Raw genomic sequence first — 107386 nt, 5'->3', positions numbered from 1 at the left:
CCGGGCCCGGCGGGAGCAGGCCAACACCGATCGGGTGGGCAGCGATACCGCAGGGGTATCGATACCGGTCGGGGCCGGTACCCTGGCGGCGTGGACGCAGCCGCAACGGCTGCGCGCCGCGGACCTCCAGCTGCACCTGGGTGCCCGGCCCGGCGGGCGGCGCCGCCAGCAGCAGCCCCCAGCGCCAACCGCCGTGTGCGGAAGGCCGGTTGACGCCACCGGGGATGCGCTGCCCGGCGACCGTGGCCCGCACCACGGTGGCGTCGCCCGCGTCCGCGTACAGGTCGATCTCGGCCGCCCGCGAGCCGGTGGCGGCCACGGAGAGCGTGATGCGGCGGACGTCGCCCGTGCGTGCGGCGGCAACGACCTTCACCACGGGGACGGGGACGGTCGCGGCGGGCGCGGACCCGGTGTGCCAGCGGGCCGGCTGGTCCAGCGACGGGAAGACGTCCTCCAGGGAGCCCGTGGCGGCGCCGACGTAGTGGTCCAGCCAGCCGGAGCTGCCCGCACCGCTGGAGGCCCAACGGGCCCGGCCGGTGTCGGCGTCCAGGGCGTAGACGAGGCTCACCTGCGCGGGCCGGGACGCGGTGGGCGCACCGGTCAGCACCGCCACGCCGAGCGCGGACAGGGCGCCGGCCGTACCGAGCGCGGTGGCACCGACGGCCCACCGGCGCCGGGTGCGGCCGGGCACGGCGGGCAGGGCGGGGGCGAACGCGAGGGCGAGCAGGAGCGCCGGGGCCGCGGCGAGGGCGACGGGCACGGTGTCGAAGAGCAGCACGCCCACCGGCACCAGCAGCGCCGCGCACGGCACCAGGGGCGCCGTCGCGAGCGCGCCGCGCCACACCGAGCCGGAGCCGGCGCGGGCCGCGGCCGCGAGGCCCGCCGCCCCGGTGAGCGCGGGCCACAGGAACAGGTACGAGGCGCCCGGCAGCCACACGGCGGTCAGCACCGCGCACAGGGTCAGCCACGCGGTCGCCGCGGCGCTCACCTCCAGGGCGGTCGCCCGGCGGCGCAGCACCACCGCGCACACCCACAGGACGGTTGCCGTCAGCAGGACGGCGGCCAGATGCAGCGGTCCGGGCCGGTAGGGGCTGCCCAGCGCGAACCCGGTCCACTGCGGCCGCAGCCAGGTCGCGACGGGCCACACCAGGCTCACCGCGCCGGCCGTGCCCAGCAGCGCGAGGGGCAGCGCGGCCGCACTCGTCGCGGTCCTTGCGGGCCGCAGGGCGCCGCGTCGGACCGCGTACCAAAGGGCGGCGCCCAGGACGGCGACGGCCAGGCCCGCGCCGGGCAGCACCAGGCCCATCGGGTAGCGGACGAGGACCGGCCCCACGGTGAAGTACGTCGCCCGGCCCGCGTGCCGGGCGCTGCTCAGGTCGGCGCCGCCGAGCCGGCGGGCGGCGGCCAGGACGGTGTCGCCCATGTCCTGCAGGCTTCGCCGGCTGAAGTCGGCGAGGTTGTCCTGCGGGGTGTGGTAGTTCGCGGAGGTGCCGATCACGGCGAAGTTCATGCCGGTCATGCCGGCCTTGCGCAGCACGGTGAAGTCGGTGTCGTTGGGCAGCATCCGGTACACCTCGTCGGACAGCGAGGTGACCACCGGAGGCCGGTCGCCGAGTGCCGGGACCAGAGCGGCGTTCCCGCTGCCCGACTCGAACATCACCGTCCGGCCCGAGGTGCCGCGGGCCTCCAGGTTGAGGACGACGGTGGAGGCCGCCGGTGCCGTGTCGCGGGCGACGAAGGCGCGGGACCCGAGCAGGCCGGGCTCCTCGCCGTCGGTGATGAGGAAGGTGATGTCGTTGCGGGGTGCCGGGCCCGCCTTCAGGGCGCGGGCCACCTCCAGGAGGGTGGCGAAGCCGATGCCGTCGTCGGACGCGCCGTGGCTGTTCTCCTCGGAGTCGTAGTGGGCGACGATCAGCAGCCGGCCGCTGGGGTGGGTGCCGTGCAGGGTGGCGCTGATGTTCTGCGTCCAGGCGGCCACGGCCGCGCCGTGCCCGGTGGCGCTGCTGGTGCCCGGCTCGATCCGCGCGTCGAGCCCCACCTGTCGCAGCCGGCGCAGCAGTTCGTCGCGTACCCGGTCGTGATCCGCGGTGCCGGTGGCGTGCGGGCCGCCCGCCACGGCGGCGACGTGCGGGTAGGCGCGCGCCGCGGAGAAGGAGCCCGCCGGCGCGGACTTCGGCGCCGGGGCAGGTGTCAGGCTCGTCCACAGCACACCGGCGAGGGCGGCGGCCAGGGCGAGCACCGGCACCAGGAGACGGGCGAGAACCCGCACCGTCCGTGACGGGCGGGGCGGGCCCGGCGCGGGCGGTCGCGGCTCCCGGAGGGCGGTGAGGCCCCGGGGGGTGGTACGGGTATCGGCCATCGGTCAGCTGCTTCCTTGTCGTGGGGACGCTCAGGTCCGTTCCGGTGCTTGGGTCCGCTGCACTGCTTCGGCCCGCTCGTGCGCCGCCGCCTCGTCGGTGCGCGTGGCGTGCGGGGCGCGCGCGGTGGCGTGCGCGCCTCGCCCGTCGTCCCCAGCCGCGTCGAGAGCATCCGGGGACAGCCGCAGCAGCGCCGTCACGGTGGCTGCGGCGAGCAGGGCGGCGGCGAGCAGGAACGGCGCGCGCAGCCCCGCCACCCCGGCGATCGCACCGCCGGCCAGGCCGCCCAACGGCGACACCCCGTTGACGACGAACCGGTAGCCGCCGTTGACCCGGCCGAACAGGGCGCCGGGCACCAGCGCCTGCCGCAGCGAGGTCGTCACCACCGTCGCCAGCGAGATGGCGGCCCCGACGAAGGCCAGGGCACCCGCGGCGAGCAGCGGGCGCGAGGTGGTCCCGGCGATCAGGAACGACAACGGGCAGAGGGCGAAGGCCAGTTGGAGGGTGCGGGCGCGGCCGAGGACGCGGGTGACCACAGGGGCGAGCAGCACCCCGGCGAGGCCGCCCACCGCGAGGACGACCAGGAGCATGCCGTACGCGCGCTGGCTGATGTGGAGCACGTTCAGCGCGTACAGGACGGCGATGCCGAGGACGGCGACGACGGCGAAGTTGAGCGCGCCGACGAGCACGCACACGGTGCGCAGCACCCGGTGGCGCCACAGCCAGCGGATGCCCTCGGCGGTCTCGGACACCACGGCGCGCGCGGTCAGCCCGCCGGCCCCGGGCGGCGCGGGTCGGGCACCCGGGAGGCGGACGCTGCACACCAAGGCCGCCGAGACGGCGAAGGACAGGGTGTCCAGGGCGAACGGCACCGGGTGGCCGAGCGCGAACAGCGCGGTGCCCAGCGGGGCCCCCAGGAACTCGCTGCTCACCAGCTGGCCCCCCATCAGGCGGCTGTTGGCCGACTCCAGGGTGCCGTCGCCCACCACGTCGGACACGACGGCCTGCGACAGGTTCTCGGCGAGCGTCGTGATCGAGGTGAGCACGAACGAGACTGCGGCGAGCACGGTGATGCCCGCCCGGCCGGTGAGGATCAGCAGCACCAGCGAAGTGGTGACGAGGGCTCGGGCCACGTCGCAGATCCACAGGGTCCGCCACCGGTCGAGCCGGTCGACCAGGGCGCCGGCGAACGGGCCCACACAGGTCCACGGCAGCTTCCCCGCCACCGTCACCAGCGCGACCGCGAACGGGTCGTGGGTGAGGGTGGCCGCGTACAGGGCGAGCGCCACGGTGCGCGTGCCGTCGCCGACCCCGGAGGCGGTGGTGGCCGCCCACAGCCGCCCGTACCCGTACGCGAAGCGCGACCTGGGCAGCGCCACGGGTCAGCCCTCCAGCTTCTGCCGGACCTCGCTGTGCGACATGGACTGCACCTGCCGCACCAGGGCGGCCACCCGGTCCACGTCGATGCCCGCCTCGGCGCCCTCGGCGCGCATCAGCGTCGCGAGGGTGGCGAGGGTGGGTGCCTCGACGAAGAAGTGCAGGGGCAGTTCGAGCCGGAACAGCTCACGGATCCGGGAGACGACGATGGTGGCGAGCACCGAGTGGCCGCCGCATTCGAAGAAGTCGTCGTCGACCGAGACGTCGGTGATCTCCAGCGTCTGCTCCCAGATGCCGGCCAGGACGTGCTGGAGGTCGTCGGCGGGTGCCCGGCGCTTTGGGGCGGCGACGGGGCCGGGTTCTGGCAGCGCGGCGCGGTCGACCTTGCCGTAGGGGGTGAGGGGGAGGGCGTCGAGCACGACGAAGAGGTCCGGGACCATCGGCGAGGGCAGCAGGGCGCGCAGGTGGGCGCGGAGCGCCGCGGTGTCCGGCGCGTCCGGTCCGGGCGGCACGGTGACATAGCCGACGAGGCGGGTGCCGCCGTCGGGCGCCGCGGCGGCGAGGACCACCGCGTCGCCGACCCGGGGATGGGCGCGCAACGCGCTCTCCACCTCGGCGGGTTCGACCCGGTAGCCGCGGATCTTGGCCTGGTGGTCGGTGCGGCCGAGGAACTCCAGCGTTCCGTCGCGGCGCCAGCGGGCCCGGTCGCCGGTGCGGTAGAGGCGGGCGCCGGGGACGAAGGGGTGGGGGACGTAGACGTCCGCGGTCTGGCCGGGGCGGTTCAGATAGCCGCGCGCCACCTGTACGCCGCCCGCGTGGAGTTCACCGGGAACGCCGACGGGCTGCAGCCGGCCGGCGCCGTCCAGGACGTAGAGCTCACTGCCCGGCACGGGCCGTCCGATGGGCACGGGAGCCTCGGCGGGCGCGGTGACGGTGTGCTCGGCGATGTTGATGGTGGTCTCGGTCGGCCCGTAGGAGTTGACCAGGCGGATGTGCGGTGCCTGGGCGAGGAGTTCGTCGGCGAGGTCGGCGGGGAGTTCCTCGCCCGCGCTGATCACCAGCTTCAGGGCGGTCGCCGCGCGGGACAGACCGCCGAGGGCGAGGACGGGGCGCAGCGCCGAGGGCACGAAGAAGCAGGTGGTGACGGAGTGCCGGGTGAGCACGGAGTACAGGTAGTCGGCGTCGGTGCCCCGGCCCGGTTCGGCCAGCACCACGCGGCCCCCCGAGCAGAGCGCGACCAGGAGCTCCCACATCGAGGTGTCGGCGCTCAGCGGAGTCTTGTGCAGGACGCGCTCGTCCTCGTCGAGGCCGAGGTCCGCGCACATGCCGGCGAGCCGGTTGGCAAGTCCTGCGCGGCTGACGAGCACTCCCTTGGGGGCGCCCGTGGAGCCCGAGGTGTAGAGCACGTAGGCGCCGGCGGCGGGCAGTTCGCGCACGTCGGGCCGGTGCGTGGGCAGGTCCGCGGTGAGGGCCGGGAGGTCCTCGACGGCGAGCACCTCGGTGCCCTCGGGCAGCCGGGCCGCGAGGGAGGTGTCCGTGAGGGCGAGGCGGGGCACGGCGTCGGTGACGATCCCGGCCAGGCGCCCGGCGGGATGCTCGCTCTCCAACGGCAAAAGGACGGCGCCGGCCTTGAGGACGGCGAGAACGGAAACGATCAGGTCGAGGCCGCGCGGCAGCAGGACGGCCACCCGGTCCTCGGGGCCGACGGAGCGGGCACGCAGCAGGTGCGCCACCCGGTTGGCCCGCTCGTCCAGTTCGCGGTACGTGAGGTGCTGCGCGGTGGCGGGGTGCGGGGCGTCGGCGACGACGGCCGTGGCCTCGGGTGTGGCCGCCGCGTGGGCGTGGAAGGCGTCGAGGAGACCGCCGTCGCCGACAGCGGGCACACCGCGGCCCGACCAGTGCAGGGCGAGCCGGGTGTGCTCCTCCTCGGTCATGACCGGAAGGTCGCGCACGGCGACGTCGCCGTCGGCGGCGAGCGCGGCGGCCAGGACCTGACGGACGGCGCGGGCGATGCGTTCGGCGGTCTCCGTGTCGAACAGGTCGAAGGAGTACGACAGCCAGCCGGTCAGGCCGCCGCCCTGCTCGTCCGGCGAGAACTCCAGGGACAGGTCGATGTCGGACCCGGTCTTGGGCAGGTTGAGCGTCTCGGTGTGGACGCCGGGCAGCTTCAGCCGGCTCAAAGGGACGTTGCGCAGTGCGAACAGGGCGCGCACCAGGGCCGAGCGGCCGCTGCTGCGTTCGCCTCCCGCCGCGCGCACGATCTGCGGGAAGGGCACTTCCTGGTGGGCGAAGGCGTCCAGGCTGCTGTCGCGGGCGGTGCGCAGCAGTTCCCGGAAGGAGGCGGCGCCGTCGACGGGCACACGCAACGGGAGGGTGTTGACGAAGAAGCCGATGAGCGGCTCCCACTCGGGCCGGTCGCGGCCGGCCACGGCGGTGCCGATGACCAGGTCCCGCGCGGCCGACCAGCGGTGCAGCACCACGGCGTACGCGGCGAGCAGCACCATGAACGGGGTGGCCTTCTCGGTGCGGCCGAACCGGGCCGCCCGCTCGACCAGGTGGGCGTCCAGGTCGATGCGGACGGCGGCGCCCTGGAAGGTCGGCCTGGCCGGGCGGGGCCGGTCGCCCGCGAGCTCCAGGGGAGCCACCCCGTCGAGCCGCTCGCGCCAGTGGGCGAGCTTCCGGGCGGCCTTGTCGTCGGCCGGCCAGGCGTGCTGGGCGGCGGCGAACTCGGGGAAATTGACCGCCAGTTCGGGCAGGTCGGCGGGGCGGGAGGCGACCTGCGCCGCGTAGCACTCGGTGAGTTCGTCGACGAGGACTCCGAGCGACCAGCCGTCCACGACGATGTGGTGGACGCACAGGGTCAGCAGCCAGGAGCGCCCGTCGGGGGCCTCGGGATCGTCGGTCAGCCGCCACAGCGTGGCGCGCAGCAGCGGCGCGGCGGACAGGTCGAAGGAAGGACGGGCGATCCGGCCGAGGAGCGCGGGCACCTCGTCGGCGCGGGCCCGTCCGGTGCCGAGGGTGACGTCCACCTCGTCAGGGGCGCGGACGACCTGTACCACGCCGCGTTCCGGGTCGAGTTCGAAGCCGGTGCGCAGCGCCTCGTGCCGGGCGACGACCGCGGCGAGCGCCCGCTGAAGCGCCTGCGCGTCCAGGTCGCCGCGCAGCCGGACCGCGATCGGCAGCAGGTAGTTCACCGCGGTCGGGTCGAGTTCGTACTGGTAGTAGAGCTGCTGCTGGCCCGGGGCGGCCACGAAACGCTGGGTTCCCCCGGTGCGCGGCAGAGCGGTGACGGGGACGTGTGCGGCGGTCCGGCCCTGGGCGAGGCGGCGGGCGAGCAGGGCGCGCCGCTCGGGGCTGAGGCCGGCCACGGCGCGCTGCAGGCCGGAGGGCTCCGGGGAGAGGGTCTCGGTCATCGCTGTTCCTCCACGTCGGCCGGAGCGGGGGCGAAGTCGACGATCAGTACGTCGCGGTGGCTGGGGCGGTCCGGGTCGAGGGGGGTCAGCGGAGTCACGTCGTGCAGCAGCCGCCGGTCGTCCACCAGCAGCTGGTCGCCGGGTTCGGCGAGGGTCGCGGCGAACAGCCGGGTGCCGTCGTCGTCGTACAGGGAGCTCTCGCCGCCCGTGAGGTTGGTGCGGGCGACCAGGAGCGAGGTGACGTATGTCGAACCGTCGCGGTGGCGGCCCTGCGGGGCGGGCCTGCCGACCTGGTCGGAGCTGGTCACGATGCGGAACGGGTGCAGCTTGACGTCCCAGTGCCGCACCCCTTCGACGCGGGAGAACACCTCGCCGAGGCGGCGCACGACGGCGAACGTCAGCGGGTCCGCCAGGAACGCATCGGTGAGCGGGTCGAAGTGGCGCCGCACCCCGCCGTTGAGCGGGTTGACGGCGCTGTCCTGGTAGTAGGGGGCGTGCGGCTGCGCGGTCAGCCGGCCGTTCCCGGTGTCGAGGTGGAAGTGCCCGTAGCGCCGGTACCGGTAGGTGCCCCCGTCCTTCATGAACGTGTCGAGGGTGAGGTCGTCCCAGTGGCGGGCGAAGCGCGCCCAGTCCTCGGAACCGGTGCCGGTCATCCGGCGCACCTCGGGCGCGGTCAGCAGATGGCCTCCCCACCCGGACAGGCCGTCGACGGCGGCGGTCACTGCCTGAGAGGCGGCCATGGTGATCTCGGACACGGCGTCCGGTCCCCTTTCGGTGGACGGCCCGGTGCCGCTGCGGCACGGTCGGATCGCATCGGCATGCGTCTTCTGGGTAAGGCCCCGCGAGCCGTCCTTGGATGCAACAGGCCCCCGCGCCCGTGCGGCAGTCAGGACATTGCCTGACTGCCCCCGACGGCCGGAGGGGCCCACCATCCGAGAAGGGCTGCCCTGGCAGTCGGACAGGGAGGGTGGACGTTGACGGCCGACGATTCGCTGACAGTGGTGACCTCATTCGCCCAGCAGAGCCTGTGGCTGCAGCACCAGGTGGACCCCGAGCGCGCCGCGTACAACATCACCGCGGCAATCCGGCTGCGCGGTCCGCTGGACGTGGCTGCCCTGGAGCGGGCGCTGAACGCGGTGGTGGCGCGGCACGAGGTGCTGCGCACGGTCTTCGCTCTGGACGGTGCGGACCCGGTGCAGGTGATCGGGCCGGTTCGCCCGCTGACGGTTCCCGTGCACGAGACCGGGCCGGACCGTTTCGACGCGTACGCCGACGATGTGCTGTTCGCGCCGTTCGATCTGCGTCGGGGGCCGTTGCTGCGGCTGGAGCTGCTCCGGCTCGAACCGGAGCACCACATCGCGCTTTTGGCGCTGCACCACATCGTGACCGACGGGACGTCCTCGGCGATCCTGCTGCAGGAGCTGTCCCACGCCTACGCCGCCGAACTGGCCCAGGTGGATCCGCTGTGGGAGGAACTGCCCATCCAGTACGCGGACTTCGCGGCGTGGCAGCGCGACGCGCTCGCCGGCTCCGCCCTTCAGCGGCTGACCGGGCACTGGTCGCGGGCCCTGGCGGACGCCGCACCGCTCGCCCTGCCCGCCGACCGGCTGCCCTGCGCGGATGACGCGGGGCACGGCGCCGTGCACCACTTCACGCTGCCCGCCGATCTCACCGCGCGCCTGGAGGAGCTGGCCCGCGCCGAGCGGGCCACCTTGTTCATGGTGCTGCTCGCCGGTCTCGACGCGCTGCTCGCGCGCTACTGCGGGCAGGACGACATCACGGTCGTCTCCCCCGTGTCCGGTCGCACCCGCCCCGAACTGGAGGGGCTGATCGGCTACTTCGTCAATCCCCTGCTGCTGCGCACCCGGGTGTCCGGCGCCTTGGGCTTCACCTCCCTGGTCGGCGAGGCCCGCGCCGCCACCCTGGACGCGTTCGACCATCAGGAGCTGCCCATCGAGCAGGCCGTCGAGCTGCTGCGCCGGCACGGCGGGCCCGGCGCCGAGGGCCTGCGCTCGCAGGTGATGCTGGTGCTGCAGAGCGCCCGGCCGAGTCACTGGCGCAGCGCCGGCCTCGACTTCGAGCTGATCCCCGCCGACACGTCGACCGCCAAGTCGGATCTGGTGCTCGAGGTGCGTCCCGAGGCGGACGGCGGCTGCGCGGCGGCCCTGGAGTACCGCACCGCGCTGTACGACGCCGCGACCGCCGAACGCCTGGCACGCCACTTCGTCGCGGTCCTGGAGGCGGTCTGCGCGCGGCCCGGGGAACCCCTGGACCACCTGCTCGCGACCGCCGTCCCGGACGGGGAGATCCCCACGGTGCGGGCCGGCGCCGCGGACACCGGCGCGACGTACGGGCCCGCGCCCGCGTACGTCGCGCCGCGCACCCCGCTGGAGGAGGAGGTCGCCGCCGTCTGGTCCGCGCTGCTCGGCAAGGAACGCGTCGGCGTGCACGACGACTTCTTCGACCTCGGCGGCCAGTCCCTGACCGCGGTGCGGCTCGCGGCCCGGCTGCGCGACGAGTTCGGCGTGGAACTGACGACGCGTGACCTGTACGGCGAATTCACCGTCGAGGCGGTCGCCTGGACCGTTCTGCAGCGGATGACCGCCGACGGGGAGCAGGCGGGCGCCTGAGCCGACGGCATCCGATCCCCACCACCCAGCGGACCCAAGGACTTTGGAGAGACATGTTGAATGCGGCGGTTGTGTGCTTCCCGCCCGGCGGCGCGGGCGCGGGCTTCTTCCACTCGTGGCTCGGGCAGCGCGAAGGGCTGACGGTGATCCCGGTGGAACTGCCCGGACGGGAGAAGCGGTACTCCGAGCCGGAGTGCACCGAGCTGGGCGCCCTGATGGACACGATCCTGCCCGAGCTGCGGTCCGCCACCGCAGGGTTCGACGAGGTCGCCTTCTTCGGCCACAGTTTCGGCGCGCTGCTCGCGTACGAGACGGTCCGGGTCCTCGCCGCCGAGCGGGACGGGCTGACCCTGGTGGCCTCCGGTGCGACATGGCCGGGCACGCAGCGGCCCGGACGCATCACCGGCCTGGGCGACGAGGAGTTCATCGCCGGCGTCCAGGCGATCGCCGGGTACCGCCACCCGGCCCTCGACGAGCCGGAGCTGCGCGATCTGGTGCTGCCCCCGCTGCGCACCGACGTGGCGATGCACGAGGGCTATGTGTACCGCGCGCACGAGCCCCTGGACGTGCCGGTCCTCGCGGTGCGCGGCGACTCCGACGACCTGGTGTCGGCCGCCGACCTCACCGAGTGGCAGCGGGTCACCACCGCCCCGCTGACCGTCGCGGAGCTGACGGGCGCGCACATGTACCTGGTGGAGGAGTGGCCCGCGCTGCTCGACCTGATCGCAGGGCGGCTGTCGACCGCCGGGGCGTCGTGAGCGGACGGCTCGGGGGCAGGACGGCGGTCGTCACCGGCGCCGGGCGGGGCATCGGGCGGGCCTGCGCCGCCGCGTTCGCCGCACAGGGCGCCGACCTGGTCCTCGTCGACATCGCCGGTGACCTTCCCGGTGTCCCCTACCCCGCGGCCACCCCCAGCCAGCTCGACCACACGGCCGAGCTGTGCCGCGAGCGGGGAGCCGCGGTGCTCACCGTCAAGGCCGATGTGCGCGATCCGGCCGCCTGCGCACGCGTGGCGGCCGATGCCGTCGAGCGCTTCGGCTCGCTGGACGTGCTGGTCAACAACGCGGGGATCGCGGGCCCTTCGGGGCGGATCGTGCACGAGGTCACCGAGGACGAGTGGGCGGTGATGATCGACGTCAACCTGAACGGCGCCTGGCGGATGCTCAAGGCCGTGGGTGCCGTGATGGTGGCGCAGCGCTCCGGCTCCGTCGTCAACGTCGCCTCCACCGCGGGCCTCGTCGGATACCGCAACTTCGCGGGCTATGTGGCCTCCAAGCACGGACTGGTCGGTCTGACGAAGGCCGCCGCGCTCGACTACGCGCCGTACCGGGTGCGGGTGAACGCGGTGTGCCCCGGCTCCGTCCGCGACAGCGAGGAGTGGGAGGGCCGGATGCTGGTCGAGATCGGCCGCAGCATGGAGATCGCGCCCGCCGACCACGAGGCCGAGTTCATCACCCAGATGCCCATGAACGCCCTGGTGGAGGCGGACGACGTGGCGGGGGCCGCCCTGTGGCTGGCCTCCGACGAGTCCCGCCACGCCACCGGCGGCGTGATCACCGTCGACGCCGGCTACAGCGCCCGTTGACCCGGACCGGTCAGGAGACGCACGTGTCGCCCAACCCCAGCTCGGTCACCGCCCGGCACGCCGCCGTGTACCCGGTCGCGCCCCGGTACACGGCCGAGGACTGCCGCGCCGCGCTGGCGGCCGACCCGTGGTCCGGCCCCGGCCGGCCGCGCCTGTGGACCGAGTCGGTGCCGGCGGCCTCCGGCAGCCCGGCCGCCCTGCGCCGTCGCGAGCGCGAACTGTACGGCCGCCACAGCGGCCCGGCCGTACGGCTCACCCTGCTCGAATACACCGACGGGGTACGGGAGTTGGTGGCCGTCACAGGGCCGGGCGACGACGGCCCCGACACGCTGGACCGCGCCGCGCTGGCCGCACTCGGCAGCACGGCGGCCCGGTCGGACACCGGTTTCCCCGCGGCTCGGGCGCCCGAGGCCGAGGACCGCGCCGCGTCGTGGCCCCGGTGCCGGGCCGTGGCGGTTCCCGGGCTCGACGGGGGCGGAGAGACGGCGGCGGACCTGGCCGGCGCACTGCTCCTCGTGGCCGCCCGCACGCACGAGGACGAGCCGGTCCTGGACGTCGCCGTGCACACCGCCGACGGGGTGCACCGGGTGTCACTGGGCACGGACGCGCTGGACGAGGACCAGCCGGTGGCCGCCTACCGGACGTGGGTGCAAGGGCAACTGGCACGGCCCCTCGCCACGGCCGGCGGCACCGGGCCGCGGCTCGCCCTCGACGTGGACCTGCGGCCGCGGGCGGTGCCCGCGCTGCTGCGCGTGCCCGCGCTGGACGCCCGCCACCCGGTCACCGTGCGGGTGACCGCGCAGGAGGCGGACGGCACCGTGCAGGTGCACTGCTGGACCCCGCCCGGAACGCCGCCGGACGGGCGGGCCGCGGACCTGCGGCACCGGCTGACCACGGTGGCACGACAGCTGCTGACCGGGGACCAGGACCTTCCGCTGGCCGCGATCACGTTGCACGACCCGGCCGAGCGGGCGCGCCTGCTGGCCCTCGGCCGTACCCCGCGCGGCACGGACAGCGGGCCGCGCCGCATCGACCAGCTGGTCCGGGCGCGCGCCGAGCAGGCCCCGGACGACATCGCCCTCACCGACCCGCAGGAGTCCGCCACCTGGACGTACCGCGAACTCGTCGACACCGCCGACCGGTTCGCGGCCGCGCTCCACGAACTCGGCGTGCGCCCGGGCGACCGGGTCGGGGTGTGCCTGGACCGTTCGGCGCGGCTCGTGGCGGTGCTGCTCGCGGTGATGACGGCGGGCGCCGCCTACGTGCCGCTGGACCCCACCTATCCGGCCGACCGCCTCGACTACACCGCGCAGGACGCAGGTATGTCCCTGGTGGTGGTCGAGGACCACGGCGAGCAGGGCGACGCCTTCGCCGGCCGCTGCACCGTGACGCTGTCCCGGCTGCGCGAACTCGCCTCCGTACAGCGGGAGTCGGCGCACGCACCGGCGGTGGGGCCGGACGATCCGGCGTACGTCATCTACACCTCGGGCTCCACCGGCCGTCCCAAGGGCGTCGTGGTGCCGCACCGGAACGTGGGCCGCCTCCTCGACGCCACCGCCGAGGACTTCCGCCTCGGCCCGAAGGACGTGTGGACGTGGTTCCACTCGGCGGCGTTCGACTTCTCCGTCTGGGAGATCTGGGGCTGCCTGGGCACCGGCGGGCGCCTGGTCGTCGTGCCGTACTGGACCTGCCGCTCCCCCGAGGACTTCCGCGCCCTGCTGCTGCAGGAACGGGTGACGGTGCTCAACCAGACCCCGTCGGCCTTCTCCCGGCTGCTGCGCCTGGAGGTCGCGGACCCCGCGCCTCTCACCCTGCGGATCGTCGTCTTCGGCGGGGAGACACTCGACACCCGCGCCCTGCTGCCGTGGTTCGACACGCACCCCGAGTCCTCCTGCCGGATGGTCAACATGTTCGGCATCACCGAGACCACGGTGCATGTGACGGCCTGCACCGTCACCCGCGCCGACGCACTCGCCGCCTCGCAGTCGGTGGGCCGCCCGCTGCCCGGCTGGAGCGTGCGCGTCCTCGACGCGCACGGCAGGCTGCTGCCGCCCGGCTGCGCGGGCGAGATAGCCGTCGGCGGGGACGGCCCCGCCCTGGAGTACCTGGGACGCCCGGAACTGACCGCCGAGCGGTTCGTCGACGACCCGGACGGCGACGGCCGCCTCTACCTCAGCGGCGACAAGGGGCGGCTGCTGCCCGACGGCCGGCTGGAACACCTGGGGCGCCTCGACAGCCAGATCAAGGTGCGCGGCCACCGCATCGAACTCGACGAGATCCGCTCGGTGCTGCTGGCCCACCCGGCGGTGCGCGCCGCCGCGGTCGTGCTGACGCGGCCCGCGGACGAGGACGCCACCCTCGACGCGTACGTCGTGCTGGACGGGGCGCAGCCGCTCGACGTGCGCCGGCACGCGGCCCGGCTGCTGCCCGAGTACATGGTGCCCGCCACCGTCACCTCGCTCGCCCAGCTGCCGCTCACCGTCAACGGCAAGGTGGACGTGGCGTCGCTGCCCGAGCCGCGTGCCCTGGCCGGTGGGGGTGAACCCGCGGCCGTGGAGGACGAGTTCGGGCAGGGCCCGCTGGGCGCCGTGCTCGCGGCCTGGCGCGTCACGTTCGGGGAACCGGTGGCACCCGACACCGACTTCTTCGACCTGGGCGGCAACTCGCTGCGCGCGCTGCGCATCGTGCACCTGCTGCGCGACGCGGGCATCCGCATCGACGTGCGCGACGTGTACCGGCTGCGCACCCCGTCGGCGCTGGCCGAATCCGCCACCGTGGCCCCCGCGGACCAGGCGAGAAGCGCCTGACCGAGCCGTGTAAGGGCTTTGCCCGACTGTCCCGGACGCCGCCGGCGGCGGGATGTTCGAGACCTGACACCGACCCGAGGAGTTGTTCATGAGCAAGGTCGCGGTCCTCACCAATGACCTCCAGTACGACCTGGTCAACAAGAACCAGGAGCGCATCGACGCCGTGACGGAGGCCACGCCCAGCTTCTCGGCCTTCCTCAAGGACATGCGCGAGCGCGGTCACCACGTGGTCCACCTGCAGCTGATCAACAGGCCCGACGACCCGGTCGCCGAGCGCTACGAGGGCGGCCGGCTGCCCGCGCAGAAGGGCACCCAGGGCGCCGAGATCCTGCCCGTCTTCCTGGACGAGACCGACATCCTCGTCGAGAAGAACAAGGACAGCGGGTTCTACGAGACCGACCTGCACGACCGGCTGCAGGCGCTCGGCGTCGAGACCGTCATCGTGACCGGCATGCAGGGGCAGATCTGTGTGCAGACCACGGCCGCCGACGCCTTCTTCCGTGGCTACAACGTCTGGGTTCCCAGCGACTGCGTGGTCTCGGCCCGCGAGCACGACAAGGTGCGCGCCCTGGACTGGCTGGACGGCTACTGCGCGACCGTCGCACCGTCCGAGGAGATCGTGCGCATCCTCGACACGGACGGCGACCTGCCGCGCAAGGTGTTCCGCACCCCCTGAGGGCCTGTGCCCGCACGCGTCCCGCCCCTCGCCCGGCGTCGCCCCGCACCGCATCCCAACCCCTCATCCGGGTACGCCCGATCCCTGTGACGTGCGTACGTCCTCGACCCCACCGGGAGTCACGTTGCCGACGGCCACGACGTCCTTTCTGGACCAGCAGATCGTCCTTGACCACGGGACCGGGGCCCGGCTCAGCCGGGAGCTCGTCGAGTTCGTCGTGGAGGTGCTCGCGGACGTCTACCTCGGTGAGATGGAGGACAGCGCCGTCCTCCCGCCGCTGGACGGCGCGCTCGCCATCACCACCGACTCGTTCGTGGTCGACCCGCCGTTCTTCGGCAACGGCGACATCGGCAAGATCGCGGTGTGCGGCACCGTCAACGACCTCGCGGTGGCCGGTGCCCAGCCCCGCTACCTCACCCTCGCGATGATCCTGGAGAGCGGGCTTCCCATCGCGCAGCTGCACCGGGCCCTGGAGTCGGTCCGGGACACCGCGCGCGAGGCGGGCGTCAAGATCGTCGCCGGTGACACCAAGGTGGTCGGGGCGGGCGAAGCCGACGGCATCTTCCTCAACACCGCGGGCGTCGGCGTCTTCACCTCCCCGCCCAAGCGCATGAAGGACGTCGCCGTCGGCGACAAGATCCTGCTCAGCGGGCCGATCGGCGACCACACCATCCACCTCCTGTCGGTGCGCGAGGGCCTCGGCTTCGAGTCCAACGTGCTCAGCGACTGCGCCCCGCTCAACGGCATGATCGACGCGGTGCGCGGCGCGGTGCCCGAATCCGCGGTGCGTTCCATGCGCGACGTGACCCGCGGCGGCCTCAACGCCGTACTGCACGAGTACGCCTCCGCCGTCGGCCGTGCGCTGCGCGTCGAGGAGGAGGCGCTGCCGATCAGCTTCGAGACGGCGATGGCCGCGGACATGCTCGGCATCAACCCGATCAACTGCGCCAACGAGGGCTGTCTGGCGCTGTTCGTGGCCCCCGAGCACGCGGACGACGTCCTGCGCACGCTGCGCGCCCACCCCTACGGCAAGGGCGCCGTCGTCATCGGCGAGGTGACCGAACGACCCGATCCCGTCGTGGAGCTGACCGGAAAGGACGGCCGGATCAGCGAGGTCGAGGAACTGCAGGGCGCCGAGCTCCCCCGCCTTTGCTGAGCCGACGAGTGGGACGAGGAGTCATGGCAGACATCGAGCAGTGGCTGATCCGCGTGTCCGGCGTGGTCCAGGGCGTGGGCTACCGGCCCTTCGTCCACACCCTGGCCACCTCCCTCGACCTGAGCGGCTGGGTCCTCAACGACACGTTGGGCGTCCAGACCGAGGTGTGCGGCGCACCCGGCACGCTCGCCCGGTTCACGACGGCCCTCAAGGACCGCGCCCCGCTGCTCGCCCGTGTGGACGAGGTACACGTGGAGCGGCGGACCACCCTGCCCGGCACGCAGCCGCCGACGGGCTTCGAGATCCGCGAGAGCCGGCGCACCGGACGGGCCAACACCATCGTGGCTCCGGACTCGCACGTGTGCGACGACTGCCTGCGCGAGGTGTTCGACCCCGCCGACCGCCGCCACCGCTATCCGTTCTCCAACTGCACGCACTGCGGCCCCCGTTACTCGCTGATCAAGGCTCTGCCCTACGACCGGGAGCAGACCACGATGGCCGTCTTCGCCATGTGCGAGGAGTGCCGCGCCGAGTACGTGAACCCTGCCGACCGCCGCTACCACGCACAGCCCACCGCCTGCCCGCGGTGCGGTCCGCAGGTGACCCTTTCCGGCCCCGAGGGGGTGCTGGCCGGGGCCGAGGAGGCGCTGACGCGCACCACGCGGGCGCTCGCCGAGGGAAAGATCGTCGCCGTCAAGAGCGTCGGCGGCTTCCACCTCGCGGTGAACGCCCGCGACGCGGCGGCCGTGGCCCGGCTGCGCACGCGCAAGAAGCGGGACTCCAAGCCGTTCGCGGTGATGACCGCGGGCCTCGCTCAGGCGGCCCGGATCGCCCGGATCACGGACGCCGAGCAGGAGTTGCTGCGCTCCCCGGCCCGCCCCATCGTGCTGCTGCGGAAGCTGCCGGGCGCCCTGCCCGAGGAGGTCGCCCCGCGCAACCCGAACCTCGGCGTGATGCTGCCGTCCGCACCGCTGCACCATCTGCTGCTCGACCGGCCCGGGCTGGACGTCCTCGTGATGACCAGCGGGAACATCTCCGGCCACCCGATCGCCCACCGCAACGAGGACGCGCTGGCCCAGCTCTTCGAGGTCGCCGACCTGATCCTGCACCACGACCGGGACATCCACGTCCGCGTGGACGACTCGGTGGTGCGCAGCTCCGTGCACCCCGCCCTGGACGAGCCGATCGTCACCTTCCTGCGGCGCTCGCGCGGCTACGCCCCCTACCCGGTGAAGGTCGACGGCCTCTGCGGGCCGGTCATCGCCTACGGCGCGGAGCTCAAGACCACGGTCGCCCTCGGCGACGGCGGCGAGGTGTACGTCAGCCAGCACATCGGCGACCTGAAGAACGACGAGACCTATGCCTCGCACCGCGAGGCCGCGGCCCACCTGTGCGACCTGTACGAGCTGAAACCCCGGCATGCCGCCTGCGACCTGCACCCCGCCTTCCGGGCCCGGGTGCTGGCCGGTACCGACCGGCCCGACGACGTCGTCGAGGTCCAGCACCACCATGCCCACATGGCGTCCTGCATGGCCGAGAACCGGCTCTCGGGCCCCACCATCGGCGTCGTCTTCGACGGCGCGGGCTACGGCGAGGACGGCACCATCTGGGGTGGCGAGTTCCTGGTCGGCGACTTCGCCGCGGTGCGCCGGGCGGCCCATCTGCGGCCCATCCCGCTGCTCGGCGGCGACAAGGCCGTCGCGGAACCGGTGCGCACCGGCTACGCGCTGGCGCTGCAGGCCCTCGACACACCGGAGCGGGCCGTCGCCGCCTTCCCCGCCCTGGAGGTCCTCGACGAACGAAAGCGCACCGTGTTCGCCACGATGGCCGCCCGCGGCATCCAGGCCCCGCCGGTGTCCAGCATGGGCCGGCTCTTCGACGGGGTGGCCGCCCTGCTCGGCGTCTGTGCCTACGCCGAGTACGAGGCGCACGGCCCCATCGAACTGGAGGGACTGCTCGACCGCGACCTCACGCTGACCGCTCCGTACGCCTTCGGCGTCGACACGGACGGCGACGCCGACGTCCTCGACCCGAGGCCGCTGGTGCGGGCCATCGCCGCGGACCTGGCGCGCAGGACCGCCGTGGCGGACATCAGCCGCCGCTTCCACTCCGCGGTGGTCGACATGGTCGTCAAGCGGTGCACCGCGCTGCGCGAGCGCACCGGCATCCGCCAAGTGGTGCTCTCCGGCGGCGTGTTCCTCAACGAGTTCCTCCAGGTCAACTGCCTCGTGGAGCTGCGCAGGACGGGCTTCGACGCCCACGCTCACCGGCTGGTGCCCACCAACGACGGCGGGATCGCGCTCGGCCAGGTGATGGTGGCCGACGCCCGGCTGCGCGACACCCCGACGCCCGTATGACCGACCCCTGCTCGACCGACGACGGAGGCATTGCCCGATGTGGACCACCGATCTGACCCTGGACACGGTCGTGCGCCTGCTGAGTGAGAACGAGGCGAGCGCACGACAGACCCTGAGCATGGTGCCGTCGGAAACCTCCATGTCGGGCCTGGCCAAACTGCCCATGCTCCTCGACCCGTACCACCGCTACTTCTTCAACGAGGACGACGACCCCGACCGCTGGCACTTCCGCGGCGCCCAGCGCCTGCGCGACCTGGAGATGGAGCTGACCGTCCCGCTTCTGCGGGAGCTGGGCCGGGCGTCGTACGCCTCGGTGCGACCGCTGAGCGGTCTGAACGGGATGACGCTGGTGCTCGCGGCGCTCGGCGGCGATCCGGGTTCCACGGTGGTCACCATCGCCCCGGAGCTGGGCGGCCACTACGCGACGCCCAAGGTGGCCGGCCGGCTCGGGCTCCGGGTGGAGTACCTGCGCGGCCCCGACCCGCACACCCTGGACCTCGCGCACGCCGCCGAACTGCTCGCCCGGACCAGGCCTTCGCTGGTGTACGTGGACCAGTCGCACTGCCTGTTCCCCGTCGACGTGAAGGCTCTGGTGGACACGGTGCGGGCGGCCTCGCCGGGGACGCTGGTGCACGTGGACGCCAGCCACTGGCTCGGCCTGGTGCTCGGCGGGGCGTTCCCGAACCCCCTGGACCAGGGCGCGGACAGCTGGGGCGGTTCGACCCACAAGACGTTCCCCGGCCCGCAGAAGGCCGTGGTGCTGACCCGGGACCCGGCCGTGGAGCAGCTCATCCGCGACACCCAGGACTACCTCATCAGCAACCACCACTTCGCCGCCACCATCGGCCTGGGCATCGCCCTGCTCGAGTTCCGTGACTTCGGCCCCGCCTACACCCGGGCGGTCCTCGACCACACCCGCCGCTTCGGCCGGCTCCTGACCGAGCGCGGCCTGACCCTGGCCGCCGCCGACCGCGGCCATTCCGCGGGGCACCAGCTGTGGCTGGACACGGAGGCCGACGGCATCCCGGCGAAGACCGCGGCCGCCCGGCTCTCCGCCGCCAGCCTCAAGGTCAACTTCATGTCCGGGCTGCCGGGCTTCACCGGGCAGGGTGTGCGCATCGGCCTCAACGAGGCGACGTACGAAGGTCTCTTCGGCGACGACATCGACGAGCTCGCCGACGTCTTCGTCGCGGCCGTGCGCGACACCGAGCCGCCCGCCCTGCTCGCCGAGCGCACCGCGGCGCTGCGCAGGCGTACCCCGTACGGCGCCCGCGCGACCGAGGGCAGCCCGCTGCTGGCCGCGGCACTCGAACTGTGCGAGGGCGCCCTGCGGCGCACCGGCACGGCCGCGGAGCTCATCCTGACGGAGGCGGCCCGGTGAGCCGTCCCGTCATCGGCATCGCCTCCTACCGCGACCGCGCGCGCTGGAACATCTGGGACACGGACGCGACCGTGCTGCAGCAGGGTTACGTCGACGGGGTGCACCGGGCGGGCGGACGCGCCGTCGTGCTGCCGCCTGACGACACCGACGCCGACGTGCTGGCCCGCCTCGACGGGCTCCTGCTGCCCGGCGGCGCCGACATCGATCCGGCGCGCTACGGCGCTGCCCGCCATGCGCAGACCGACACCCCCAGTGCCGACCGGGACGCCGGGGAGCTGCTGCTGCTCGACGCCGCGCTCGCGGCCGGCCTGCCCGTCCTCGGGGTGTGCCGCGGGCTCCAGCTGCTCGCCCTTGCCTACGGCGGCACCCTGCACCAGCACCTGCCCGACCTGGTCGGGCACAACGGCCACTGCCCGGCCGAGGGCGTCTTCGGCGAGCACCCCGTACACCTGGTTCCCGGCAGCCGGGCAGCCGCGGTGTACGGGGAGCGGACCGTCGTCAACTCGCACCATCACCAGGCCGTGCTCGACCCGGGCGCGCTGCACGTGACCGGGCGGGCCGACGACGGCGTGGTGGAGGCGGCCGAGGACCCGTCCCTGCCGTTCGTCCTCGGTGTGCAGTGGCACCCCGAGGTCTTGGGCGACCCGGAGCTGTTCGCGGCGTTCGTCGCGGCCTGCGCCGCCCGGTCGTTGCAGGGTGCGGCCTCATCGCGGTGACGACACGCCCCGTCACCGGCACCCGGCAGCGCCCTCGTACACCCCCGCCCGCGCCCGCGGCGCGGGACCGGAACTCACCGTAGGACTTTGCCAGGAGGGCAACCGTGCACACTCACGTCCGTCCCGTCGGCGGCACACTGGTCGGCATCCTGCGCGACCGGGCGGACGCCACTCCGCACCGCACCGCCCTGGAGTTCGTGCTCGACGACGGCAGCGAACACGCTGTCGGCTACGCGGCGTTGGACCGCCGGGTGCGCGCGGTCGCCGCCGCGCTCACCGAACGCGGCCTGCGCGGGGAGCGCGTCCTGCTGCTCTTCCCGCCGGGCGAGGACTATGTGACCGCCTTCCTCGGCTGCCTGTACGCAGGCGCCGTCGCCGTGCCCGTGTACGTGCCGACCGGCCGACGCGGCCTGTCCGCGGTGCTGGCCACCGGCGCGGACGCGGGCACCGTGCTCGCGCTGAGCAGCCGGGAGGTGACGGAGGCGATAGCGGCCTCCTACCCGGAGCTGACCACGTCCGGTCTGATCGAGTGGCTGGTCACCGAGGACATCCCGGACGCGGCGGCCGACGACTGGGCGGGCCCGGGCCCGGCCCCGGACGACCTGGCGTTCCTGCAGTACACGTCCGGCTCCACGGGAACTCCCAAGGGCGTGATGGTGCGCCACGACAACCTGGTCCACAACTCGGCGTCCATCAGCACCGCTCTGGGCGTCGGGCCGGACAGCCGGGGCGTGAGCTGGCTGCCGCCGTACCATGACATGGGACTGATCGGCGGCATCCTGCAGCCCCTCTACGCGGGTTTCCCCTGCACCCTGATCTCCCCCATGGGGTTCATGCGCAGCCCGTACCGCTGGCTGGACGCGATCAGCAGGCACCGGGCGACGGTGTCGGCGGCGCCCGACTTCGCGTACGGCGAGTGCGTGCGCCGCATCCCCGAGGACAAGCGTGCCGAACTCGACCTGAGCAGTTGGCAGCACGCCATGGTGGGCGCCGAGCCGGTGCGGCCGGCGACACTGGACGCCTTCGCCCGCGCCTTCGCCGACAGCGGGTTCGACCGGTCGGCCTTCCACCCCTGCTACGGGCTCGCCGAGGCGACGCTGTTCGTCACCGGTGGCGCGCCCGAGCGGGGGGAGCCCCGCGTGCTGCGCGCCGACCGCCGCGAACTGGAGCTGGGGCAGGCCGCGCTGGCCTCCTCGGGCGAGGCGGCCGCGGCGGTGCTGACCGGCTGCGGCCGCTCGCGCAGCGAGGACGTCGTCGTGGTGGCGAACCCGGCCGAGGGGCGCGTGTGCCTGCCCGGCGAGACCGGCGAGGTGTGGGTGAGCGGCCCGACCGTCACCGGCGGCTACTGGAACAAGCCGGAGCTGACACAGGAGGTCTTCCACGCCACGCTGGACTCCCACCCGGGCCGGCACTTCCTGCGCACCGGCGACCTCGGTTTCGCCCTGGACGGGGAGCTGTTCGTCACCGGCCGCGCCAAGGACCTCCTGGTGGTGCGTGGCCGCAACCACTACCCGCAGGACATCGAGCAGAGCGCCGAGCACGCCCACCCGATGCTGCAGCCCACCCGGGCCGCGGTGTTCTCGTACGACGACGGCACCGAGGAACGGGCCGTCCTGGTCCACGAGGTGGTGCGCGGCTTCGACGCCGAGCAGGCGCCCGCCGTGATCGGCGCGGTGCGCAAGGCGGTGGCGGTCGAACACGGGCTGTCCCTGCACGAGGTGGTGCTGGTGCGGCCGGGGGCCATCCCGCGCACCACGAGCGGCAAGATCCGCCGCAGTACCTGCCGCGAGCGGTGGCTGGCCGGCGCCCTGGAGACCGTCGCGACCGGCGGCGCGGACGCGGAGGCGGCCGGGGACGGCGCCGAGGCGGCCCCGGTGTCACCGGCGGTCGCGGAGGCGGTCGCCCTCGCACTCGACCTGTCCGCCGAGCAGGTGTCGCCGCGCGTCCCGCTGGTGGTCATGGGCCTGGATTCGCTGCGGGCGGTGCGGCTCGCCGACGCGGTGCGCGAACGCTTCGGGGTGCTCGTGTCCCCCACCGAGCTGCTCGACGGGCTGACCGTGGCCGCTCTCAGCGCGCTGGTCGGCGCCCGAGGGGGACCGGCCGGCGCCGAGGGCGAAGACTCCGTGGTCGCCGATCGTGCCGCCTGCGCCGGTCAGGACGCCGCCGGCAGCGCGCCGGACGTCCCCGGCGCCGGCAGCACCGGCGTCACGCCCGCGAGCCGCGCGCAGGAGTGGATGTGGCTCCTGAACGCCATGGGCGGCGGCCCGGCCTACCACGTGGCGGGCGGCATCGACCTGCACGGCCCCGTCGACCCGGAGCTGCTGCGCGCGAGCCTGGAGGACCTGGTGGCGCGCCACCCCGCGCTGCACTGCGGCTTCACCTCCGACGCCGACGGCACGCTGCTGCGCACCCCGCTCGCGCCGCGCCGCTTCGAGCTGCCGGTGGTGGAGCGGACCTCGGACCGGGACGCCCGTGACGTGGCGGCCGACCTCGCCGGCGCGGCGTTCGACCTGACGGCGGGGCCGCTGCTGAGGGCGGTCCTCGTGCGGGCCTCGGCGACCGAGTGGACGCTGGCGCTGGCCGCCCACCACATCGCCGTGGACGGCTGGTCGCTCGGCCTGCTGCTGCGCGAGCTGGGGGTCTGCTACCGCGAACGCCTCGCGGGACGCACCCCGTCCCGTGACGTCGTCGAGGCTGCCGCACCGCACGCCGGCGACGACGCGGCGGCCACCGAGTTCTGGCAGCAGACCCTGGCCGGGGCGCAGGCGGTGGCGCTGCCGCTGGACGCCACCGCGCACCCGGACGCCTTCCGCGGCGCCGCCCTGCCGTTCGCGCTGCCGGCACCCCTGGTGGCCCGGCTCAAGCGCTACGGGGCGATGCGCCGCTCCACCCTGTTCATGGTGGTCCTCACCGGGCTGTCCGCCGTGCTGAGCAGATGGACCGGGCAGCAGGACCTGGTGGTCGGCGCCATCGCGGCCGGCCGCCACCGCCCCGGCACCAGCGACCGGATAGGGCTGCTCGTCAACACACTGCCGCTGCGCGTCGACGCCTCCGGCGCCCCCGCCTTCGGCGAGCTCCTGTCCCGGGTCCGCTCCTCGTGCCTGGCCGCCTACGCACACCAGGACATCCCCCTGGAGGAGATCGTCCGGCTGGCCGGCGCGGACCGTGCCGACGGGCGGGCCCCGCTGGTGCGGGTGGCGCTCGCGCTGCAGAACCTGCCGCTGGCGCCCTGGCAGTCCGGCGAGGTACGCGCCGAACCCTTCGAACTGCCCGCGCCCGGCGCCCAGTTCGAACTGTCGCTGCATCTGGCGGAGGACAGCGACGGCAGTCTGACGGGTCACGCCGTGTACGCCGCGGACCTGCTGTCCGCACCGAGCGCGCGCCGCCTCCTTCAGGCGCTGGCGCTGACCCTCGAAGCCGTGCCGGGCCCGGTGGGCGCGGCGGCGACGGACCTGCCGACGCTGCAGTCGGCCGAACTCACCCGAGTGGTACGGGAGTTCAGCGGCCCGGGCGTCCCGCTCGACGACGGTCTCGTGCACACCGCCGTCGAGCGGCAGGCCCGGCTCACCCCCGACGCACCGGCCGTCGTGTGGGACGGCGGCGAGCTGTCGTACGCCGCATTGGACGCCCGCGCGAACCGGTTGGCCCGACGGCTGCGCGCCCTCGGCACGGCCCCCGACCAGGTGGTGGCGGTACACCTGCCGCGCTCGCCCGAACTGGTCATCGCACTCCTCGCGGTCGTCAAGGCGGGCGGCGCCTATCTGCCGCTCGACCCGGACCATCCGCGCCCCCGGCTCGCCCTGCAGCTCGCGGACGTGCGCCCGTTGCTCCTCGTCACCTCGCGCGAGGCCGCGCACGGCGACGCGGGCGAACTCGCCGCGGGTCAGCCCGGGCTGACGGTCGTCGAGGTCGACGACACCGCCCTGAACGGTCTCGCGGACGGCCCTCTCGACGAGGTGGCGCGGCCGGAGAACCTGCTGTACGTCCTGCACACCTCCGGGACGACGGGCACCCCGAAGGGCGCGATGAACCAGCACGCCGGGGTGGCCAACCGGATGGCCTGGATGCAGGCGATGTACCCGCTGTCTGCCGGGGAACGTGTGCTGCACAAGACGCCCATCGGGTTCGACGTGTCCGGCTGGGAGATCTGGTGGCCGCTGCGCTCCGGCGCGACGATCGTGCTCGCCCGGCCCGGGGGCCACCAGGACCCCGGCCATCTGGTGCGGTCCGTCGTCGACCACGGTGTGACGACCTGCCACTTCGTGCCGTCCATGCTGCGCGCCTTCCTCGACGAACCCGCGGCCGCCACGGCCGCGAGCGTCCTTCGGCGAGTGGTCTGCAGCGGTGAGGCGCTGCCGCCGGATGTGGCGGACCGCTTCCACCGGCTGCTGCCGCAAGTGGAGCTGCACAACCTGTACGGTCCGACCGAGGCCGCCATCGACGTCACCGCGCAGCCGGTCCTGCCCGGCGCGACCGACCGGCCGCGGCTTTCGATCGGACGCCCGGTGCCCGGGGTCCGCCTGTACGTGCTCGACGAGCGCGGCAACCCCCAGCCTGTGGGCGTCCCCGGCGAGTTGCACATCGGCGGCCTCCAGGTGGCGCGCGGCTACTTCGGCCGGCCCGCGCTGACGGCGGCCTCCTTCGTCCCCGACCCGTTCGGCTCCGGCGGGCGGCTGTACCGCACCGGTGACCGGGCGGCCTGGACCGAGGAGGGCACTCTCGACTACCTCGGCCGCATCGACCACCAGGTCAAGATCCGCGGGCAGCGGGTGGAGCCCGGCGAGTCGGAGGCGCTGCTGGCCCGGCACCCGGCCGTCGCCGGCGCCGCCGTCGTGCCCCGCCGGCGAGACGGCGAGACGTACCTGGCCGCCTACCTGGTGGCCGTGGGCGGCGCCGAACGGCCGACGTCGGCGCAGCTGCGGGAGCATCTCGCGGACAGCCTGCCGCCGGCGATGATCCCGACGGCGTACGTGTGGCTGGACGCACTGCCGACGAGCGCCAACGGAAAGCTGGACCGTGACGCGCTGCCGGAGCCGGTCGAGGACCTCTCGACGGGCGAGTACGTGGCGCCTCGCAACGCGGCCGAGCAGCGGGTCGCCGAGACGTGGTGCGAGGTCCTGGGCCTTCGGGAGATCTCGGTGACCGCGGACTTCTTCGTGCTCGGCGGACACTCGCTGCAGGCGACCCGGATCGCGCTGCGACTGCGCGAGGCGTTCGGGGTGGCGTTCTCCGTCACCGACCTGCTGAGCGGGGTGCCGACGGTTGAGCAGACCGCCCAACTGTTGACGGAACGCCAGGTCGAGCAGAGCGATCCGGACCACGTGGCCCGCCTTCTCGACGAGCTGTCCGGTCTGTCGGACGCCGAAGTGGCGGCCCTGCTCCGGGAGGAGGGCTGAGCGAGCCGCGTCACGAGCTTTCGGCGTCCGGCGTGCCCGGGCGTCCCGCGGACGACGTCTTCGCCCACGCACCGATGTCCACGCACGAAGGGAATCACCGGCCCATGGCCGCGACGCTCAAGGACGACTTCGCCGAGCGGGCCCGCCTGGAGGCGCGGCTGCTCGGCCAGCGCAGGGGCGGCACACCGCTGCCCCTGCTGGACCGCCCGGCCCAGACCCCGTGGCGGTTCGCCGCCTCGCTCGGCCAGGAGGGCATGTGGGCCTCACTGGCATCGGCGCCCCGCCAGCCACTCATCGTCGGCGGACTCAGGGTGTCGGGGCCGCTGGACACCGGGGCGCTGCGTGAGGCGTGGCGGGCTGTCGCGGAGCGGCACGAGACGCTGCGCAGCGCCTACCGCATGGTGGACGGCGCGCTCACCCAGGTGGTGTCACCGGGCGCGGACCCGCTCATGGAGACGGCCGACGCGGACGAGACGCGGGTCGCCTGCGTCGCGGACGACGAACTGGCCCGGCCCTTCGACTTCGACCGGGGCCCGGCGGCCCGGCTGCGGGTGCTGCGGCGCGCGCCCGGCGAACACCTCGTGGTCGTCTGCCTGCACCACATGATCGGCGACGCCCGCGCCCTCGAGGTGGTCACCGCCGAGCTCACGGCGCACTACGCCGCCGCCGTCGCCGGCGCCGGGCCGGAGCTCCCCGGGCTCCCGGTCCAGTACGCGGATTTCGCGAAGTGGCACCGGGACCGGGTCGAGGGCGAGCACGGCGCGCGTACCGTCGCGTACTGGGTGGAGCGCCTCTCCGGGGCGCAGCCCGCGGTACTGCCGTGCGACCGGGGGGGCGCGCCCGCGGGCTCCCCGGACATCGCGGGCCGTACCCGGTCCTTCCCGCTGTCGTCCGGCACCTTCGTCCACCTGCGCGAGGTGGCGGCCCGCCACCGCACGACCTTGTACGTGGTCGGGCTCGCCGCCTTCCAGATCCTGCTGGCGCGGCGGTCGGGCCAGCGCGACATCTGTGTACGAGCCCCTGTCTCCTACCGCGACCGCAGCGACGTGCACGACCTGGTCGCCGACTTCTCCAACGACGTGGTGGTGCGCGCCGATCTGTCGGGCCGTATGACGCTCGGCGAGAGCGTGGAACAGGTGCGGGTGAGCACGGCGCGCGACTTCGCCCACCACGACGTGCCCCCGCACCTGGTGGCCGCGCACATGGCCGACCGGGGCCTGCTGGAGCGGCTGTTCCACGTGCAGTTCACCGCGGAACGCGAGCACGACGTCAGCGCGGCCCAGCGGCTCGGCCCGATGCGCGCCGAGCCGTTCTCCCCCACGGCCAGCACCGTCGCGCGCCCGCTCAGCGTCCGCCTGCGTCACGACGACGCGAACGCCCGCGTGATCGTCGCGTACCGCTCGGGCCTCTTCTCCGACGAGCGGATAACGGAGCTGCTCGGTGAGTACGTCGCCCTGTTCGAGGAGCTGGCGCTGCACCCGGAGCACCCGGCGCTCCCGTGACCTGGGAGGCCGGGCGCTGCCGCGCCGGGTGTCCAGGGGGCCGTTTCCGTCCAGGTGACCGGCAGTTCGTGCACGCCGTAGATGTTCATGTTGGTCCTGAGCCTGACTTCACCGGCGGGAACGGCGAGTTCGAGGGTCGGGAAGCGCCGCAGCAGGCCGGTGAAGCCGGCGCGCATCTCGATGCGGGCCAGTCGGCTGCCGAAACACTGATGGACGCCGTGGCCGAAGGCCGGCTGACCGCGGGCCTTGCGGTGGATGTCCAGGGTGTCGGGGTTGTCGAAGCGCCGGGGGTCGTGGTCGGCGGCCGGCAGGGAGACGACGACGGTCGATCCCTTGCCGATGGTTTCGCCGCCCAGCTCGATGTCCTGTGTGGCGTAGCGGTAGAAGATGTCGGCGACGTGGCCCGCGAGCAGCATCAGGTAGGCGATGTCGGTCAGTTCTTCGAAATGCGCAAGTCTTCATGGCGCCTCAGGGTGGCGGCTCCGACGAGTCGCCGCCCTACCTGCGAAAACACCGAGAGAGCAGTCTGCGTCAGGGCGGTGTGCGCACTCACGCAGCCACGGAAGCGCGGATCGGTGCCGGATGGCACCAAGTGGTACCGCTTGGCACCATCCGGCGCGGCCCGGTGCGGGGCCCGCGTGTCACTGGGGCTGGTTCCCGTGCTTGCGGGAGGGCCGTGCCACGTACTTGGTGCGCAGCACGGCAAGCGCGTCGATCAACCGGAGGCGGGTCTCCGCGGGGTCGATGACATCGTCCACGAGGCCGCGTTCGGCGGCGTAGTACGGGTGCATGAGCTGGTCCCGGTACTCCTTGATGTGCTGCCTGCGGGCGGACTCGGGATCGGCCGCGGCCGCGATCTCGCGCCGGAAGACGACGTTCGCGGCGCCCTCCGCCCCCATCACCGCGATCTCGTTGCCGGGCCAGGCCAGCGACACGTCCGAGCCGATGGAGCGCGAGTCCATGACGATGTACGCGCCGCCGTAGGCCTTGCGCAGGATCACCTGGACCCGGGGAACCGTCGCGTTGCAGTACGCGTAGAGGAGTTTCGCGCCGTGCCGGATGATGCCGCCGTGCTCCTGGTCGACGCCGGGCAGGAATCCCGGCACGTCCACCAGCGTCACGAGCGGGATGTTGAAGGAGTCGCACATCTGCACGAAGCGGGCCGCCTTCTCGCTGCCCTTGATGTCGAGGACCCCGGCGAGCGAGGCGGGCTGGTTGGCGACGATGCCGACGACATGGCCGTCCAGCCGGGCCAGGGCGCACACCACGTTGGGCGCCCAGGCCTCGTGCACCTCGAAGAAGTCGCCGGCGTCGACCAGTTCCTCGATGACCTCGCGCACGTCGTACGCGCGCTTGTCGTCGGACGGCACCACGTCGCGCAGGGCCGGGGTGAGCCGGTCGGGCCGGTCGGCACAGGGTTCCGACGGCGGCAGCTCACGGTTGTTGGCGGGCAGGAAGGACAGCAGGTAGCGGACGTCGGTGAGGCAGCTCTCCTCGTCGTCGTAGGCGAACCCGGCGACTCCGGAGAGACGGGAGTGGGCGTCGGCGCCGCCCAGGTCGTCGTGGCTGATCTGCTCTCCGGTGACGGCCTTCACCACGTCCGGCCCCGTGATGAACATCTGCGAGGTGCCGCGCACCATGAACACGAAGTCGGTCAGCGCCGGGGAGTAGGCCGCTCCGCCCGCGCACGGACCCATCATGACGCTGATCTGCGGGATGACCCCGGAGTTGCGGACGTTGCGCTGGAAGATCCCGCCGTATCCGGCGAGCGCGGTCACCCCTTCCTGGATGCGCGCCCCGGCGCCGTCGCACAGGCCCACGATCGGGGCGCCGGCCGTGGCGGCCATGTCCATGATCTTGTGGATCTTCTCGGCGTGCGCCTCACCTAGGGAGCCGCCGAAGATCCTGAAGTCATGGGCGTAGGCGAAGACGGTACGGCCGAACACCCGGCCCCAGCCGGTGACCACGCCGTCGGTGTAGGGGCGCCTGTCCTCCAGGCCGAAGCCGCTCGCCCGGTGTCGGCGCAGGCCCTCGACCTCCGTGAACCGGCCGTCGTCGAAAAGGAGTTGGAGCCGCTCCCGGGCCGTGAGCTTGCCCTTGGCGTGCTGCGCCTCGGTGGCCTTGTCGCTGGGCCCTCGGCGCATGGCGTCCCGTATGGCCCCGAGTTCGGCGACCGTGCCGCGCTGCGTCCCGACCGGCGTGTCGTCCAGTGCGGTCATGGGTTTTCCCTTCCGGCCGTCGTGATGAACCAGCGCCCAGCTTCTGCCACGGCGCTAGAAGCGGGTTGGAGTGCTGCATGACGACGGCTGCGGCGGCGCCGGCTCCCCAGCGCCCCGCGAGCGTCCGTCAAGCACGGGAGGCGATGCTCTCGTGTCGTGAGCTCCGATGCGACGGCCATGAGCCTGCACGGAGCCCCCGCACCGCCCGCCGGCGCCCACACCATCCCCCGAGGGCACCGGCGGGCCTTTGGCGTGCCCGCTGCCGGTTCGGCCGGTGCGCCCGGGTGCCGTCCCGCTCGGCGCCCTGCGGCCCCGTAGGCCTGTCCCGCCGGCGGGACAAGGCAAGCCGGACGGTGGTGTGCCCCGTACCGGCACCGAGTTGTCTTGAAGCGCTGATCCACGTGCGTGAACGTGGAAGTGATCGAACGACGTCACAGGGCCGGCAGACCGAGGGGGAACGACGTGGGACACACCCGCAGGGACACGGACGTGGTGATCGCGGGCGCCGGGCCCACAGGCCTGATGCTCGCCTGCGAGCTACGGCTGGCGGGCGTCGACGTGATGGTGGTCGACAAGCTCGCCGAGCGGTCCGGCGAGTCCCGGGCCGGCGGGATCCACTCCCGCACCCTGGAAGTCCTCGACCAGCGCGGCATCCTGGACCGCTTCCTGGCCGAGGGCCAGCTCCAACCGGTCGGCCACTTCTCCGGCCTCTACCTCGACTTCGACGAGACCGAGTCCAGGCACCCCTACCCGCTGATGATCCTGCAGTCCGCCATCGAACGACTCCTCGAGGAACGGGCCGCGGAACTCGGCGTACGGGTACGCCGCTCGTGCGAGGTCACCGGCGCCGGGCAGGACCAGGACGGCGTGAGCGTCCAGCTGCGCACGGCGGAATTGGCACCCGCGACACTGCACGCCCGCTACCTCGTGGGCTGCGACGGCGGACGCAGCACCATACGCAAACTCGCCGGCATCGACTTCCCCGGCACCGAAGCGACCATGACCGCCCTCATCGGCGACGTCGAACTCCCCGACCTGCCCGAGGACTACGTCTGGGTGCGCCGCACCCCCCTCGGCGACTACTCCGCCATCGCCTTCGAACCCGGCTGGCACCGGGTCATCACCTCGGAGTACGACCGCGTCCCCGACCACGAACCGCCGACCTTCGAACAACTCAGGCAGTCCCTGACCAGGGTCGCCGGCACCGACTTCGGCATGCACAGCCCCCGCTGGGTCTCCCGCTTCAGCGACGCCGCACGCCAGGCCGACCAGTACCGGCAAGGCCGCATACTGCTCGCCGGCGACGCAGCCCACATCCACTTCCCCGCCGGCGGCCAGGGACTCAACATGGGCATCCAGGACGCCGTCAACCTCGGCTGGAAACTCGCCGCCGCAGTACACGGCCACGCACCCCGGGCCCTGCTCGACACCTACCACGCCGAACGCCACCCCGTCGCCGCACGCGTCCTGCACAACACCCGCGCACAGTCGGCCCTCGTCCGCCCCGGCCCCCAGACCGACGCACTGCGCGACGTCTTCGGCTCCCTCATGGTCTTCGACGAGGTCAACCAGTACCTGCGCCACCTCCTCAACGCCCTGGACATCCGCTACCCCACCGACAGCGACCACCCACTGGCGGGCCGCCGCGTCCCCGACGCCGACCTCACCACGTCCGACGACGCCTCCCGCGTCTACGAACTCCTCCACACCGGCCGGCCCCTCCTCCTCGACCTTCACGGCAACACCGACCTGGCGGCAGTGGCCAAGAAATGGGCCGACCGCGTCGACCTCGCCGAAGCACGCGCCGAGGACCACCACTGGACCGTCCCCGCCATCGGCGACGTCCCCGCCCCCGCCGCACTCCTCGTCCGCCCCGACGGCCACGTCGTCTGGGCCACCGACGGCACACCCGACACCACCACCCTCCGCACCGCCCTCACCACCTGGTTCGGCCCACCACTACAGGGGTGACACACCATCCGGCACGATCGGACGAAGGGACACACCGACAGTGAACAGCACGTGGTTGCGACGCTTCACCAAGGCCACGGGGGACGGGCCGCGGCTTGTGTGCTTCCCCCACGCGGGCGGCTCCGCGACGGCGTTCAAGGAGCTGGCGCACGCACTGCCCGCGAACTTCGACGTGGTGTCCGTGCAGTACCCGGGGCGCCAGGACCGCTACGGTGAAAAGCCGTTCACGGCCCTGGCCCCGCTCGTCGAGGCGGTGGCCGAGGAGCTGACCCGCGAGCTGGCCGCGGATCCCGGACGGCCGTACGCCCTGTTCGGCCACAGCATGGGCGCGCTCGTCGCGTTCGAGACGGCCCTGCTGCTCGCCCAGGGCGGACTGCCGGGCCCCCGGCGGCTGTTCCTCTCCGGCCGGGGCGGGCCGGAGACCGGCGGCCTCCCCTACCACCTCTTCGGCGACGCCGAAGTGCTGGACGATGTGCGCAGGCTGGGCGGCACCGACGGGAGCATGCTCGCCGACCCCGACCTCCTGGAGCTGGTGCTGCCGGCGCTGCGCGCCGACTACCAGGCCCTCGGCACGTACAGCTGGCGCGGAGCTGAGCCGCTCGCCGCTGCGGTGACCGCCCTGTGCGGGGACAGCGACCCGATGATGACGGTCGAGGATGCCCGGACCTGGCGGGCGTACACCACCGGCGACTTCGATGTGAGGGTCTTCTCCGGCGGCCACTTCTACCTCTTCGACCACCTGGACAAGGTCGCCGCGACCGTCACCGAGGGGCTGCTCACACAAGCCGCCGCTTCCTGACCCGCAGCCGGCAGCGAGAGGGGCCCGGCCGACCGTTCGCGGTCGGCCGGGCCCCTCGCACATCCCTCACGTGTACGTGTAGAAACCGCGGCCGGACTTCTTGCCCAGCAGGCCGCCCTCGACCATGCGCAGCAGCAGCGCAGGCGGCGCGTACAGCGGCTCCTTGAACTCCTCGTACATGGCCTGCGCAATGGACACGGTCGTGTCCAGGCCGATGAGGTCGGCGAGCCGCAGCGGCCCCATCGGGTGCGCACAGCCCTGCTCCATACCCTGGTCGACGACCTCGGCCGGCGCCTGGCCCGACTCGACCATCCGGACCGCGGACAGCAGATACGGGAACAGCAGCGCGTTGACGAGGAAGCCCGCCCGGTCCGGCGAGGCGATCGGCTTCTTGCCCAGGACGTCGCGGACGAAGACCAGCGCCCGCGCGCTCACCGCCTCGTCCGTCAGCACCGAGGAGACCAGCTCGACCAGCGGCAGCGCCGGCACCGGGTTGAAGAAGTGCATGCCGAGCACCTGGCCCGGGCGCCGGGTCGCGGCGCCGAGCCGTACGACCGGGATCGAGGACGTGTTGGTCGCCAGGATCGCGTCCGGGTCCTCGACGATCTTGTCGAGGGTGGCGAACAGGTCCAGCTTGAGCTGCTCGTCCTCCTTGACCGCCTCGATCACCAGCTGACGGTCCGCCAGTTCGTCGAGGTCACGGGTGTACGACACCCGGGCCAGCGCCGCGTCGCGCTCCTGCGCGGTCAGTTTTCCCCTGGCCACGCCCCGTTCGAGGGACGCGGCCAGCTTCTGCGGCGCCGACGCCAGCGACGACTCGGAGAACACCGCGACCGTCACGTCCAGCCCGGCCTTCGCGCACAGTTCTGCGATGCCGGTGCCCATGATGCCGCTGCCGGCGACACCCACCCGGTCGATACCCGCACCGGCGTTCCGTGTGGACGTGGTCATGCGTGGGCCCCCCAGGTCAGAAGTGATGCTCCGATCGACATGCCGCCGCCGAACCCGGCGAGCAGCACCAGGTCGCCGGGCGACAGCGCGCCCGTGCGGTTGGCCTCGTCGAGTGCGACCGGCACCGAGGCGCTGCCGACGTTGCCGTACCTGATCAGGGTGCGGTGCGTCCGAGCGGCGCCCAGCCCCGTGCGCTCGACGACCTCGCCGAGCATCACGCCGTTGGCCTGGTGCGGTACGAAGTGGTCGACCGCGCCGATGTCCACACCGGCCTTGCGCGCCAGCGCGAGCAGCGCCGGCGGCACGTGCTCGGCTACGAAGTCCCGTACCCCGCGGCCGTCCATCCTGAAGAAGTGGCCGCCGTCCGCGACGGTCGCCGCCGACGGCGGCCTGCGGCTGCCGCCGGCCTCGACGCGGATCAGATGGTGTGCGTCGCCGCGGCTGGACAGGTCGCTCGCGATGATCCCGTACGGCTCCGGCACCGCCCCGACGACCGCGGCCCCGGCGCCGTCGGCGAACAGGACCGCCGTCCTGCGGTCCGTGAAGTCCAGGATCCGCGAGTACACGTCCGCCCCGATCACCAGCACCCGGGCGTTTGGCCGTACGGCCACCAGGGCGTGGGCCAGCGACAGTGCGTAGACGAAGCCGCTGCACACGACATTGACGTCGAAGCAGGCCGCGCCGTAGGCGCCCAGGCCGTGCTGCACCAGATACGACGTGGGCGGCTGCGGGAAGTCCCCGGTGGAGGTCGAGACGATGATGTAGTCGATCTGTTCCGCGGTCAGCTCCGCCTGTGCCAGGGCGCGTTCGGCGGCCTTCACCGCCAGATCGGACGTCGCCTCGTGCGGGGCCGCGTAGCGCCGCGACCGGATCTGCGTCTTGCGCTCGATCCACTCCGCGGTGACGCCGACGCGCTCGGCGACCTCCTCGTTGCCCACCTCGTGCTTGGGCAGATAGGAGCCGGTGGACAGTATTCCGATCCCCATGTCAGGACACCTCTGCGACTTCGGGCGCACCGAAGCCGCGCAGCGGATTGAGCCGCGCCGCCCCGATCTTCTCCCGCAGCGCGGCATCCGTGACGCCGAGCCCCTCCTCGGGCGCGAGGCAGAGCACGCCGACCTTTCCGATGTGCCTGTTCATCTGGACCAGACGTGCGGCCTCGCCCACTTCCTGCAGCGGGAACACCTCGGAGAGAACGGGGGAAAGATGCCCCAGCCCAAACAGCCGGTTGCACTCCGCCTGCTCCTGGAGGTTCGCCGCGTGGCTGCCCACGATCCGCTTGAGATTCATCCAGAGGTAGCGGTTGTCGAAGTGGTGGTCGTACCCCGTGCTCGACCCGCAGGTGACGACCACTCCGCCCTTGCGCACGACGAACACCGAGATCCCGAACGTGGCCCGCCCGACGTAGTCGAACACGACATGCGGATCCTCGCCGACCTGCCGCCGGATCTCCCGTCCGAGCCGTTTGCCCAGCTCGATCGTCCGCTCCGGGGTGGGCGCGCCGTCGCCGCCCATGCCGATCTCGCTCCGGTTGATGACCACATCGCAGCCGAGCCGGCGCAGCACCTCGGCCTTGTGCTCGGAGCTGACCACGCCGACGGGGATACCGCCCGCGTTCTTCACCATCTGCACCGCGAAGGCGCCGAGGCCGCCCGTCGCACCCCAGATGAGCACGATGTCGCCCTGCTTGATCCGCGCGCCGTTGGCCCCGACCAGCATCCGGTACGAAGTCGCCGCGGTCAGCAGCACACCCGCCGACTCCTCCCAGGTCAGGTGCGCCGGCTTGGGCAGCAGCTGGCTCGCGCGCACCACCGAGTAGTGGGCGAGCCCGCCGAAGTTCGTCTCGTAGCCCCAGATCCGCTGCCCTGAGCCGAGCATCGCGTCGGCATGCGTCGCCGGTTCCTGCTCGTCGACCTGGACACAGCTGGCGACCACGTGGTCGCCCACCTTCCAGTGCCGTACCCCGGCCCCGACCCGTACGACGACGCCGGCCGCGTCCGACCCCACCACCTGGTGCGGCAGATCGTGCCGGGCGGCGTACCCGCCCTCGCGGGCGTGGCGCTTGAGGAACTCGAACGTGGGCACCGGCTCGAACGTCGCCGACCAGACGGTGTTGTAGTTGATGGAACTCGCCATGACGGCGACGACCACCTCGTCCGGCGCGATGTCCGGCATCGGAACCTGCCCGACGTGCAGCGACTTGCGGACGTCCTTGTCCTCCACGCCGTCGAACATGCCGAGATCCGAGGCCAGCAGATGCGCGGCCGTGTAGTGCGATGGAAGTTCGTGTCGCCCGATCTCGTCCGGGCCGGCCCCGGACAGCAGGGCTTCCGTCAAGGAATCCATGACTTGCTTTCTCCTTTGCAGTGCCACAGGAAAACCGCTGCTGAACGGACCAGAACGCGAAACCCTGCTGATCGAAAAGCGGCTGAGCGGCGGACCACGGTCAGAGGACCGCGCCCTCCTTCGTCCGCCTGCGCAGGCTCGGCCTGCTGGACTGGCCGAGGTCCTTCCACATGTCCGACAGGCCGATGACGGTGCGCGCCGCGAACAGCCTGCGGATGGACACCTCCTGCTTCAGCTCCGACCGGATCAGGCCGACCAGCCGGATCGCCCGCAGCGAGTTGCCGCCGAGGTCGAAGAAGTCCTCGTCGATGCCCACCCGGTCCAGCTCGAGCACCTCCGCGAAGGCCGCGGCCAGGATCCGCTCGGTGTCGTTGCGCGGTGCCCGGTACGTGCGCTCGTCGGACTCGGGCTCGGGCAGCGCCGCCCGGTCCACCCGCCCGGCCGCCGTCACCGGCAGCCGGTCCAGCACCGTGAACACCGACGGCACCATGGACTCCGGCAGCCATCCCGCGGCGAACCGGCGCAGCTCGTCGGCCGAGACGGTGCGGCCGCGCGCCGGGACGACATAGGCCACCAGGTGCTGCTGCCCGGAACTGTCCGCCCTGACGACCACGACCGACTGGGCAAGGCCGGTGTGCTCCGACAGCACCTCTTCGACCTCGGCCAGCTCGACCCGGACACCGCGTACATCGACCTGGGCGTCGGCCCGGGCCACGTACTCGAGCCGGCCGTCGGTGCCCCACCGCACCCGGTCCCCGGTCCGGTGCATGAGCGCTCCGGGCGGACCGAACGGGCAGGGCACGAAGCGCTCCGCGGTCGCCGCGGGCCGGCCGGGGTAGCCACGCACCACACCGGGACCGGCCACATACAGCTCTCCGGTCACGCCGACGGGGACCGGCGCCAGACCCGGGCCCAGGACGTAGAGGGCCGTGTTGTCCATCGGGCGGCCGACCGTGCCCGCGTGACGCACCGGTTCGCCGGCGGCCAGGCGGTGGCAGGCGGCGAACACGGTCGATTCCGGCACACCGTGGCCGTTGACGATCGTCAGCTCGGGGCAGGCCTCCCGGACCCGGCGCAGCGCGGCCGCGGACACGCGGTCGCCGCCGGTCCACACCTCGCGCAGCCCCGCGAGGGCCTCGGGGCGCTCGGCCGCGATCGCCGAGAAAAGGCCCGAGGGCAGCCACACCGTGGAGATCCCGTGCGCAGCGCGCGCCGTGGTCAGCGCGTCGATGTCGAGGTCCCCCGGGGGTGCCACGACCACCCGGCCGCCGCTCAGCAGGGGCACCCACACGTCGAGGGCGAGTGCGTCGGAGGTGTTCGGCGCGTGCCACAGCACGGTGCTGCGGCCGGCTTCCTGCCAGTGGCGGTCCAGGACGAACCGCTCCATGTTCCGGTGGGTCAGCCCGACTCCGCCTGCGGCGCCGGTCGTTGTCGAGTCGTACGCAACGGCCAGCAGGTTGTCCTGGTGGGCGCTCGCCGCGGCGTCGCTGTCGGCGTTGTCGGCGTTGTCGGCGTTGTCGCTGTCGGCGTTGTCGCTGTCGGCGGTGCCGGAGACGAGGTCGTCGTACACGAGCGCCGGGACGTCCAGGCCGGCGCAGAGCAGTTCGGCCGTCGCCGCGCCGGTGAGCAGTGCGCGCGCCGAGGCCTCGCCGATCCGTGACCCGATGCGCTCCGCCGGGGACGCGGGGTCGATCGGCAGGTAGGCTCCGCCCGCCTTCACCACGCCCAGCAGGGCGACGGCGAGGTCCACCGACCGGGGCAGTGCCACCGCCACGACCGTCTCGGGTCCGACGTGCCGCCGGCGCAGCGCCGCGGCCAGCCGGTCCGAGCGCTCGTCCAGCTCGCGGTACGAGACCGTGTCGTCGCCGCAGACCAGCGCGACGGCGTCGGGATCCCGCTGCACCGCCCGGGCGAACAGCTGAGGGACCGTCAGCCCGGGAAGCGGCGCGTGCGTGTCGTTCGGCGCCTTCAGCGCCTGGTGCCGCTCGGCACCGCTCACCACGTCCAGTGCACCGACCGGCTGTGCGCCGGCGGCCACCACGGCACGGATGTACGCGATCAGCTCCTCGCCGATGAAGCGCAGTTCCGCGCGGTGGTACAGGCGCGCGGGGGCGTCGAGCCGGATGAAGAGGTCGCTGTCGGGGCTGCCGTCGGTGTAGACGCCGATGGACAGTTCCTCGAACGTGCCGGTCGTCGCGCCCGAGTAGCGTGCCGGGCTGTCGCCGAAGTGGAGCTGCTCCACGAACTCGACGACGTTGACGACGGCCCCGTAACTGCCGCGTCCGCTCAGGACGGTTCCGGCCGCGCGCTGGATGTCCGAGTAGTGGCAGCCGGTGTGGTCGAAGAGGTCGTACGTCTGGTCGACGAGCATGTCGGCGATCTCGGTGAAGGTCGCGTTGAGGTCGACCGCCACCCGCATGGGCACCACGTTCACCGCGAGACCGGGCGTCCGGCTCGCCACGCCGACCCGGTTGCCCACGGCCAGCGAGAGGAGGAACTCCGGCCGCTCGCAGCGGTGCCGCAGGAACACCGCCGTGGCCGCGGTCAGCATCTGCGACATCCACACGCCCATGGACTGCGCGGTGCCGGTCCACGCGTCCGCCTCGGCGCGGGGAACGGTCAGTGTCCGGCTCACCATGCCGATGGTCTCGGCCACCTCCGACCAGCGGTCGGCGCTGCTCATCGGTTCGGACAGCGCGGCGCGCTGCGCGTCGGACAGGGCGACGCGCGGAACCTGTGCGGGCGCGGGCGCATCGGTCAGGTAGTCGCGCCAGAACTCCGAGTCCTCGGTGAACTTCGGTGAGGCGAGGTACTCCGTCGCCTCGGTGGCGAAGGACTCGGCGTCCCACGGGTGCGGCAGCTGCGGTACCTGCTCCCCGCGCACCAGTGCCGTGTACACCTCGGCGAGGCGCTTCGACAGCAGGCCGCCCGCGCCGAACCCGTCCGAGATGAGGTGGTGGTAGGCGATCACCAGGAGCGAGCGGGTCGCCGTGAGTTTGACGGCACCGAGCCGGAACAGCAGATCCCGCTCCAGGTCGAACGGCTCCCGCACCAGGTCGGCCAGGGCCTCGCGCGCCGCCTGCTCGGGGTCGGCCTCGGCACTCAGATCCAGGAAGAACGGCTGCCAGTCCCCCAGCTCCCGGGGCCTGAGGCGCAGTGCGCCGTCATCGTCGACGAAGTTGACGCGCAGCACCTCCGCCTCGCCCATCACGTGCAGGAACGCGGACCGGATGACCGCCGCGTCCAGCTCGCCGTCCACATCCCACATGGTCAGCGCATGGTTCGGCGTGTCGGGAGCCATTTGCTGCGCTCGCCACATGCCTTTGTGAGCAGACGACGCACCGAACGAACGCACAGAGATCAACCCCTCGACAGACAAACCGGGACACCGTAGGAATTCGCAGATCACCCCCAATGGTCGGGAGGGTGGGTCAGCCGTTCAAGACAAACCGGCTCCCGGCGGGACAAGCCGCTGTCGAGCTTGCGGTGTCCCGCCGGCGGGACACTTCACTGCGGAACGCGCGTGGGCATCGTGGACACGATGTGCCCGGCGATCAGTCGCGCGGTCGGGTGCCGCAGCACCAGGTTCGCCCTCAGCTTGAGTCCGGTCGACGCGCTCAGGCGCTTGCTCAGCTCCATCGACAGCATCGAGTCGAATCCGATCCGGAAGAACTTCTCGTCGGGGTCGATGGTCGCGCCGGAGTGGTGTCCGAGCACGACGGCGGCCTTCTCGAGGACATGGGCGAGGACGAGTGTGCGCGCTTCGTCGTCGGGGAGGGCGGAGATCCTCTCCGGCAGCGGGACGTCCTCGTCGTCGTCCGCGGGCGGCTGGGTCGAGGACGCCTGTGCCTCCACCGCCGCGGTGGGCGAGGAGTTCAGCCAGTACCGCTGCCGATGGAACGCGTACGTCGGCAGGTCCACCCGCCGTCGCGTGCCGAACAGGGCGTCCCAGTCCACGGACCCGCCTCGGACGTACAGCTGGGCCAGCGAACCGAGCACGGCCGCCACCTCGTCGCGGTCCCGCCGCGAGGACGCCAGGACCAGCGCGTCGTCCACGTCCTCGACGATCTCCTGCACCGGGACGTTCAGCACGGGGTGCGGGCTCATCTCGATGAACACCCCAAAGCCGTCCTCGGCCAGCTGCCGGACGGACGTCTCGAAGAGGACCTTTTCGCGCAGGTTGTTGTACCAGTAGTCGGCGTTCAGCCCCGCGGTGTCGGTGATTTCGCCGTACAGGGTCGAACAGAAGGGCAGCGTCGACGATTTCGGGCTCACGTCGGACAGCGCGCCGATCACCTGGTCGCGGACCCGGGTCACCTGGTGGGAATGGGAGGCGTAATCGACCGGTATTCTCCGCGCCTGGGCGCCGTCGGCCTTCATCTTCTCGACGAACTCGTCGAGTGCGTCCGGTTCCCCGGACACCACCACGGAGCGGGGTCCGTTGACCACGGCGACGCTCACCCGGTCGCTCCACGGGGCCAGTCGCTCTTCCACGACCTCCGCGGACTCCGCGACCGAGGCCATCCCGCCGAGGCCCTTCAGCTCGATCAGTGCCTTGCTGCGCAGCGCCACGATCTTGGTGGCGTCCCGCAGGGACAGCGCACCGCAGACATGGGCGGCGGCGATCTCGCCCTGGCTGTGGCCCACCACCGCGGCCGGTTCCACACCCCAGGACCGCCACAGGGCGGCCAGGGACACCATCACGGAGAACAGCGCCGGCTGCACCACGTCCACCCGTTCGAAGGTGGGCGCCCCCGCCACGCCGCGCACCACGTCGAGCAGCGACCAGTCGACCCACTCGGCCAGTGCGGCCGCGCACGCGTCGAGTGACTGCGCGAAGACCGGGAAGGCGTCGTACAGCTTCCGGCCCATGCCGACCCATTGCGAGCCCTGCCCCGGGAACACGAAGGCGACGCCGCCGAGGCCCCCGGCGATGCCGCGCACCACCTGGGCCGAGTCCGCGCCGTCGCTCAACGCCGCGAGGCCGCCCAGCAGTTCGTCCCGGTCGCGGCCCAGGACCACCGCACGGTGCTCGAACCGCGACCGGCTCGACACCAGCGACCAGCCGGCATCGGCGATGTCCAGGTCCGCGTCGGCGGCGACGAAGTCACGCAGCCTGCCCGCCTGCAGCTCCAGCGCCTTCGCCCGCTTTCCCGACACCACCCACGGCACCAGACCGCCGACCACACCCGCGTCCGGGCCGCGCTCGTCCGCCTGCTCCTCGGCCGGGGCCTCTTCCAGGATCACGTGCGCGTTGGTGCCGCTGACCCCGAACGACGACACCCCGGCCCGCCGGGGACCGTCCGCCCGGGGCCACTCACGTCCCTCCACCAGCAGTTCGACACCGCCCGAGGACCAGTCCACGTGGTGCGACGGCTCGTCCACGTGCAGGGTCTTCGGCAGGTATCCGTGGCGCATGGCCTGCACGGCCTTGATGACCCCGGCGACCCCGGCGGCGGCCTGGGAGTGCCCCATGTTCGACTTCAGGGATCCCAGCCACAGCGGCCTGTCCTCGGCCCGGTCCTTGCCGTAGGTCGCCAGCAGGGCGTCCGCCTCGATGGGATCCCCCAGCGTGGTCCCGGTGCCGTGGGCCTCGACCAGGTCCACCTCCGAGGGCGAGACCCCCGCGTTCGCCAGGGCCTTGCGGATCACCTTCTCCTGGGCGCGGCCGTTGGGGGCGGTCAGCCCGTTGCTGGCCCCGTCCTGGTTCACCGCGCTGCCGCGCACGACAGCCAGTACCGGGTGACCGTTGCGCCGGGCGTCGGACAGCCGCTCGAGGAGCAGCACACCCACCCCCTCGGCCCAGCCGGTCCCGTCGGCGGCGTCCGCGAAGGCCTTGCACCGGCCGTCGGCCGACAGAGCCTCCTGCCGGGAGAACTCCACGAACATGGCGGGGGTCGCCATCACCAGCGCCCCGCCGGCCAGTGCGAGCGAGCACTCCCCCGAACGCAGCGACTGCACCGCCATGTGCAGGGCCACCAGAGACGACGAGCACGCCGTGTCCACCGACACCGCCGGCCCGGTCAGCCCCATTTCGTACGCCACCCGGCCGGACGCGACGCTCAGCGCGCTGCCGTAGAGGAAGTAGCCCTCCAGCTCCCTCTGGCCGCCCTCGAGGAAACGCCACCCGTACTCGGACGAGCTGACTCCGGAGAAGACACCGACCTCCGACCCGCGCACGTCGGCGGGGACGATGCCGGCCCGCTCGAAGACCTCCCAGGAGGTCTCCAGCAGCAGGCGGTGGTGCGGGTCGACGGCGAGCGCCTCACGCGGGCTGAGGTGGAAGAAGTCCGCGTCGAAACCGGCGACGTCGGCCAGGAACCCTCCCTGGCGCGTGTAGGCCTTGCCGGCGGCGTCGGGATCCGGGTCGTACACGTCCCGCCACCCGCGGTCCTGCGGGAACTCGCCGACGACGTCCCGGCCTTCTCGGACCACGTCCCACAGGTCCTCGGGGGTCGACACCCCTCCCGGGTAGCGGCATGCCATGGCCACCACGGCGATCGGCTCGGCGCGGCCGGCCTTCAGGGTGTCGTTCTCCCGCCGGAGGCGGTCGCGCTCCTCGAGAAGCGTGCGGAGCGCCCGCTGGACCCGGTCCGCGCCCTCCGCCGTGTGTTCCGCGGAGTTGGTCATGTCACTTACCTCTTCTCATCCAGAGCCAGGTCGACCAGTGCTTCCAGGTCCAGGTCCGACAGTTCGTCCGCATCGGCGTCCGCGTCCGCCGCCGGGGTGCCGCCGCCCGGCTCGGGCGCCTTGGCGCATGCCAGGACCAGTTCCAGGACGCCCGCGCTGCGCAGGCTGTCGATCGAGACGGTCCGCAGCACTTCCCGGATCTGCGCGTCCTCGGCGTCCTGGGCGGGGGTCGTGACCTCGGCCGGACGCAGCCGGCCGAAGAGGTGCTCGCTGAGCTCGCGTGCCGTCGGGTAGCTGAAGACGATGGTCGACGGCAGCCGCAGCCCGGTCGCGGCGTTCAGGCGGTTGCACAGTTCGACGGCGGTCAGCGAGTCGAATCCGAACCGGGCGAACGCCTCGTCGACGTCGACGCCCGTGCCGGACGCGTGTCCGAGCACGACGGCGATCTGCTCGCGGAGCCAGTCCAGGAGGGCTGTCCGCGCCTCGTCCGCCGGCAGGGTGGCCAGCTTTTCGGCCAGTTGGAGCGAGCCGCCCTTGACCGTGCCCGCCCTGTTCCGGCGCGGACGAGGGCCTTCGACGAGGTCGCGCAGCAGCGACGGCAGTTCGTCACCGGTCCTGTCGCGCAGCGCGACGAGGTCCAGCCGGGCCGGGACGAGGACCGGCCTGCCGCTCGCGCACGCCGCGTCGAACAGGGTCAGTGCCTCGTCCGTCGGCATCGCGGCGATGCCCATCCGCCGCAGCCGGGAGAGGTCGGCCTGCTCCAGCTCCCCGGTCATGCCGCTGCTCTGCTCCCACCAGCCCCAGCACAGCGAGGTGCCGGCCAGGCCGGATGCCCTGCGCTGCGCGGCCAGACCGTCCAGGAAGGCGTTCGCCGCGGCGTAGTTGGCCTGTCCCGCGTTGCCGAGCGTGCCCGCGAGGGCGGAGAACTCGATGAACGCCGACAGTGTGTGCTCCCGGGTCAGCTCGTGCAGGTTGACCGCGCCGCCGACCTTGGCGCGCAGCACCTGGTCGATGCTCTGCGCGGTCAGTGATTCGACGGTGCCGTCCGCGAGCACACCGGCCGCGTGGACGACCGCGGTCAGCGGGTACCGGCCGGGCAGGTCCGCGAGCAGGTCCGCCACGGCGGCCCGGTCCGCGACGTCGCACTCCACGACCCGTACGGCCGCTCCCGCTCCCTGTAGGTCCGCGACCAGCTCCGGCACTTTGTCGGCCGCCGTGCCCCGGCGGCTCGCCAGCAGCAGGCTCCGTACGCCGTGTTCGGCGACGAGGTGCCGTGCCACGAGCGACCCCACCCCTCCGGTGCCGCCGGTGACCAGCACGGTGCCGCCGCCGAGGCCGTCGCCCACCTCGAGGACCAGCTTGCCGACGTGTCGGCCCTGGCTCATCTCGCGGAAGGTCCGGCGCGCGTCGCGGATGTCGCGCAGGGAGATCGGGCTCAGCCGCACCCGGCCGTCGGCGAACAGTTCCATGACGGCCCGGAACATCTCGTGGATCGCGTCCGGGCCCGCCTCGTAGAGGTCGAAGGCCGCGTAGTCGACTCCGGGGTGGTCGGCCGCCACCTGACGGGGGTCGCGGATGTCCGTCTTCCCCATCTCGACGAAGTGTCCCCCGCCCGGCAGCAGCGTCAGCGAGGCGTCGACGAACTGGTGTGCGAGTGAGTTGAGTACGACGTCCACGCCGCGGCCGCCCGAGGAGCGCAGGAACTTCTCGGCGAACTCCAGGTCGCGCGACGACGCCAGGTGGTCCTCGTCGAGGCCCAGGCCGCGCAGGAGGGGCCACTTGGCCGGGCTCGCGGTGGCGTAGATCTCGGCGCCGACGTGCCGGGCCAGCTGGACGGCGGCCATGCCGACGCCGCCTGCCGCGGCGTGGATGAGGATCCGCTGCCCCTTCTTGAGGTTCGCCACGCGCAGGAGCCCGTAGTAGGCGGTGAGGAAGGTGCACGGCACGGACGCGGCCTCGGCATAGCTCCACCCGTCGGGGACGGGCACGAGCATGCGGTGGTCCGCCACCGCCGTACGGCCGAAGGCGCCGGTGAAGATGCCGGTCACCCGGTCGCCGGGCGCCAGGCGTGTCACGTCGTCCGCCACCTCCAGGACGACTCCGGCGCCCTCGCTGCCGAGCCCGGCGTCGATCGCCGTCCTGTCCACCAGGCCCAACGCGATCGTGACGTCACGGAAGTTGAGGCCCGCGGCCTGTACGGCGATGCGGACCTGACCGCTCGTCAGGGGCGCCTCCACCTCCGGGCACGGGACCCAGGTCAGGTTCTGAAGGGTCCCCTTGTCCGGGATGCCGAGCCGGTGGGCGCCGGTCGTCGGCGGCTCGATCCGCTGGTCGTCGGATGCCGCCGCGGCCAGCCGGGGGACGAGCAAAGCGCCGTCACGCAACGCCAGTTGGCCCTCGTCGAGGGCGAGCGCTTCGGAAAAACGTGCCCAGGACGTCTCCGCGTCGTCGATGTCCACCAGCCGGAACCTGCCGGGGTGCTCGGTCTGGGCGGACCGGATCAGGCCCCACACGGACGCGCCGGGAAGGCTTTCGACGCGCTCGCCCGCACCCGTGTCCAGGGCCAGCCGGGTGAGCACCACCAGCGTGGACCGGTCGAAGGCCGCCTCGGCGAGGAACCGCTGGACCCAGTCCAGTGCGCGCTTGTCCGTGTCGCCGACCGCGGTGAGCAGATCGGGGCCGGCAGCGACGAAGTCGTCCAGGCACAGGGCGATGTGCCGGGGCGCCTCCCCGGCGAGGACCTCGTCCATGGACGCGTGCAGCACGGCGCTCTCGCCGCCCGCCTCGAGCAGCCGGGCGGCCAGGCCGCTTCGCGCACCGAGGACGCCCCACTGCCCGCGACGGGCCGTGGGCCTGCTCTCCTCGACGGGCCGCCACTGCACCTCGTACAGCGACCGCTCCTGCCCCCCGCGCGCCGAACGCACCTGCTCGGCACTGGCCGGCCGGAACGTCAGCGCCCCGACGGACGCGATCTTGCGGCCGTGCTCGTCGGCGACCGCCAGCGACACGCGGTCCTCGCCGGCCGGGGAGAGCCGGACCTTCACGGTCGGGCCGCACTGCCCGGCCAGGTCCACGCCGGACCACGCGAAGGGCATCCGGCCCTGCTCGCCCGTCACCTCGATGACGCCGCCGACGATCGCCGCGTGCAGGACGGTGTCCATCAGGGCCGGGTGCAGGGCGAAGGCGCCGACGGCCGAGCCCTCGGCGGTGTCCGGGAGCGTGGCGAGGGCGAAGAGGTCGTCGCCGTGCTGCCAGACCTCGCGCAGCCCGCGGAACGTCGGACCGTAGTCGAAGCCCGCGTCCGCGAAGTCGTCGTAGAGAGCGTCGATGTCGAGCTGCCGGGCCCCGGCCGGGGGCCACGTGGCGAGCGCGCGCGTATCGTCCGCCCAGGTGTCCGTCGGCGCGGTGGCCGGTGCCAGGCTGCCCATGGCGTGCCGGGTCCAGCCACCCACCGCCGGGCCGTCCTCGCCGGGGCGCGAGTACACGTCCAGGGAGCGGCGTCCGCTCTCGTCCGGAGCGCCGACGACGACGCGCACCTGCACGTCGCCCGAGTCGGGGACGATCAGGGGGACTTCCAGGGTGAGTTCCTCGACCCCGCCGCACCCGACGTGGTCACCCACCGACAGCGCCAGGTCCAGGTGGGCCGTCGCCGGTACGACGACCGCACCGAACACGGCGTGGTCGGCCAGCCAGCCGTGGGTCCGCAGGGACCACCGGTCGGTGAACACCACCTCGTCCGTGCCGGGGTGGTCCACCACGGCGCCGAGCAGCGGGTGCTCCGCGGCCGACAGACCGGCGGAGGCGACGTCCGCGGACTCCGTCCCGGCGCGGAGGTCCAGCCAGTACCGCTGCCGCTGGAAGGCGTACGTCGGAAGGTCCACCCTGCGGCGCGCCCCGAACAGCGCGTCCCAGTCCACGACCCCGCCCCGGACGTGCAGGTGGGCCAGCGCGCCGATCAGCGCCTGCGGCGCGGTGCGGTCCCGCCGCGACGCCGACAGCACCACCGCGTCGTGCACGCCCTCACCGGCGAAGGCCTCCTGGGTGATGCTCGCGAGCGTCGCTCCCGGCCCCACCTCGAGGAAGACGTCCGCGCCCGCCGCACGGGCGCACTCCACCGCGTCGTGGAAGCGGACGGATTCACGGAGGTGGTCCACCCAGTACCCGGCGGTCGTCAGCTCCTGGAGCGCGACCTCGCGGCCCAGCCTGGTCGAGACGATCGGGATCGCCATCTCGCCCGCGGGGAACGCAGGGAGCGATCCCGCGAACTCGTCCAGGACCGGGTCCATGAGCGGGGAGTGGAACGCATGGCCGACCGCGAGCAGCTTCGCCGAGGTGCCGTCGGCGACGAGCCGGTCGCGGATGGCGTGGACCTGGTCGCGCAGGCCCGAGACCACGACCGACTCCGGGCCGTTGACGGCAGCGATGCCGACGCGGTCGTACGCGCCGAGCAGCGCGCTCACACGGGCCTCCGAGGCACGTACGGCCAGCATGGCGCCGGGCTCGGTGACCGTCTGCATGGTCCGTCCGCGCGCGGCCACGAGCCGGGTCGCGGTCTCCAGGCCGAAGACCCCGGACACGTGGGCGGCGGCGATCTCGCCGACGGAGTGGCCGATCAGGTGGTCGGGCCGCGGGCAGTACTGCGCCAGCAGCCGGTACAGGCCCACCTGGAGGGTGAACAGCGCCGGCTGGGCGATGTCCGTGCGCTCGCGCTCCGCGGGGTCGAGCTCGTCGGCGAGGAGCAGGGGCCTGAGCCCGAAGGGGAGGTGCGCGTCGAACTGTGCGCAGATCTCGTCGAGGCTCTGCGCGAAGACGGGGAAGGCCTCGTACAACTGCCGTGCCACACCGGCCCATTGAGTGCCCTGGCCCGGGAACATGAAGACGGTTCCGCCCAGTTCCCCGGCAGTGCCGCGGATGACCGCGGCGGACTCCTCGCCGTCGTGCAGCGCCGCCAGAGCACCTCGCAACTCGTCCCGGTCGTGTCCGATGACCACCGCGCGGTGCTCGAACCGCGACCGGCCCGACACCAGCGACCAGCCGGCATCGGCGACGTCCAGGTCCGCGTCGGCGGTGAGGAGATCGCGCAGCCTGCCCGCCTGCTGCTCCAGAGCCTTCGCGCTCTTGCCCGACACCACCCACGGCACCAGGCCGCCGACGACGCCCGCGTCCGGGCCGCTGTGCTCCGCCTGCTCCTCGGGCGGGGCCTCTTCCAGGATCACGTGCGCGTTGGTGCCGCTGACCCCGAAGGCGGACACACCTGCCCGCCGGGGCCGGCCCGCCGTCGTGGTCCAGTCCCTGGCCTCGGTCAGCAGCTCCACCGCACCGGCCGACCAGTCCACGTGGGTCGAGGGACGGTCCACGTGCAGCGTCTTCGGCAGCACCCCGTGCCGCATCGCCATGACCATCTTGATCACGCCGCCGACGCCCGCGGCCGCCTGCGCATGGCCGATGTTCGACTTCAGCGACCCCAGCCACAGCGGACTGCCCGGGTCCCTCTCCTGCCCGTAGGTGGCCAGCAGGGCGCCCGCCTCGATGGGGTCGCCCAGCGTCGTGCCGGTGCCGTGCGCCTCCACCACGTCCACGTCGCCCGCCTGCATCCGGGCGTTCGCCAGCGCCGCCCGGATCACGCGCTGCTGGGCCGGCCCGCTCGGCGCGGTCAGCCCGTTGGACGCCCCGTCCTGGTTGATCGCCGAACCGCGGATCACCGCCCAGATCCGGCGCCCATTGCGCCGCGCGTCCGAGAGCCGCTCCAGGACCAGCATGCCGACGCCCTCGGAGAAGCCGGTGCCGTCCGCCGCGTCCGCGAACGCCCTGCACCGGCCGTCCGCCGACAGACCCCGCTGCCGCGACATCTCCCGGAAGACCTGCGGCAGCCCCACGACGGTGACGCCGCCGGCCAGGGCGAGGCCGCATTCTCCCTGCCGCAGCGACTGCACCGCCTGGTGCACCGCCACCAGCGACGACGAGCACGCGGTTTCGGTCGACACCGCCGGGCCCTGAAGACCCAGCGCGTACGCCACGCGCCCGGAGGCCACGCTCAGCAGGGATCCGATCTGCGCGTAGCCCGCGATGGCCTCGGGGGTGGCGAAGTGGTTGCCGTATCCGAAGTACGCGAGACCGGCGAACACGCCGGTGTCGCTGCCGCGCAGGGACTCGGGGTCGATACCGGCCCGTTCCACGGACTCCCACGCGGTCTCCAGGAGCAGCCGCTGCTGCGGGTCGGCGGACAGCGCCTCGCGCGGGCTGATCCCGAAGAACTCGGCGTCGAAGTCGCCCGCGTCGTACAGGAATCCGCCCTTGCGCGTGTAACAGGTGCCGGGCCGGTCCGGGTCCGGGTCGTACTCCAGGTCCCAGTTGCGGTCGTCGGGGAAGTCCGACACGACGTCCGCGCCCGACCGCACCAGCTCCCACAGCTCCTCCGGGGACGCCACCCCGCCGGGGTAACGGCACGCGACCCCCACGATCGCGATGGGCTCGGCGGCGGCGTCCGTCAGCTCCTGCAGGCGCTTGCGTGTCTCGATCAGCTCGATCGATGTCCGCTTGAGATAGTCGAGAACGTCGGCGTTCTTGTCGTTGGTCATCGCTTTCCCCTAGCCGAGCTCTTTGTCCAGCAGCGCGAGGAGTTCTCCCGCTGAGGCCGAACCGATCTGGTCGACGATGCCGGCCGGTTCTGCGGCGCTCACCATCGAACGGACTCGGCCCTGCAGCTCGCCGAGCAGAGTGGAAATGGTGGTCTTGTCCTCCTCCGCGAGCCGGAGGAACGCGTCCTCCAGCCGGGCGCCCAGTCCTTCGATGTCCTTGACCAGGTGATCGGCCGGGGACTGCGGGCCGGCAGCGGAGTCGGCAGTGATGCCCGCGACCAGGAACCGGGCGACGGCGGCCGGGTTCGGGTGGTCGAACACGAGCGTGGCGGGCAGCTTCAGGCCGGTCACCGCCACGAGCTTGTTGCGCAGCTCCAGGGCTGTGAGCGAGTCGATCCCGAGTTCCTTGAACGTCGCGGCGGGACCGATCCGCCCGGTGTCGGGGTGCCCGAGGACGAGCGCGGTCTGCGCCCGTACGGCATCGAGCAGCGCCGCCTCCGCCTCGGCCGGCGGCAGCGACCTCAGCCGCTCGGCGAGTGCGACGCCGGTGGACTCCCCGCTCGCCCGGGCGCCGGGTCCGGCCGGTGTCCCGGCCAGGGTGCGCAGGAGCGGCGAGGCCATCGGGCCGAGCGTCGTCAGGTTCAGCCGCACCGGCACGAGCACCGGCTCGTCCACCGAGACCGCCGAGTCGAACAGCGCGAGCCCCTCCTGCGACGACAGCGGCTGCACGCCCTGCTGCTGCATACGGGCCACGTCCGCGTCGGTGAGGTCGGCGCTCATCTCGCTGCGCTCCGCCCAGAAGCCCCAGCCCAGTGCACCGGCCGCCAGTCCCTCGGCCCGGCGCGCCTGCGCGAGGCCGTTGAGGAAGGCGTTGGCCGCCGCGTAGTTGGCCTGTCCCGCGAAGCCGAGCACGCTCGCGATCGAGGAGAACAGCACGAACGCGGACAGGTCCAGGTGCCGGGTCAGCTCGTGCAGATTCCAGGCTCCGCGCACCTTCGGCGCGAGGACCGCGTCCAGGCGGTCCTCGGTCAGGGCCTCCACGACGCCGTCGTCCAGCGCGCCCGCACAGTGGATCACCGCGGTCAGCGGGTGCTCGGACGGCACGGCGGCGATCAGTTCGGCGACGGACTCGCGGCTCGTCACGTCGCAGGCCACGATGTCGATGTGCGCCCCGGCCGCGGTCAGCTCCTCGCGCAGCGCGGCCGCCGCCGGGGCTCCCGCCCCGCGCCTGCTGGTCAGCACCAGGCGGCGCACCCCGTGCCGTTCGACGAGGTGCCGGGCCAGCATGGCGCCCAGGCCGCCGGTACCGCCGGTGATCAGCACCGAACCGGAGCCCAGAGCGTCCGGTGCCCTGTCGGACGTGCCCGTGGCGTGGACCAGTTGGGGTGTGGTCACACGGCCGGCCCGGATCTTGAGCTGGGCCTCCCCGGTGGCTGCCGCGGCCGGGACCAGGGCCCACGAGGCGGCCCGGTCGTCCGTGTCCACGAGCGTGAACCGGCCCGGGTTCTCGGTCTGCGCGGTACGCAGGAATCCCCAGATCGCGGCGGCCGCGGGGTCGGGGTGTGGCACCTGCTCGTCGTGGAACGCGTCCCGCGTCACGACGACCAGGCGGGAGTCGCCGAACCGTTCGTCGCGGAGCCAGGTCTGCGTCCAGCGCAGCACACGGTGAAGGTTGCGCTCGACGTCGGCGGGTGTGTCGGCGCCGTCCGCACGCTCGATGCCGGCGATGACCACCGGGGGTATCTCCCCGCCCGGAGCGGCGAGTTCGTCGAGGTCGGTGAAGACCTCCCGGCCCTGGCCCAGGGATGCGGTGATCTCGTCGGATCCGCCCACCACCGCGTACCGGTCCACGGCCGGAGCGGACGCGACGGTGACGGGGACCCAGTCCACCTGGAACAGCGAGTCCTGGTGGTCGAAGCTCAGCTCGGTCAGCTGCTGGACGTCCACGGGCCGCAGGGTCAGCGATGCGATGCCGCCGACGGGTGCCCCGTTCTGGTCCGCGAGGGTCACGGACAGCGTGTTCTCGCCCACGGGGGCGAGACGGACGCGCAGCGCGGTCGGCCGGGCGGAGTCGACGCGGATGCCCGTGCAGCGCAGCGGCAGCCAGCCCTCGGACCGGGAGTCGTCGACGAACCGCCCCAGGCCGACCGGGAGCAGTGCGGCGTGCAGCAGTGCCGGGTGGATCCGGAACCGGCCCTGGTCCGCACCGTCGGACGCGGGCAGCTCCACCTCCGCGAACAGGGTGTCGCCCTGGCGCCACACCTGCCGCAGGCCTCGGAACAGGGGCCCGTGGCTGAAACCGAGGGCGGACAGCCTGGCGTACTCGTCCTCGACGGCCACGGTCACGGCGCCCGCGGGAGGCCACGCGACGAGGCCTTCGGGCGCGTGGCCTCCCGCGGTGTCGGATCCGACGGTCCCGACGGCGTTGCGCGTCCACTCGGGTTCGCCCTCGCCGCGTGAGTGCACGCTGATCACACGCTTGCCGTCGACCACGACGCGGATCTCGCGCTCGGCCGTCCGGGACAGCACCAGCGGGGTTTCGAGGGTGAGTTCGTCGACGACGTCGCATCCGGCCTTGTGCGCCGCCCACTGCGCCAGCTCCGCCAGCACCGTCGCCGGCACCAGGACGGCGCCGTGGACCACGTGGTCGGCGAGCCACGGGTGGCGCTCCAGCGACAGGCGCCCGCTGCCCACGACCCCACCGCGCTCGCCGTCGTCGGGCAGATCGATCACGGCATCGAGCAGCGGGTGGTCGGACGTGCTCGCGGTGGTGGACTCGGTGGGTGCGTCCAGCCAGTAGCGCTGCCGCTGGAAGGCGTACGTGGGCAGTTCGACCCACCGGCCGTCCCGGCCCGGGAACGCCGTCTGCCACGACACGGCGACGCCCGCCACGAAGGCCTCGGCCACCGACTGGTACAGCCGCCCCAGGCCGCCCTCGTCGCGGCGCAGCGAACCCACCACGAACCCGGTGGCACCGGGGGTGGTGTCGAACATCTCCTGGATGTTCATCACGAGCAGCGGGTGCGGGCTCAGCTCGATGACCGCGCTGCCCCGCTCCTGTTCGATCAGGCGCCCCATGGCGGCCGCGAACTGGACCGGTTCGCGCAGGTTGCGGTACCAGTAGTCGGTGTCGAGCCGCAGGGGGTCGATCAGGCCACCGGTCACCGTCGAGTAGATCGCCACCGGCGAGGGCATGGGGGTGATCCGGCCCAGCTCCTCCTGGAGCCGGCCGTCGAACCGGTCCATGAGCGGCGAGTGCCCGGGCACGCTGGACTTGATCAGTCGCGCGCGGGCGCCCTCGGCCTGGCAGGCCGCGACCAGTTCCTCGACGGCCTCGGTCTCACCCGACACCGTCGTCGAGTTCCGTCCGTTCACTGCGGCGATCCCGAGCCGGTTCCCCCACCGCTCTGTCAGTTCCCTGACACGCTGTTCGGGCAGCAGGATCCCGGCCATGGTGCCCTGCCCGGTGACCGTGGCCAGGAGCCGGGACCGCAGGGCCACGATCTTGGCCGCGTCCTCGAGGGTCAGGGCGCCCGCGACGTAGGCCGCGGCGATCTCGCCCTGGGAGTGGCCGATCACCACATCCGGTGTCACGCCCAGCGAACGCCATACCTTGGCCAGCGACACCATCACCGCGAACAGCACCGGCTGGACGACGTCGATGTCCTCCAGGTCCGCCGTCCCGGGCCCGCCGCACACGGTGTCGATCAACGACCAGGACACCCACGGCTCCAGCGCCCGTGCGCACGCGCGCAGTTCCTCGGCGAAGACCGGGGAGGTCTCCCACAGCTCCCGGCCCATGGCGATCCACTGCGCCCCCTGGCCCGGGAAGACGAACACCGTCGGGCCCACCGGCTTCGCGACTCCGGACACCGCGGCGGCGGGGCCGGGTTCGTCACCCGCGGCGACGGCGCCCAGGGCGGCGAGCAGTTCGTCGCGGTCGGCGCCGATCACCACCTGGCGGTGCTCCAGCAGCGATCGCGTCGTCACCAGCGCGTGTCCCACGGCCTCGACCGGCAGGTCCTCGTCCGCGGCCACGCTGTCCCGCAGCCTGCGCGCCTGCTCCCGCAGCGCCTGCTCCGACCGCGCCGACAGCACCCACGGCACCGCCGCGGGGGCGCCGGTGGACACCCGGCCGGTGGTGGAGTCCGCGGCCTCGGGAGCCGGTACCCGGTCCTGCTCCGGGGTCTCGGGCGCCTGCTCGAGGATCAGGTGGGCGTTGGTGCCGCTGATACCGAAGGACGACACGCCCGCGCGCCGGGGCCGGCCCGCTGCCGTGGTCCAGTCCCTGGCCTCGGTCAGCAGCTCCACCGCACCGGCCGACCAGTCCACGTGGGTCGAGGGACGGTCCACGTGCAGCGTCCTCGGCAGCACCCCGTGCCGCATCGCCATGATCATCTTGATCATGCCGCCGACGCCCGCGGCCGCCTGCGTGTGGCCGATGTTCGACTTCAACGACCCCAGCCACAGCGGGCTTTCGGGGTCCCGGCCCTGCCCGTAGGTGGCCAGCAGGGCCTCCGCCTCCATGGGGTCGCCCAGCCTGGTGCCGGTGCCGTGCGCCTCCACCGCGTCCACCTCGTCGGCCGACAGGCCGGCATCGGCCAGGGCGGCCCGGATGACACGCTGCTGCGCCAGTGGGTTCGGCGCGCTCAGCCCGTTGGACGCCCCGTCCTGGTTGATCGCCGAACCGCGGATCACCGCCCAGATCCGGTGTCCGTTGCGGCGCGCGTCCGAGAGCCGCTCCAGGACCAGCACGCCCGCGCCCTCGGAGAAGCCGGTGCCGTCCGCCGCGTCCGCGAACGCCTTGCACCGCCCGTCGGCCGACAGACCCCGCTGCCGGGCGAGTTCCACGAACATCCCCGGCGTCGGCAGCGCCGCCACCCCGCCGGCCAGCGCCAGCGCGCACTCCCCGGACCGCAGGGACCGCACGGCCTGGTGGACGGCGACGAGCGACGCCGAGCACGCGGTGTCGGTCGACACCGCCGGGCCCTGAAGACCCAGCACGTACGCCACCCGGCCCGAGGCCACGCTGAGGTAGGTCCCGGTGAGCTGGAACCCCTCCACTTCGCCGGCTGCCCCGCCGCCCACCCGTGGGCCGTAGTCGACGCCGTAGATCCCGGTGAACACCCCGGTCGCCGAACCCCGCAGCCCGGCCGGGTCGATACCCGCCCGTTCCAGCGCTTCCCACGACGTCTCCAGCATCAACCGCTGCTGCGGGTCCATCGCCAGCGCCTCGCGCGGGCTGATGCCGAAGAACTGCGCGTCGAAGTCCGGGAGTTCGGGGAGGAATCCGCCCGTGCGCGTGTACGTCTTGCCGTGCGCCTCGGGGTCCGGGTCGTACAGGGCCTCCACGTCCCACCCGCGGTCCAGCGGGAAGTCGCCCATCGCGTCCACGCCGTCGGACACGACCGACCACAGACCTTCGGGGGAGGTCACCCCGCCCGGGAAGCGACACCCCACACCCACGACAGCGATGGGCTCGCGCGCGGACTCCTCCAGCTCGCGCACGCGCTCGCGCAGTTCCTGCGCGTCACCGACGGCGCGTCGCAAGTAGGACCGGAGCTTGTCGACATCCTCCACCAGGGCCTCCCCCAAAGGTTGTTTAGAAGAACGGTGTGGCTATGCGTAACCGCGTTCGATCAACGCGTAGAGATCGTCATCGCTGCGGCTCTCCAGACCCGTCTCCTCCACCGTTCCGGGAGCTGCGGGCGCCTCGGGAGCCTCGGGTTCGAGCAGGGAGAAGAGGTGGTCGGCGAGCGTCTGCGGAGTGGGGTAGGTGAACGCGACGGTGGCCGGGAGCCGCACCGAGGCCATCGCGCCCAGCCGGTTGCGCAGTTCCACCGCCATCGAGGAGTCGAAGCCCAGAGCCTTGAAGGTCTCGGTCGACCGCGCCTCGAGACCGGCGGCCGTCGTACCCGCGCCCTTCATGCCCAGCAGCGCCGCCGTTTCGGCGCACACGAGCGCGCGGACCGCCGATGGCGAGTCCAGCTCCGCCGCCCCACAGCGCGCGAGCGGTCCGTCCGCCTGCCCGTCGGGGCCGTCCACGGTGTCGGTGCCGGCGGGTGCCGTCAGCCAGTGGCGCTGCCGCTGGAACGGGTAGGTCGGCAGGTCGATCCGGCGCGGCCGGCCGGCCGCGAACACCGCCTGCCAGTCCACCGGCACACCGTGCACGTGCAGCTCGGCCAGCGACGCCAGGACCTTGCCCAGGCTCCCGTCGTGCTTGCTCAGGGTGCTGACCACCGTGGGCGGACTCGCCAGGGCGTCGGCGGCCTCCTCCATCGCCACCTGGAGCACGGGATGCGGGCTGACCTCCACGAACACGCCGCCGCGCGTACGCATCAGGTTCTCGACGACCTCACCGAAACGCACCGTCGAGCGCAGGTTGTCGTACCAGTACGACGCGTCGAGCGCGCGGGTGTCGAGCAGCCCTGCGGTGACCGTGGAGTGGAACTCCACCGCCGTCCTTCTCGGCGTGACCCCCGCGGCGGCCTCGAGCACCTGATCACGGATGCGTTCGACCTGGTGCGAGTGGGACGCGTACTCGATCCTGACCCGGCGCACCCGGACACCGTCACGGGCCGCCAGCGCGGCGAACTCCTGAAGTGCCTCGAGGTCCCCGGCGATCACCACGGAGGCCGGTCCGTTGACCGCGGCCACGGACAGCCGTCCGGACCACCGCCCCAGCCGGTCCTCGACCCAGTTCAGGGGCGCGGCCACCGCGTTCAGCCCGCCCAGGCCGGCCAGCGCGGTCAGTGCCCGGCTGCGCAGGGCGACGACCCGCGCCGCGTCCTCCAGGCTGAGCGCACCCGACGCGCAGGCCGCGGCGATCTCTCCCTGCGAGTGCCCCACCACCGCGTCGGGTACCACGCCCAGCGACCGCCACAGCCGCGCCAGGGACACCATCAGCGCGAACAGCGCCGGCTGGACCACGGCGTCGCCGCGCTCCAGCGAGGGCGCCGAGTCCGCGCCGGTCACCAGGTCCAGCAGGGACCAGTCCAGCCACGGGTCCAGAGCGCGCGCACAGTCGTCGATCGCGCGCGCGAAAACCTCCGACTCGGCGTACAGCTGCTTGCCCATGCCCAGCCACTGCGAGCCCTGGCCGGGGAACACGAAGACGACCGGACCCGCGGGCCCGGTGGCCACGCCGCGCACCACCCGCGCCGCGGCACCGCCCGCCGCCACCAGGTCGAGGCCGGCCAGCGCCTCCTCGCGGTCACCGCTCAGCACCACCGCCCGGTGCTCGAACGACGACCGCGTCGACACCAGCGAATGGCCCACGTCGGTCGCCGACAGCGACACGTCGGCGGCCACCAGCTCCCGCAACCGCGCCGCCTGCTCCCGCAGGGCCGGCTCCGAGCGGGCCGACAGCACCCACGGCACCGCCCCGAAGACGCCTGCAAAGGTCAAGTCCTCGTCCGCGGCGGGCGGTTCGGTCCGCTCCTCGGGGGCCTGTTCGAGGATCACGTGCGCGTTGGTGCCGCCCATCCCGACCGACGACACCCCGGCCCGTCGCGGCCGGCCCGGCTCGCCCGGCCAGGGCCGCGCGGTACGCAGGACCTCGAAGTCCTCGTGGAAGTCCGGGATGGCGGGGTTCGGCGAGCGGAAGCCCGGATTCGGGACCAGGTGGGCGCGATCCACGCAGAGCGCGGCCTTCACGAAGCCGACGATCCCCGCGGCCGGTTCCAGGTGCCCGACATTCGCCTTCGCCGAGCCGATCGCCAGGGGCCGGCCGCGGCCGGTTTCCCGGAACACCTCGCGCAGACCGGATATCTCGGCCGGGTCGCCGAGCCGGGTGCCGGTGCCGTGGGCCTCGACGTAGTCGACGCCGTCGAACGGGACGCCCGCGCGCCGCAGAGCGGACAGCACGGTGGCCGCCTGCCCGGTGGGGCTGGGGTCCGGCATCCGGCTGGTCGCTCCGCCGCTGCTGACACCCCAGCCGCGCACCACCGCGTAGATGTGATCACCGTCGGCGACGGCGAGGTCGAGCCGCTTCAGCAGGACGAACGCCCCGCCCTCTCCCCTGATGAAGCCGTTGGCCCGCTCGTCGAAGGGGAAGCAGCGGCCGTCGGGCGACAGGGCGCCCAGATTGGCCAGGCCGGCTCCCGCTTCCGGATCGGCCACCAGGTGCACGCCGCCGGCGATCGCCATGTCGACCGCGCCGGACCGTATCCGTTCGCACGTCAGCGCCAGCGACACGAGGGAGGAGGACTGGCCCGAGTCCGCGCAGAAGCTCATGCCGCGCACGTCGAACAGGCTCGAGATGCGGTTCGCGATCAGCGCACCGCTGGAGCCGAGCGCGGCGTAGTAGTCGTCCTGGTCGCTGCCGGACAGCTTGCGCAGCAGGTCGTACCCGGAGGGCGCGGCGCCGACCACGACGTCGACCTCGCGGCCCGCGAGCGCGCTCGCCGGGACGCGGGCGTCCTCGACGGCCTCCCAGGCCAGCTCCAGGCCCAGCCGCTGCACGGGATCCATGGCGGCGGCTTCCGCCGGCCCCGCCCCGAAGAAGTCGGCGTCGAACCCGTCGACGGAGGCGAAGAACGAACCCGAGTTCAAGGTGGCGGCGTCCGGGTGGGACCCGTGCTTCGAGTTCGCGTCGGCGGCCCGCTGCTCGGGGAACGTTCCGATGGTCGACTTCCCGTCGAGCAGCAGGCGCCAGAACTCGGCCAGGTTGTGCACACCGGGAAAGCGGCACGACATCCCGATGACGGCAATATCGGTGGCTGCGCCACTCATTCGCATTCCTTCCGGTTCCCTCGGTGTACGGCTCTTACGGGCGGCTGACCTGTGCTCACAGCCAACGGGTCAGCGCCTTCTGCAGCTCGTCCGGCGCATCCATGAAGTCGTAGTGGCCGCCGTCGACCACCCGGAACTCGACCGAATCCGCGTACCGGCGCCACCCCTGGAGGTCGGCGAGGCCCACGTCCGGGTCGTCCCGCCAGTGCAGTACGACGACGGGACAGTCCACCGCGACCGCCTCGGTCCGCCGGTACGCGGCCGCGGCCTTCGTGTCGCGCAGCAGCACCATGAGGCCGAGATCGACCATGTCCGGCCGCGGCTCGATGCCCCGGCTGCGGACGAACGACTCCACCTCGGCGCGCAGCTCGGACTCGGTCATGGTGAGCATCCGGTCACGCGAGGCATCGTGCGGGGCCGGCTGGCCCGACACGAACAGGCGGTCCGGTGTGGGCAGGCCGAGCTCGGCGAGCCTGAGCACGGTCTCGTACGCGGGCATCGCACCAGCGCAGTGTGCGAAGAACGCGAACGGCCGGTCGAGCAGCGGCTCCAGGGCCTCGACCAGGTCGGCGGCGAGCTTCTCGTACGTGCCGTAGTGGGGGTGGCCCAGCCGGTTCTCGCGGCCGGGGAACTGCACCGGGCAGACCTCGACGTCGCCGAGCGCGGCCGGCCAGGCGCTGAACGCCGAGGCCCCGGACCCGGAGAAGGGGAAGCAGAAGATCCGCGCGCGGTGGTCGGCGGACGGCGGCCGGACGAACCACGGCGACGCGGTGATGGCGGTACCGGAAGTCATGGCGTGTGTCGTTTCTGGGCGACGATGGGGAGGTGGGTCATCCCGGCGATGAAGTACGACCGCAGATGCTGCGGTTCGCCGGCGAGTTCGATCGAGCCGAACCGCTGGAGCAGTTCCTCGAAGAAGATGCGCAGGGTCAGCCTGGCCAGCGGCGCCCCGATGCAGAAGTGCGGCCCGAACCCGAACGCGACGTGGCGCTTGGCGTTGCTCCGCGTGATGTCGAAGGTGTGCGGATCGGTGAACTGGGACGCGTCCCGGTTGGCCGAGCCGATCCACGCGACGACCGCCGCACGGGCCGGGATGGTGCCCCCGGCGATCTGGACGTCGTCCACCGCGTACCGCATGAAGTTGCATGCGCCCGAGGTCCAGCGCAGCCCTTCCTCGACCAGGTTCGGGATCAGCGACGGATCGGCCTGCGCCTTCTCGAACTGCTCGGGCCTGTCGATGAGCGCCTGCACCGTGCCCGAGACGGTGTGCGGAGTCGTCACGTTGGCACCCACGAGAATGCTGTAGCCGTCGAGGGCGATCTCCTCGTCGGTCAGCGGCACGCCGCCGGCGCGGACGTTCATGAGGTGGGCGAGCAGGGTGTCGTCCTCGCCGCCGGTCGCCCGCCGCCGTTTGGCCCACTCGGTGACGTAGTTGACCAGCTCGTGGTGGGAGATGGCCAGCGTCGCGGCCTCGCTGCCCACCAGGAAGTGCGGGTCCGAGGGAGCCGTCACCATCGCGGTCAGCTGGACGAGTTCCTCCCAGTCCTTCTCCGGGATCCCCAGCAGCGGGCCCGTGACCATCGCCGGGAGGAGCAGCGCCCGCTCGGCCAGGTCGAAGGTCTCACCGTCGAGCGCCGGCTCGAGGAAGCGCACGATCGTCCGGCGGATCGAGTCCTCCCAGGACTTCACCGCCCGGGCGGTGAGCGGCGAGCCGAGCGGCCGGCGGACCTCGGTGTGCCGCGGCGGGTCGGTGGACGTCAGCAGCTTGCCCGCCGCGGGGTCGTCCACCCCGACGTGGGTGGGTGTCGTGCCGCGCTCCGAGGTGAACTCCCGGTGGTCGCCGAGCACGCGGCAGACGTCCTCGTACCGGGTCACCGACCAGAACTCCCGGCCGTCGGGGAGGACCTGGTGGTGCAGGGGCGCCTTCTCCCGCATCACGTCCCAGATCGGGTGCGGATCGCCCGAGGCGTGGAGGTCCAGGTCGAACAGGTCGACGCGGTCGAGGTCGATGTCGCGCCCGGGGCCCGGCGTCAACCTCACGCCGCCGCCCTCCCCTGCTCTATCAGCTCGGCGACCCGGGCCGGGGTCTGCGCCAGGTAGAAGTCCCGCACGGACAGCTTGACGCCGTAGTCCCGCTGCACCCGCTCGATGATTTTGATTCCGGCTATCGAATTGCCGCCGAACGCGAAGAAGTCATCCTCCGGACCCATCTGGCAGTCGAGGTATTCCCCCCACATATCCGCGATTTCCTGCCCCAGTGACACCGGTGCGCTCGACGGCGCGGCTTGACGTTCCATTGCCAGTCTTTCCTTCCTCCGCCGACCGGGAATGCCCGCTCGCGTCCTTTGCGGTCCGGTATCCGGACCGTCATCGCCATGACGACCACTGGGGCCCTGTGCGCTGTCCCGCCGGCGAGACAAATTCTTCGAATGGCCGAATCGAGTGTGACGTGTCTGCGCGTCCGTTCCCAGCGGGTTGGTGGTGTCCCGTGCGCGCCGGCGGACGAGGTTCCCCTCGGCGGGACAGGACAATTCGACAGCGCCTCGGTTTAACGACGTTAGAGGCCCGCTGGAATGAGGGAGAATCCCTGAGAGCCTCTGTCATACCCCCGGCCGGGCGCGGAACGCACAAAGCCGCCCCGGCGAAGTGGAGTTTCGCCGGGGCGGCAGGGGAAGTGGTGCGAACCGGTGGGGCGAAGTCACACTCGCTTCTTGAAGTTGGCGATCGCCCACACATAGCCGACGACCGTGAGACCCGCGCACCAGGCGACGGCGGCGATGACGTGGCCGGTCGACGGCGTGGTGTCGAACAGCAGGCCGCGCAGCGTCTCGATGATCGGGGTGAAGGGCTGGTACTCGGCGAACTGCCGCACGCCGGCCCCCATCGTGTCCGCGGGGACGAACGCGCTGCTCAGGAACGGCAGCATGATCAGCGGCACGGTGGCCATGCCCGCGGATTCCACGGTCTTCGCGCCGAGGCCCATGGCGACCGTGAGCCAGCTGGTCGCGAACCCGAGGAACAGCATGAGGCCGATCGCGCCGAGCCACTGCGGGAAGCTCGCGTGCGGACGGAACCCCATCGCGAAGCCGACGCCGATGATGGCCGCGTCGGCGATCAGGGCGCGCAGCGTCGTGGAGACGACGTGACCGAACAGCACGGCGCCGTGCGAGACGTCCATGGCCTTGAACCGGTTGGTGATGCCCGTCGTCATGTCGCTGTTCACGGCCGCAGCGGTCGGCCCCAGCCCGTACGTGATGGCCATCACGATCAGGCCCGGCACCGCGTAGTCGACGTACTCGCCCTGGACCTTGAAGGCGCCGCCGAACACGTAGACGAACATGAGCATCATCACGATGGGAAACAGGACCGCGTTGAACACGGTGACCGGATTGCGGGTCGTGTGCTTGTAGTTGCGGCGCATCATGATCGCCGCGTCGCCGAACGCCGTCGCGACACTGCTCACGGTGCGACCGCCTCCTTCTCCTTGATCGTGCTCTCGGTGTGCGTGCTGCCGGTGACCGTGTTGTCGGTCAGGGCGAGGAAGACGTCGTCGAGGTCCGGTGTGTGCACCGAGAACTCCCGGGCGTTGATGGCGTTCTCGTCGAGCCGGCTCAGCAGGGCCAGCAGCGACCTCGACTCACCGTCGTTGGGCACCCGCAGTGTCAGCTCCTCGTCGTCCCGCGTGGAACCGGGCAGCACCCGCGCCGCCGCGTCGAGTTCGTGGATGTCGGCGAAGCGGAACCGGGCGTGGGTGCCGGGGATCTGGCGCTTGAGCTCCTCGGGGGTGCCCTGGGCGACCAGGCGGCCCTGGTTGAGCACCGCGATCCGGTCGGCGAGCTGGTCGGCCTCCTCGAGGTACTGGGTGGTCAGGAAGATCGTGGTGCCCTCGGCCACCAGCTCGCGGACGATCTCCCACATCGTGCGCCGGCTGCGCGGGTCGAGACCCGTCGTCGGCTCGTCCAGGAAGATGACCTGCGGGTTGCCGACCAGCGTCATGGCCAGGTCCAGCTTGCGGCGCATGCCGCCGGAGTAGGTCGCCGCCATCTTGTCCGCCGACTCCACCAGGTCGAACCGCTCCAGGAGCCGCGTGACCAGCTGGTCGGCCGCGCGCACGCGCTTCAGGTCCGCCACCAGCCGCAGGTTCTCCCGGCCCGACAGCAGCTCGTCCACCGCGGCGAACTGTCCGGTCACGCCGATGGCCGCGCGCACCTGCTTGGTCGCGGTCACCACATCGTGCCCGGCGACCTGCACCGTTCCGGCGTCGGCCGTCATCAGCGTCGTCAGGATGTTCACCGTCGTCGTCTTGCCGGCCCCGTTCGGGCCGAGCAGGGAGAAGATCGACCCTGCGGCGACATCGAAGTCGACGCCGTCGAGCACGACCTTGTCGCCGTATGCCTTGCGCAGCCCTGAAACTGCAATCGCTGAACTTCTCATGCTTCCACTTTCCTCTCCGGGCCTGTTACGCCCCTGTCACGGCGCTCGACCCCGTCTGCGCTGGTCACAGCCGCCCATCCGGTCGGTGGCCGGCGCCGCGTCAGCGGCCGCGGGCGGACTCCGCTTCGATCACGTCCAGCACCTGGCGGCCGTGGTCGACCAGGTACATGTGGTCGCCCGGAAGCTCCGCATAGCTGAATTCCGCCGTGGTCGCGCCCTGCCACTGCCGGGCCTCCTCCGCGGTGACCAGGCCGTCGATGTCGCCGCGCAGCGAGCAGATCGGCACCGACACCGGTTCGTCGGTGCTCGGGACGTAGGCCTCGTGCATCTCGCAGTCGGCCTGCAGGGTGGGGAGGATCAGTTCACGCATCTCCGGGTGGTCGAGGGCCTCGTGCCTAAAGCCCGCGAACTCCTCGACCCTGGCGAGGAACTCCTCGTCCGGCAGGCCGGCCGCCCGCCGCTCGCGCTGGGTCCACGGCCCCGGCGAACCACTGACGACCAGCCGCTCGACGTGCACATCGCGCGCGCTCAGCAGGTGCACCAGCTCGTAGGCGAGCACCGCGCCCAGGCTGTGCCCGAACAGCACGGTCCGCGTCCCCGCACCGAGGTCCGCGACGATGTCGTCGACGGAGCCCTTGGCCGCCTCGACGACATTGCGGTACGGCGTCTCGAGGATCCGCCGTTCCCTGCCGGGCAGTTCGACCGAGGTCACGCGCCACCGGCCGGCGGCCAGCTCCCGCCACGGGTGGAAGAACGAGGCACCTGCTCCCGCGAACGGCACGCACAGCAGCGTGGTCCGTTCCCCGTGTTCCGCGGATACGCCGGGTCTTGTCACCCTGACCAACCCCCATCATCTTCGCTTGGATCGTTTGTTGAACCAGTTCCGCAACACAGCGGTCCGGTCGCTACGCCAGCCTGGGCCCGACGACCTCGAAGAACTGGGCCACGGGTGCGGGCATATGCATCTCGTGGTGTGTCGCGTGCAGGTCGTGGACCTGCAGCGAACCTCCGACGTAGGGCCGCCACAGGTGCGCGTACGACGTGTCCTCGAGCGCCGCATGGAAATACAGCACATCGCCGCGGTAGACCGGCGACTCGAAATCGATCATGAGCGACGTGTTGTTGGCCATGACCTTCGCCATGGTGTCCAGGAAGCCCTGCCGATTGCCCATGCGGATGTACTGGCCGAAGTCGTCCTCCAGCTCCGCCCGGTAGTCCGACGACTCCTTGTCGGCATGGACCTGCCTGAACCCGTGGCCCCCGGGCTGGGCGTCCAGGACGGCCACGACAGCGACCTCGTGCCCGCGCCGGTCGAGCGCGTCCGCGACGGCCTGCACGACCGTGCCGCCGTAGGACCAGCCGACCAGGTTGAAGGGCCCTTCCGGCTGGATCTTCAGGATCTGGGTGACGTAGTCCTCGATCATCTCCTGCGCGGAGCCCGCGAGCGGCTCCACGCCGTCGGAGCCGCGGGACTGCAGGGCGTAGGCCGGCCGGTCCTGCAGATGAGCCGCGAAGCTGTAGTACGCCCAGCCCAGCCCGCCCCCTCCGTGGAAGAACCACACCGGCGGCTTGCCCGTACCGGGATCGCTGTTCAGGGGCAGCACGACCGCGAAGGTGTCGGCGTCGTCGGCGGGCACGCCGCCGGCGAGCATCAGCGCCGCCAGCTCGGCCACCGTGGGGTACTTGATGATCGTCCTGATGGGGATGTCGATGTCGAACTGCTTGCGGATCTGGACGCTGAGCCGGGTGGCCAGCAGCGAGTGGCCGCCGAGCGCGAAGAAGCCGTCGTCGATACCGACGTTCTCCCGCCCGAGCAGCTCGCCGAAGAGGGCGCACAGCTTCTCCTCGTAGGCGTTGCGCGGCTCCCGGCCGGCCACGGTGTTCGTGTCCTCCGAGGGCAGAGCGCGCCGGTCGAGCTTCCCGTTCGAGGTCAGCGGAATCTCCGCCAGCGAGATCAGCGCGGACGGCACCATGTAGTCCGGCAGCCGCTCGTGCAGGTACGCGGACAGCTCGTCGGCGTCGACCGTGGCATCGGGCTCGGGCACCACATAGCCGACGAGGCGCTTGTCCCCCTCCTGGTACTCGCGCACCAGGACCACCGCCTGCGCCACGCCCGGGTGTCCGGCCAGCGCGTGCTCGATCTCGCCCAGCTCGATGCGGAAGCCCCGGATCTTCACCTGGGAGTCGGCCCGCCCGACGTACTCCAGTCGGCCGTTCCTGCTCCAGCGGACCAGGTCGCCGCTGCGGTACATGCGCTCGCCCGGCTCGCCGTAGGGGCAGGCGACGAACCGTCCCGCGGTCAGGCCCGGCCGGCCGTGGTAGCCGCGGGCCAGGCCGTAGCCCGCCACGTACAGCTCCCCGGTGACGCCGGTGGGCGTCGGCTTGAGGTTCGTGTCCAGGACGTAGGCGCGCAGACCCGGGACGGCCGGGCCGATCACGCTGGCCTTGTAGCGGGCGGCGGAGTGCTCGTCCAGGTCGATGCGGGTGACGTGCACGGTGGTCTCGGTGATGCCGTACATGTTCACCAGCACCGGCGCGTCGCAGGCGTGGCGCGCGTACCAGTCCGCGAGGCGGCCCAGGTCGAGGGCCTCACCGCCGAACACCACGTACCGCAGCGCCAGTTCCTGGCCGGGCGCTTCTGCGTCGGCCTGGACGAGCTGGTAGAAGGCCGAGGGTGTCTGGTTGAGGACGGTGACCCGCTCGCGCGCGAGGAGCTTCAGGAAGTCGGCCGGGGAGCGGGAGACGTCGTAGGGGACCACGACCAGGCGGCCGCCGTACAGCAGCGGCCCCCACAGCTCCCACACCGAGAAGTCGAAGGCGTAGGAGTGGAAGAGCGTCCACACGTCGTCCGCGCCGAAGGCGAAGTCCTCGGTGGCGGTGAAGAGCCCGACCACGTTGCGGTGCGGGATCAGCACGCCCTTGGGGCGGCCGGTCGACCCGGAGGTGTAGATGACGTACGCCGGGTGCCCAGGACGCAGGGCCGCCGGGCGCTCGGCGTCGGTGAGGTCGGCGGCCGACTGCCCGGCGAAGGCCTCGGCCCGGTCGAGGTGGACCAGGGGCAGGTCGTGGGCCAGGTCCTGTGCGGTGGCGTTCGTGCTGGTGGTGACCAGCAGGACCGGCTGGGCGTCCTGGACGATGTAGGCGATGCGGTCGGCCGGGGAGTCGGGGTCGATCGGCAGATAGGCGCCGCCCGCCTTGAGCACCGCGAGCAGCGCGACGACCAGCTCGGCCGAGCGCTCCAGGCAGATCCCGACCAGGGACTCGGGGCCCACTCCCTGAGCGACGAGGTGCCGCGCGAGCCGGTTGGCGCGGGCGTTCAGCTCGCCGTAGGTGAGCGTGGTGCCGTCGCAGGTCACCGCGACCGCGTCCGTCCGCTGTGCCGCCTGCCGTTCGAACAGCTCGACCAGGGTGGCCTCGGGGATGTCGCGGCCGGTGGCGTTGACCTCCGTCAGCAGGTGCTCGCGTTCCGCCGCGCCGAGCACGTCGACGTCCCCGATGCGCATCGTCGGGTCGGCGGCCAGCTGCTCCAGCACCCTCACGAGCCGGGCGGCGATCACCTCGGCCGAGTCGCGGTCGAACAGCTGGGTCGCGTACTGCAGGTCGCCCCGCAGCGCCCCCGACTCGTCCACGGTCAGGCTGAAGAACAGGTCGACCATGGCGGTCGACGGGATGGCCTGCTCGAACGTCACCTTGAGGCCGGGGATGTCGAGGTCCGGCTTCTGGTAGCTCTGCCAGGCGAACATCACCTGGAACAGCGGCTGGTAGGCGGCGGAGCGTTCGGGGTTGATGGCCTCGACCAGCAGGTCGAACGGCACGTCCTGGTACTCGTAGGCCGTCAGCGCCTTGTCCCGCACCTGCGCGAGCAGCTCGGTGAAGGTCGGGTTGCCGGACAGGTCGGCGCGCAGCACCTGGGTGTTGACGAAGAACCCGATCAGATCGGCCAGCGCCTCGTCGGTCCGCCCGGCGATCGGGCTGCCGATCGTCAGGTCGTCGCCGCCGCCGAGCCGGCGCAGCAGCACCGCGAGCGCGGCCTGCAGGACCATCGACATGCTGGCGCCGCGCTCGTCGGCGAGCTTCTGCAGCCTGGCCGCCACGTCCGCCGCCACCGCGAGGGAGATCGTGTCGCCGTGCGAGTTCGCCTCCGCGGGCCGCGGGCGGTCGAACGGCAGGGTCAGCGGCTGCGGCACGCCGTCCAGTTCCTTGCGCCAGTACTCGACCTGCGTCGCGGCGACGGAGTCCGGATCGGTGACGTCGCCGAGCACCTCGCGCTGCCACTGCGCGTACTCCTTGTACTGCACGGGCAGCGGCTCCCACTGCGGTGCCCGGCCGTCCTTGCGGGCGGTGTAGGCGTGGATCAGGTCCCGCATCATCGGTGCGCTGGAGCTGCCGTCCGAGGCGATGTGGTGGACGACCATGACCAGCACATGTTCCTGGGGGGAGCAGCGCAACAGGCTTGCGCGCAAGGGGAGTTCGGCCGACAGGTCGAACTGGTGGGCTACGGCCTCCTCGATCGCGCCGGTCAGGTCTTCGGGCGCCACCTCGGCCACCCGCAGTTCCGGCGCGGCCTCGGCCGTCGGCAGGAGCCGTGAGCAGGGCTCACCGGCGTCGTCCGTGGCGTACGTGGTGCGCAGGATCTCGTGGCGGTCGACCAGGTCGTGGACCGCCGCACCGAGAGCGTGCTCGTCCAGCGCTCCGGTCAGCCGGAACGCCGCCGAGATGTTGTAGGTCGCCGCCCCCTGTTCCAGCTGGTGCAGAAGCCACATCCGGCGTTGGGCGAATGACAGCGGAATCATTCTTCACTCCTTGACGATCATCTGGCGGAGACTGGGGCGCCGGGGGGCTGCCGACTGCTCCGACCAGGCGGCGAGCGCGGCCACCGTGGGCAGGTCGAAGATCTTGCGGATGGGTATCTCGATCCCCAGCTCGGCGCGGGCGCGGCTGATCAGCCGGGTGGCGAGCAGGGAGTGCCCGCCGAGCTCGAAGAACCCGTCGTCGATACCGACCCGGTCCATGCCGAGCACCTCGGCGAAGAGCCCGGCCAGGGTCTGCTCGCGGGGGGTGCGGGGCGCCCGGTAGGCGGCGCCGGTGTACTCCGGCTCGGGCAACGCGGCCCGGTCCAGCTTGCCGTTCGGGGTGAGCGGCAGCCGGTCGAGGACCATGAAGGCGGCCGGCACCATGAAGTCCGGGAGCCGCTCCGAGACGAAGCCGTGCAGCTGTCCCGTCTCCAGGCCGGCGCGGTCGTCGGTCGTGCCGTCGCCGGTGGCGGCGGGCACGGCATACGCGACCAGCTGCTTGCCCGCGCCGCTGCCACGCCCCTCGCGGGCGATGACGGCGGCCTGCGCGACCCCGGGGTGAGCGAGGAGCGCGGCCTCGACCTCGCCGGGCTCGACGCGGAAGCCGCGCACCTTGACCTGCGTGTCTCCCCGGCCCTCGTACTCCAGTTGGCCCTCGCCGTTCCAGCGGGCGAGGTCACCGGTGCGGTACATGCGCGAGCCGGACGGGCCGAACGGGTCGGCCACGAAGCGCTCGGCGGTCAGGGCGGCGCGGCCGTGGTAACCGCGGCCCACGTTCCCGCCGACGTACAGCTCACCGACCGTGCCCGGCGGCACCGGAGCGAGGCCGGGGCCGAGGACGTAGGCCCGCATGTTCCCGAGCGGGGTGCCGACGGGCGCGCTGCCCGACCGGCCCTGGCTGTCACCGCCGACGGTGAAGGTGGTGGCGTAGAACGACTCGCTCTGACCGTAGGCGTTGACGACCCGTACGCCCGGGAAGGCGTTGCGTGTCTTCTCGACGAGCGACGCGGGCAGGGCTTCGCCGGCGAAGACGACCGTCTCCACGCTGGTGCGGTCGCCGATCTGGTCGACGAGTTCGGCGAAGGCGGACGGCACGGTGGAGATGACGCCGCCGCTCCAGCCCTTGCGCTCGCCCAGGACCAGGACGTCCCGGACCACTTCGACGACGCCGCCGGCGGCGAGGGTCGTGAAGATCTCGAACGCCGAGACGTCGAAGTTGACCGATGTGCCCGCAAGGATCCGCTTGCCCGGCTCCATGCCCACGCGGGAGGCGAGCTGCAGCACGCCGTTGACCACGTTGGCGTGGGTGATGGCGACGCCCTTGGGCTTGCCGGTGGAACCCGAGGTGTACATCACGTACGCCAACTGCCCTGCGTGGAGCGTCAGTTCGGGGCCGGTGCCGTCTTGGGACAGGTCGAGCGTGTCGAGGAAGACGTCCGGGGCCGCGTGCTTCGGCAGTGCCGCGACCGTCGCGGAGTCCGTCAGGACGAGGCGCGGCCGCGCCTCCTCGAAGACGGCCGCCAGGCGATGGCTGGGGTACTTGGGGTCGACCGGCAGATACGCACCGCCCGCCTTCAGAACCGCGAGCAGGGCGACCACCAGGTCCGCCGACCGCGGCAGCGACACCGCGACCACCGACTCCGGGCCCACTCCGCGTCCGGCAAGTTCGCGCGCCAGGCGGCCCGCCCGGGCGTCAAGCTCGCGGTAGGTGAGCGACTCGCCCTCGGCGACCACGGCGACCTCGTCCGGGGTCCGCGCCGCCTGTGCCTGCACGAGTTGGGTGATCGTGACGTCGGGAGTCGGGACGGCCGTGTCGTTGAACTCGGCCAGCAGCCGGTCGCGTTCGGCCGGATCCAGGATGTCGACCTGCGCGACCTTCAGCTCGGGGGTGGCCGCCAGCTGCCGCAGGATGCGCACCAGGCGGGCCGCGAGCACCTCCACCGTGTCCCGGTCGAGGACGCCCTTCGTGTACTGGAGGAAGAGCTGGAGGTGCGGGTCGGCCGCCGCCATCAGGGTCAGCGGGTAGTTGGTGGCCGTGGACGCGCGCAGGCCGGTGAAGGTGATCCCGTCCGCGGCGTCGGAGGCGGCACTGATGCCCTCACGGTCGACCGGGTACGACTCGAAGACGACCAGGGTGTCGAAGAGGGACTGCAGGCCGACGGACTGCTGGATCTCCGTGAGCCCGTAGTAGTGGTGGTCCATGAGACCGGCCTGCCGGTTCTGCAGCCGGGTGAGGACCTCGGCCAGGGTGTCGCCGGGCGCGTACTCGACGCGTACGGGAAGGGTGTTGATGAACATCCCGACCATCGAGTCGACGTCCGTCACCGCGGGCGGGCGCCCGGAGACGGTGGCGCCGAACACCACGTCCTGGCGGCCGGTGAGATGGCCGAGCAGCAGGGCCCAGGCGCTCTGGACCAGGGTGTTGATGGTGACGCCCAGCTCGATGGCACGCCGGCCCAGTGCGCGTGCCTCGTCGGCCGGGAGCGCGATCTCGACCTGGTCGACGCCCTCGCCCGCGCCTTCGGAGCCGGGGGCGAGCAGGGTCGGCTCCTCGACGCCGTCGAGCTCGGCCGCCCACACCCGTGCGGCCTCCTTGTCGTCCTGCCGGGCACGCCAGGACAGGAAATCGCCGAAGTCCCGGGTCGCGGCCAGAGCGGCCGGGTCGCCGCCGGACGCGTAGAGCAGCAGCAGGTCCTGCATCAGCAGGGGCATGGACCAGCCGTCGATCAGCACGTGGTGGGCGGTCATCACGAGTTCGGCGCGGCCGTGTTCGAGGACGGCGAGGGCCATCCGGATCAGCGGCGGGGCGGCCACGTCGAAGTGGGCGGCCCGGTCCTCGGCGAGGAACGCCTCGAACCGCTCGGTCCGCTCCGCCTCGCCGGCGGCGGTCAGGTCGAGGTACTGCCACGGCAGCAGCACCGTCTCCGGCACCACCTGCACCACGTCGCCGTCCGCCCGGTCGACGAACGCCGCACGAAGGCCGGCATGACGCCCCAGCAGGGCCTGGGCCGCCCGGTGCATCCGCTCCGGGTCGACCTCGCCGGACAGGTGGAACACCAGCTGCATGTGGTAGGCGTCGAACGAGGACGCGGCCAGCATCGTGTGGAAGAGCATCCCGGACTGCAGCGGGGTGGTCGGCCACACCTTGGCCAGCCTGCCGAACCGCGCCTCCCAGGTGTCGATCTCCTCCTGGCTCACCCGGACCAGGGGTGCGTCGCTCGGGGTCAGCCCGCCGGCGTCGGGGGCCTGGGCGTGCCGGGCCAGGGCGGTCAGTGCCTCGACCCACAGCCCGGCCAGCTCGGTCACCTCCGCGCGGGTCAGGACCCCGGTCGGGAAGCCGAAGTAGGCGGTCAGTTCGTCCCCGGCGGCCACCGCGTTGATCTCCAGGGCCGACAGCACCGGCATGTCCGCGTCGGGCGCGGCGATCAGATCCCGGTGCGTGGTGTCCGGTGCCCAGCCCAGGCCCCGCAGTTCCTCGGGGATGTCCGCGCCGGAGGAGCGGCCCAGGTAGTTGAACCCGATCTGCGGCACGCGCTGTCCGGCCAGCTCGGCGGCGGTCTCCTCGTTGAGGTGGCGCAGCAGGCCGTAGCCCATGCCGTTGTCCGGCACCGCCCGCAGCTGTTCCTTGACGGCCTTGACGGCCCGCCCGGCGGCCGCACCGGCGGCGAACGCGTCGGCCACGTCGAGGCCCGCCAGGTCCAGCCGCACCGGGTACATCGCGGTGAACCAGCCGATCGTGCCCGACAGGTCCGCGCCGGGCACCAGGTGCTCCTCTCGGCCGTGTCCCTCCAGCCGCACCAGCGCCGGGGACGCCGGGACACCACGTGTCTCGCGCCAGCGGGCCAGTGCCAGTGCCAGTCCGGCCAGCAGCCCGTCGTCGACACCGCCGCGGAACACCGCGGGCACCGTGGTCAGCAGGGCCTGTGTGACGTCCGCGGGCACCTGGACGCGTACCGTGTCGACGGTGGCCGTGACATCGCGCGCGGGGTCCAGCTCCCGCGTGCCCAGCACGGGCTCCTCGGCGCGCAGGATCTCCTGCCAGACGGGCAGTTCGGCCACCCGCTCGGGGGTGGCCGCCTCGGCGGCCAGGGCGTGCGCCCACCGGCGCAGCGAGGTGCCCACCGCGGGCTGTGCCGAGGGGTGACCGTCGCGGACCCGCTGCCAGGCGGACACCAGGTCCGGCAGCAGGATCCGCCAGGACACCCCGTCGACGACCAGGTGGTGCAGCACGATCAGCAGCCGGTCCGGGTCTGTCTGCGTTTCCGGGTCCGCGTTCGTGCCGGAGGTGAACCAGACGAACTGCGCCATGACGCCCGCGTCCGGGTCCAGGCGGTCCGCGGCCGCGTCCAGCTCGGCCTGCACATCGGCGTCGCCGTAGGGGACTTCCCGTACCAGGGCGCCGGCGTCCACCAGGCCGGCCGGCTGCATCCGCAGGCCCGGCTGCGCCCGGTCGAGCCGGGAGCGCAGCACGTCGTGCCGGTCCAGTACGGCCTGCAACGTCGCGAGCAGGCCCGTACGGTCGATGTCCGCGGGCAGGGTCAGCATCGCGGACATGCAGAACCGGCCGATGCCACCGCCGAGCGCGAGGACGTGGGCCGCCGTCGGCGGCAGCGGGGCCCAGCCCACGCCGCCGCCCGGCAGCTCGGCCAGGGTGACGCGCTCCTCTTCCTGCCGGCCCTCGACCAGTTCCGCGAGCCGGGCGGCCGTGCGGTGCTCGAAGATCTCCCGCGTGCTGACGACGACGCCGCGCGTCCTGGCCCGCGCGACGACCTGGATGGACCGGATGCTGTCCCCGCCGCTGGTGAAGAAGTCGTCGTCGATGCCCACCTGTCCGGAGCCGAGCACGTCGGCGTAGACCTCGGCCAGGATCCGCTCCGCCTCGGTGCGCGGCGCCCGGTACGCGGCGCCGGTGAACTCCGGCTCGGGCAACGCGGCCCGGTCCAGCTTGCCGTTCGCGTTGAGCGGCAGCCGGTCCAGCACCATGAACACGGCGGGCACCATGTAGTCCGGCAGCCGCTCGGCCACGAACCGCCGCAGCTCCGCCACCGGAACACCGGCGTCCCCCACCGGCGCCACATAGCCGACGAGTCGTTTGCTGCCGGTGTGGTCCTCTCGCACCATGACCGCTGCCTGACCGATCGCGGGGTGCTGGGCGAGGACGGTCTCGATCTCGGTCGGATCGAGGCGGATGCCGTTGATCTTCGTCTGGGTGTCGGCCCGCCCCGCGTACTTCAGCCGGCCGTTGTGGTCCCACTGGGCCAGGTCACCGGTGCGGTACATGCGGGCGCCGGCGGGCCCGAAGGGGCAGGGGACGAACCGCTGCGCGGTCGCCGCGCCGTCGTGGTGGTAACCGCGGGCGAGCAGACCGCCGACGTACAGTTCGCCGACCACACCCGGCGGGAGCGGGGTCAGCTCCGGCCCCAGCACGTAAGCGCGCATGTTGGCCAGGGGCTGTCCGACCGGGATCGCGCCGGTCTCGGTCCACTGCTGCGGGAGCGTGAAGGTGGAGGCGTAGAAGCTCTCCGTCTGCCCGTAGGCGTTGATGACACGGACGTCGGGGAAGGTCTTGTGCACCTTGTGGACCAGGTCGGCCGAGAGTGCCTCACCGGCGAAGACGACGGTTCGCACGTCGAGTTCGACGTCCTGGTCCAGCAGTGCGGAGAACACCGCGGGCACGGCGCTGATGGTGGTGCCGGACCAGCGGCCGCGCTCCGCGAGTTCGAGTACGTCACGGACGATCTCGACGCTCGCTCCGGCGGTGAGCGCGGTGAAGATCTCGAACACGGAGACGTCGAAGTTCACCGAGGTCGCGGCGAGCATCCGGGAACCCGCCTCGACTTGCACGATCCGGCGCAGGTCCCGCACGCCGTTGACCACCCCGGCATGGGTGACGGCGACCCCCTTGGGCGTCCCGGTCGAGCCCGAGGTGAACATCACGTAGGCCAGGTTGTCCGGGTCGATCCGGACGTCCGGGGCTTCGACGGCGCGCTCGTCGAGGCACAGGTCGTCGAGGTGAAGCACCGGCGTCCGGCACTTGGCCACGGTCGCCGCCGCTTGGTAGTCGGTCAGGACCAGGGCGGGATCGGCCGCGCTGAGCAGGAGGTCGACGCGCGCGGCCGGGTAGCCGGGGTCGACCGGCAGGTAGGCGCCGCCCGCCTTGAGCACCGCGAGCAGCGCGACCACCAGGTCCGCCGAGCGCGGCAGGGCCACGGCGACCAGGACGTCCGGTCCCACACCGCGGTCCCGCAGGGCCGCGGCCAGCCGGTCGGCGCGGGCATCCAGCTCCCGGTACGACAGCTCGGTCTGCCCGGACACCACCGCCGTCGCGTCCGGTGTCTTCGCCACCTGGGCGGCGACCAGCTCCGGCACCGTCGCTGCGTGCACCGGTGCCGTGGTGTCGTTCAGCCGTGCCAGCCGGTCCCGCTCGGCCCCGGTGAGCACGTCCACCCCGCCGAGCCGCGTCCCGGGATCGGCGACCACCTGCCGCAGCACGCGCACATAGCGGTCGACGAGGCTCTCGGCGGTGGCGTGGTCGAACAGTTCCGTCGCGTACTCCAGCCGGCCGTACGCTCCGCCGGACGGGGCCGGGACGATGTTGAAGAACAGGTCGAACTTCGCGGTGCCGGTGCCCGCCGGGACGGGGGTGACCCGCAGACCCGGTATCTCGATCTGCGACCACTCGAACTGCCAGGCCAGCATCACCTGGAACAGCGGCTGGTACGCGGTGGTGCGCTCGGGACTCAGCAGCTCCACCAGCCGCTCGAACGGGACGTCCTGGTTGTCGTACGCGGCCAGGGCCCGGTCCCGCACCTGCTCCAGCAGCTCGCCGAACGACGGGTTGCCGGACAGGTCGACGCGCAGCACCCAGGTGTTGGCGAAGAACCCGATCAGATCGTCGAGTTGCTCATCGGCGCGCCCCTCGATCGGGCTGCCGATCGTCAGGTCGTTGCCGGCGCCGACGTGGTGCAGGAGCACCGCGAGCACGGCCTGCGCGACCATCGGCGCCGTGCCGCCGCGCTCCGCGGCCAGCTTCCCGATCCCGGCAAGCAGGTCCGCGTCCAGTTCGAAGTCGACATGGCCGCCGTCGTGGCCGGCCGCCGTCGGGCGCGGCCTGTCCAGCGGCAGCTGCACCGGCTGCGGCACCGCGGCCAGTTCGCCCCGCCAGTACTCCAGCTGCGCGGCGGCGATGCTCTCCGGGTCCTCCTCGTCGCCCAGCAGCTCGCGCTGCCACAGTGTGTAGTCCTTGTACTGCACCGGGAGCGGCGGCCACTGCGGCTCCTCGCCCCGGTGACGGGCCGAGTACGCCGACAGCAGATCCCGCAGGAACGGCGCCATCGAGGCCCCGTCCGCGGCGATGTGGTGGAACACGAACACCAGCACGTGCTCCTGCGGACCGACGCGGAGCACGGTGGTCCGCAGGGGCAGTTCCGTGTCCAGGTCGAAGCCCTCGCACGCGGCCTGCTGCAGCGCGGCGTCCACCGCGTCCGCGGCCACGTCGGTCACCGAGAACGGGGCGGCCGCCTCCTCGGGAGGCAGGATCCGCTGCTCCGGCGTGCCGTCCGCGTTCTCGGCGACCAGGGTGCGCAGGCTCTCGTGCCGGGTGACGACATCCGCGACCGCCGCGGCCAGGGCCGCCGTGTCCAGCGGCCCGTCCAGGCGCAGCACGAACGGGATGTTGTAGGTCGCGGACGGGCCTTCCAGGCGGTGCAGGAACCACAGCCGGCGCTGGGCGAAGGACAGGGGGATCATCGACGCGTCTCCTCAACGGTCATCTGGCCAAGCCGGGGACGCAGCCGGGGGCGGTTCGACGTGGCCTGTTCCTCGATCTGAACCGCCAGCTGGGCGACGGTCGGATTGCGGAACACCGTCGTGACCTTCACCTCGGCGTTCAGCTCGTTGCGGATGCGGCCGACGAGCCGGGTGGCCAGCAGCGAATGCCCGCCGCGGCTGAAGAAGTCGAGGTCGATACCGACCTCCTCCAGGCCGAGCAGGTCCGCGAACAGCCGGCACAGGACTTCCTCGGTGGGGTTGCGCGGCCCGCGTCCGGTGTCGGCCTCGGTGTAGTCCGGTGCGGGCAGCGCCTTGCGGTCGAGCTTTCCGCTCGGTGTCATGGGCAGCTCGGCCAGCGGCACGATCGCCGAGGGGACCATGTACTCCGGCAGGTGCTCCCGGACCTGGCCCGTCAGGGCCGTGAGGTCGAGTCCGGCCGGATCCGTGCCCTTGACCGGCACCACGTATGCGACCAGTCGCTGGTCGTCGGCGCGGTCCTCGCGCACCACGGCCACCGCGCTGTCGACGTCGGGGTGTGCGGCCAGCGCCTGCTCGATCTCGCCGAGTTCGATGCGGAAGCCGCGCACCTTGACCTGGAAGTCGGTCCGGCCGATGTACTCGACCTGGCCGTCCGTGTTCCACCGCACCAGGTCACCGGTGCGGTACATCCGGGTTCCCGGCTCGCCGAAGGGGCAGGCCACGAACCGGCCCGCGGTCAGCCCGGTCTGTCCCAGGTAGCCCCGGGCGAGCCCGGTACCGGCCAGGTACAGCTCACCGGCGACCCCGGGCGCGACCGGACGCAGCGCCGCGTCCAGCACGTACACCTGGGTGTTCCACACCGGTGCGCCGATCGGCACCCGGTCCGCACCCGGCACGTGCTGCCATGCCGTGACCTCGACGGATGCCTCGGTGGGCCCGTAGAGGTTGTGCACCCCGCAGTCCGGCAGCACGCCGACCGCCTTGTTGGCCAGTGCGGGAGGGAACGCCTCGCCCGCGACCTCGATCCAGCGCAGGCTGGTGCACTCCTTGGCCGCCGGCTCGGCGACGAACGCCTCCAGCAGGGAGGGCACGAAGTCCGCGCCGGTCACCCGCTCGCGCTGGATCAGGTCGGCGAGGTAGGCCGGGTCCCGGCGCCCGTCCGGACGCGCGATGACCACGGCGGCCCCGACCTGCAGCGGCGCGAACAGCTCCGGCACCGACACGTCGAAGCTCGCCGTCGTGCTGAGCAGCACCCGGTCCTCGGCCCCGACGTCGAAGTGCGCCAGGCCCCACTGCAGCCGGTTCATGATCGACCGGTGCGCCACCTGCACACCCTTGGGGCCGCCCGTGGAACCGGAGGTGAAGATGACGTATGCGGCGTGGTCCGGGGACAGCGCGCGCCGCGGGTTCGTCTCCGGGCAGGCGCAGACGTCCGGGAGGTTCTCGTCGAGGACCAGCAGCGGCTGCGCGCTGTCCAGCACGTGCCGCACCCGGTCCTCGGGCAGCTCCGGGTCCACCGGCACATAGGCCGCGCCGGCCTTCACCACCGCGTAGAGCGCCACGAGCAGGTCGACGGAGCGGGGGATCTTCACCGCGACCAGCCGCTCGGGACCGGCACCCTGCTCCACCAGCCAGTGCGCCAGCCGGTTCGCACGCCGGTTGAACTCCCCGTAGGTCAGTGTCTCCTGCTCACCGATCAGCGCCACCCGGTCCGGGTCACGCTCCACCTGAGCCTCGAACGCGGCCGGCAGGGTGTCCGCGGTCACCGGGTGCGCCGTGTCGTTGACCTGGCGCACCAGCCAGTCCCGCTCGTCCTCGCCGAGCACCTCCACGGCACCCACCGGCACCGACGGATCCTGCAGCACCTGCTCCAGCACCCGGACGAGCCGCGCGGCGATCACCTCGGCCGAGGCACGGTCGTAGAGGTTGCGCTGGTAGTCGAGGGAGAGCCGCAGGTAGGGGTCGGAGGAGTTGAGGGTGAGCGGGTAGTGCGAGCCCGCGAACGGCCGGATGGCATCGATCGTGAAGCCGGCCGAGGTGTTCGCCTCGACCATGCCCTCGCGGTCGATCGGGTAGTTCTCGAACACCACGATCGTGTCGAACAGGGCGGGCAGGCCGACGCCGCGCTGGATGTCGGCGAGGCCGTAGTAGTGGTGGTCGAGCAGGCCGATCTGCCGGTTCTGCAGGTCCGTGATGACGTCGGCCAGGCTCTGGTCCGCTCGGCACATGGCCCTGGTCGGCAGGGAGTTGATGAACAGGCCGACCATCTCGTCCGAGCCGGTCAGGTCCGCGGGGCGGCCGTTGACGGCGGCACCGAACACCACGTCCTGCTGCCCGGTCAGCTTCGAGATCAGGACCGCCCACGCGCCTTGCAGGAGCGTGTTCAGCGTGACCCCGAGTTCCGCGGCGCGCCGGGCGAGTTCACGTCCCTTGTCGATCGACAGCGGTACCTCGACCCGCCCGAGGGCGGTCGCCTCTCCCTCGGAGACAAGGCCCGCGGCCACGAGGGTCGGCTGGTCGAATCCTTCCAGCTCGGCCTTCCACCGGGCCTCGGACGCCTCCCGGTCCTGCCGGGACAGCCAGGCCAGGTAGTCGCCGTAGGAGCGGACCGGAGCCAGCTCACGGGTCTCGGCGTACAGGCGGACCAGATCCGTGATCACCAACGGCGACGACCAGCCGTCGAACAGGGTGTGATGGGCCGTGATGATGAGTTTCGCCTGCTCGGGCCCGCAGGTGAGCAGGGCCAGGCGGATCAACGGCGGCCGGGTGGGGTCGAGTTGGTCGGCGCGGTCGTCGGCGAGGGCCGCATCGAGCGCCGCGTCCTGCTCGGCCTCGCTCCGCCCGGTCAGGTCGAGGTGCCGCCAGGGCAGGGCGACGTGTTCCGCCACGACCTGCACCGGATCGCCGTCGGCCGCGGTGAGGAACGCGGAGCGCAGGTTGGGGTACCGCTCCAGCAGCGCCTGTCCGGCCGCCCGCATGCGCTCCGGGTCCACCTGCCCGGACAGGTGCAGTACGAACTGCATGTGGTAGACGTCGAAGGTGCCGTCGGCGAGGGCCGCCTGGAACTGGATACCGGACTGCCCCGGGGCCTGCGGCCACACCTCGACCAGCCGGCCGTAGCGCTCCTCCCAGGTCTCGATCTCGTCCTGGCGCACCGAGACCAGGGGGGCGTCCGAGGGCGTGAGCCCGCCGATCCCGGGGCGTGCCGCGTACGCGGCCATGCCGTGCAGCACCTCGACCCACAGTTCGGCCAGTTCGGCGGCCTGCTCGCGGGAGAGCACCCCGGTGGGGAACATGAAGGCCGCCTGCAGCCGGGGGCCGTCGGCGGTGTCCGTGACGACGGAGTTGACCTCGAGCGCGGACAGCGCGGGCAGGTCCGGGTCGGGCGCCGCGATCAGTTCGGCGGACCAGGACGCCGGCCCCCACCCGTGTGCGCGCAGGTGCTCGGGCACGTCGGCGTCGGAGATGCGGCCGAGGTAGTTGAAGCCGATCTGCGGCGCCGGGTACTCGGCGAGCTGCTCGGCGGTCTCCGGGTTCAGGTAGCGCAGCAGCCCGTAGCCCAGGCCCTTGTCCGGGACCCCGCGCAGCTGCTCCTTGACCAGCTTGATCGCCCGCCCGGCGGCGGGGCCGCCCGCCAGCACGTCGGCCAGGTCCACCCCCTGCACATCGACCCGGGCCGGGTACATGGTGGTGAACCACCCGACGGTCCGGGAGAGGTCGGCCCCGGGCACGGCCTCCTCCTCGCGGCCGTGTCCCTCGAGACGGACCAGGGTCGAGCGGTCCTCACCGCGCCAGCGGTTCACCGCGAGGGCGAGCGCGGCGAGCAGTACGTCGGTGCCGGTGCCCTTGAACGCCGCGGGCAGTCTGGTCAGCACGGCCTCGGTGACCTCGGCGGGCAGCTGCGCCCGCACGGTGTCGAGCGTCGACCACACGTCCACTGCCGGGTCGAACGCCCGCGTGCCCAGCGGGGGGTTCGACGCCTCCAGCAGGTCCCGCCAGTACGTCAGTTCCGCCTCCCGCTGAGGGGAGAACGCCTCGTCCTGGAGCGCCGACGCCCAGCGCCGGGCCGAGGTGCCGACCGCGGGCAGCTCGGGCGCCTTGCCGGAGCGGACCTGCTGCCAGGCCTCGGCGAGGTCCGACATGAGGATCCGCCAGGAGACGCCGTCCACCGCCAGGTGGTGCAGCACCACGAGCAGCCTGCCCGGGCCGGACGGCGCGGCGAACCAGACGAAGTCCGCCATGGTCCCGGCTTCCGGGTCGAGCCGTCCCACCGAGGCGTCCAGTTCGGCCTTGGCCGCCTGCAGCGAGGATGGCTCGTCCCAGCGGCCGTCGCAGTCGACCCGGTGGATCAGGTCCGCGGCCCGTACGGTGCCCGCCGGGCGCACGTCGAGGCAGGGCTCGTCGCCGCGCACCAGCCGCGCGCGCAGGAGGTCGTGCCGGTCGAGCACGGCGTCCAGCGTCGCGGCGAGGCCGCCGGCGTCGATGTCCGTGGGCAGTTCGAGGACCATCGACATGGCGAAACGGTTCGTCCCGCCGCCGTGCTCGAACACCTGCCGTGCCACCGGCTGCAGCGGCATCGGGCCGACGCCGCCGCCCTCCAGCTCTGCGAGCACGGGCACCCGGCTCGTGCGGGTGGAGGCCACCTCGGCGAGACGGGCCGCCGTGCGGCACTCGAAGATCTCCCGCGTGCTCAGCTCCAGGCCCCGGGCGCGGGCCCGCGCCACCACCTGGATGGAGCGCAGGCTGTCCCCGCCCACCGCGAAGAAGTCGTCGTCGACACCGACCCGCTCCACTCCGAGCACGTCCGCGTACGCCGCGGTGATGATCTTCTCGGCCTCGGTGCGCGGCTCCCGGTAGGTCTCGCCGAGGAACTCCGGTTCGGGCAGCGCCTTGCGGTCCAGCTTGCCGGTCGGGCCGAGGGGGAGCCGGCCGAGGGCCACGAAGGCCGACGGCACCATGTAGTCGGGCAGCCGGGCCGCGACGAACTTGCGCAGCTCGGCGGCGGAGGCGCCGGACTGCACATCCACGTCGCCGATGCCGCCGGCGCCGTCGTCACCGACGGCTCCCTCGCCGGTGTGCACCACGTACGCGACGAGCCGCCGCCCGCCCGAGGGCACCTCCCGGCTGATCACCACGGCCTCGCTGATGCCGGGGTGCGCGGTGATCGCGGCCTCGACCTCGGCCGTCTCGATGCGGAAGCCGCGCACCTTCACCTGGCCGTCGCCGCGGCCCACACACTCCAGCTGCCCCTGCGCGTTCCAGCGGGCCAGGTCGCCCGTGCGGTACATCCGCTCACCGGCGGGACCGAAGGGGCTGGCCACATAGCGCTCGGCGGTCAGGCCCGGGCGGCCGTGGTAGCCACGGCCGAGGCAGGTCCCGACCACGTACAGCTCACCGACCACGCCCTGCGGGACCGGGGCGAGTCCCGGGCCCAGCACGTAGGCACGCATGTTCCCGAGCGGGGTGCCGATGGGGGCGACATCGCTGTCCGCCCACTCCTCGGACGCCGCGAGGGAGAACGTGGTGGCGTAGAAACTCTCGCTCTGCCCGTAGGAGTTGACGATCTGCACGCCGGGCAGGGCCTCGCGGACCTGCCGCACCAGCCGGCCGGGGAGCACGTCGCCCGCGAAGACGACCGTGCGCACGTCGGGCGCCTGCTCCAGCTGGCCCACCAGTTCCCCGAGCACCGAGGGGACCCCGCTGATCACGTGGCCGTCCCAGCGCTCACGCTCGCCGAGCGCCAGCGCGTTCGCCACCACCTCGGCCGTGCCGCCGGTGGTCAGGGTGGTCAGCAGTTCGAAGACCGAGACGTCGAAGTTGACCGAGGTGCCGGCGAGCATGCGCCAACCGGCCGGCGCGTCGAGGACGCGCACCAGCTCCCGCACGCCGTTGACAACGCCCCGGTGGGTGATCGTCGCGCCCTTCGGCTTGCCCGTGGAGCCGGAGGTGTACATCACGTAGGCCAGGTTGTCCGGGCTCAGCGGTGCGATCCGGCTCGCGTTGTCCGGCGCCCCCGCGGGCGTCTCCCAGCCCGCCTGCTCGTCGAGGTTGACGCACGACATGCCGCCCTGCGGCAGGTCCTGCCAGGTGGCGGTGTCGGTGACCGCGAACCGGGGAGCCGCTTCGGACAGCACGCTCTGCGCCCGCCCGCTGAGGTACTGCGGGTCCAACGGCACGTACCCGGCGCCGGACTTGAGGATCCCGAGCAGGCCGGCCACCAGGTCCTCGGTGCGCGGCAGCGCGAGGGCCACCAGGTCCTCCGGCCCGGCACCGCGCCGGATCAGCTCCCAGGCGACGCTGTTCGCCCGGTCGTCCAGCTCCCGGTAGGTCAGGGTCCGGTCGTCGCACACGAGGGCGGGGGCGTCGGGCGTCCTGGCCACCTGGGCTTCGAACAGCTCCGGGACCGTCGAGTCGGACACCGCCGTGCGGGTGTCGTTGAACTCGGTGAGCAGCCGCTCCCGCTCGGCCGCGTCGAGCACGTCGAGGGTGCCGATCGCGCGCTCCGGGTCGGCCGCGAGCAGGCCCAGTACGCGGACGAACCGGTGTGCGATGCCCTCGGCCGTGTCCCGGTCGAACAGGCCGGTGGCGTACTCCAGACGGCAGTGCGCCCCGCCGGAGCCGTTCGGGATCAGGTCGAAGAACAGGTCGAACTTGGCCGTCCCGGTCTCGAGCCGCTCGGCCCGGACACCGAGGCCGGGCAGTTCCATGGGCGGCACGGGCGGCTGCCAGGAGAGCATGACCTGGAAGAACGGGTTGTAGGCGGTGGACCGGTCCGGGTTGAGCAGCTCCACCAGGCGCTCGAACGGCATGTCCTGGTTGTCGTACGCGGCCAGGGACCGGTCCCGCACCTGCTCCAGCAGCTCGCCGAACGACGGGTTGCCGGACAGGTCGACGCGCAGCACCCAGGTGTTGACGAAGAACCCGACGAGGTCCCGCAGTTCCTCGTCGGTGCGGTCCGTGATCGGCGCGCCGATGGACACGTCGTCGCCGCACCCGAGGTGGTGCAGGAGCACCGCGAGTGCCGAGTGCATGACCATCGACACGGTGGTGCCCGCTTCCGCGGCCAGCTTCTCCACGGCTGCGAGCAGGTCGGGGCCGACGGAGAACGGGACGCGGTCGCCGGCGGGGTTCATCACCCGTGGACGCGGGCGGTCCGTCGGCAGGGCCAGCGGCTGTGGCAGATCGGCCAACGCCTCGCGCCAGTAGGCGAGTTGCTGTGCCGCCGTGCTGTCCGGATCGGACTCGTCACCGAGCACGTCCCGCTGCCACAGCGTGTAGTCCGCGTACTGCACCGGCAGCGGCTCCCACGCCGGGGCCCCGCCCTCGATGCGGGCCGTGTAGGCCGTGGTGAGATCGCGGAACAGCGGCCCGAAGGACTCCCCGTCCACGGCGATGTGGTGCGCCACGACGACGAGGGTGTGCTCGCGCGGCCCGGACCGCACCAGCCTGGCGCGGATCGGCGCGTCGGCGGCCAGGTCGAAGGTGGCGGTGGCCACCTCGTCGACCGCCGCCGTCCGCTCCTGCTCCCCCGCGACCTCGACGAGCGGCAGGTCGAACGGCTGCTCCCCGAAGGGCAGCACCTGCTGGTGCGGGACGCCGTCGTCGCCCTCGACGATCACCGTGCGCAGGACTTCGTGCCGGTCGATGACATCGCGGAGCGCCGCCTCGAGCGCATCCGTGTTCAGCTCACCGGTCAGCCGCAGGGCGAACGCGCCGTTGTAGGTCGGCGACGGGCCTTCGAACCGGTCCACGAACCACAGCCGACGCTGCGCGAACGACAACGGGATCATTGTGTCTCCAAATCGGCAAACCAGGTGAGCGGGTCGTCAGTCAGCCCTGGTCGAGCAGGGTCAGCAGGTCGTCGTTGTAGAAGTCGTCGATGGAGCACGCGCCCGACAGCGTCGAGAAGTACCGGTCGATGTGGTCCTGGTGGCCGACCAGCTTGCGCAGCATGTCCGTCCGCCCCTCGGGCTTGAGCTCGGCCACGTTGAGCGCGCCCTGGTAGTGGCTGAGGGCTTCGCCGCCCAGGTCGTTCTCGTAGCGCCGCAGCGCCGCCTTGAGCGCGTCGTCGTCGTGCAGCCGGTCCCCGATGCGGTCGGTGAGCGACTGGGCCTGGACGAAGGCCTCGGTGATGCCGCGGGCGGTGATGGAGTCCTTGTGGTTGACCGCGTCGCCGACCAGCGCCCACCCGGGCCCGTAGGCCTTGCGGAAGTAGTTCTCCTGGTGCCCCGTGCCGTACAGCTGCTCCTCGCGCTTGCCCGACTGCATCCGCTCCCACAGCTCGGGCGCCGTCGTGCGGAACGCGTCGAGGTAGGCGGGCTCCACGTTCTTGCGGACCTCGTTGTAGTCGGCCTGCGGGAAGTAGGCCATGAGCAGCGTGAGGTCGTCGTTGGTGGGCAGGACGCCGATCCAGCGCCCCGGCCGCTCGTACAGCTCGAAGTTCGCGGGAACCCCGGACCAGTAGCTGTAGTAGGTGGTGGTCAGCCGCGGGTGCTCGATGACGTTCTCCGCGCCCGCCTTGCGGGCCACCAGCGAGCGCATGCCGTCCGCGCCGACGACGAGGCGCGCCCGGTCCGTCGTCTCGGCGCCGCCGGGCGTCGTGTACCGCACCCCGACGACCCGGTCGTCCTCCCACACCAGGTCCTTGGCCGCGCACCCCTGCCGGAACTCCGCGCCGGCCGCCACGGCACCGTCCGCGAGGATCGGGTCGAGCACGTACCGCCTCGGCGCGTACGTGGTCGTCAGGCCGTCGATCGGCAGGGAGAAGCCCTCGATGCGGACATCGGGCCCCTGGTAGCTCTGGCGGGTGATCGGCTGGGCGCCCGAGTCACGGATCCTGTCGAGCAGCCCCCACCGGTTCAGCAGCGCCACGCCCTGCATATGGAGGTAGTGCGAGGAAAGCGTGTCCTGCGGGAATTTCGCTTTCTCCAGGAGCAGGACGCGATAGCCCTGCCGCGCGAAGAGCATGGCCGTCGGTGAACCCGCACAACGGGCACCTATGACAATGACGTCGTACATGGCGCCTCTCTTTCTATTCGGTGACCGCACTCAGGGATTCGATGTACGCGGAGATCGACGCCACCGTCGGGTTGAGGAAGAGCTGGTCCATCGGCACCTCGGCGCCCAGCTCCTCGATGAAGGCACCCTGGATCCTGACCATGATCACGGACTGGCCGCCCAGGGCGAAGAAATCGTCGTCGGCCGAAATGTCATCGCGCTGGATTTCCCGGCACCAAATGGCGCGCACGCGGTCGGCAATCATCACAGTCCTCTCGTTTGTCAGCAAGGTCCGTCGACTATGCCGCCGTGCCGCTGTTCGCGTAATGGCTCTTGAGTGAATCGACCAGGGCCGCGCGGTCCACTTTTCCGTGCGGGCTCAGCGGAAGCCGCAGAACATTCACGAATCTGGCCGGGACCATGTTCCGCGGCAGTGTCTGCAGAAGGCGGTTGCGCACGTCGTCCTCGAAGAGCTCGGCCCCCGCCGGGACGAGGAACGCGGTCAGCTCGGCCTCGCCGGCGTCGGTGTACGTGACCACCACGGCGGCCTCCCGGACCCCGGCCAGCCTGCCGAGCGCGCGCTCGATGTCAGTGGGGTCGATGCGCATGCCCCGCACCTTCACCTGCGCGTCCATCCGGCCGGCGACGACGAGGTCGCCGGCCTCGTTGACGTGGCCGCGGTCGCCCGTGCGGTACAGCCGGCGCGGCTCGCCGTCGACGACGACGGTCGTGAACTTCTCGTTCTCGGGGCCCGAGCCGCCCAGGTAGCCCGCGCCGACGCTGGCCCCGGCGATGCAGATCTCGCCGTACTCCCCCGGCGCGACACCGCGCAGGTTCTCGTCGAGAAGGTGGATCTCGGTGTTGTAGGCCGGCGTGCCGACGGGGGCGATGTCCTGGTCGCAGGGCCGGTGTCGGGCGAGGTCGTACGAGGTCGCGACATCCGTGCACTCGGCGACGCCGTACTGGTGCAGGAGGGTGCAGTAGTTGCCCTCGCGCCCCATCCAGTTCGCGATCCGCTCGAACTTCAGCGGCTCCCCGCCGAAGAGCACGTAGTCGAGCTGGGTGAGCGCGTCGCCGCCGCGGGCCGTCTCCCAGTCCACCAGCAGGTAGAGCGTGCTCGAAGCGCAGTGCACCGTGCGGATGTCGTGGTCGGTCAGCAGGCGGTACGCCAGCATGGCGTCGAAGTTCCGGCTCGCCATCAGGTACTGGGTGGCGCCGCAGAACAGCGCCGTCATCAGGGCACGCTGGGAGAGATCGAAGCCGAAGGCGCTGACGACCAGGTTGTTCGAGTCGCTGTCCAGGTTGTACTCGAGCTTCAGCCAGTTCATCAGGTTGAACCAGCCCTCGTGCCGCACCGCGGTCAGCTTCGGCGTGCCGGTCGAGCCGGATGTGAAGACCGCGTAGCACAGGTCGTCCCCGGTGACCTGGACGTCGGGCGCGGTCGCCGGGAGACCGGCCAGCCGGCCGGGCAGCTGCTCGACCCCGACGACCTCGGTGGCCGCCGACTCGACCATCCCGGCCGTCGCCCGCGAGGCCACGATCAGGGCGAGATCGGGGACCTGGCTCAGCAGCAGCTGCAGTCGCGCCGCCGGGTAGGCCGGGTCGAACGGCACGTAGGCCGCGCCGGCCTTCAGCGTGCCGAGGATGGCGACGAGCATGTCGGTCGAGTAGTCGAGGCAGATGCCGACCTTCGCCCCGCGGCCGTGTCCGCGCACGGTGAGGAAGTGCGCGAACCGGTTCGCTCGCGCGTCCAGTTCGGCGTACGTCACGCGCTCGCCGCCGCAGACGACGGCAAGCGCGTCGGGAGCGGCCTCCACGTGGGTCTCGAACTGCTTGTGGACGACGGGTGCCGAGGGCAGGGCGACCCGCTTTCCCTGAAGGATCATCAACTGACTCCGATGTGAGAGGTGTCCGGTCGGACGAGCCGTCGGCACATCCCGGGGAACGGGCTTGCCGGCACCTGCGGGCGTGCGCCGCTAGGCGGTGCGCATCTCGGGGATGCGCCGGTCGGCGGTCTCGAGCAGCTGGGCCACCCACTTGTCGACGGGCAGACCGTGCGCGGCGGCGGCCTTCGAGAGGTGCTCCAGCCGGCCGGCGGACAGTTCGATGGTGAGCGTGGTGACCTGCTGGCGGCGCTTGTCCGCGACCGCCGGTCCGGCCGGCCGCGGCACCTCCTGCTGCTCGTCGCCGCCGCTCGGGGAGACCTCGGCCGTGTCGCTCTGCACGGCCAGGCTGGCGCGCACCGCCCTGCGCAGTTCGTTGCGCGACCACTTCTGCTGTTCGGCCTTGCGCAGCCAGTAGTCCTGCTCCGGCGGCGACAGCCGGGTCACCTCGGCATGGTGGGCGAAGCTGAGGCTGTCCCGCCTGCGGTGGTGCTCGAACCGCCGGGCCACCCACGCATAGTTGCGCAGGGTCTGGTAGTCGAGCCCGGTGCGCTCGATCGCCTCCTTGTAGCGGCGCCACCCGTAGGTGGCCTCCCCGTAGATCAGCCAGTCGGCGAGCCACCACGCCGAGGAATTGACCAGCTCACGCAGGTTCGTGCCGATCTGCTCCCAGGACCGCTCCGGCAGGTTCTGCGGGAAGACCATCCCCGACTTCTGCACCTTGGCCTGTGTCCCCACGAAGGACAGGAGCACATCGCGCTGTGCCGGTTCACCGCTGCTGTCCACGGGAATCGCCTTGTACCTGCTCGCGGTTCTCACAGCGCCCGTCACTGCCCTCATCTCCCAACTCAGCCTGTCTTGCCTGGGGTGTGCGGGCCGGCGAGCCCGTCGGTGTGCGGGGGGTGTTCAGCCCGCCGCCATGACCTCGCGCAGGCTCTTGGGGCGCAGGTCGGTCCAGTTCTGCTCGACGTACTCCAGGCACTCGGCCCGGGCCGCCTCGCCGAAGACCACCCGCCAGCCCGCGGGGACCTCGGCGAACGCCGGCCACAGGGAGTGCTGCTCCTCGTCGTTCACCACGACGTAGAAGCGACCGTCCTCGTCATCGAAGGGGTTCGCGCTCAACTGGCACCGTCCTTAACCGTCATGGAATGACTCGGGATTGGGAAATCGCCAGACCGGGTGCGAGAGCGCACCGGGCGTGAGGTCGCCGATCGGCGTTGTCCGGTCGACGGGACGATTCGGCTGTCCGGTCGACAGGACACTCGGTCGTCCGGTCGACGGGACACCTGGCATCGGTGGCGACCCCGGCGTTGCCACGTCACCGTAAGGACTCGACCGTCAGCGCTACAAGGAGACGGGCTCGCCGACCGCCCGGTCGTCCACCCGGATCCGCACCCCACCGGATCCTCTGTACCCGACCGGATTCGTGTGCCACGATGCCGGGCTCCCCGCCCCAGGGCCTGTCCGCCACCTGAGGATCGCTCAAGAACCGCCACACCTTCGGCGGAGACCGCCCGGTGCCCGCGCCCCCGCGGCCGGACACCGCTCTATGGTTCGAAGGTGCGCCGCCCGATCCGAGGGAGAGCGATGGACAGCACACGACCTGACCTGCGCCTGTTCGTCCTGCACCACGCGGGCGGCTCACACCTGCTGTACCGCGATTGGCCGGCCCGGCTACCGGACACGTGGCACGTCCGGCTGCTCGACGCGCCGGGCCACGGCCTGCTCCTCGACCTGCCGCAGATCCCCGACGCCGGCCGCCTCGCCGACCACCTGCTGAGCAGCATCGAGCCCGAACTGACCTGTCCCTACGCCCTGTTCGGACACAGCATGGGTGCCCTCGTGACGTACGAGATCATCCGGCGGGTCGTCGACCGGGGGCTGCCGCTGCCGGTGTGGGCCGGTGTCTCCGCACGCTCCGCACCGCAGCCGGCGGGGCCGCGAGGCGAATACCACAAGCTGCCCGACCCCGAGCTGCGGACGCGTCTGAGACTGCTCGGCGGCACACCCGACGAGGTCTTCGACGACCCCGAGCTGTGGAACCTGTTCGCCCCGGTCATCCGGGCCGACCTGCGTCTGGTGGAGAACTGGCGCCCCGATCCCGACGCCGGTCCGCTGCCCGTGGCGCTGTCCGCGTTCGCCGGCGCCGGGGACCACTCCGCCTCACCGCAGTCGATGGCCGGCTGGGCGGAGCACAGCGAGCACTTCCTGGGGCTGCGGGTCTTCGACGGCGGTCACTTCTACTTCCACGACGATCCGGGTCCGCTGCTGCGGCACATCGCACGAGACGCGACCACGGCGCTTGAGGCGGCGGGCGCGGCGCGCCCCTCCTGAAGCCACCAGCCTGGGTGGGGGAAAGAGATGCTGTTCCGCATTCTCGGCCTCGTGGAGGTCCAGGACGATCAGACCGGTCTGCGTGTCCTTCCCACGGGTGCCAAGCAGCGTGCACTGCTCGGGACGCTGGTGGTGAAGGCCGGACACCACGTCTCGGTGCAGCGGCTGATCGACGAGCTGTGGGGTGAACACCCGCCCGCCAATGCGGCGAACGCGCTGCAGCTCCAGGTGACCCGGCTGCGCCGGCTGCTGTCGGGCTCGCAGAGCCGTGCCACCGGCGGGCCCGCACCGCACCCGTGGATCGAAACCACCTCGCGCGGCTACGTCCTGCGGATCGACCCCGCCGACACCGACGCCGCGCGCTTCCAGCACTTGGCCGAGCGGGGCCGCGGGGTCCTGCGCGAGGACCCGGGGCAGGCCGGCGAACTGCTGTGCCGGGCACTGTCGTTGTGGCGCGGCCCGGCGCTGGAGGGCAGCGTGCTCGGCGACATCTGCGCGGGCCGGGCGGCCCAGCTCGAGGAGCACCGGCTGACCGCCCTGGAGATGATGTACGACGCGTATCTGCGCACCGGGCGCCACCGCGAGATCACCGGCGAGCTGATGGAGCTGATCAGCGACCACCCCATGCGGGAGCGGTTCTACGACCTGCTGATGGTCGCCTTCTACCGCTGCGGCCGGCAGGCGGAGGCGCTCGGCGTGTACGAACGCGCGCGCAAACGCATGGTGCACGAACTCGGTGTGGAGCCGGGTCCCGTCCTGCGCGGCCTGATGGAGGCGATCCTCCACCACGACCCGTCCCTCGCCACCGCGGTGCGCCCCTGCCCACCCGCCCCGGCTCAGGCCGAGGCCGTGCCCGCGCAGCCGGGCGCGACGGCCGACGACGCGGTGCTCACCGTGTGCCGGCAGATAGCCCATCTGCAGCGCCGCATCGAGCGACTGCAGCAGGAGCAGAACCAACTGGTGAGGCGCTTCCACGAGTTGAAGGCGAGCACCACGGCGCCTGCCTGCTGACAACGCTGCCGAGCGGCTGCACGCCCCGTGGTGTGGACACACGACCCGCACTCAAGGCCGGTGACCTACGGTGCCGTCCACGGACCGCACAAGTACGACATCAGCCAACTAGAGACGATTCTCAGGAGCGGGGAAATGACGAGACGGAAGAGACCACGGGCCGGCGCGGCCGGTCTGGCAGCGCTCGCGCTCACGGCCACCGCCTTCGCGGGCACCGCCCGGGCGACGCAGGACACGGCTCCCAAGGTGGCCGGCCACCAGGCGACGCAGCACGCGATCGACGCGGCCGTCGCGGCCGGGATCCCCGGCATCACCGTCGAGGCCCGCGATGCCGACGGGGTCTGGAAGTCGGCGTCGGGCGTGGGCGACCGGCAGACGGGTGCGCCGCGCGGCAAGAACGACCGGTTCCGCGTCGGCGGCCTCACCGACACGTTCGTGGCCACCGTCCTCCTGCAGATGGAGGCGGAGAAGAAGCTCAGCCTCGACGACACCGTGGACCGTTACCTGCCCGGCCTGGTGACGGGCAACGGCAACGACGGCCGCAAGATCACCGTACGGGAGCTGCTCAACCACACCAGCGGCCTGTTCGACTACCTCGCCGTCAAGGACTACTACGAGACGTACTCGCTGGGCGACGGCTTCCTCCAGCACCGGTACGACACGCTGACGCCCGAGCAGCGCGTGAAGGTGGCCCTCGGCCGAGCGCCCCTGTTCGAGCCCGGGGCCCGGTTCTCGTTCTCCAACACCAACGACGTCCTGGCCGCCCTGATCGTGGAGAAGGTCGGCGGCAGGTCGTACGAGGACGAGGTGCGCGAGCGCATCATCGAACCCCTGCGGCTCAGGGCGACGTCCAACCCCGGGGACAGCATCGACCTGCCGCAGCCGAGCGGCCGCGGCTACTCCAAGCTCTTCCTGTCGCAGCCGGACCGGATCGACGACGTCACCGAGTTGAACGGCTCGCAAGTCTGGGGCAACGGCGACATCATCTCCAGCGCGGCCGATCTGAACCGGTTCTACGGGGCCCTGATCCGCGGCAAGCTGCTGCCGCCGCAGCAGCTGAAGGAGCTGACGACGACCGTCGCCAACCCCGACTTCCCGGGCGCGACCTACGGACTCGGCATCGAAAAGCTCACCCTGAGCTGCGGCACACCCCTCTGGTTCCGCGACGGAGGCACGTCGGGGTGGCTCACCATGACCGCCCTGACCGAGGACGGCCGCCATCAGCTCGCGTTCAACTACAACAGCGACTGGGGACCGGAGACCCTGATCCCCATTCTGAACGCCGAGTTCTGCGACACGCCTGCCGCCTCGGGACCCGGATCGCATGCATAGCGACATGTCTGTCAACGGAGAGGGTTTATGACCGTCCGAGCAGCCGTGGCAGGAGCGAGCGGATACGCGGGGGGCGAACTCCTCCGCCTGCTTCTGGCCCACCCCGAAGTGGAGATCGGTGCCCTGACGGGGCACTCCAGCGCGGGAGCGCGTCTCGGCACGCTGCAGCCGCACCTGGCTCCGCTGGCCGGGCGGGAGGTACGGCCCACGACCGCCGACGCCCTCAAGGGGCACGACGTCGTCTTCCTCGCCCTGCCGCACGGCCAGTCCGCTGCCGTCGCACAGCAGCTGGGCGAGGACACGCTCGTCATCGACTGCGGCGCGGACTTCCGCCTCGCGGACGCCGCTGACTGGGAGAGGTTCTACGGCTCGCCGCACGCGGGCACCTGGCCCTACGGGCTGCCCGAACTGCCGGGTGCCCGCGCCGCCTTGGCGGGCGCCCGGCGCATCGCGGTGCCGGGCTGCTACCCGACCGCAGTCTCGCTGGCGCTCTTCCCCGCCTACGCGGCCCGGCTGGCCGAGCCCGAGGCGGTGGTCGTCGCGGCGTCCGGCACGTCCGGCGCCGGGAAGGCGCCCAGGGCGGACCTGCTCGGCAGCGAGGTCATGGGGTCCATGCGGCCGTACGGCGTGGGTGGCGGCCATCGGCACACGCCCGAGATGGTGCAGAACCTCAGCGCCGTGGCGGGTCGCCGGGTCACCGTCTCCTTCACCCCGACCCTGGCGCCCATGCCGCGCGGCATCCTCGCCACCTGCTCCGCCGCGGCGCGCCCCGGGGTCGGCGCACACGACGTACGGGCCGCGTACGAGAAGGCGCTGGCCGACGAGCCGTTCGTACGGCTGCTGCCCGAGGGGCAGTGGCCCGGCACCGCTGCCGTGTACGGATCGAACGCCGCGCAGCTCCAGGTGGCCCTCGACCCGGCGGCCGGCCGGATCATCGCGATCAGCGCCATCGACAACCTCACCAAGGGCACCGCGGGCGGGGCCGTCCAGAGCATGAACATCGCCCTCGGCCTCCCGGAGGGACTGGGGCTTTCCACGATCGGAGTCGCACCGTGAGTGTCACCGCACCGCAAGGCTTCACCGCGGCGGGCATCGCCGCCGGCATCAAGGAGAACGGCAACCGGGACCTGGCGCTCGTCGTCAACAACGGGCCGCACTCGGCCGCGGCGGGCGTCTTCACCTCCAACCGCGTGCAGGCCGCCCCCGTCCAGTGGTCCCGGCAGGTGCTCGCGGACGGCGCGATACGCGCGGTCGTGCTCAACTCCGGTGGCGCCAACGCCTGTACCGGACCACAGGGCTTCCAGGACACCTGCGCCACCGCCGAGCAGGCCGCCGGGCGGCTCGGCCTGGACGCGACGGACGTGGCGGTCTGCTCCACCGGGCTGATCGGCGTACCGCTGCCCATGGACCGGCTCCTGGCCGGCGTCGACAGGGCCGTCACCCAGCTGTCCGGGTCCGGCGGCGAGGACGCCGCGGTCGCCGTCATGACCACCGACACGGTGCACAAGACAGCCGCCGTCACCCGGGACGGGTGGACGGTCGGCGGCATGGCCAAGGGTGCCGGGATGCTCGCCCCCGGGCTCGCCACCATGCTCGTGGTGCTCACCACGGACGCCGTCCTGGACAGCGCGGCCCTGGACCGGGCGCTGCGGGACGCCACCCGTGTCACCTTCGACCGGGTCGACTCCGACGGCTGCATGTCCACCAACGACACGGTGCTGCTGCTCGCCTCCGGTGCCTCCCGGGTCGCCCCCGGATACGGCGAGTTCGCCGAGGCCGTCCGCGCCGTCTGCGCCGACCTGGCCGGGCAGCTCATCGGGGACGCCGAGGGCGCGAGCAAGGAGATCCGCATCGAGGTCGTGGGCGCCGCGAGCGAACAGGACGCGGTCGAGGTGGGCCGCTCCGTCGCCCGCAACAACCTCCTCAAGTGCGCCGTCCACGGCGAGGACCCCAACTGGGGCCGCGTCCTGTCCGCGATCGGCACCACCTCCGCCGCCTTCGAACCCGACCGGCTGGCCGTCGCCATCAACGGTGTGTGGGTCTGCAAGAGCGGCTCGGCGGGCGAGGACAGAGAGCTGGTGGACATGGCCGCCCGCGAGGTCCGGATCACCGTGGACCTCGCCGCGGGCGCGGACTCCGCCGTCATCTGGACCAACGACCTCACCGCCGAATACGTCCACGAGAACAGCGAGTACGCCTCATGAGCGCCGCTCCGTCTCGGCAGCCCGCTCCGCGATCGGCCGCCCTGCCCAAGGCTCATGCACTCGTCGAGGCGCTGCCCTGGCTGGCGCGCCACCGCGGCAGCACCGTCGTCATCAAGTTCGGCGGCAACGCCATGGTCGACGACGACCTGAAGACGGCCTTCGCCATGGACGTCCTCTCGCTGTGGCACGCGGGCCTGAACCCCGTCGTGGTGCACGGCGGTGGCCCGCAGATCAGCGCACAGCTCCAACGCCTGGGCCTGGAGAGCCAGTTCGAGGGCGGCCTGCGCATCACCACCGACGAGACCATGGACGTCGTACGCATGGTCCTCGCCGGGCAGGTGCAGCGTGAGCTGGTCGGGCTGCTCAACGCGCACGGCCCCCACGCGGTGGGCCTCACCGGCGAGGACGCCCGCCTGATGACTGCCGTCAAGCGCTACGGAAAGAAGGACGGCAGGGCCGTGGACATCGGCCGCGTCGGCGAGGTCACCCACGTCGACGCCGGGATCGTGCAGGACCTCATCGGCAACGGACGCATCCCCGTCATCTCCTCCATCGCCCGGCCCGAGGACGACAAGGACGCCGCCGAGGGCGGTGTGTTCAACGTCAACGCCGACACCGCGGCCGCGGCCCTCGCCGCCGCGCTCGGCGCCGAGATGCTGCTCGTCCTGACCGACGTCGAGGGTCTGTACGCGAACTGGCCGCACAGCGACGAGGTGATCCCCCGCCTGACCGCCTCCGAACTGGCCGAGCTGCTGCCCGGGTTGGCCTCCGGGATGATTCCCAAGATGGAGGCCTGCCTGCACGCCGTGCGGCACGGGGTGCGCTCCGCGCGCGTCATCGACGGCCGGGCCAGGCATTCCATCCTGCTGCAGATCTTCTCGGACGAAAGCGCCGGCACGGTGATCGTGCCGGACGACGACATCAGCGACGCGAGCTTCGAGGGAGCATCGGCATGAGTGCGGGCGCGATCGACGGCACGGACATCACCGGGGCGGGCAACGCGGCGCTGACCCGCCGCTGGCAGGGCGTCATGATGGACAACTTCGGCACCCCCCGGCTGCCTCTGGTCCGCGGCCGGGGCGTCCGGGTCTGGGACGCGGAGGGCAACGAGTACCTCGACTTCCTCGGGGGCATCGCGGTCAACGCGCTCGGCCACTCGCATCCCGCCGTCGTACAGGCCGTCTGTGAGCAGATCGCCTCGCTCGGGCACGTCTCGAACCTGTTCCTGGCCGAACCGACCGTGCGCCTCGCCGAGCGCCTGCTGCACATCGCCGGGCGCGCGGGCCGGGTCTACTTCGCCAACTCCGGCGCCGAGGCCAACGAAGCGGCCTTCAAGATCGGCCGGCTCACCGGCCGTACCCACATGGTCTCGGCCGCCGGCGGCTTCCACGGCCGCACCATGGGGGCCCTGGCCCTCACCGGCCAGCCCGCCAAGCAGCGCCCCTTCGAGCCACTGCCCGGCGACGTCAGCCATGTGCCGTACGGGGACGTCGAGGCCCTGCGCGCCGCCGTCACCCCGGACACCGCGCTGCTGGTCCTGGAGCCCCTGCAGGGGGAGAACGGCTTGGTCGTGCCGCCGCCCGGCTATCTGCGGGCCGCCCGCGAGATCACCGCGGCGACCGGCTCCCTCCTCGTCCTGGACGAGATCCAGACCGGCATCGGGCGCACGGGCCACTGGTTCGCGGCGCAGGCCGAGGGCGTCGAGGCGGATGTCGTCACCCTCGCCAAGGGCCTGGGCGGCGGGCTGCCCATCGGCGCGACGCTCGCCTTCGGCGCGGCCGCCGAGCTGCTCACGCCCGGCGCGCACGGCTCCACCTTCGGCGGGAACCCCGTGGTGTGCGCGGCCGCCCTGGCCGTACTGGACACCATCGAGCGGGCGGGCCTCCTCGCCCACGTGACCTCGGCGGGGCAGCGGCTGCGGCACGGCCTGGAAGCCCTTGGCCACCCTCTGGTGCGTGAAGTCCGCGGCGCCGGCCTGCTGTTGGGCATCGCGCTCCACAGGAACCTCGCGGCGCGCGTCCAGCAGGCGGCCCAGGACAGGGGGCTGCTGGTGAACGCGGTGATGCCGGACGTCATCCGGCTCGCCCCGCCGCTGATCGTGTCGGACCGCGAGGTGGACACCTTCGTCGATGGCTTCCGGGCGGCCCTGTCCGAGACCCTCGACAGGGAGCTGACGGCGGCATAGCGTTCACGTTCAATCCATTGCAATGATTCCAGTGCGGGCTGTTGCGTTAGATTCATCTCCATTGCAACAATTTCTTGGCTTCTACCTGCAGTAATCGCGATTGCGCGCAACGAAGCTGTTGCCGGAATCATGAATGCAACGTAGCGTTTCCATCATCAGAAACAGCGAGCCGAAGGAACGCGCCATGCAGAAGAACCTGAGCACCCCGCAGAAGTTCGACACCCCCGCCCCCATCTCCGCCGTCCTCGACATCCCCGCCGGACGCCTCCAGTTCATCGCCGCCGACCGGGCCGACACCACGGTCGAGGTACGGCCCGCCAACCCCGGCAAGAGCCGCGACATCAAGGCCGCCGGGGAGGTCACGGTCTTCTACAGCGACGGAGTCCTGCGCATCGAGGCCCCGGAGGCGAACCACCGGTTCCTCGGAAGCTCCGGGTCCGTCGAGGTCACCGTCCAGCTGCCCGCCGGCTCCCGGATCGAGGCGAAGACCGCCGGCGCCGAGTTCCGCGGCGTCGGACGGCTCGGCGACGTCGCCTTCGAGGGCGGCTACCGCTCGGTCAAGCTCGACGAGGCCGCAAGCGCCCGCCTCACCGCCCACGACGGCGACATCACGGTCGGCCGCCTGAGCGGCCCCGCGCAGATCAGCACCCAGCGGGGCAACATCCGGATCGCCGAGGCCCACGGCGGCACGGTCGCACTGGACACCCAGTACGGCGACATCTCGGTCGGCGCCGCCCGCGGCGTATCCGCCACCCTCGACGCCGGCACCGGCTACGGCCGGGTCCACAACGCGCTCAACAACACCGCCGGCGCCGCCGCCGGCCTGAACATCCGCGCCACCACCGCCTACGGCGCCATCACCGCCAGCAGCCTCTGAGAGCCTGTGTCATGTCCCCGGCCGGGCGCGCGACGGATGGCATGGCGTGGGGTGTCCCGTCGGCGGGACACCCCACGCCATGCCACCAAGACGTTCGACGCGCAACCGTTCGAGTGCCGCTCCGGCCCTGCTCCACCCCGCGCTGCGAGGCTTCTCGCCGGTTATGTGGACCCTTCTCATGGAGGCATGATGACGCGTCAGGCCGGTCAGTCCGCGAGGTCGAACGGCGGCCCGGCAACCGCCCTCCCGCAGCACCCGCCGCGCACCGTGGGGACCGCGCCGCGCCGGGGCCAGGTGCTGACGACCAGGGTGGGCCTGCAGATGCCGGCCATGATGGCCTACGACGAGTGGGAGCGGGCCGGGCGCCAGCTCGCCGACGTCGTCGACTCATCCGCCTGGTGGCTGGCCGACTGGCTCGTGTACGGCAAGGACCACTACACCGACCGGTACCAGCGGGGGATACGCGCCGCCGGCCTGTCGTACCAGACCCTGCGCAACTACGCCTGGGTCTCACGGCGTTTCGACCTCACCCGGCGCCGGCCCGCCCTGAGCTTCCAGCACCACGCCGAGCTGGCTTCCATGCCGGTCGAGGAACAGGAACTCTGGCTCGACCGCGCCGAGCAGCGGCAGTGGACCACCAAGCAGTTGCGCGGCGCCATCCGCGCCGCGCGCCAGAGCGAGCAGCAGCCGCGCACTCCCGCCGAGCCGAGCCGCCACCTTCAGGTCCCCGGCAGCCGTTTTCAGTGGTGGCACAAGGCCGCGGAGCAACTGGGCGTCGACTTCGAGCAGTGGGTGACGACCACGCTGGACAGCGCGGCCGCGAGCGCTCTGGAGGACCTCGGCACGCCGACGCAGCGCGCGGAGGTGCCCGGGCTGGGGCGCGTCAAGGTGCTGGCCGCGACGGCCGCGGGCGCCCCCGAGGAGCACACGCGGCCCGAGGGCCTCGCCGAGCGGATCCGGCCGGCGGCCATCAGCGCCTGAAGTACGCGGAGCCGAGGCCTGCGGCCCGTCACGGCAGCCGGTTCATCAGCCCGGCGACCTCGCGCTTGTACGTGCACCCGTGCTGCCCGAACGACTCCCGTACCCGCTCGCGCACCTCGTCCGGCTGCTCCTGGCTGAGCTTGAACATGCCCTCGGCCCCGGTCACAGTGAGCCGGAAGGCCCCCACGTCGGGCACGATCTTGCGGAAGTAGTCGAGCGACTCGGTCATGTCCCAGCCGTTGCCGAACGCCCCTTCGTAGGCGCGCACGGTGGACTGCACCACGCCGAGGGTCTCCTCGATCGTGTCGATCTTCTCCACCACGCCCCGGACGTGCACCGCGGTGAAGTTCCAGGTCGGGGCGGCCGGGGTCACCTCGTACACGGTGGGCGACACATAGGAGTGCGGGCCGGTGAACGTCAGCAGCAGGACGCTGCCGTTCTCCAGCGCCGTCCAGTGCGGATTGTTCCGGTTCATGTGCCCGAGCAGCGTGGCTCCCGGCAGCTCGCCGGACCAGTCGCCGGACGTCTCGGGGTCGAAGATGACCGGCAAGTGCGTGGCAAAGGGACCGTCCTCGGGGCTGCCGTTGGTCGCCGCCAGCGCCAACGGGTTACCCCGGATCAGATCGACAATCCATGAACTCTCCGGTTCCCGATAAAATCTGGGCACAAACATCCGGATTCACCTTTCGGCAATTGGCTCGGGGCATGGCTCTGGCTCAGGGCAGGATTGACGCATTACTCCGGACACACACGCCATGGGCCGCGCCAAGCGGAAATCTTGAGAATCCGCGCCGACCCTACCGCCCGTCCCGTCGACGGGACAACGCCTTCGGATGCCGAGCACCCGATGAGTCCGTCGAACAGTCTTCGTGCCGCCCTCGAGTTGCCTTTTAGACACTCTCCGGAGAACACTGCAAGACGGTCTCTCGAGCCACCGGTCAAGTTTTCCAGACGCAAGCGGGAGAAATTTTCTATGGACATAGCGGGTAGGCCCAGCCAAGAGATCTACGACGTGGTCGGTATCGGGTTCGGCCCGTCCAACATGTCGCTCGCGATCGCCCTGGAGGAACACGAGGCTAGCTCTCCGCAGCATCCGATCACGTCGCGCTTCTTCGAGCGGCAGCCCGCATTCGGCTGGCACCGGAACATGCTGCTGCCGTCGACGACCATGCAGATCTCGTTCCTCAAGGACCTCGTGACCTTCAGGAATCCGATGTCCCGGTACAGCTTCATCTCGTTTCTGCACGCCTCGGACCGGCTGGTGCAGTTCGTGAACAACCAGGACTTCTTCCCGACCCGGCAGGAATTCCACCAGTACCTCGAGTGGGCGGCAGCCGACCTGAGCGACCGGGTCACCTACGGCGCCGAGGTCACCTCGATCCGGCCCCGCACCGAGGCCGGTGCCGTGACACCCGGCCTCCTCGAGATCGAGGTGCGCGGCAGCGACGGCGCCACCAGCGTCGTCACCGCACGCAACGTGGCCATCTCGACGGGCCTGGTGCCGCGCCTGCCCGAGGGCATGACGGCCGGCAAACGGCTGTGGCACAGCTCGGAGTTCCTGAGCAGGTTCAACGCACAGGACCCCGGCGAGCTGGAGAGCGTGGCGGTGGTCGGCGCCGGCCAGAGCGCGGCCGAGATCACCCGGTTCCTCTATGACTCGCTGCCGCACGCCCAGGTCTCCGCGATCATGCCGTCCTACGGCTACTCCATCGCCGACGACACCCCCTTCGCCAACCAGGTGTTCGACCCGAGCGCCGTCGACGAGTACTACTTCGGTACCGAGCGGGCACGGGACTCGTTCTGGCGCTATCACCGCAACACCAACTACTCGGTGGTCGACGCGGACGTCATCCGGGCCCTGTACCAGCGCTCGTACGACGAGCAGGTGCGCGGCAGCCAGCGGCTGCACTTCCGCAACCTCACCCGGGTCGTCGACGTCGAACAGACCGGTGACGCGGCGCAGGTGGTCCTGCACTCGCTGCTCGACGACCGGACGACGGAACTGGCCGTCGACGCGATCGTGTTCGCCACCGGCTACGACGGCGTGGACCCGGCCCGCCTGCTCGGCGACTTCGACCGGCACTTCGAGCGCGACGAGGCGGGCAGGCACCGGGTGACGCGCGACTACCGCCTCGTCAGCGCATCGGGGCTGGCCTGTGGCGTCTATCTCCAGGGCGGCACCGAGCACACCCACGGCCTGACGTCCGCCCTGCTGTCGAACATCGCGATGCGCAGCGGCGAGATCGCCGACTCGATCGTGCTGCGGCGCACCCAGCAGGAGCTGGGCAGGACCGTGGAGGCCGCGCGCTCGGCCGCCTGAGACGGCGGCACGCATGGGGGTGGGCCCCGGTGCTGCAGCGACAGCACCGGGGCCCACCCCCATGGCAGCACCGGGCGGTGCCCGGTCACCTCACGCGGCGTCGGCGGCGACCGTACCGGCGTCCATCGCGTCCCGCAGGCTCTGCGGCCGCAGGTCGGTCCAGTGCTCCTCCACGTAGGCGAGGCACTTTTCGCGGCTCTCCTCGCCGAACACGACGCGCCAGCCGGCGGGAACCCCGGAGAACGAGGGCCACAGCGAATGCTGCTGCTCGTCGTTGACCAGAACGTAGAACCGGCCGTCGGCTTCGTCGAACGGGTTGCTGCTCATCATTCCACTCCAATTCAAGCCGTCCACGATCCGCTTTCGAGCGGAGAGTGAATCATCATCCCTCGGTGGGACGGACCCATTGGACAGTAATAGAAGCAGCCGCCATTCCGAGCGAGTTGACGGGAATCGATGTTCCGTCGGCCCGCGTCCGCGCGCGATGATTACGGCGCAGCCACAGCCCGGCCCGGCGGGTATTCACCTTTCCAAGAGCCCGCATCACAGCCAAGTGTTCTCCTGCCGTACTCAAGCGCATGTCACGGTCATCGGGCCCGGCCCACGGCCGGAATCCCCCCGCAGAAGGAGTCGTGCCCATGAGCGCCGTCAGCGTGCGCCCGGCCCGCCACCAGGGCCGTACGGTCGTCATCAAACTGGTCGGACTGATCAACCGATTCGGCCTGCTCGCCGTCGGCCTGACCGGCGTGGGCCCCGGTGTCCTGGACGGCCCGGGTGGCCGACGGACGGGTCCCGCACCCGGTGCTCCTGCAGATGTCCACCGACGACGAGTCCGGCACGGTGACCGTGCCGGACCCGGACGAGCCGGAGGCCCCGGCATCCGAACGACGACTCTCCAGCGAAGGCGAGGGCAGTGCCCGTGACACACACACCCTGGGCTTCTCCCCCGCCCGACGGCAGCTTCCCGCGGCCGGCGGCCCTCGGCCACGAACCGGCCGTCGCGGCCGGGACGGACGGGGACGAGGCCCGCGGGCCCGGCCGCCGCCTCGCCGCCCCGCTCTCGCCCGTGCCGGCGTACCGGGAGCCCGGCGCGGACCGGCCGGCCGGCGATCCCGATTCCGGCGACCCCGCATCCCGGCAGGCGCCCCGAAATGATCCGCCCGACGCTCTCATCCGCCTGCGGTTCGCCGACGCGACCGCGCTCGCACGGGCCTGCGCCGCCTTCCGGGCAGGATCGGGCCCGGGCTTCGGCGACGCGTGGGGCGACCCCGTGACGCTCACCCTCCAGATCCCCGGCGACGCCGGCGTCGAGACCCTCCGGGCCGTACTCGCCGTCCTCGACGCGGCGGCGGTCACGGCCGAGTCGCTCACCGTGCACACCCACGAACTCGACGACGTCTTCGCCGCGTTCACCGCCCTGCCCTGAGCGTCGCTCAGGGGCGGTACCGCCGTAGGCCGCGGGGCGCCGCGTCACGACGGTCCGCGCGTCACGACAGCGCGAGGGTGCAGCACTTGACGCTGCCGCCCGCCTTGAGCAGCTCCCCCAGGCTCACCCCGATCGGGTTGAAGCCCCGCTCCTTCAGCTGCGCGACGAGACCGGTGGCTGCCTGGGGCAGCAGCACGTTGAGGCCGTCGGAGAAGGCGTTGAGGCCGAAGACCGCGGCGTCCTGGTCCGAGGCGAGGACCGCGTCCGGGAACATCTCGCGCAGCACCGCCCGGCTGCCCGGGCTGAAGGCCGCCGGGTAGTACATGACCTCGTCCTGGGAGAGCACCGAGAGCGCCGTGTCCAGGTGGTAGAAGTTCGGGTTGACCAGGGTCAGGCCCGTCACCGGGATGCCGAAGAACTCCTGGGCCTCCGCGTGCGAGCGGGGGTCGGTCCGAAAGCCGGTGCCGGCCAGCATCCGGCGTCCTACGCGCAGGTAGTCGCCCTCGCCCTCGTTGATGTGTTCCGGCCACAGCAGCTCCTGGAAGCCGTTGCGCGCGAACCAGTCGAGATAGGCCGGCCCCTCCGCGGTCCGCTCCCGGTGCCGGAACCGGGCGCCGAGCACCTTGCCGTCCACCACGGTGGCGCCGTTGGCGGCGAACACCATGTCCGGCAGGCCCTCGACCGGCTCGACCAGCTCGACCGTGTGCCCGAGCGAGACATACAGCTCCCGCAGCTGCTCCCACTGGAGCAGGGCCGTCTGGGCGTCCGTCGGCTTGTCCGGGTTCATCCACGGGTTGATGCTGTACGTCACGTCGAAGTGGAGCGGGCGGCACATCAGCAGACGGTGCGCAACCGCCTTCCGTGCCGCCCGGGGTGCCCGTTCGTCGACTGCGGCGCCGTTCAGAGCCATGGGCGGGTTCCTCCTCGTGTTCCTCGTGAGAGAGATGCGTGCTCGGCGCTGCGGGGGTGTGCGGCGCCGGCCACTGTGGCCCGCGAACGGGCCGTCGCCGGTGGGGTACGGGGCAGCGGTGCCTGCGCGCCGACCCCACACCGGCCCCTACGTCGACGCGCCCGCCCGCGTCGGTGACGGCGGGCGGGCGCGGACAGGGAGGGGATGTGCACGGCTCACTGTAGGCAACGGGCTCCGCCAAGTCCCTTGCCCTGTACGGAACTTCGAACTCAGCTACAGCGGTGTTCCACCTCGTGCCGCCTAGGCCAGGTCGTCGCGGGTGACCCGGCGGTGCGCGGTGCGCCACCCGTCGTGGGTGCGGACCAGGACGTCCTCCATGACGTACACGTACAGGACCTTGGCACTGCCACCGCTCGGCGCGAGGCACACCAGGGCCGAGCAACGGGTGTGCAGCAACCCGTCCGCCTGGGGATGCACGTCGAGCATGCCGACCCAGTGATCGAGGCGGCTGCCGGCCCGCCGCTGCCGTGCCGCGCCGGCGCGCACGTACTGGGCGAGCCCGTCGCGCACCCGCAACGGCTCGGACAGGAAGGGCAGTTCGAAGACGGCGTCCTCGGTGCAGGTGTCCGCCCAGCGCTCGGTGTCGTGCGCGTCCAGGATCTGCATCTGGTGCGCGTAGAACTGCTGGACCTCCGCGTACAGGGCGGCGAAATTCTGGCTCTGGGGCGTGCGTTCGGCGGTCCCCACCACCTCGACGGTCATGATCTCGGCCTCCGCCTCCAAGGAATCCGAACTCGGTGCGGACAGTCTCCGAGGCCCGGCTCGAGCTTCTTTCAAATACGCCTCAAGCGCTCCCGGCCACGCTGTACACCGCGGGGTCACGACTGCCGCGACCCCACAGACATCGCGAACCCGCAGGCCACCCCCGCCCCCTGGACACGTGACCGGCGACCGGTCCCGGCACCACCACCCCTCACAATCCGCTCAAGAGCAGGAGTCCGTACGCCATGGCCACCTTCCTCTCATCAGTGGGCCGATTCGCCTTCCGGCGACGCGGCCTGGTGACTCTGCTGTGGCTCGCCGCCCTCGTGGGAATCGGCGTCGCCGCCTCGTCCGCTCCCACACCGCCGGCCGACACGTTCTCCATGCCGGGCACCGAGTCCCAGAAGGCCTTCGACCTGCTCAAGGAGAAGTTCCCGGCGGCGAACGCGAGCGGCGCCACCGCCCGTGTGGTGCTCCGCGCCCCGCAGGGCCACAAGCTCGCGGACCCGGAGGAGAAGGCCAAGGTCGGGGACCTGGTGGCCCGGCTCGGCAAGGCACCCGAAGTGGTCGCCGTGTCCGACCCGTTCAAGACGAACGCCGTCAGCAAGGACGGCACCACCGCCTACGCGGTCGCCACCTACAAGGTCGCCGCCACCGAACTGAACGACAAGGCGCACAACGCCCTCACCGAAACCCTCGACCAGTCCCGCAAGAGCGGCCTGACCGTCGAGGCCGGCGGTGACGCGGTCAAGCTGGAGGCCGCGGGCGGCGGCGCCGAGGGCATCGGCATCCTGGTCTCCGCTCTCGTCCTGGTCCTCACCTTCGGCTCGATGATCGCCGCGGGCATGCCCCTGCTGACCGCGCTCATCGGCGTCGGTATCGGCACCTCCGCGATCACCGCGCTCGGCTCCACGCTGGGCCTGTCGAGCACCACCACCACGCTGGCGATGATGATCGGCCTCGCGGTCGGCATCGACTACGCCCTGTTCGTCATCTCCCGCTACCGCTCCGAACTGTCCGAGGGCCGCGAGCGCCAGGACGCCGCCGCACGCGCCGTCGGCACCGCCGGCACCGCCGTCGTCTTCGCCGGCCTCACCGTGATCATCGCCCTGGCGGGCCTCGCCGTGGTCAACGTGCCGATGCTCACCAAGATGGGCCTCGCCGCGGCCGGAACGGTCGCCATCGCGGTCCTCATCGCTGTCACCCTCGTCCCCGCCCTCCTCGGCTTCGCACCGATCAAGGTCATGCCCCGCGCCGAGCGCAAGCGGTTCTACGGCAAGCCACTGAGCGAACGTCAGCAGCGCAAGGCGGACAAGCGGGCCGCACGTCAGAAGCCGAACATCGGCACCCGCTGGGGCACGTTCGTCGTCCGCCGCCCCCTGGCCGTCCTGGTCGTCGGTGTCGTGGGCCTCGGCGCCCTCGCCATCCCCGCGGCCAGCCTGCAGCTCGGTCTGCCGAGCGAGGGCACGTACGCGAAGGACACCACCCAGCGCAAGGCGTACGACATGCTGTCCGCCTCCTTCGGAGCCGGCTTCAACGGCCCGCTGACCATCACGGTCCAGGGCAAGGACACGGCCGGCGCGGCGGGCAAGGTCGGCCAGCAGCTCGCCAAGGTCAAGAACGTCGCGACGGTGAGCTCCGCGTCCGTCAGCCCCAAGGGTGACACGGCGATCATCACGGTCGTACCGAAGACCGGCCCGATGGACGACGCCACCGAGGAGCTGGTGAAGACCATCCGCGGCATGAAGGACGACTTCCGGTCCTCCGCCAACGCCACGGTCCTGGTCAGCGGCCAGACCGCCCTCTACATCGACTTCTCCAAGACTCTCGACGACGCGCTCCTGCCCTACCTGGGGCTGGTCGTGGGCCTCGCCTTCCTCCTGCTGATGCTGGTCTTCCGCTCGGTCCTCGTCCCGCTCAAGGCGGCCCTGGGCTTCCTGCTCTCGGTCGGCGCGGCGCTCGGCGCGGTCGTCGCGGTCTTCCAGTGGGGCTGGCTCGCCGAGATCTTCGGCATCCACCAGACGGGCCAGGTCATGAGCACGCTGCCGATCTTCATGATCGGTGTGGTCTTCGGTCTCGCGATGGACTACGAGGTCTTCCTCGTCGCCCGGATGCGCGAGGCGTACGTCCACGGGGCGAGCCCCTCCGATGCCGTGGTCACCGGCTTCCGCTACGGCGGACGAGTCGTCACCGCCGCCGCGATCATCATGACCAGCGTCTTCTCCAGCTTCATCCTGGACACGAACGACTTCGTGAAGATGATGGGCTTCAGCCTCGCCACCGCCGTCCTCTTCGACGCCTTCGTGGTCCGCATGGCCCTGGTCCCGGCCCTGTTCGCCCTGCTCGGCAGGTCCGCCTGGTGGCTGCCGGGCTGGCTGGACAAGCTGCTGCCGAACATGGACGTGGAGGGCGAGAAACTCAACCGCCTCCCGGCCGCCGCCCCGATCCCCGGCGCCCGCCACGAGCACCAGCACGAGCCCGAGTACATCGGCTGACCGTCCACCCCTGACCCCGGGCCGTGATCCCCCGTCCGGCCCGGCAGGCGGCCACCGCCGGCCCGGTGCCTCACAGCACCGGGCCGGCGGTGGCAGGCCCATACGCGGCAGGACCGGCCGACGTCTTCCACTCGCGCGGCCGCACACGAACGGGGCGGCGTACGCCGACGGGGTGTCGGGGTACGCCGCCCTCGGTGGTGCGAGGCCGACAGGGAGCGGGGTACTCCTTCAGAGACTGCGGGCGGTGACGTCACCGTAGGAGGTGGTGGCGTGGATGTTCAGGCCGGCGTTGCCGCCGTCGCTGTTGTTGAGCGCGTTGTGGACGCGGCCGTAGGTGGTGCCTGCGTCCAGGGAGGCGGAGACTCCGGGGGCGGCGCCGACCGTGATGTCGCCGTGCTCGGTGCGCAGGGTGACCTTGCCCTTCACGGCTTCGGTGATGTGGAGGGCGCCCTTCTGGGTGCTGATCTCGGCGGGGCCGCCGAGGCGGCCCACGGAGATGTCGCCGTACTGGAGGGTGAGGTGGGCGCCGGCGGTCTCGTCGAGCTCGACCGTGGCCTGCGCGGCCTCGAAGGTGACGTCGCCGAGCCGTCCGACGCTGCGGAGCTCGGCGAGGGCCGCCTTCGCCTCGACGCGGGAGCCGGCGGGCAGTTGGACGGTCACCTCGACGGACCCGGAGTTGCCGAGCATCCGGTTCTTGGCCTCCGGGGTCTCGATCCGCAGGACGCCGTCACCGAAGGCGACCGTGATCTGCTCCGCCGCCTTCACGTCGCGGCTCTTGGCGGGATCCTGGGGCTGGACCTCGACGGTGGTGTCGGCCCGGTCCGCGGCGACGAACCGGATGCGTCCCGCGGAGATGTCCAGGACGGCCGAGACGGGGGCGGGGGTGTCGAACTTCTGCATCGTGCACTCCTTGGATCTGCTGTTTCCGATAATGGAAACGCTACGTTGCATTCATGGAACTTGCAACATGTCCGTTGCGAACAATCGCCATAAGTGCAGTTAGATGGCGGGATTTCGTTGCAATGGCTTTGAATCTAATGCAACAACCCTCACCTCGTTCATTGCAATGACTAGAGGGTGAACGCTATCGGTGGACCGTCCAGGTGTCGCCGCCGGCCAGCAGTGCGGCCAGGTCGCCCTTGCCGTTCTGCACGATCGCCGTGTCCAGCTGGTCGGCCATCTGGGTGTCGTACACGGGCCGGTCCACCGACCGCAGCACACCGATCGGGGTGTGGTGCAGGGTGTCCGGGTCGGCGAGCCGGGACAGGGCGAAGGCGGTGGTCGGCGACTCGGCGTGGGCGTCGTGGACCAGAATCCGGGACTCGTTGTCCGCGGTCACGTCGACCACCTTCAGGTCACCGGTGGCCGCATCGCGGACGACGCCCTTGGACAGATCGCTGCCGAAGCGGATCGGCTGTCCGTGCTCCAGCCGGATCACCGCCTCCTCGGCCTGCTGCTTGTCTTTCAGTGCCTCGAAGGCGCCGTCGTTGAAGATGTTGCAGTTCTGGTAGATCTCGATCAGCGCGGTGCCCGGGTGGGCGGCTGCCTGGCGCAGCACCTCGGTCAGGTGTTTGCGGTCGGAGTCGATGGTGCGGGCGACGAAGGAGGCCTCCGCGCCGATGGCCAGCGACACCGGGTTGAAGGGTGCGTCCAGGGAGCCCATCGGCGTCGACTTGGTGATCTTGCCGACCTCCGAGGTCGGCGAGTACTGACCCTTGGTCAGGCCGTAGATCCGGTTGTTGAACAGCAGGATCTTCAGGTTCACATTGCGGCGCAGCGCATGGATGAGGTGGTTGCCGCCGATGGACAGGGCGTCGCCGTCACCGGTGACCACCCACACGCTCAGATCGCGCCGGCTGGTGGCCAGTCCGGTGGCGATGGCGGGGGCGCGTCCGTGGATGGAGTGCATGCCGTAGGTGTTCATGTAGTACGGGAAGCGGGAGGAGCAGCCGATGCCCGAGACGAAGACGATGTTCTCCTTGGCGAGGCCCAGCTCCGGCATGAAGCCCTGGACGGCCGCCAGGATCGCGTAGTCACCGCAGCCGGGGCACCAGCGCACCTCCTGGTCGGACTTGAAGTCGCGGCCGGACAGCGGCACTTCGGACCTGGGGACGAGGGTCAGGAGCTCAGCGGGCATCGATGGCCTCCTTGAGGGCGGTCGCGAGCTGCTCCGCCTTGAACGGCATGCCGTTGACCTGGTTGTAGGAGCGGGCGTCGACCAGGTACTTCGCCCGGATCAGGGTGGCGAGCTGCCCGAGGTTCATCTCGGGGACGACGACCTTGTCGTAGCCCTTGAGCACCTCACCCAGATTGCGCGGGAAGGGGTTGAGATGACGCAGGTGGGCCTGTGCGATGGACTCGCCGGCCTTGCGCAGCCGCCGTACCGCCGCGGTGATCGGGCCGTACGTCGAGCCCCAGCCGAGGACAAGCGTCCTCGCGCCGTGCGGGTCGTCGACCTCGATGTCCGGGACGGTGATGCCGTCGATCCTGGACTGGCGGGTGCGGACCATGAAGTCGTGGTTGGCCGGGTCGTAGGAGATGTTGCCCGTGCCGTCCTGCTTCTCGATGCCGCCGATCCGGTGCTCCAGACCTGGCGTACCCGGGACCGCCCACGGCCGGGCCAGCGTCTGCGGGTCACGCTTGTACGGCCAGAAGACCTCGGTGCCGTCCTCCAGGGTGTGGTTCGGGCCCTGCGCGAACTGCACGGTCAGGTCCGGGAGTTCGTCCAGTTCCGGGATGCGCCAGGGCTCGGAGCCGTTGGCGAGATAGCCGTCGGAGAGCAGGAACACCGGCGTGCGGTAGGTCAGCGCGATACGGGCGGCTTCGAGGGCGGCGTCGAAGCAGTCGGCCGGGGTGCACGGGGCGACGATCGGCACCGGCGCTTCGCCGTTGCGGCCGTACATCGCCTGGAGCAGGTCCGCCTGCTCGGTCTTGGTCGGCAGACCGGTGGACGGCCCGCCGCGCTGGATGTCGATGACGAGCAGGGGCAGCTCCAGGGAGACGGCGAGGCCGATGGTCTCGCTCTTGAGCGCCACACCCGGGCCGGAGGTCGTCGTCACCCCCAGTGAGCCGCCGAAGGCCGCCCCCAGCGCCGCGCCGATGCCGGCGATCTC

57 protein-coding genes and 3 pseudogenes are annotated in these 107386 nt (G+C 72.1%); 25 read left to right on the top strand and 35 right to left on the bottom strand.

All coding sequences use genetic code 11. The features are described 5' to 3' along the window. From ACWCRD_RS40240 to ACWCRD_RS40225, 4 genes are all read right to left on the bottom strand, one after another. A partial coding sequence (locus ACWCRD_RS40240; protein WP_450970632.1) for a M20/M25/M40 family metallo-hydrolase occupies window positions 1-2359 on the bottom strand: 2359 nt, incomplete at its 3' end. Between the two features lie 30 nt (window positions 2360-2389). Next, on the bottom strand, window positions 2390-3736 hold the full coding sequence (locus tag ACWCRD_RS40235; protein ID WP_450970631.1) for an MFS transporter: 1347 nt from the start codon (window positions 3734-3736) through the stop codon (window positions 2390-2392). 3 nt (window positions 3737-3739) lie between these two features. Then, a complete protein-coding gene (locus ACWCRD_RS40230; RefSeq protein WP_450970630.1) occupies window positions 3740-7147 on the bottom strand; it encodes a non-ribosomal peptide synthetase in 3408 nt (1135 codons plus the stop codon). Next, entirely contained in the window at window positions 7144-7902 is a 759-nt protein-coding gene (locus tag ACWCRD_RS40225; protein ID WP_450970629.1) for a 2OG-Fe dioxygenase family protein, read from the bottom strand. Before ACWCRD_RS40225 ends, ACWCRD_RS40230 begins: the two co-directional genes overlap by 4 nt. A 219-nt stretch (window positions 7903-8121) precedes the next feature. Here ACWCRD_RS40225 and ACWCRD_RS40220 point away from each other — a divergent pair, with 219 nt between their 5' ends. The 11 genes from ACWCRD_RS40220 to ACWCRD_RS40170 all read left to right on the top strand — a co-directional run bounded on the left by ACWCRD_RS40220 (window position 8122) and on the right by ACWCRD_RS40170 (window position 27353). Next, complete coding sequence (locus tag ACWCRD_RS40220; RefSeq protein ID WP_450970628.1) at window positions 8122-9777, top strand: condensation domain-containing protein; 1656 nt, start codon at window positions 8122-8124, stop codon at window positions 9775-9777. Window positions 9778-9830: 53 nt separating this feature from the next. Beyond that, a complete protein-coding gene (locus ACWCRD_RS40215) occupies window positions 9831-10535 on the top strand; it encodes a thioesterase II family protein (protein ID WP_450970627.1) in 705 nt (234 codons plus the stop codon). Continuing rightward, entirely contained in the window at window positions 10532-11362 is an 831-nt protein-coding gene (locus tag ACWCRD_RS40210; protein WP_450761982.1) for an SDR family oxidoreductase, read from the top strand. Before ACWCRD_RS40215 ends, ACWCRD_RS40210 begins: the two co-directional genes overlap by 4 nt. 23 nt (window positions 11363-11385) lie before the next feature. Beyond that, window positions 11386-14169, top strand: a complete 2784-nt coding sequence (locus tag ACWCRD_RS40205) for a non-ribosomal peptide synthetase (RefSeq protein WP_450970626.1) — start codon at window positions 11386-11388, stop codon at window positions 14167-14169. Window positions 14170-14257: 88 nt separating this feature from the next. After that, window positions 14258-14845, top strand: coding sequence for a cysteine hydrolase family protein (locus ACWCRD_RS40200; RefSeq protein WP_450970625.1), 588 nt, complete (start codon window positions 14258-14260; stop codon window positions 14843-14845). Window positions 14846-14969: 124 nt separating this feature from the next. Then, window positions 14970-16001 carry a hydrogenase expression/formation protein HypE gene (gene hypE / locus ACWCRD_RS40195; protein WP_450970624.1) on the top strand — a complete coding sequence of 344 codons (1032 nt, stop codon included), beginning with the start codon at window positions 14970-14972 and terminating at the stop codon, window positions 15999-16001. Between the two features lie 23 nt (window positions 16002-16024). After that, window positions 16025-18358 carry a carbamoyltransferase HypF gene (gene hypF / locus ACWCRD_RS40190; RefSeq protein ID WP_450970623.1) on the top strand — a complete coding sequence of 778 codons (2334 nt, stop codon included), beginning with the start codon at window positions 16025-16027 and terminating at the stop codon, window positions 18356-18358. Window positions 18359-18395: 37 nt separating this feature from the next. Further along, a complete protein-coding gene (locus ACWCRD_RS40185) occupies window positions 18396-19739 on the top strand; it encodes a hypothetical protein (protein WP_450970622.1) in 1344 nt (447 codons plus the stop codon). Further along, a complete protein-coding gene (locus ACWCRD_RS40180) occupies window positions 19736-20455 on the top strand; it encodes a gamma-glutamyl-gamma-aminobutyrate hydrolase family protein (RefSeq protein ID WP_450970621.1) in 720 nt (239 codons plus the stop codon). The genes ACWCRD_RS40185 and ACWCRD_RS40180 overlap by 4 nt, the downstream gene beginning before the upstream one ends. 104 nt (window positions 20456-20559) lie before the next feature. Further along, the gene (locus tag ACWCRD_RS40175) at window positions 20560-25851 is read left to right on the top strand and encodes an amino acid adenylation domain-containing protein (protein WP_450970620.1); all 5292 of its coding nucleotides are present in this window, start codon (window positions 20560-20562) and stop codon (window positions 25849-25851) included. 104 nt (window positions 25852-25955) lie between these two features. Then, on the top strand, window positions 25956-27353 hold the full coding sequence (locus ACWCRD_RS40170) for a condensation domain-containing protein (protein WP_450970619.1): 1398 nt from the start codon (window positions 25956-25958) through the stop codon (window positions 27351-27353). Between the two features lie 38 nt (window positions 27354-27391). On the opposite strand, the pseudogene ACWCRD_RS40165 reads toward ACWCRD_RS40170, so the two are convergent. Then, window positions 27392-27796: pseudogene (locus ACWCRD_RS40165) on the bottom strand (cytochrome P450); the annotation flags it as partial. Between the two features lie 198 nt (window positions 27797-27994). Then, window positions 27995-29572, bottom strand: coding sequence for an acyl-CoA carboxylase subunit beta (locus tag ACWCRD_RS40160; protein ID WP_450970618.1), 1578 nt, complete (start codon window positions 29570-29572; stop codon window positions 27995-27997). A 462-nt stretch (window positions 29573-30034) separates the two neighbouring features. Here ACWCRD_RS40160 and ACWCRD_RS40155 point away from each other — a divergent pair, with 462 nt between their 5' ends. Further along, the gene (locus ACWCRD_RS40155) at window positions 30035-31543 is read left to right on the top strand and encodes an FAD-dependent monooxygenase (protein WP_450970617.1); all 1509 of its coding nucleotides are present in this window, start codon (window positions 30035-30037) and stop codon (window positions 31541-31543) included. A gap of 40 nt (window positions 31544-31583) precedes the next feature. Then, window positions 31584-32342, top strand: a complete 759-nt coding sequence (locus ACWCRD_RS40150) for a thioesterase II family protein (protein WP_450970616.1) — start codon at window positions 31584-31586, stop codon at window positions 32340-32342. A 66-nt stretch (window positions 32343-32408) separates the two neighbouring features. Here ACWCRD_RS40150 and ACWCRD_RS40145 read toward each other — a convergent pair whose 3' ends face one another. From ACWCRD_RS40145 to ACWCRD_RS40040, 22 genes and pseudogenes are all read right to left on the bottom strand, one after another. Next, entirely contained in the window at window positions 32409-33293 is an 885-nt protein-coding gene (locus ACWCRD_RS40145; protein WP_450970615.1) for a 3-hydroxybutyryl-CoA dehydrogenase, read from the bottom strand. Next, window positions 33290-34279 (bottom strand): 3-oxoacyl-ACP synthase III family protein, encoded by a 990-nt coding sequence (locus tag ACWCRD_RS40140; RefSeq protein WP_450970614.1) that lies wholly within the window; start codon window positions 34277-34279, stop codon window positions 33290-33292. Before ACWCRD_RS40140 ends, ACWCRD_RS40145 begins: the two co-directional genes overlap by 4 nt. Before the next feature lies 1 nt (window position 34280). After that, window positions 34281-35639, bottom strand: a complete 1359-nt coding sequence (ccrA, locus tag ACWCRD_RS40135; protein ID WP_450970613.1) for a crotonyl-CoA carboxylase/reductase — start codon at window positions 35637-35639, stop codon at window positions 34281-34283. A 100-nt stretch (window positions 35640-35739) separates the two neighbouring features. After that, window positions 35740-38994 (bottom strand): non-ribosomal peptide synthetase, encoded by a 3255-nt coding sequence (locus tag ACWCRD_RS40130; RefSeq protein ID WP_450970612.1) that lies wholly within the window; start codon window positions 38992-38994, stop codon window positions 35740-35742. Window positions 38995-39146: 152 nt separating this feature from the next. Next, window positions 39147-42269 carry a type I polyketide synthase gene (locus tag ACWCRD_RS40125; RefSeq protein ID WP_450970611.1) on the bottom strand — a complete coding sequence of 1041 codons (3123 nt, stop codon included), beginning with the start codon at window positions 42267-42269 and terminating at the stop codon, window positions 39147-39149. A gap of 5 nt (window positions 42270-42274) precedes the next feature. After that, a complete protein-coding gene (locus ACWCRD_RS40120) occupies window positions 42275-48697 on the bottom strand; it encodes a type I polyketide synthase (RefSeq protein ID WP_450970634.1) in 6423 nt (2140 codons plus the stop codon). 159 nt (window positions 48698-48856) lie between these two features. Beyond that, window positions 48857-54415: pseudogene (locus ACWCRD_RS40115) on the bottom strand (SDR family NAD(P)-dependent oxidoreductase); the annotation flags it as partial. A 51-nt stretch (window positions 54416-54466) separates the two neighbouring features. Continuing rightward, window positions 54467-57580, bottom strand: a complete 3114-nt coding sequence (locus ACWCRD_RS40110; RefSeq protein ID WP_450970610.1) for a type I polyketide synthase — start codon at window positions 57578-57580, stop codon at window positions 54467-54469. Between the two features lie 55 nt (window positions 57581-57635). Next, window positions 57636-58373 (bottom strand): thioesterase II family protein, encoded by a 738-nt coding sequence (locus tag ACWCRD_RS40105; RefSeq protein WP_450970609.1) that lies wholly within the window; start codon window positions 58371-58373, stop codon window positions 57636-57638. Beyond that, window positions 58370-59620, bottom strand: coding sequence for a cytochrome P450 (locus tag ACWCRD_RS40100; RefSeq protein WP_450970608.1), 1251 nt, complete (start codon window positions 59618-59620; stop codon window positions 58370-58372). The genes ACWCRD_RS40105 and ACWCRD_RS40100 overlap by 4 nt, the downstream gene beginning before the upstream one ends. Further along, window positions 59617-59877 (bottom strand): acyl carrier protein, encoded by a 261-nt coding sequence (locus ACWCRD_RS40095; protein ID WP_398963378.1) that lies wholly within the window; start codon window positions 59875-59877, stop codon window positions 59617-59619. The genes ACWCRD_RS40100 and ACWCRD_RS40095 overlap by 4 nt, the downstream gene beginning before the upstream one ends. Window positions 59878-60278: 401 nt before the next feature. Beyond that, window positions 60279-61043, bottom strand: a complete 765-nt coding sequence (locus tag ACWCRD_RS40090) for an ABC transporter permease (protein WP_398963375.1) — start codon at window positions 61041-61043, stop codon at window positions 60279-60281. Then, window positions 61040-62014 (bottom strand): ATP-binding cassette domain-containing protein, encoded by a 975-nt coding sequence (locus ACWCRD_RS40085; protein WP_450970607.1) that lies wholly within the window; start codon window positions 62012-62014, stop codon window positions 61040-61042. Before ACWCRD_RS40085 ends, ACWCRD_RS40090 begins: the two co-directional genes overlap by 4 nt. 100 nt (window positions 62015-62114) lie before the next feature. Then, window positions 62115-62804: a thioesterase II family protein gene (locus tag ACWCRD_RS40080; protein ID WP_450970633.1), complete on the bottom strand. Its 690-nt coding sequence runs from the start codon at window positions 62802-62804 to the stop codon at window positions 62115-62117. A 115-nt stretch (window positions 62805-62919) separates the two neighbouring features. After that, window positions 62920-66807 carry a non-ribosomal peptide synthetase gene (locus ACWCRD_RS40075; RefSeq protein ID WP_450970606.1) on the bottom strand — a complete coding sequence of 1296 codons (3888 nt, stop codon included), beginning with the start codon at window positions 66805-66807 and terminating at the stop codon, window positions 62920-62922. Window positions 66808-66810: 3 nt separating this feature from the next. Next, window positions 66811-74556: an amino acid adenylation domain-containing protein gene (locus ACWCRD_RS40070; RefSeq protein WP_450970605.1), complete on the bottom strand. Its 7746-nt coding sequence runs from the start codon at window positions 74554-74556 to the stop codon at window positions 66811-66813. Beyond that, on the bottom strand, window positions 74553-82346 hold the full coding sequence (locus tag ACWCRD_RS40065; RefSeq protein ID WP_450970604.1) for an amino acid adenylation domain-containing protein: 7794 nt from the start codon (window positions 82344-82346) through the stop codon (window positions 74553-74555). Before ACWCRD_RS40065 ends, ACWCRD_RS40070 begins: the two co-directional genes overlap by 4 nt. 40 nt (window positions 82347-82386) lie before the next feature. Beyond that, window positions 82387-83574, bottom strand: a complete 1188-nt coding sequence (locus tag ACWCRD_RS40060; RefSeq protein WP_450970603.1) for an NAD(P)/FAD-dependent oxidoreductase — start codon at window positions 83572-83574, stop codon at window positions 82387-82389. Window positions 83575-83587: 13 nt separating this feature from the next. Next, window positions 83588-83818: a phosphopantetheine-binding protein gene (locus tag ACWCRD_RS40055; RefSeq protein WP_450970602.1), complete on the bottom strand. Its 231-nt coding sequence runs from the start codon at window positions 83816-83818 to the stop codon at window positions 83588-83590. A 34-nt stretch (window positions 83819-83852) separates the two neighbouring features. Beyond that, a complete protein-coding gene (locus tag ACWCRD_RS40050) occupies window positions 83853-85439 on the bottom strand; it encodes an amino acid adenylation domain-containing protein (protein ID WP_450970601.1) in 1587 nt (528 codons plus the stop codon). A gap of 90 nt (window positions 85440-85529) precedes the next feature. Next, window positions 85530-86222 carry an LmbU family transcriptional regulator gene (locus ACWCRD_RS40045; RefSeq protein ID WP_450970600.1) on the bottom strand — a complete coding sequence of 231 codons (693 nt, stop codon included), beginning with the start codon at window positions 86220-86222 and terminating at the stop codon, window positions 85530-85532. Window positions 86223-86342: 120 nt separating this feature from the next. Continuing rightward, window positions 86343-86558 (bottom strand): MbtH family protein, encoded by a 216-nt coding sequence (locus tag ACWCRD_RS40040; protein WP_398963352.1) that lies wholly within the window; start codon window positions 86556-86558, stop codon window positions 86343-86345. A gap of 465 nt (window positions 86559-87023) precedes the next feature. On the opposite strand from ACWCRD_RS40040, the gene ACWCRD_RS40035 reads away from it, so the two are divergent. From ACWCRD_RS40035 to ACWCRD_RS39995, 9 genes are all read left to right on the top strand, one after another. Then, on the top strand, window positions 87024-87770 hold the full coding sequence (locus ACWCRD_RS40035) for a thioesterase II family protein (RefSeq protein ID WP_450970599.1): 747 nt from the start codon (window positions 87024-87026) through the stop codon (window positions 87768-87770). 27 nt (window positions 87771-87797) lie between these two features. Next, window positions 87798-88781 carry an AfsR/SARP family transcriptional regulator gene (locus tag ACWCRD_RS40030; protein WP_450970598.1) on the top strand — a complete coding sequence of 328 codons (984 nt, stop codon included), beginning with the start codon at window positions 87798-87800 and terminating at the stop codon, window positions 88779-88781. Window positions 88782-88916: 135 nt separating this feature from the next. After that, the gene (locus tag ACWCRD_RS40025; protein WP_450970597.1) at window positions 88917-90113 is read left to right on the top strand and encodes a serine hydrolase domain-containing protein; all 1197 of its coding nucleotides are present in this window, start codon (window positions 88917-88919) and stop codon (window positions 90111-90113) included. A gap of 27 nt (window positions 90114-90140) precedes the next feature. Continuing rightward, on the top strand, window positions 90141-91169 hold the full coding sequence (argC, locus tag ACWCRD_RS40020) for an N-acetyl-gamma-glutamyl-phosphate reductase (RefSeq protein WP_450970596.1): 1029 nt from the start codon (window positions 90141-90143) through the stop codon (window positions 91167-91169). Continuing rightward, complete coding sequence (gene argJ, locus ACWCRD_RS40015; protein ID WP_450970595.1) at window positions 91166-92317, top strand: bifunctional glutamate N-acetyltransferase/amino-acid acetyltransferase ArgJ; 1152 nt, start codon at window positions 91166-91168, stop codon at window positions 92315-92317. The genes argC and argJ overlap by 4 nt, the downstream gene beginning before the upstream one ends. Further along, window positions 92314-93273, top strand: coding sequence for an acetylglutamate kinase (argB, locus tag ACWCRD_RS40010; RefSeq protein ID WP_450970594.1), 960 nt, complete (start codon window positions 92314-92316; stop codon window positions 93271-93273). Before argJ ends, argB begins: the two co-directional genes overlap by 4 nt. After that, complete coding sequence (locus ACWCRD_RS40005; protein WP_450970593.1) at window positions 93270-94502, top strand: acetylornithine transaminase; 1233 nt, start codon at window positions 93270-93272, stop codon at window positions 94500-94502. The genes argB and ACWCRD_RS40005 overlap by 4 nt, the downstream gene beginning before the upstream one ends. Before the next feature lie 184 nt (window positions 94503-94686). After that, window positions 94687-95379 (top strand): DUF4097 family beta strand repeat-containing protein, encoded by a 693-nt coding sequence (locus ACWCRD_RS40000; RefSeq protein ID WP_450970592.1) that lies wholly within the window; start codon window positions 94687-94689, stop codon window positions 95377-95379. A 186-nt stretch (window positions 95380-95565) separates the two neighbouring features. Then, on the top strand, window positions 95566-96360 hold the full coding sequence (locus tag ACWCRD_RS39995; RefSeq protein ID WP_450970591.1) for an LmbU family transcriptional regulator: 795 nt from the start codon (window positions 95566-95568) through the stop codon (window positions 96358-96360). A 28-nt stretch (window positions 96361-96388) separates the two neighbouring features. Here ACWCRD_RS39995 and ACWCRD_RS39990 read toward each other — a convergent pair whose 3' ends face one another. Beyond that, on the bottom strand, window positions 96389-97033 hold the full coding sequence (locus ACWCRD_RS39990; protein WP_450970590.1) for an FMN-binding negative transcriptional regulator: 645 nt from the start codon (window positions 97031-97033) through the stop codon (window positions 96389-96391). 300 nt (window positions 97034-97333) lie between these two features. Between ACWCRD_RS39990 and ACWCRD_RS39985 the strand changes: the two genes are divergently transcribed. Beyond that, entirely contained in the window at window positions 97334-98680 is a 1347-nt protein-coding gene (locus ACWCRD_RS39985; RefSeq protein ID WP_450970589.1) for a lysine N(6)-hydroxylase/L-ornithine N(5)-oxygenase family protein, read from the top strand. 90 nt (window positions 98681-98770) lie between these two features. Here ACWCRD_RS39985 and ACWCRD_RS39980 read toward each other — a convergent pair whose 3' ends face one another. Further along, window positions 98771-99007: an MbtH family protein gene (locus ACWCRD_RS39980; protein ID WP_450970588.1), complete on the bottom strand. Its 237-nt coding sequence runs from the start codon at window positions 99005-99007 to the stop codon at window positions 98771-98773. 592 nt (window positions 99008-99599) lie between these two features. On the opposite strand from ACWCRD_RS39980, the gene ACWCRD_RS39975 reads away from it, so the two are divergent. After that, window positions 99600-100106 carry a hypothetical protein gene (locus tag ACWCRD_RS39975; RefSeq protein WP_450970587.1) on the top strand — a complete coding sequence of 169 codons (507 nt, stop codon included), beginning with the start codon at window positions 99600-99602 and terminating at the stop codon, window positions 100104-100106. Between the two features lie 61 nt (window positions 100107-100167). On the opposite strand, the gene ddaH is transcribed toward ACWCRD_RS39975, so the two are convergent. Together ddaH and ACWCRD_RS39965 are read right to left on the bottom strand one after the other, a co-directional pair. Continuing rightward, window positions 100168-101016: a dimethylargininase gene (ddaH, locus tag ACWCRD_RS39970; RefSeq protein WP_450970586.1), complete on the bottom strand. Its 849-nt coding sequence runs from the start codon at window positions 101014-101016 to the stop codon at window positions 100168-100170. Window positions 101017-101316: 300 nt separating this feature from the next. After that, entirely contained in the window at window positions 101317-101778 is a 462-nt protein-coding gene (locus ACWCRD_RS39965) for a nuclear transport factor 2 family protein (protein WP_450970585.1), read from the bottom strand. A gap of 245 nt (window positions 101779-102023) precedes the next feature. Between ACWCRD_RS39965 and ACWCRD_RS39960 the strand changes: the two genes are divergently transcribed. Further along, window positions 102024-104273 carry an MMPL family transporter gene (locus tag ACWCRD_RS39960; RefSeq protein WP_450970584.1) on the top strand — a complete coding sequence of 750 codons (2250 nt, stop codon included), beginning with the start codon at window positions 102024-102026 and terminating at the stop codon, window positions 104271-104273. A gap of 228 nt (window positions 104274-104501) precedes the next feature. Here ACWCRD_RS39960 and ACWCRD_RS39955 read toward each other — a convergent pair whose 3' ends face one another. The 3 genes and pseudogenes from ACWCRD_RS39955 to ACWCRD_RS39945 all read right to left on the bottom strand — a co-directional run. Next, window positions 104502-105173, bottom strand: a complete 672-nt coding sequence (locus ACWCRD_RS39955) for a DUF4097 family beta strand repeat-containing protein (RefSeq protein ID WP_450970583.1) — start codon at window positions 105171-105173, stop codon at window positions 104502-104504. A 184-nt stretch (window positions 105174-105357) separates the two neighbouring features. Beyond that, on the bottom strand, window positions 105358-106410 hold the full coding sequence (locus ACWCRD_RS39950) for a 2-oxoacid:ferredoxin oxidoreductase subunit beta (RefSeq protein WP_450970582.1): 1053 nt from the start codon (window positions 106408-106410) through the stop codon (window positions 105358-105360). Next, window positions 106400-107386, bottom strand: a pseudogene (locus ACWCRD_RS39945) (2-oxoacid:acceptor oxidoreductase subunit alpha); the annotation flags it as partial. The pseudogene ACWCRD_RS39945 and the gene ACWCRD_RS39950, both read right to left, overlap by 11 nt.

The organism is Streptomyces sp. NPDC002092 (genome assembly GCF_053593775.1).
This window is presented reverse-complemented; position numbering and strand designations above follow the sequence as displayed.

Coding starts and splice junctions, on each gene's coding strand:
- ACWCRD_RS40230 (WP_450970630.1), bottom strand. CDS start 7,147: ATGACCGAGACCCTCTCCCCGGAGCCCTCCGGCCTGCAGCGCGCCGTG.
- ACWCRD_RS40215 (WP_450970627.1), top strand. CDS start 9,831: ATGTTGAATGCGGCGGTTGTGTGCTTCCCGCCCGGCGGCGCGGGCGCG.
- ACWCRD_RS40200 (WP_450970625.1), top strand. CDS start 14,258: ATGAGCAAGGTCGCGGTCCTCACCAATGACCTCCAGTACGACCTGGTC.
- hypF (WP_450970623.1), top strand. CDS start 16,025: ATGGCAGACATCGAGCAGTGGCTGATCCGCGTGTCCGGCGTGGTCCAG.
- ACWCRD_RS40185 (WP_450970622.1), top strand. CDS start 18,396: ATGTGGACCACCGATCTGACCCTGGACACGGTCGTGCGCCTGCTGAGT.
- ACWCRD_RS40170 (WP_450970619.1), top strand. CDS start 25,956: ATGGCCGCGACGCTCAAGGACGACTTCGCCGAGCGGGCCCGCCTGGAG.
- ACWCRD_RS40160 (WP_450970618.1), bottom strand. CDS start 29,572: ATGACCGCACTGGACGACACGCCGGTCGGGACGCAGCGCGGCACGGTC.
- ACWCRD_RS40145 (WP_450970615.1), bottom strand. CDS start 33,293: ATGACCACGTCCACACGGAACGCCGGTGCGGGTATCGACCGGGTGGGT.
- ACWCRD_RS40140 (WP_450970614.1), bottom strand. CDS start 34,279: ATGGGGATCGGAATACTGTCCACCGGCTCCTATCTGCCCAAGCACGAG.
- ccrA (WP_450970613.1), bottom strand. CDS start 35,639: ATGGATTCCTTGACGGAAGCCCTGCTGTCCGGGGCCGGCCCGGACGAG.
- ACWCRD_RS40125 (WP_450970611.1), bottom strand. CDS start 42,269: ATGACCAACTCCGCGGAACACACGGCGGAGGGCGCGGACCGGGTCCAG.
- ACWCRD_RS40110 (WP_450970610.1), bottom strand. CDS start 57,580: ATGAGTGGCGCAGCCACCGATATTGCCGTCATCGGGATGTCGTGCCGC.
- ACWCRD_RS40105 (WP_450970609.1), bottom strand. CDS start 58,373: ATGACTTCCGGTACCGCCATCACCGCGTCGCCGTGGTTCGTCCGGCCG.
- ACWCRD_RS40095 (WP_398963378.1), bottom strand. CDS start 59,877: ATGGAACGTCAAGCCGCGCCGTCGAGCGCACCGGTGTCACTGGGGCAG.
- ACWCRD_RS40085 (WP_450970607.1), bottom strand. CDS start 62,014: ATGAGAAGTTCAGCGATTGCAGTTTCAGGGCTGCGCAAGGCATACGGC.
- ACWCRD_RS40075 (WP_450970606.1), bottom strand. CDS start 66,807: ATGATTCCGCTGTCATTCGCCCAACGCCGGATGTGGCTTCTGCACCAG.
- ACWCRD_RS40070 (WP_450970605.1), bottom strand. CDS start 74,556: ATGATCCCCCTGTCCTTCGCCCAGCGCCGGCTGTGGTTCCTGCACCGC.
- ACWCRD_RS40065 (WP_450970604.1), bottom strand. CDS start 82,346: ATGATCCCGTTGTCGTTCGCGCAGCGTCGGCTGTGGTTCGTGGACCGG.
- ACWCRD_RS40060 (WP_450970603.1), bottom strand. CDS start 83,574: ATGTACGACGTCATTGTCATAGGTGCCCGTTGTGCGGGTTCACCGACG.
- ACWCRD_RS40055 (WP_450970602.1), bottom strand. CDS start 83,818: ATGATTGCCGACCGCGTGCGCGCCATTTGGTGCCGGGAAATCCAGCGC.
- ACWCRD_RS40050 (WP_450970601.1), bottom strand. CDS start 85,439: ATGATCCTTCAGGGAAAGCGGGTCGCCCTGCCCTCGGCACCCGTCGTC.
- ACWCRD_RS40035 (WP_450970599.1), top strand. CDS start 87,024: ATGGACAGCACACGACCTGACCTGCGCCTGTTCGTCCTGCACCACGCG.
- ACWCRD_RS40030 (WP_450970598.1), top strand. CDS start 87,798: ATGCTGTTCCGCATTCTCGGCCTCGTGGAGGTCCAGGACGATCAGACC.
- ACWCRD_RS40025 (WP_450970597.1), top strand. CDS start 88,917: ATGACGAGACGGAAGAGACCACGGGCCGGCGCGGCCGGTCTGGCAGCG.
- argC (WP_450970596.1), top strand. CDS start 90,141: ATGACCGTCCGAGCAGCCGTGGCAGGAGCGAGCGGATACGCGGGGGGC.
- argB (WP_450970594.1), top strand. CDS start 92,314: ATGAGCGCCGCTCCGTCTCGGCAGCCCGCTCCGCGATCGGCCGCCCTG.
- ACWCRD_RS40005 (WP_450970593.1), top strand. CDS start 93,270: ATGAGTGCGGGCGCGATCGACGGCACGGACATCACCGGGGCGGGCAAC.
- ACWCRD_RS40000 (WP_450970592.1), top strand. CDS start 94,687: ATGCAGAAGAACCTGAGCACCCCGCAGAAGTTCGACACCCCCGCCCCC.
- ACWCRD_RS39995 (WP_450970591.1), top strand. CDS start 95,566: ATGATGACGCGTCAGGCCGGTCAGTCCGCGAGGTCGAACGGCGGCCCG.
- ACWCRD_RS39990 (WP_450970590.1), bottom strand. CDS start 97,033: ATGTTTGTGCCCAGATTTTATCGGGAACCGGAGAGTTCATGGATTGTC.
- ACWCRD_RS39985 (WP_450970589.1), top strand. CDS start 97,334: ATGGACATAGCGGGTAGGCCCAGCCAAGAGATCTACGACGTGGTCGGT.
- ACWCRD_RS39980 (WP_450970588.1), bottom strand. CDS start 99,007: ATGAGCAGCAACCCGTTCGACGAAGCCGACGGCCGGTTCTACGTTCTG.
- ddaH (WP_450970586.1), bottom strand. CDS start 101,016: ATGGCTCTGAACGGCGCCGCAGTCGACGAACGGGCACCCCGGGCGGCA.
- ACWCRD_RS39965 (WP_450970585.1), bottom strand. CDS start 101,778: ATGACCGTCGAGGTGGTGGGGACCGCCGAACGCACGCCCCAGAGCCAG.
- ACWCRD_RS39960 (WP_450970584.1), top strand. CDS start 102,024: ATGGCCACCTTCCTCTCATCAGTGGGCCGATTCGCCTTCCGGCGACGC.
- ACWCRD_RS39955 (WP_450970583.1), bottom strand. CDS start 105,173: ATGCAGAAGTTCGACACCCCCGCCCCCGTCTCGGCCGTCCTGGACATC.
- ACWCRD_RS39950 (WP_450970582.1), bottom strand. CDS start 106,410: ATGCCCGCTGAGCTCCTGACCCTCGTCCCCAGGTCCGAAGTGCCGCTG.